Source organism: Mangrovibacterium marinum (genome assembly GCF_003046625.1).
Taxonomy (GTDB): domain Bacteria; phylum Bacteroidota; class Bacteroidia; order Bacteroidales; family Prolixibacteraceae; genus Mangrovibacterium; species Mangrovibacterium marinum.
Map to the genome: position 1 here is coordinate 57,672 of NZ_QAAD01000007.1, position 115,343 is coordinate 173,014.

93 protein-coding genes and 5 tRNA genes (2 of these 98 cut by a window edge) are annotated in these 115,343 nt (G+C 47.3%); 52 read left to right on the forward strand and 46 right to left on the reverse strand.

Annotated elements, in window-relative coordinates; all coding sequences use genetic code 11:
* The 4 genes from C8N47_RS08290 to C8N47_RS08305 all read left to right on the forward strand — a co-directional run.
* On the forward strand, positions 1 to 63 hold the 3' end of the coding sequence (locus tag C8N47_RS08290; RefSeq protein ID WP_107822086.1) for an alpha-L-arabinofuranosidase C-terminal domain-containing protein. It extends 2,529 nt beyond the left edge of the window; 63 of the gene's 2,592 nt are visible here — the last part of the coding sequence; its start codon lies off the left edge, out of view; its stop codon occupies positions 61 to 63.
* Positions 64 to 93: 30 nt separating this feature from the next.
* Positions 94 to 2,280: a glycoside hydrolase family 43 protein gene (locus C8N47_RS08295; protein WP_107822087.1), complete on the forward strand. Its 2,187-nt coding sequence runs from the start codon at positions 94 to 96 to the stop codon at positions 2,278 to 2,280.
* A 22-nt stretch (positions 2,281 to 2,302) separates the two neighbouring features.
* Entirely contained in the window at positions 2,303 to 4,660 is a 2,358-nt protein-coding gene (locus C8N47_RS08300; RefSeq protein WP_107822088.1) for a glycoside hydrolase family 127 protein, read from the forward strand.
* Positions 4,661 to 4,924: 264 nt separating this feature from the next.
* Complete coding sequence (locus tag C8N47_RS08305) at positions 4,925 to 5,527, forward strand: NAD(P)H-dependent oxidoreductase (protein ID WP_107822089.1); 603 nt, start codon at positions 4,925 to 4,927, stop codon at positions 5,525 to 5,527.
* 52 nt (positions 5,528 to 5,579) lie between these two features.
* Here C8N47_RS08305 and C8N47_RS08310 read toward each other — a convergent pair whose 3' ends face one another.
* The 5 genes from C8N47_RS08310 to C8N47_RS08330 form a co-directional block, all read right to left on the reverse strand.
* Positions 5,580 to 6,254 carry a GNA1162 family protein gene (locus C8N47_RS08310; protein ID WP_107822090.1) on the reverse strand — a complete coding sequence of 225 codons (675 nt, stop codon included), beginning with the start codon at positions 6,252 to 6,254 and terminating at the stop codon, positions 5,580 to 5,582.
* Positions 6,251 to 6,604, reverse strand: a complete 354-nt coding sequence (locus C8N47_RS08315) for a DUF4810 domain-containing protein (protein ID WP_107822091.1) — start codon at positions 6,602 to 6,604, stop codon at positions 6,251 to 6,253. The genes C8N47_RS08310 and C8N47_RS08315 overlap by 4 nt, the downstream gene beginning before the upstream one ends.
* Entirely contained in the window at positions 6,601 to 6,930 is a 330-nt protein-coding gene (locus C8N47_RS08320) for a hypothetical protein (protein WP_146161471.1), read from the reverse strand. Before C8N47_RS08320 ends, C8N47_RS08315 begins: the two co-directional genes overlap by 4 nt.
* A 5-nt stretch (positions 6,931 to 6,935) precedes the next feature.
* Positions 6,936 to 7,823, reverse strand: coding sequence for a CsgG/HfaB family protein (locus C8N47_RS08325; RefSeq protein WP_107822093.1), 888 nt, complete (start codon positions 7,821 to 7,823; stop codon positions 6,936 to 6,938).
* 443 nt (positions 7,824 to 8,266) lie between these two features.
* Positions 8,267 to 9,085 carry a universal stress protein gene (locus C8N47_RS08330; RefSeq protein ID WP_107822094.1) on the reverse strand — a complete coding sequence of 273 codons (819 nt, stop codon included), beginning with the start codon at positions 9,083 to 9,085 and terminating at the stop codon, positions 8,267 to 8,269.
* Between the two features lie 212 nt (positions 9,086 to 9,297).
* On the opposite strand from C8N47_RS08330, the gene C8N47_RS08335 reads away from it, so the two are divergent.
* The gene (locus C8N47_RS08335) at positions 9,298 to 10,668 is read left to right on the forward strand and encodes a C1 family peptidase (protein ID WP_107822246.1); all 1,371 of its coding nucleotides are present in this window, start codon (positions 9,298 to 9,300) and stop codon (positions 10,666 to 10,668) included.
* 57 nt (positions 10,669 to 10,725) lie between these two features.
* Here C8N47_RS08335 and C8N47_RS08340 read toward each other — a convergent pair whose 3' ends face one another.
* Positions 10,726 to 11,115 (reverse strand): DUF6122 family protein, encoded by a 390-nt coding sequence (locus tag C8N47_RS08340; RefSeq protein WP_107822095.1) that lies wholly within the window; start codon positions 11,113 to 11,115, stop codon positions 10,726 to 10,728.
* Between the two features lie 117 nt (positions 11,116 to 11,232).
* On the opposite strand from C8N47_RS08340, the gene C8N47_RS08345 reads away from it, so the two are divergent.
* Positions 11,233 to 11,595 carry an arsenate reductase family protein gene (locus C8N47_RS08345; RefSeq protein ID WP_107822096.1) on the forward strand — a complete coding sequence of 121 codons (363 nt, stop codon included), beginning with the start codon at positions 11,233 to 11,235 and terminating at the stop codon, positions 11,593 to 11,595.
* 360 nt (positions 11,596 to 11,955) lie between these two features.
* On the opposite strand, the gene ygiD is transcribed toward C8N47_RS08345, so the two are convergent.
* On the reverse strand, positions 11,956 to 12,846 hold the full coding sequence (ygiD, locus tag C8N47_RS08350) for a 4,5-DOPA-extradiol-dioxygenase (RefSeq protein ID WP_211316078.1): 891 nt from the start codon (positions 12,844 to 12,846) through the stop codon (positions 11,956 to 11,958).
* A 247-nt stretch (positions 12,847 to 13,093) separates the two neighbouring features.
* Here ygiD and C8N47_RS08355 point away from each other — a divergent pair, with 247 nt between their 5' ends.
* From C8N47_RS08355 to C8N47_RS08395, 9 genes are all read left to right on the forward strand, one after another.
* On the forward strand, positions 13,094 to 14,659 hold the full coding sequence (locus tag C8N47_RS08355) for a carboxyl transferase domain-containing protein (protein WP_107822097.1): 1,566 nt from the start codon (positions 13,094 to 13,096) through the stop codon (positions 14,657 to 14,659).
* A 12-nt stretch (positions 14,660 to 14,671) separates the two neighbouring features.
* On the forward strand, positions 14,672 to 15,478 hold the full coding sequence (locus C8N47_RS08360; protein WP_107822098.1) for an enoyl-CoA hydratase-related protein: 807 nt from the start codon (positions 14,672 to 14,674) through the stop codon (positions 15,476 to 15,478).
* On the forward strand, positions 15,475 to 17,448 hold the full coding sequence (locus C8N47_RS08365; RefSeq protein WP_107822099.1) for an acetyl/propionyl/methylcrotonyl-CoA carboxylase subunit alpha: 1,974 nt from the start codon (positions 15,475 to 15,477) through the stop codon (positions 17,446 to 17,448). Before C8N47_RS08360 ends, C8N47_RS08365 begins: the two co-directional genes overlap by 4 nt.
* A gap of 81 nt (positions 17,449 to 17,529) precedes the next feature.
* Positions 17,530 to 18,690, forward strand: a complete 1,161-nt coding sequence (locus tag C8N47_RS08370) for an acyl-CoA dehydrogenase family protein (RefSeq protein WP_107822248.1) — start codon at positions 17,530 to 17,532, stop codon at positions 18,688 to 18,690.
* Between the two features lie 172 nt (positions 18,691 to 18,862).
* Entirely contained in the window at positions 18,863 to 19,873 is a 1,011-nt protein-coding gene (locus C8N47_RS08375) for a beta/alpha barrel domain-containing protein (protein WP_107822100.1), read from the forward strand.
* A complete protein-coding gene (locus C8N47_RS08380) occupies positions 19,860 to 21,185 on the forward strand; it encodes a hydroxymethylglutaryl-CoA reductase (protein WP_107822101.1) in 1,326 nt (441 codons plus the stop codon). The genes C8N47_RS08375 and C8N47_RS08380 overlap by 14 nt, the downstream gene beginning before the upstream one ends.
* Positions 21,169 to 22,104, forward strand: coding sequence for a GYDIA family GHMP kinase (locus tag C8N47_RS08385; protein ID WP_107822102.1), 936 nt, complete (start codon positions 21,169 to 21,171; stop codon positions 22,102 to 22,104). The genes C8N47_RS08380 and C8N47_RS08385 overlap by 17 nt, the downstream gene beginning before the upstream one ends.
* Before the next feature lie 6 nt (positions 22,105 to 22,110).
* Positions 22,111 to 23,142 (forward strand): diphosphomevalonate decarboxylase, encoded by a 1,032-nt coding sequence (gene mvaD / locus C8N47_RS08390; protein ID WP_107822103.1) that lies wholly within the window; start codon positions 22,111 to 22,113, stop codon positions 23,140 to 23,142.
* A 3-nt stretch (positions 23,143 to 23,145) separates the two neighbouring features.
* Positions 23,146 to 24,063, forward strand: coding sequence for a mevalonate kinase family protein (locus C8N47_RS08395; RefSeq protein ID WP_146161472.1), 918 nt, complete (start codon positions 23,146 to 23,148; stop codon positions 24,061 to 24,063).
* Positions 24,064 to 24,103: 40 nt separating this feature from the next.
* On the opposite strand, the gene C8N47_RS08400 is transcribed toward C8N47_RS08395, so the two are convergent.
* A complete protein-coding gene (locus C8N47_RS08400) occupies positions 24,104 to 25,300 on the reverse strand; it encodes a PSP1 domain-containing protein (RefSeq protein ID WP_170111338.1) in 1,197 nt (398 codons plus the stop codon).
* A gap of 172 nt (positions 25,301 to 25,472) precedes the next feature.
* Between C8N47_RS08400 and C8N47_RS08405 the strand changes: the two genes are divergently transcribed.
* The 6 genes from C8N47_RS08405 (at position 25,473) to C8N47_RS08430 (ending at position 30,473) form a co-directional block, all read left to right on the forward strand.
* On the forward strand, positions 25,473 to 25,877 hold the full coding sequence (locus C8N47_RS08405; protein ID WP_107822106.1) for a DUF1761 domain-containing protein: 405 nt from the start codon (positions 25,473 to 25,475) through the stop codon (positions 25,875 to 25,877).
* 169 nt (positions 25,878 to 26,046) lie between these two features.
* Positions 26,047 to 27,225: a lipoprotein N-acyltransferase Lnb domain-containing protein gene (locus tag C8N47_RS08410; protein WP_146161473.1), complete on the forward strand. Its 1,179-nt coding sequence runs from the start codon at positions 26,047 to 26,049 to the stop codon at positions 27,223 to 27,225.
* A 271-nt stretch (positions 27,226 to 27,496) separates the two neighbouring features.
* Positions 27,497 to 30,079 carry a DNA mismatch repair protein MutS gene (gene mutS, locus C8N47_RS08415; protein WP_107822249.1) on the forward strand — a complete coding sequence of 861 codons (2,583 nt, stop codon included), beginning with the start codon at positions 27,497 to 27,499 and terminating at the stop codon, positions 30,077 to 30,079.
* Positions 30,080 to 30,204: 125 nt separating this feature from the next.
* A tRNA-Gly gene (locus C8N47_RS08420) sits at positions 30,205 to 30,280 on the forward strand.
* An 8-nt stretch (positions 30,281 to 30,288) separates the two neighbouring features.
* Positions 30,289 to 30,375, forward strand: a tRNA-Leu gene (locus tag C8N47_RS08425).
* Positions 30,376 to 30,397: 22 nt separating this feature from the next.
* A tRNA-Gly gene (locus tag C8N47_RS08430) sits at positions 30,398 to 30,473 on the forward strand.
* A 42-nt stretch (positions 30,474 to 30,515) separates the two neighbouring features.
* On the opposite strand, the gene C8N47_RS08435 is transcribed toward C8N47_RS08430, so the two are convergent.
* From C8N47_RS08435 to nadB, 8 genes are all read right to left on the reverse strand, one after another.
* Positions 30,516 to 31,448 (reverse strand): glycoside hydrolase family 43 protein, encoded by a 933-nt coding sequence (locus C8N47_RS08435; protein WP_107822108.1) that lies wholly within the window; start codon positions 31,446 to 31,448, stop codon positions 30,516 to 30,518.
* Positions 31,449 to 32,306: 858 nt separating this feature from the next.
* Positions 32,307 to 34,424, reverse strand: coding sequence for a peptidylprolyl isomerase (locus tag C8N47_RS08440; RefSeq protein ID WP_107822109.1), 2,118 nt, complete (start codon positions 34,422 to 34,424; stop codon positions 32,307 to 32,309).
* Positions 34,425 to 34,518: 94 nt separating this feature from the next.
* Positions 34,519 to 35,790 carry a hemolysin family protein gene (locus tag C8N47_RS08445; RefSeq protein WP_107822110.1) on the reverse strand — a complete coding sequence of 424 codons (1,272 nt, stop codon included), beginning with the start codon at positions 35,788 to 35,790 and terminating at the stop codon, positions 34,519 to 34,521.
* 3 nt (positions 35,791 to 35,793) lie between these two features.
* On the reverse strand, positions 35,794 to 36,375 hold the full coding sequence (lptC, locus tag C8N47_RS08450) for an LPS export ABC transporter periplasmic protein LptC (RefSeq protein ID WP_146161474.1): 582 nt from the start codon (positions 36,373 to 36,375) through the stop codon (positions 35,794 to 35,796).
* Positions 36,365 to 38,005 carry a tetratricopeptide repeat protein gene (locus C8N47_RS08455; RefSeq protein ID WP_146161475.1) on the reverse strand — a complete coding sequence of 547 codons (1,641 nt, stop codon included), beginning with the start codon at positions 38,003 to 38,005 and terminating at the stop codon, positions 36,365 to 36,367. Before C8N47_RS08455 ends, lptC begins: the two co-directional genes overlap by 11 nt.
* A 787-nt stretch (positions 38,006 to 38,792) precedes the next feature.
* Positions 38,793 to 39,521 carry a type III pantothenate kinase gene (locus tag C8N47_RS08460; protein WP_107822113.1) on the reverse strand — a complete coding sequence of 243 codons (729 nt, stop codon included), beginning with the start codon at positions 39,519 to 39,521 and terminating at the stop codon, positions 38,793 to 38,795.
* Positions 39,518 to 40,363: a carboxylating nicotinate-nucleotide diphosphorylase gene (gene nadC, locus C8N47_RS08465; RefSeq protein ID WP_211316080.1), complete on the reverse strand. Its 846-nt coding sequence runs from the start codon at positions 40,361 to 40,363 to the stop codon at positions 39,518 to 39,520. Before nadC ends, C8N47_RS08460 begins: the two co-directional genes overlap by 4 nt.
* Positions 40,360 to 41,931, reverse strand: coding sequence for an L-aspartate oxidase (gene nadB / locus C8N47_RS08470; RefSeq protein ID WP_107822114.1), 1,572 nt, complete (start codon positions 41,929 to 41,931; stop codon positions 40,360 to 40,362). Before nadB ends, nadC begins: the two co-directional genes overlap by 4 nt.
* A gap of 324 nt (positions 41,932 to 42,255) precedes the next feature.
* Here nadB and C8N47_RS08480 point away from each other — a divergent pair, with 324 nt between their 5' ends.
* Positions 42,256 to 43,293: an ATP-dependent 6-phosphofructokinase gene (locus C8N47_RS08480; protein ID WP_107822116.1), complete on the forward strand. Its 1,038-nt coding sequence runs from the start codon at positions 42,256 to 42,258 to the stop codon at positions 43,291 to 43,293.
* 48 nt (positions 43,294 to 43,341) lie between these two features.
* Here the strand turns inward: C8N47_RS08480 and C8N47_RS08485 are convergent, their stop codons facing one another.
* The 3 genes from C8N47_RS08485 to C8N47_RS08495 are packed head-to-tail and all read right to left on the reverse strand — an operon-like array spanning position 43,342 to position 45,812.
* Positions 43,342 to 43,710, reverse strand: coding sequence for a sulfite exporter TauE/SafE family protein (locus tag C8N47_RS08485; RefSeq protein ID WP_107822117.1), 369 nt, complete (start codon positions 43,708 to 43,710; stop codon positions 43,342 to 43,344).
* 18 nt (positions 43,711 to 43,728) lie between these two features.
* Positions 43,729 to 44,439 carry a response regulator transcription factor gene (locus C8N47_RS08490; RefSeq protein ID WP_107822118.1) on the reverse strand — a complete coding sequence of 237 codons (711 nt, stop codon included), beginning with the start codon at positions 44,437 to 44,439 and terminating at the stop codon, positions 43,729 to 43,731.
* 2 nt (positions 44,440 to 44,441) lie between these two features.
* Positions 44,442 to 45,812, reverse strand: a complete 1,371-nt coding sequence (locus C8N47_RS08495) for a sensor histidine kinase (RefSeq protein WP_107822119.1) — start codon at positions 45,810 to 45,812, stop codon at positions 44,442 to 44,444.
* A 339-nt stretch (positions 45,813 to 46,151) separates the two neighbouring features.
* Between C8N47_RS08495 and C8N47_RS08500 the strand changes: the two genes are divergently transcribed.
* From C8N47_RS08500 to C8N47_RS08535, 8 genes are all read left to right on the forward strand, one after another.
* Positions 46,152 to 47,243: a DUF1573 domain-containing protein gene (locus tag C8N47_RS08500; RefSeq protein ID WP_170111339.1), complete on the forward strand. Its 1,092-nt coding sequence runs from the start codon at positions 46,152 to 46,154 to the stop codon at positions 47,241 to 47,243.
* A 99-nt stretch (positions 47,244 to 47,342) separates the two neighbouring features.
* Positions 47,343 to 48,473 carry a methylmalonyl Co-A mutase-associated GTPase MeaB gene (gene meaB, locus C8N47_RS08505; protein WP_107822251.1) on the forward strand — a complete coding sequence of 377 codons (1,131 nt, stop codon included), beginning with the start codon at positions 47,343 to 47,345 and terminating at the stop codon, positions 48,471 to 48,473.
* Positions 48,470 to 49,567 (forward strand): AhpC/TSA family protein, encoded by a 1,098-nt coding sequence (locus tag C8N47_RS08510; RefSeq protein WP_107822121.1) that lies wholly within the window; start codon positions 48,470 to 48,472, stop codon positions 49,565 to 49,567. The genes meaB and C8N47_RS08510 overlap by 4 nt, the downstream gene beginning before the upstream one ends.
* A 138-nt stretch (positions 49,568 to 49,705) precedes the next feature.
* Positions 49,706 to 51,097 carry a dihydrolipoyl dehydrogenase gene (gene lpdA, locus C8N47_RS08515; RefSeq protein ID WP_107822122.1) on the forward strand — a complete coding sequence of 464 codons (1,392 nt, stop codon included), beginning with the start codon at positions 49,706 to 49,708 and terminating at the stop codon, positions 51,095 to 51,097.
* Positions 51,098 to 51,605: 508 nt separating this feature from the next.
* A complete protein-coding gene (locus C8N47_RS08520) occupies positions 51,606 to 53,189 on the forward strand; it encodes an OmpP1/FadL family transporter (RefSeq protein ID WP_107822123.1) in 1,584 nt (527 codons plus the stop codon).
* Positions 53,190 to 53,368: 179 nt separating this feature from the next.
* Positions 53,369 to 53,932 (forward strand): RNA polymerase sigma factor, encoded by a 564-nt coding sequence (locus C8N47_RS08525; RefSeq protein WP_107822124.1) that lies wholly within the window; start codon positions 53,369 to 53,371, stop codon positions 53,930 to 53,932.
* On the forward strand, positions 53,929 to 55,314 hold the full coding sequence (locus tag C8N47_RS08530) for a porin family protein (RefSeq protein ID WP_107822125.1): 1,386 nt from the start codon (positions 53,929 to 53,931) through the stop codon (positions 55,312 to 55,314). The genes C8N47_RS08525 and C8N47_RS08530 overlap by 4 nt, the downstream gene beginning before the upstream one ends.
* Positions 55,315 to 55,621: 307 nt before the next feature.
* Complete coding sequence (locus C8N47_RS08535) at positions 55,622 to 57,055, forward strand: monomeric [FeFe] hydrogenase (protein ID WP_107822126.1); 1,434 nt, start codon at positions 55,622 to 55,624, stop codon at positions 57,053 to 57,055.
* Between the two features lie 74 nt (positions 57,056 to 57,129).
* Here C8N47_RS08535 and C8N47_RS08540 read toward each other — a convergent pair whose 3' ends face one another.
* Both C8N47_RS08540 and C8N47_RS08545 read right to left on the reverse strand, forming a co-directional pair.
* Positions 57,130 to 57,768, reverse strand: a complete 639-nt coding sequence (locus tag C8N47_RS08540) for an O-methyltransferase (protein WP_107822127.1) — start codon at positions 57,766 to 57,768, stop codon at positions 57,130 to 57,132.
* Complete coding sequence (locus tag C8N47_RS08545) at positions 57,768 to 58,988, reverse strand: M16 family metallopeptidase (RefSeq protein ID WP_107822128.1); 1,221 nt, start codon at positions 58,986 to 58,988, stop codon at positions 57,768 to 57,770. The genes C8N47_RS08540 and C8N47_RS08545 overlap by 1 nt, the downstream gene beginning before the upstream one ends.
* Positions 58,989 to 59,177: 189 nt before the next feature.
* Between C8N47_RS08545 and C8N47_RS08550 the strand changes: the two genes are divergently transcribed.
* The 3 genes from C8N47_RS08550 (at position 59,178) to C8N47_RS08560 (ending at position 61,483) form a co-directional block, all read left to right on the forward strand.
* A tRNA-Phe gene (locus C8N47_RS08550) sits at positions 59,178 to 59,250 on the forward strand.
* Between the two features lie 171 nt (positions 59,251 to 59,421).
* On the forward strand, positions 59,422 to 61,230 hold the full coding sequence (locus tag C8N47_RS08555; protein WP_107822129.1) for a BCCT family transporter: 1,809 nt from the start codon (positions 59,422 to 59,424) through the stop codon (positions 61,228 to 61,230).
* Between the two features lie 180 nt (positions 61,231 to 61,410).
* A tRNA-Phe gene (locus C8N47_RS08560) sits at positions 61,411 to 61,483 on the forward strand.
* Between the two features lie 173 nt (positions 61,484 to 61,656).
* Here the strand turns inward: C8N47_RS08560 and C8N47_RS08565 are convergent.
* Together C8N47_RS08565 and C8N47_RS08570 are read right to left on the reverse strand one after the other, a co-directional pair.
* The gene (locus C8N47_RS08565) at positions 61,657 to 61,932 is read right to left on the reverse strand and encodes a type II toxin-antitoxin system YafQ family toxin (RefSeq protein ID WP_107822130.1); all 276 of its coding nucleotides are present in this window, start codon (positions 61,930 to 61,932) and stop codon (positions 61,657 to 61,659) included.
* Complete coding sequence (locus C8N47_RS08570; protein ID WP_107822131.1) at positions 61,932 to 62,129, reverse strand: hypothetical protein; 198 nt, start codon at positions 62,127 to 62,129, stop codon at positions 61,932 to 61,934. Before C8N47_RS08570 ends, C8N47_RS08565 begins: the two co-directional genes overlap by 1 nt.
* Positions 62,130 to 62,733: 604 nt before the next feature.
* On the opposite strand from C8N47_RS08570, the gene C8N47_RS08575 reads away from it, so the two are divergent.
* Together C8N47_RS08575 and C8N47_RS08580 are read left to right on the forward strand one after the other, a co-directional pair.
* Positions 62,734 to 64,305 carry an ArnT family glycosyltransferase gene (locus C8N47_RS08575; RefSeq protein WP_170111340.1) on the forward strand — a complete coding sequence of 524 codons (1,572 nt, stop codon included), beginning with the start codon at positions 62,734 to 62,736 and terminating at the stop codon, positions 64,303 to 64,305.
* A 356-nt stretch (positions 64,306 to 64,661) separates the two neighbouring features.
* Positions 64,662 to 66,506 (forward strand): glycosyltransferase family protein, encoded by a 1,845-nt coding sequence (locus C8N47_RS08580; protein ID WP_107822133.1) that lies wholly within the window; start codon positions 64,662 to 64,664, stop codon positions 66,504 to 66,506.
* A gap of 169 nt (positions 66,507 to 66,675) precedes the next feature.
* On the opposite strand, the gene C8N47_RS08585 is transcribed toward C8N47_RS08580, so the two are convergent.
* The 7 genes from C8N47_RS08585 to C8N47_RS08615 form a co-directional block, all read right to left on the reverse strand.
* Positions 66,676 to 68,454: an ABC transporter ATP-binding protein gene (locus C8N47_RS08585; protein WP_107822134.1), complete on the reverse strand. Its 1,779-nt coding sequence runs from the start codon at positions 68,452 to 68,454 to the stop codon at positions 66,676 to 66,678.
* A gap of 9 nt (positions 68,455 to 68,463) precedes the next feature.
* The gene (locus C8N47_RS08590; RefSeq protein ID WP_107822135.1) at positions 68,464 to 70,209 is read right to left on the reverse strand and encodes an ABC transporter ATP-binding protein; all 1,746 of its coding nucleotides are present in this window, start codon (positions 70,207 to 70,209) and stop codon (positions 68,464 to 68,466) included.
* Positions 70,210 to 70,259: 50 nt separating this feature from the next.
* On the reverse strand, positions 70,260 to 71,630 hold the full coding sequence (locus C8N47_RS08595) for a glutamate--cysteine ligase (RefSeq protein WP_107822136.1): 1,371 nt from the start codon (positions 71,628 to 71,630) through the stop codon (positions 70,260 to 70,262).
* A 69-nt stretch (positions 71,631 to 71,699) separates the two neighbouring features.
* Positions 71,700 to 72,701, reverse strand: a complete 1,002-nt coding sequence (locus tag C8N47_RS08600) for a glutamate ligase (RefSeq protein WP_107822137.1) — start codon at positions 72,699 to 72,701, stop codon at positions 71,700 to 71,702.
* Between the two features lie 281 nt (positions 72,702 to 72,982).
* On the reverse strand, positions 72,983 to 73,207 hold the full coding sequence (locus tag C8N47_RS08605) for a FeoB-associated Cys-rich membrane protein (protein ID WP_107822138.1): 225 nt from the start codon (positions 73,205 to 73,207) through the stop codon (positions 72,983 to 72,985).
* A 212-nt stretch (positions 73,208 to 73,419) separates the two neighbouring features.
* Positions 73,420 to 75,921 carry a ferrous iron transport protein B gene (feoB, locus tag C8N47_RS08610; RefSeq protein ID WP_107822139.1) on the reverse strand — a complete coding sequence of 834 codons (2,502 nt, stop codon included), beginning with the start codon at positions 75,919 to 75,921 and terminating at the stop codon, positions 73,420 to 73,422.
* Between the two features lie 10 nt (positions 75,922 to 75,931).
* Entirely contained in the window at positions 75,932 to 77,074 is a 1,143-nt protein-coding gene (locus C8N47_RS08615; RefSeq protein WP_146161476.1) for a carbohydrate porin, read from the reverse strand.
* Positions 77,075 to 77,430: 356 nt separating this feature from the next.
* Here C8N47_RS08615 and gpmI point away from each other — a divergent pair, with 356 nt between their 5' ends.
* Both gpmI and C8N47_RS08625 read left to right on the forward strand, forming a co-directional pair.
* The gene (gene gpmI / locus C8N47_RS08620) at positions 77,431 to 78,957 is read left to right on the forward strand and encodes a 2,3-bisphosphoglycerate-independent phosphoglycerate mutase (protein ID WP_107822141.1); all 1,527 of its coding nucleotides are present in this window, start codon (positions 77,431 to 77,433) and stop codon (positions 78,955 to 78,957) included.
* A gap of 191 nt (positions 78,958 to 79,148) precedes the next feature.
* Positions 79,149 to 79,733 (forward strand): DUF3109 family protein, encoded by a 585-nt coding sequence (locus C8N47_RS08625; protein WP_107822142.1) that lies wholly within the window; start codon positions 79,149 to 79,151, stop codon positions 79,731 to 79,733.
* Positions 79,734 to 79,760: 27 nt separating this feature from the next.
* Here C8N47_RS08625 and C8N47_RS08630 read toward each other — a convergent pair whose 3' ends face one another.
* Positions 79,761 to 80,405 (reverse strand): HD domain-containing protein, encoded by a 645-nt coding sequence (locus tag C8N47_RS08630; RefSeq protein WP_107822143.1) that lies wholly within the window; start codon positions 80,403 to 80,405, stop codon positions 79,761 to 79,763.
* Positions 80,406 to 80,962: 557 nt separating this feature from the next.
* Between C8N47_RS08630 and C8N47_RS08635 the strand changes: the two genes are divergently transcribed.
* Positions 80,963 to 82,603: an AMP-binding protein gene (locus C8N47_RS08635; protein WP_211316081.1), complete on the forward strand. Its 1,641-nt coding sequence runs from the start codon at positions 80,963 to 80,965 to the stop codon at positions 82,601 to 82,603.
* 38 nt (positions 82,604 to 82,641) lie between these two features.
* Here the strand turns inward: C8N47_RS08635 and C8N47_RS08640 are convergent, their stop codons facing one another.
* The gene (locus C8N47_RS08640; protein WP_107822145.1) at positions 82,642 to 83,139 is read right to left on the reverse strand and encodes a hypothetical protein; all 498 of its coding nucleotides are present in this window, start codon (positions 83,137 to 83,139) and stop codon (positions 82,642 to 82,644) included.
* A gap of 200 nt (positions 83,140 to 83,339) precedes the next feature.
* Here C8N47_RS08640 and C8N47_RS08645 point away from each other — a divergent pair, with 200 nt between their 5' ends.
* Entirely contained in the window at positions 83,340 to 84,059 is a 720-nt protein-coding gene (locus C8N47_RS08645; RefSeq protein WP_107822146.1) for a YiaD family glycine zipper/OmpA-like lipoprotein, read from the forward strand.
* Between the two features lie 2,115 nt (positions 84,060 to 86,174).
* On the opposite strand, the gene C8N47_RS08655 is transcribed toward C8N47_RS08645, so the two are convergent.
* From C8N47_RS08655 to C8N47_RS08670, 4 genes are all read right to left on the reverse strand, one after another.
* Positions 86,175 to 87,542 carry a dipeptidase gene (locus C8N47_RS08655; protein WP_107822148.1) on the reverse strand — a complete coding sequence of 456 codons (1,368 nt, stop codon included), beginning with the start codon at positions 87,540 to 87,542 and terminating at the stop codon, positions 86,175 to 86,177.
* A gap of 110 nt (positions 87,543 to 87,652) precedes the next feature.
* Positions 87,653 to 89,860 carry a YccS family putative transporter gene (yccS, locus tag C8N47_RS08660; RefSeq protein WP_107822149.1) on the reverse strand — a complete coding sequence of 736 codons (2,208 nt, stop codon included), beginning with the start codon at positions 89,858 to 89,860 and terminating at the stop codon, positions 87,653 to 87,655.
* A 103-nt stretch (positions 89,861 to 89,963) separates the two neighbouring features.
* Positions 89,964 to 91,508 (reverse strand): acyl-CoA dehydrogenase family protein, encoded by a 1,545-nt coding sequence (locus tag C8N47_RS08665; RefSeq protein ID WP_107822150.1) that lies wholly within the window; start codon positions 91,506 to 91,508, stop codon positions 89,964 to 89,966.
* 138 nt (positions 91,509 to 91,646) lie between these two features.
* Positions 91,647 to 92,525, reverse strand: coding sequence for an AraC family transcriptional regulator (locus C8N47_RS08670; RefSeq protein WP_170111341.1), 879 nt, complete (start codon positions 92,523 to 92,525; stop codon positions 91,647 to 91,649).
* A gap of 130 nt (positions 92,526 to 92,655) precedes the next feature.
* Here C8N47_RS08670 and C8N47_RS08675 point away from each other — a divergent pair, with 130 nt between their 5' ends.
* Positions 92,656 to 93,465 (forward strand): SDR family oxidoreductase, encoded by an 810-nt coding sequence (locus tag C8N47_RS08675; protein ID WP_107822252.1) that lies wholly within the window; start codon positions 92,656 to 92,658, stop codon positions 93,463 to 93,465.
* A gap of 39 nt (positions 93,466 to 93,504) precedes the next feature.
* Entirely contained in the window at positions 93,505 to 94,710 is a 1,206-nt protein-coding gene (uxuA, locus tag C8N47_RS08680) for a mannonate dehydratase (protein ID WP_107822152.1), read from the forward strand.
* On the opposite strand, the gene C8N47_RS08685 is transcribed toward uxuA, so the two are convergent.
* Together C8N47_RS08685 and kdsB are read right to left on the reverse strand one after the other, a co-directional pair.
* Positions 94,711 to 95,184: a putative molybdenum carrier protein gene (locus C8N47_RS08685; RefSeq protein ID WP_107822153.1), complete on the reverse strand. Its 474-nt coding sequence runs from the start codon at positions 95,182 to 95,184 to the stop codon at positions 94,711 to 94,713.
* A complete protein-coding gene (kdsB, locus tag C8N47_RS08690) occupies positions 95,181 to 95,936 on the reverse strand; it encodes a 3-deoxy-manno-octulosonate cytidylyltransferase (protein WP_107822253.1) in 756 nt (251 codons plus the stop codon). Before kdsB ends, C8N47_RS08685 begins: the two co-directional genes overlap by 4 nt.
* 264 nt (positions 95,937 to 96,200) lie before the next feature.
* Here kdsB and C8N47_RS08695 point away from each other — a divergent pair, with 264 nt between their 5' ends.
* From C8N47_RS08695 to groL, 7 genes are all read left to right on the forward strand, one after another.
* Positions 96,201 to 97,442, forward strand: coding sequence for a sigma-54 interaction domain-containing protein (locus C8N47_RS08695; RefSeq protein ID WP_107822154.1), 1,242 nt, complete (start codon positions 96,201 to 96,203; stop codon positions 97,440 to 97,442).
* On the forward strand, positions 97,429 to 97,953 hold the full coding sequence (locus C8N47_RS08700) for an LptE family protein (protein WP_107822155.1): 525 nt from the start codon (positions 97,429 to 97,431) through the stop codon (positions 97,951 to 97,953). Before C8N47_RS08695 ends, C8N47_RS08700 begins: the two co-directional genes overlap by 14 nt.
* On the forward strand, positions 97,953 to 98,531 hold the full coding sequence (locus C8N47_RS08705) for a hypothetical protein (RefSeq protein ID WP_107822156.1): 579 nt from the start codon (positions 97,953 to 97,955) through the stop codon (positions 98,529 to 98,531). The genes C8N47_RS08700 and C8N47_RS08705 overlap by 1 nt, the downstream gene beginning before the upstream one ends.
* Positions 98,532 to 98,547: 16 nt before the next feature.
* Complete coding sequence (secG, locus tag C8N47_RS08710; protein ID WP_107822157.1) at positions 98,548 to 98,898, forward strand: preprotein translocase subunit SecG; 351 nt, start codon at positions 98,548 to 98,550, stop codon at positions 98,896 to 98,898.
* 402 nt (positions 98,899 to 99,300) lie between these two features.
* Positions 99,301 to 99,633 (forward strand): hypothetical protein, encoded by a 333-nt coding sequence (locus tag C8N47_RS08715; RefSeq protein ID WP_107822158.1) that lies wholly within the window; start codon positions 99,301 to 99,303, stop codon positions 99,631 to 99,633.
* Positions 99,634 to 99,660: 27 nt separating this feature from the next.
* Positions 99,661 to 99,939, forward strand: a complete 279-nt coding sequence (locus C8N47_RS08720) for a co-chaperone GroES (RefSeq protein WP_107822159.1) — start codon at positions 99,661 to 99,663, stop codon at positions 99,937 to 99,939.
* A 35-nt stretch (positions 99,940 to 99,974) separates the two neighbouring features.
* Complete coding sequence (gene groL, locus C8N47_RS08725; RefSeq protein ID WP_107822160.1) at positions 99,975 to 101,609, forward strand: chaperonin GroEL; 1,635 nt, start codon at positions 99,975 to 99,977, stop codon at positions 101,607 to 101,609.
* A gap of 335 nt (positions 101,610 to 101,944) precedes the next feature.
* Here the strand turns inward: groL and C8N47_RS08730 are convergent, their stop codons facing one another.
* The 5 genes from C8N47_RS08730 to C8N47_RS08750 all read right to left on the reverse strand — a co-directional run bounded on the left by C8N47_RS08730 (position 101,945) and on the right by C8N47_RS08750 (position 105,864).
* Complete coding sequence (locus C8N47_RS08730) at positions 101,945 to 102,643, reverse strand: DUF6048 family protein (RefSeq protein WP_146161477.1); 699 nt, start codon at positions 102,641 to 102,643, stop codon at positions 101,945 to 101,947.
* Positions 102,588 to 103,052, reverse strand: coding sequence for a DUF6452 family protein (locus C8N47_RS08735; protein ID WP_107822162.1), 465 nt, complete (start codon positions 103,050 to 103,052; stop codon positions 102,588 to 102,590). The genes C8N47_RS08730 and C8N47_RS08735 overlap by 56 nt, the downstream gene beginning before the upstream one ends.
* A gap of 68 nt (positions 103,053 to 103,120) precedes the next feature.
* Entirely contained in the window at positions 103,121 to 103,999 is an 879-nt protein-coding gene (locus tag C8N47_RS08740; RefSeq protein WP_107822163.1) for a cation diffusion facilitator family transporter, read from the reverse strand.
* A gap of 211 nt (positions 104,000 to 104,210) precedes the next feature.
* Positions 104,211 to 105,170 carry a GDP-mannose 4,6-dehydratase gene (locus C8N47_RS08745; protein WP_107822164.1) on the reverse strand — a complete coding sequence of 320 codons (960 nt, stop codon included), beginning with the start codon at positions 105,168 to 105,170 and terminating at the stop codon, positions 104,211 to 104,213.
* A 4-nt stretch (positions 105,171 to 105,174) separates the two neighbouring features.
* Entirely contained in the window at positions 105,175 to 105,864 is a 690-nt protein-coding gene (locus tag C8N47_RS08750) for a lipid-A-disaccharide synthase N-terminal domain-containing protein (protein WP_107822165.1), read from the reverse strand.
* A gap of 208 nt (positions 105,865 to 106,072) precedes the next feature.
* On the opposite strand from C8N47_RS08750, the gene lepA reads away from it, so the two are divergent.
* Positions 106,073 to 107,860, forward strand: coding sequence for a translation elongation factor 4 (lepA, locus tag C8N47_RS08755; RefSeq protein ID WP_107822166.1), 1,788 nt, complete (start codon positions 106,073 to 106,075; stop codon positions 107,858 to 107,860).
* Positions 107,861 to 107,887: 27 nt separating this feature from the next.
* Here lepA and C8N47_RS08760 read toward each other — a convergent pair whose 3' ends face one another.
* Positions 107,888 to 110,383, reverse strand: coding sequence for an NACHT domain-containing protein (locus tag C8N47_RS08760; RefSeq protein WP_107822167.1), 2,496 nt, complete (start codon positions 110,381 to 110,383; stop codon positions 107,888 to 107,890).
* Between the two features lie 417 nt (positions 110,384 to 110,800).
* Here C8N47_RS08760 and C8N47_RS08765 point away from each other — a divergent pair, with 417 nt between their 5' ends.
* The 3 genes from C8N47_RS08765 to C8N47_RS08775 all read left to right on the forward strand — a co-directional run bounded on the left by C8N47_RS08765 (position 110,801) and on the right by C8N47_RS08775 (position 113,856).
* Positions 110,801 to 111,001, forward strand: coding sequence for a hypothetical protein (locus tag C8N47_RS08765; protein WP_107822168.1), 201 nt, complete (start codon positions 110,801 to 110,803; stop codon positions 110,999 to 111,001).
* Between the two features lie 197 nt (positions 111,002 to 111,198).
* Positions 111,199 to 111,510: an isoamylase early set domain-containing protein gene (locus tag C8N47_RS08770; RefSeq protein WP_107822169.1), complete on the forward strand. Its 312-nt coding sequence runs from the start codon at positions 111,199 to 111,201 to the stop codon at positions 111,508 to 111,510.
* 363 nt (positions 111,511 to 111,873) lie between these two features.
* Positions 111,874 to 113,856, forward strand: coding sequence for a monovalent cation:proton antiporter family protein (locus C8N47_RS08775; RefSeq protein WP_107822170.1), 1,983 nt, complete (start codon positions 111,874 to 111,876; stop codon positions 113,854 to 113,856).
* A 128-nt stretch (positions 113,857 to 113,984) separates the two neighbouring features.
* Here the strand turns inward: C8N47_RS08775 and rprY are convergent, their stop codons facing one another.
* Both rprY and C8N47_RS08785 read right to left on the reverse strand, forming a co-directional pair.
* On the reverse strand, positions 113,985 to 114,689 hold the full coding sequence (gene rprY, locus C8N47_RS08780; RefSeq protein ID WP_107822171.1) for a response regulator transcription factor RprY: 705 nt from the start codon (positions 114,687 to 114,689) through the stop codon (positions 113,985 to 113,987).
* Positions 114,649 to 115,343 carry the 3' end of a sensor histidine kinase gene (locus C8N47_RS08785; protein ID WP_107822172.1) on the reverse strand. The gene runs 916 nt beyond the window's last position, so the window shows 695 of its 1,611 coding nt (coding positions 917-1,611); its start codon lies off the right edge, out of view — the gene reads right to left on this strand; the stop codon is at positions 114,649 to 114,651. The genes rprY and C8N47_RS08785 overlap by 41 nt, the downstream gene beginning before the upstream one ends.

Sequence of the window (115,343 nt, forward strand, 5' to 3'; positions counted from 1 at the left end):
TCGGACTTTGAATACAGCCTGCCGGCCTATTCATTTTCTGTTATCCGGATGAAAGCAAACTAAAACGAGGCATAATCAACGAAATACGAGACAATGAATACTTCTAAAAAACAGAAATATCTTTCACTGAAAGGGATTGGCATTTTTGCCGTTCTTGTGGCGTTCCTAAGTTCATGCGAACCGGCAAAGTCAGCCGACGATGAGCTTTCGGCCTACCTGTTCACTTATTTCACCGGAAACGGACCGGGCGAAGAAGCCATTCATTTTGCGGTGAGTACCGACGGTTACAATTACCGGGCACTGAATGACAATCAACCCATCCTGGATTCGAAGCAGATCAGCACCTCCGGCGGTGTTCGCGACCCGCATATTTTGCGCGGTGCCGACGGCAAATCCTTTTATATGGTCGCTACCGATTTGTATGTGACCGAGCAGGGCTGGAATAACTACGCCATGATCCTGATGAAATCAATCGACCTGATCAACTGGGAGACTTCGGTGGTGAACATCCCCGAGGCTTTCCCCGATGAATTCAGCGATGTCAATCGAGTTTGGGCGCCGCAAACCATTTATGATGAAGCTGCCGGCAAGTACATGGTTTATTTTTCCATGAAGCAGGGCGACAATCCGGATATTATCTACTATGCCTATGCCAATCCGGATTTTACCGGTTTGGAGGAAGCGCCAAAGCAGTTGTATTTCCCACCGACTGAAAGCAATACCAAGGCTTGTATCGACGGCGATATTATCCCGTTCAACGGTAAATTCTACCTCTTTCACAAAGCTGAAGACGGAAATCCGGGCATCAAGCTGGCAATTTCGGATAAGCTGACGGAAGGCTACCAGTTGGTGAGCGACGAGCGCGTGGATTGCGAAACCAATAAAGTGGAAGGCTCCGGCATTTTCAAACTGAATAATTCGAATGACTATGTTTTGATGTACGACGTGTACACCAGCGGGCGTTACCAGTTCACAAAAAGCAGCGATCTGCAGCATTTTGAGGTTGTTGACCAAGAGGTGTCGATGAACTTTCACCCGCGTCACGGAACGGTGTTGCCGATTACCGGAAAAGAGTTGAAACGCCTGATTGCGAAATGGGGAACCTTGGATGATCCGTTGATCGAGGCGACTTCTGCACAATTGAAAAAGCTGAATATTGATGTTAAAGGTGAGGCCAAAACCATTCATCTTCCTGTAAAACGGGGAACGGATCTGGCAGCTTTCGACCCGCAGTTTACATCTTTCCCGGGCGTAACGGTGGCGCCGGAAGAGCCGCAGGATTTTACCAACAGCCCGGTTGAGTACACCATTACGGTTGAAGGCAAAGGGGAGGCAGTTTACAACGTATCGGCTTCGGTGGATCACAACCCGGTGCTGGACGGTTATTATGCCGACCCTGATATTCTGTATTCCGAAAAAACAGGTAAATACTACATCTACCCAACGACCGACGGATTTGAAAATTGGTCGGGATATTATTTCAAAGTGTTCTCGTCGGATAACCTGGTTGACTGGACCGATGAGGGGATCATTCTCGACTTGCACAAAGATGTGAGCTGGGCCGACCGCAATGCCTGGGCGCCGTGTATTGTTGAAAAGAAGATTAACGGCGAATACAAATATTTCTACTATTTCACGGCTGCCCAAAAGATTGGTGTGGCTGTAGCCGACAATCCAACAGGTCCTTTCACGGACAGCGGAAAAGCACTAATCGACTTCAAAACGCTTGGTGTGAACCGCGGGCAGGAGATTGATCCCGATGTGTTTACCGACCCGAAAACAAACAAAACCTACCTGTACTGGGGAAATGGCTACATGGCTGCAGCTGAATTAAACGATGACATGATCTCCCTCAATATGAAAGCGCTGAAACAGATGAATATTGATGGTACTTTCCGCGAAGGTTCGTATGTGATTTATCGCGACGGAAGCTATTATTTCTTCTGGTCGGAAGACGACACCCGCAGTCCGAATTACAAAGTGCGCTGGGCAAAATCGGACTCGCCGTTGGGTAAATTGACGATTCCCGAAAACAACATTGTCATTCAGCGCGACGACGAAACCGGCATTTTCGCAACCGGCCATAATTCGGCCATTCAGATTCCTGGAAAAGATGAGTGGTACCTGGTTTATCACCGCTTCAGTTACCCGAATGGCGTGAAAATGGGACGCCGTGGCGGTTTCCATCGCGAAGTTTGTATCGACAAGCTGGAGTTTGATGCCGATGGCAATATCCTGGAGGTGAAGCCGACTTTTAAAGGAATTGATCCGGTGAACTAATTCTGAAAAACAAGTAATCGAAATGAAAATTAGAAAATTAATCGTCTTTTTAGGCTTGTTGCCACTGTGTGCGCTCGCCCAACAGAAGCAGGCGGTAGAGGTATTTCCTTTATCGGAAGTGCGTTTGCTCGACAGCCCGTTCCGGACGGCCATGATGACCGACATGGACTACATCCTGGCTTTGGATATGGACCGGCTGTTAGCTCCATATTTAAAAGAGGCAGGTCTTCAACCCAAAGCCGAAAACTACGGCAACTGGGAAAATACCGGACTCGATGGCCACATTGGCGGCCATTATTTGTCGGCCCTGGCGAAAATGTATGCCGCTACCGGCGACCAGCGCATGAAAGACCGCATGGATTACATGTTGTCGGAATTGAAGCGTGCGCAGGATGCCAACGGCGATGGTTATTTGTCGGGCGTTCCCGGCGGAAAAGCCATCTGGAAAGAAATTTCGGAAGGCAAGATTGATGCGGGTTCTTTCAGTTTGAATAAGAAGTGGGTGCCACTTTACAATATTCATAAAATTTACGCCGGCTTGTACGATGCTTATGCCTTTGCTGGCAGTGAGCAAGCCAAAGAAATGCTGATCGGGTTGACCGACTGGGCAATTCATTTGGTGCAAAACCTGTCGGATGAGCAGATTCAGGAGATGCTGCGCAGTGAACACGGCGGCTTGAACGAAATTTTTGCCGACGTGGCAGCCATTACCGGCGACGAAAAATACCTGAAGCTCGCTAAACAGTTCTCACACCGGGCAATTCTGGATCCGTTGATCAAACACGAAGATCAGCTGACGGGCATGCACGCCAATACGCAGATCCCGAAAGTGATTGGTTTTAAAAGAGTAGCCGAGGTTGACGGCGACCAGTCGTGGGCGGATGCGGCGCGTTACTTCTGGGAGAATGTGGTGGACAAACGCTCGGTGTCGATTGGTGGCAACAGCGTGCGCGAGCATTTTCACCCGGTTGATGATTTCAGCTCGATGATTGAGAGTGAACAGGGACCGGAAACCTGCAACACCTACAATATGCTGAAACTGACCAAGCACTTGTTCCTGAGTGATCCGCAGGTGAAATACATGGATTACTACGAGCGGGCGATGTACAATCACATTTTGTCGACAGAAGAACCGGATCACGGCGGTTTTGTGTACTTCACGCCGATGCGTCCGGGGCATTACCGGGTGTACTCGCAGCCGCAAACCAGCTTTTGGTGCTGCGTGGGTTCCGGATTGGAAAATCACACCAAGTATGGCGAGCTGATTTATGCACATTCGGGTGAAGATGTCTATGTCAACCTGTTCATTCCTTCAAGCCTGGACTGGCAAGAAAAGGGATTGGAACTAACACAGGAAACCAAATTTCCGGATGCCGAAACCAGCACGTTGACAATCAATCCCAAAAAGAAAAGCGAATTTACCTTGTATGTTCGCTATCCGAAATGGGTTGAAGCCGGAGCGTTGAATGTGACGGTAAATGGAGAACAAGTGGCTGTTGACGGAGCGCCCGGAGAATACGTTGCTTTGAGACGCCACTGGAAAAAGGGCGACAAAGTAGAACTGACTTTGCCTATGCGAACAACTGTTGAACAGTTGCCCGACGGTGAAAGCTACTATTCTATTTTGCACGGCCCAATCGTTTTGGCCGCCAAAACCGATACAACGGATCTGGTTGGTTTGTATGCCGACGATAGCCGTGGCGGGCATATTGCAGCCGGGCCAAAATACCCGTTGAACGAGATGCCGGTTGTGATTGGTTCTGCCGATCAGTTGCCGGCAATGATGAAACCGGTCGACGGGAAGCCGATGACGTTTAGGTTGAACGGCTTGTCGGATGAAAAAACATTGGAGTTGATTCCCTTTTTTCGTGTACATGAATCGCGCTACATCGTTTATTTTAAAGTGGTGAGCAAAGCGGAGCTGAAAGCGATGGAAGAAAAAATGGCCGCTGATGAAGCCGTCCAAAAAGCGCTGGACGAAGCGACCGTTGATTTGGTGTTCCCTGGCGAGCAACAACCGGAATCCGACCATTTTATTCAATCTGAAAATACCAACTCGGGCGTGAACCAGGGGAAACACTGGCGCGACGCAACGGGCTGGTTTAGTTATCAGTTGAACGATAAAGCTGGCGATGCCGGCAAACTGCGCATCATGTACTTTGGACTGGACAACGGCCGAAACTTCAGCATTCGCATCAACGGTGAAAAGTTGGCGGATGTGAGTCTGGATGGAAGTAAAGGTCTCGAATTCTTCACTGTTGATTACAACATTCCGCAGGAGATACTAGACAAGGCTGATGGAAAACTTCGGGTGAAGTTTGAAGCGGCGCCGGGATCTGTTGCCGGCGGAATTTATGAAGTGCGACTGATGAAAAAATAATCTTAAATAGTTTGTTTTGAAATGAAGAGGCTGTCTGAAAAGTCGATAAGAAGAAACTCAGACTTACAAATTGAAAGCTCTAGTTGATTTTACCCCTCCCAACCTCTCCGGCAGCTGCCGGATGGCTTAAAGTCCCCTTCAGGGGATTTAGGGGTCATGTAGCTTGAACGGACTTACAATTTGATAGCATTGAAAAAGCTCTTCAGACTTTTTAGACAGCCTCTTTGTTTTTTGTAGCTTTGAAGCAAACGAAAATAAGCAGCGATGACAAACTTTAATACATTAGCAGCAGATCGATACACTACTAAAAAATACGATCCGACGAAAAAGCTTTCCGACGCGTTGGTGAATGAGTTGAAGGACATTTTACACCTCAGCCCTTCGTCGATCAACAGTCAACCCTGGCGTTTTACCTTTATCAGCGATCCCGAGCTGAAGAACGAGCTGTCGGCCTGTTCTTTTCATAACGACGAAAAAGTACGGGATGCCAGTCATATTGTGGTGTTTAGCGTGATTGATAATATTGAATTGTTTGAAAAGCAGATCTCCGACAACCTGCCCGAAGGTGCGATTGCCTACTACAACAAGAATATTAAACCCGGAACGGAAGCTGAAATTAAGGCATGGATGGCACATCAGGTGTATTTGGCCTTGGGGTTTTTCTTAAGCGCCTGTGCTGCCAAACAGGTGGATTCAACGCCCATGGAGGGAATCGATACGGCAGCGTATGATCGTATTTTGAACATGAAAGATTACAAAACCCTGTTTGCCGTTGCGTTGGGCTATCGGCATGCGGACGATTCCAATCAACCTTCGGTGAAGGGGAAATCACGGATTGACCGGGATAAAATTATTTTTTCGCGATAAGAGAAAAGCCCGGCTGAAATGAGCCGGGCTTTTCAATGAAAGGACTTTCGTGTTAATATTGATTTTTCAGAACCTGCTTGAATTCGGCAGGTTGAGCTTTCAATTCCCCATCTTGTCCAAAGGTTGGACTATACTTGCCTGCAGGAATGTCTCCAATGGTGTACATGTTACAGTTGCGGGCAACAACAATCTCTTTAGTTAATGAAGTTGCCAGCATGCTGCCAACCATATTGCCGAGTATTGTACCCGTATTGACAGACACATTCAAGGTAACATCTCCGGTACGATGGAAGAGAACTTCATCGGTCTTTGTTGATTTGAGCAGGTACTCGATGTTTACGTTAATTTGGGATGCAATGGCTGTTTTTCGCCAATCGTGGATGATGGTAAACAGCACCGCATCAGCACCAAAAAGTTCGCCAACGGGTTTCATCGAATTGTTGATGAACAGCTCTGCATCGTAGGCGCTTTCTTCTTTTAAAATGTCCATCGACAGCAAGGGGGGCATCACATAATAACCGTTTAGCGTGAATGGAACGGCCAGTGAGCTGTAAAATAATTCCTTGGCCTCAACTTTTGTGCTTCGGTTTATCGGCGGTAAAACCAGGATTGCTATCGGTTTCTCCTCGTAAATATTACTGTACGCTTCCGATTTTGGTAACAGTTTGCTGTTGCCGCAGCTTGCAAAAACAACGGCAAGAAGTGCTAAGTATAGGATTTTTTTCATTGTTCGATTCTTTTGATAATTCGGTCGATAAATGGTTTGGATTCAGGATAAAGTACAGTTTCTTTAATCAGGAGTTCTTTGCCCTTGGCGATATCTCCTTTTTTGATCAGGATATAACCATAGTCAGCACAAACGCCCGGAGGCGGTGTCTTGCGGGTTCCTGCCGGTTTTTCGATTAATTTGTCATAAATTTTAGTGAGATCTTCAATGCTGCTTTCATCTGCATTCTTGGTATAAGCATATACAGCATTGTCATAGCCTTTCCAATTGTATAAAGGTTTTTGGGTTGTGCACGACGAAATAGTCAGCATCAGAATAAAGGCAGTTGAAAGGTACTTTAGTTTTTTCATTGCAGTACGATTTTTTTAGTTTCTTGTAGTCCGATAAATATGTTTTCTTCGATCAGCGTGTTGACACCGGAAACCACTTTTATATCGTGTTTACCAGGTGTTATGCTGATTGGATGTGCTTTTCGGATTCGTTTTAGTTTGTATACCTTTTCCACAGGAAACGATTCCCCGTCAACAATAACGGAAACATCCGCGTAGCTTTGTCCATTGGTGACCACTACGATGAACGAGGCGTTGTCTTTACCGGCCGACATGGTGTTGTAAAGATGTGGGCCGCATGCTGTGAACGAAATGATTGCGAAAAAAAAGAATATTAGCTTTTTCATAGGGTTTATTTTTTCTCAACGATGTAATATTGATCTAGTTTAGCGGTGTCAATTTCACCTTCGGTTAAACTGGCAACGGAGACTTCATCCTGAGGAGTTGCTCCCATGGTCATGTCTACTTTTATCGAGGCTACAATTTTTCCGGGTAGTTCGATGTTTAATCCGGTTTGTGGGTTTTTCACCGTTTTTCCTCGTTGCATCACCGCAAAAGTATCCCCTTCTTTGATTCCCTGGGACTGGCCCCCTGAAATGATGAAGCTGCCATCTTCTACGGTCAGAATGTAGGCCTTCCAGGGTTTATCCATACAGCTGTTGATAATGTTTTCAACCAGTTTGGAAATGGCCGCCGAGATCGCCTTGTCGGATAAGGTGGCGTCAAAGTCGGCTGTTTTTCCCAGTCCCATAACACGGCGGTCTTCTGCGGTTGCCTCTCCTTTGGCTTCACCGCTGTAAATAATAATGCCGGTCGATACATCAACAAGGCGCAAGCTTACAGCTGCTTCAACAATTTGTTCCTTGCTGTTTGAGAACATTTTCTGAGTGCCGATCGTTTTGCGGCCGTATTCTGTAATCGAACCGATAATCAGGTAGTCAGCACCAATGTTTTGGGAAACGCCTCCACTCGTGTTTAGCTCTTCCACAATCTTGTCGTAGTCCTGACGTTCGATTAAGAGAAATTTTTCGGACGCAGCCAGCCGGGTCGATAGGATATCGCTGGCTTGTTTGCCCATCGGGTCGTTGTTTTTGTCATAAAAAACACTCTTGGCATATTGCGTTTCATTGGAGAAACGGCCAATTGCGACTTTCCTTTTTAATGCCATTTCATCCTGCGCAAAGCAATCAAAGCTGATCACCAGGGCGAAGAGCATTAACAGGGAGAAAATTTTTTTCATAAAAAATGGAATTTAGTTAATTAATGTGATGTGGTTTTACGGGGTTGTGTTGTTTTTGATACCAAATATCAGGAGGTAATCGTACTCCTCGCTATTGGGTGTGAAAGTTTAGTTGTTGTTTGTTTTTCGATTGATTTTATATCCCGAATATACGGGGTGTTTACGTTTATGCATTGCAAGATATAAATTATAAGTTTATGATATGTTTGAGTTTAGTGAAATTCATAATTCTTTTTATCTCCGGTAGTGTCGAGGCTGTTCGTGGGCTGTTCTGCCGGCTTTTTGTTCCTCTGTTCGGGTGAAAATAAAGAACAGATCCCATAAGTCAGGCAGCCCGCATCCCCGCAAACTTCGGTTTTAGTTAAGTTTGTTGTATGTAAAGCAACGGCTGCTGTTTTCCGGGTTGTTAACCAGCAGCAGTGCCGAAAAGGACCTGTTGTACTTTAGCCAACCGGAATGGAGAGCAGCGGAATATGGCTACCATAAGCCATCATCCGTGTTTTACTGCGATGAACCAGCGAACTCCAGAAACCATGGCGCGAGGGAACCATGATGAGTAAATCGGCCTTTGTTGTTTGGATTTCCTGTTTGATTGAAGCGACAACCTCGCTGGAGATGACATCTTTATACGAAATTTGAAGCTTCGAGAAATCGTTTTTCAACTTTTCCAGTTCGGCAAGCTTCTCATGTACAATCCGGTCAACTTGTTTGTGAACATGAAAAACTTCCACTTCGGCATTAATCTGGCTGGCCATTAGGCGGACTTGTTCAAGCGGCTTTTTCAATATTCCCCGATCCATATCGCAGGCATACAGAATTTTTTTGATGCCCTCGTACTTCGCGTTTAGCGGAACGGCTAAAATGGGTATTGTCAGCTTGTTGATAGCCGCTGTGGTGGTATTGCCCAGCAGATCCTGATCGACCGATTTGCCGGCCATTCCCATGACAACCAAAATGGCCTGGTACTCGTCGATGCAGTGCTGCAGTTCATCCAGAAAGATTCCCGATGTGAAATAGGGGATCACTTCCACATCGCTTTTTAGCTGGAGCTGTTCTGCCTCCTGAATAAGCTTTTGCTTTTCGATATGCATCATGCTGTCGTACGATAATACGGGCAAACGCGCATTTAACGCATGAACCGATATGTTTTTCAGCGAGAACAAAACCACTCGGTAGTTTCTGAGCCGTGCTAAAGGAAGCATATAATCTGTTGCATTTCGGGCTTCCGGCGAAAAATCACTTGCTATAATAATTGTTTGCATAGTACTGTTTTTTTTGAATCTGTTCACGAAAAATTCCTTTGATGTCGTTAAGTTAAAAAATAGGAAGATAAATAATGCTAATGTTGGATAGGTTTTAAAACAGCTGACATCGCCGCAGGCTTGGGTGAATATGAGTTTGATCAGGCTGTTGGTGCGGCAGATTTCGTATTTTAGCGCTTCTTTTGAAAAAATTAACAGAAAATAGAATGATCATGAAAAAATGGCTCATGCTTGCCGGCCTGGCGCTGCCTTTTGCAGGCTTTGCTCAAAGCATCGACCAGCAACAGCTGGAAACAATCCGATCGACTTTTGTAAAGGACAATTACACGGTAGGAATGCAAAACGCACTATCCTCGAATCCGGTTACCAAACTGGCCTGGAGTCGGGAAAATGAAGGAACAACGGACCACTATTTTACTTATCGCGTGAATGTGTCGGGCATCACCGATCAGAAAAGCTCGGGACGTTGCTGGCTGTTTACCTCGCTGAATGTATTCCGCCCGATGGCAATGGAACATTTTAAGGTGGGCGAGTTCGAGTTTTCGCAGAACTACCTTTACTTCTGGGATTTGTTCGAGAAGGCGAACCTTTTTCTAAATAACATTGTGGCGACGGCCGATCGTGGTTTCGACGATGAAAAAGTGCGTTGGTACCTGAGCTCCCCTGTCGATGACGGTGGGCAATGGATCAACTTTGTGAACCTGGCCAACAAGTACGGTATGGTGCCCCGCGAGGCGATGGAAGAAACCTACTCGAGCGAAAATACAAGCTGGATGACCAAGCTGCTGAAACGCAAACTGCGTGAGCAGGCCCTGGAGTTGCGCGATATGAAGAATGAGGGGAAAAGTGCAAAGCAGATAGAAGCACGCAAGCTAGAAATGCTAAGCATCGTTTACCGCATGTTGGCATTGAACCTGGGCGAACCGCCGGTTGAGTTCGAGTATCGTTACAAGGATAAAGACGGTAATCTGTCGGAGGCGAAAATGTATACGCCAAAGTCATTCATGAAGGAGGTGTTGGGCGATATTCAACTAAGCGATTATGTGATGCTGATGAACGACCCGACCCGCCCGTACTGGAAACACTACGAAGTGGAAAACTACCGCAATGTGCAGGAAGGTGAAAACTGGCATTATGTGAATTTGCCCAACGAGGTGATTAAACAATTTTGCATCGAATCGATTAAGAGCAACGAGGCCATGTACGCATCCTGCGATGTGGGCAAACAGCTGCGCCGTGATTTCGGCCTGTTGGATGTTGACAACTTCAACTACGAAGCGGTGTACGATGTGCCCTTTACCATGAATAAAGCACAACGGATTGAAACCAAAGATAGTGGTTCGAGCCACGGCATGGCGCTGGTTGCGGTAGAAGTAGACAAAGATGAGAAGCCTTTGAAATGGCAGTTCGAAAACAGCTGGGGTGCTAAAGCCGGCGAAAAAGGCTACCTCACCTTTACCGATCGCTGGTTCGATGAGTACATGTTCCGCATTGTGGTGAATAAAAAATACATCAGCTCCAAAGTGTTGGATATTTACGGCGAGAAAGCTGAGATGCTTCCGCCCTGGGATCCGATGTTCTAAGCTGGTCAAAATTTAAAACAGGCAAAGCTGTTCCTCCGGGGGCGGCTTTTGCCATTTTTAGCACAATCCGATAAGCCTGGCAATCCACTGAATGAGCTTGTATGCCGGAGCACCAACCAAACAATCCGGACAACGGTTGAAAGTAAACAGGCAATCAACCAAATCGGTGAATAAATGAAACAGCAACCCGAGACCAATTAGGTTGAATGGCTTTCGGAAAAACAGTAAAACAAGGTAAGCTGCCATGGCATAATACGAGTGCAAAGGATGAAAACCAATGCTGCATCGGTTAGCCTGAAAGATGGGCGTGGCCAGCAAATGATCCAGATCGACCAGCATGGTCAAAAGGAAAATGAGATACACTCTTTTCCACTCCTTGCGAAAGAACAGCCAGGCAATGAACGCCGGAAATGCCAGGTGTAAAAAGTAGTGAATGAATGTCTGCATAAAATATTGCTGGGACTGAGCGTTCAAATTAGCTGGCAAGTTATCCAAATAATTCAATCTCTCGCCGAAACCTTTCTGCTGTTTTTTCTATCTTCCCGCCACCAAACAAAATTAACAATGCAACGAAAAGTCTATTTTCTGTCAACATGCGATACCTGTAAACGAATTATGAAAGAGGTTGGCGTGGACGACAGCTTCGAGCAACAAGATATTAAATTCCACCCGGTGACTGAGGAGCAAGTCGAAGCGTTTTACAAGCATACCGGTAGCTATGAAGAACTCATCAACAAACGCGCCCGCAAGTTGAAGGACGTGTTGGCCGAAAATCCGGTAAGCGAGGATGTTGATTATAAAAAGCTCTTGCTGATGGATTATACCTTTCTGAAGCGCCCTGTCTTTGAAATTGGCGGCAAGCTGTTCGTCGGTAATGCAAAGAAAACCGTTGAGGCAATTAAGGCGGCATTGTTGTTCGCAAAGTAACTGTGGTTGTCCGCAAAGCAACTGCGGTCGTTCGCAGAGTAACTGTGGTTGTCCGCAAAGCAACTGCGGTCGTTCGCAGAGTAACTGCGGTTGTTCGCAAAGCAACTGCGGTCGTTCGAAGAGCAACTTCGGCTGTTCGCAGAGCAACTTCGGTCGTTCGCAGAGCAACTACGGTCGTTCGCAAAGCAACTTCGGTCGTTCGCTGGCCGGCTCATCGTCTTTCCTGGTCGGCAATATTGTTTGAAGGATGTTTTTATTCAGAACGAAAACAGACAGCGTTCGGCTAGCTCGGCTGTAAGCAATCCCGCACAGCTTTCCTGCTCTTTAAAGATATCCTGTAAGTTTTCTGCGCCTTATCCTTTAGATGTTATGAATATAAACCGAGGTCATGCTCAGCGAGCCAGCCATCGTTTTGTCATTGAAGAGTGAAACCGCTTCTTTATCGCCTTTCAACCCTAACACATAAAGTAAGGGCAAATAATGATCGGGCGAGGGGATGGCCAGTTTGAAGGCAGTTCCCTGTTGCTCGTATTGAATCAGCGGCTGATGGTTTCCCGAAAGAATCCATTCATTCATTTTCGCGCGTGCTTCTTCGGCCCAATCGAATCCATAGCCGATGTCGTTCATGCGTTGCCAGTCAATCATCCGAAGGTTGTGCACCAGGTTCCCGCTACCAATGATCAATACACCTTTACGGCGCAATGCAGCCAGTTCCCGTCCCAAATTGTAATGGTATTGCGGTCCTTTGGTGTAGTCGATACTCATTTCAATAACCGGAATATCCGCTTCCGGGTAAAGGTGTTTGATCACACTCCACGCTCCGTGATCGAGGCCCCATTGGTCGGTCAGGGCGGCATCGGTCGTCGTGATCAGCTGCTGAACTTCGCTGGCCAGTTCCGGGCTACCGGGGGCCGGGTACTGTACATCGTACAGCGCTTGCGGAAAGCCGCCAAAGTCGTGAATGGTTTCCGGCTGCTCCATCGCTGTCAGAAAAGTTCCGCGGGTTTCCCAATGTGCCGAAATACACAAAATGGCCTTGGGCTTTTCAAATTTTGTACTGATGTTGCGGAAGCCTTCTGTAAACTCATTCTGCTCGATGGCGTTCATCGGGCTTCCGTGTCCCAAAAACAGCAGGGGCATCAGCTCCGTGCTGCCGAAGGACGATGTTATTTTGTTGAACTCATTCAGTTTCATCGCTGCTCCGGTAAAAGGAAGTAAGGACAGGGTTTTCAAAAAATGTTTTCGTTCCATACTTCTGTTTCATCTGCTAATAATCTCTGACAATTGCGTGTAGTTAAAACAGCGATCCCGGATTTATGTTCGTTGATTATTCAGCTCTCCAGTGAGCCCTTTGCTGCGTCTCGTTGACTGCAGGTTTGTCGGAAAGATGGCTTAGGCTACAGAAAACAATGGGAAAAAGTGAAGTTCGGAATGAACTTATGGCCCGCTTTTTTGTCGTAATAAGAGATTTTTTAATCTTTTTCTGTTTAAAGAGAGCATGGAGAAAATTAAACACAATTATTCCACAGAAGAGGTCTCGGACGCGAATACGAAGGAGAGTGAGTACCTCGCGGTGATCGCTGAATTTCATCGGCGAGTGGCTGCGGTTACTTCGCATGGTTCGGCAAAAGCGGTCGGGAAGCACCGGGAGCGAGGCAAGTTGCTGGCTCGTGAGCGCATCGACTTGCTGGTTGATCCGCGTACTCCTTTTGTCGAACTCTCATCGTTTGCTGCGTACGGGCAATATGGCGATGCTTTTCCTTCAGCCGGAATTGTTACCGGTATCGGCATGGTGCACGGGCGCGAGTGTATGATCGTGGCCAACGATGCAACCGTGAAGGGAGGAACTTACATTCGCGAAACCATCAAAAAACATATTCGGGCACAGGAGATTGCAATGCAAAATCAGTTGCCCTGCATTTATTTGGTTGACTCGGGCGGAATCTTTTTGCCGGAACAGGCACAGGTATTCCCTGATCGTTTCGACTTTGGACGCGTGTTCTTTAACCAGGCTCGTTTGTCGGCTGAAGGCATTCCGCAAATTGCGGTTGTCATGGGCTCGTGTACGGCTGGTGGCGCTTATGTGCCTGCTATATGCGACGAAACCATTATCGTTCGCAACCAAGGCACAATCTTTATTGGCGGACCGCCGTTAGTGAAAGCTGCAACGGGCGAAGAAGTTTCGGCTGAAGATCTGGGTGGTGGCGATGTGCACACAAAGATCTCCGGAGTTGCTGACCATTTGGCCGACGACGATGTGCATGCCTTGCGTATATGTCGCGATCTGGTTTCTGGTTTGCCGCGCGTGAAAAAGCGGGAGATCGATCTGGAAAAGGTGATTGAGCCATCGGAGCCTGCCGAGGAATTGTACGACTTTTTGTCGACCGACCTGAAGAAGCCAATTAATGTGTTGGCAATTGCCACGCGTTTAGTCGATGGAGACAGTTTTCAGGAATTTAAAGCCGAATACGGAAAAACCTTATTGACGGGTTTTGCCCGCATTAAAGGAATTCCGGTTGGCATTTTGGGTAACCAAAGTTTCCTGACAGCAGAGGCCGCCCGCAAAGGAGCCCACTTTATTCAATTGTGCAATCAACGACAAATACCGCTTTTGTTCCTGCAGAACATCAGTGGTTTTATTGTCGGTAAAAAATATGAACACGAAGGTATCGCCCGCGACGGTGCGAAGCTGATCAATGCGGTTGCGAACTCGTCGGTGCCTAAAATTACCCTGGTGATTGGAGGCTCCTTTGGTGCCGGTAATTATGCGATGGCAGGGCGTGCTTACGATCCCGACTTTTTGCTGATGTGGCCGCATTCGCGTATTGCCGTGATGGGTGGCGAGCAGGCGTCGGGCGTGTTGCAAACCATTGGTGGAAGCGGCAAGGACAATAGCCTGATCGAGCAATTCGATGAGGAAAGTACGGCCTATTATAGCTCATCGCGGCTATGGGATGACGGAATTTTTGATCCTGTCGATACCCGCGATTTGTTGGCTTTCCTGTTTCGTGTAACCTTGAACCAGCCCATCAGGGAAGCCCGCTACGGCGTGTTCAGAATGTAAAAAGGGGAGGTTATGAAAGAGTTTAAAAATATTATCGTGCAAATTGATAACAACAAGGCGACCATCTTGTTGAATCGTCCAAAGCAACATAACGCGCTGAATCCGGAGTTGATTTCGGACATGCATGAAGCGTTGGAAGAGTTGGAGGGAAATGATCAGGTGCATTTTGTGGTTTTTGCCGGCGAAGGACGCTCGTTTTGCGCCGGGGCCGACATCAGTTGGTTTGCCAATGCTGTGAACCGAGAAAAGTCGGAAAACTGGCAGGAGTATCTGCAGATGGCCGATTTGCTAAAGAAAATATACAACTACCCGAAGGTGACCATTGCTGCGGCGCACAAAAATGTGTTGGGCGGTGCCAACGGTTTGGTGGCCGCCTGCGATTTTGCAGTTGCCGAAAAGTCGACCGCGTTTGCTTTTGGCGAGGTGAAGCTGGGAATTATCCCGGCAACCATTCTGCCTTTTGTCGCCAAACGTCTTTCAACACAGAACCTGAAAAAGCTGATGTTCTCGGGTGAGCGGATTTGGACAGCTGAAGCGCAGACAATCGGTTTGGTTGATTTTGTTGCGGAAGACGGTCGCCGTTGGGAAGTCGTGAATAAATTGATTTCCGAACTGCAGCAGGTTTCTCCGAACGCATTAAAAGCTTGCAAAAATTTGGTTTTAAAAGTAGACTCGGGCGAAGTGAACACCGATAGCAGTGAATACACGGCGGCAGTGTTAGCCGAATTAGTTGAATCGGAAGAAGGTCAGGAAGGACTGCGAGCATTCCTCGAAAAACGAAAACCCGACTGGTCTGCATTAAAAATTAGCGAGAATTGAGACGAAGATTTCATAAAATACTCATTGCCAACCGGGGCGAAATCGCCGTTCGGATCATTCGTACGGCCCGCCGACTGGGAATTCGCACGGTGGCCGTTTACACGTCGGATGATGCGCAATCGCTTCATCTGGCTTTGGCTGATGAAGCTTTTTTGTTGGAAGGAAGCCTGTTGGCCGAAACCTATTTGAATCAACAGAAATTGGTTGAACTGGCGAAACAGGCCGGAGCTGATGCTATTCATCCGGGCTACGGATTCCTATCGGAGAATGCTGCTTTTTCAGCTTTGGTTGAAACGGCCGGTATTGCTTTTATTGGCGCAACTCCTGAACAGATTAAATTGATGGGCGAGAAAACCCGTGCCATCGATTTTGTGAAGAAATTGGGAGTGCCGGTTTTGCCGGGGCTTCGTGGAACTGTTGACGAAATTCTCGAAAATATCGGGCAACTTGATTTCCCCGTTTTAGTGAAAGCTGCTGCCGGTGGCGGTGGCAAAGGCATGCAGATCGTGAGTAAGGCTGATGATTTGGCCGCAGCTTTGGAGCAGGCGCAACGTCAGGCTTTGGAGTATTTTTCCAATGGCGAGCTGTTCGTTGAAAAGTATTTGCCTCAGGCACGTCACGTGGAAGTGCAACTGATGGGCGATGGAGCCGGAAATGCCGTTCACCTTTTTGAGCGCGATTGCAGCTTGCAGCGCCGTTACCAGAAAGTTGTGGAAGAAGCGCCTGCCGCGAACTTGTCGGATGAAACGCGCGTCAGTCTGCATCAAAACGCTTTGGCAATTGCAAAAGCATCGGAATACCGCGGAGCAGGAACAATTGAGTTTTTGGTGGATGAGCAGCAAAACTGTTGGTTCCTCGAGATGAATACCCGCCTGCAGGTTGAGCATCCGGTGACTGAAATGATCACCGGTTTGGATTTGGTGGAATGGCAATTGGAGATCGCCGCCGGAAATGGATTGCCTTTGGCACAGGATGACATTCAGGCTTGCGGACATGCAATCGAAGTTCGTATTTGCGCCGAAGACCCGGCACATCATTTTGTTCCTTCATCGGGAAAAATTACGGCAGTGCAAAACTCGGAACGGGCGCGTTGGGATAGCTTCGTTTCGGAAGGATGTCAGCTTTCGCCTGCCTACGACAGCATGCTTGGTAAGCTGATCGTTTACGGCGCAACTCGCGAGCAGGCGATCGCGGAAATGAGTCGTTCGCTGGATTTGCTTTTGCTGGGCGGCATTAAAACCAACCAGGCTTTTTTGAAAGTCTTGGTTCAACAGGAAGCATTCCGTAAGATGACCGTTCATACAAAATATATTGAACAAAATTTATCTGAGCTGTTGGCCCAGTTGGAGGTTCGCAGAACGGAAGTCTCTCCTGCGGTACCGGCGGTCGCATACATTTTGTATCACTTTTATGGTGTTGAAGATGGTTCAAATGAATTGGGCTACTGGCGATTAAGTCCGAACTTCGAGATTGAGGTTGACGGCCAGGCAGTGCAGCTTCTGGTTCGAAAACAGAAAAAAGGATATTTATTTCAGTACAAAAATGAACCGCTTTTCGTCAGCGATGTTCTTTACAATAATTATTGCGTTTCTTTTAACCTAAACGGAAAAAAACAGGACGTCTTTTGGAATGAAAAAGAGAATCTGACTGAAATCCAGTCGCAGACTTTCCGTTTTGAATTGAAGAGTAAGCAAGTGCCTGGTCAGGTGAGTTTAAACAGGCAAACGTCCGCCTTGAACGGCGAGTTGCAGTCGCGTATTGTGGCTGATTTGTTCGGCAAGGTCGTTGACGTGTTTGTGTCTCCCGGCGATCAACTGATCAAAGGTCAGAATTTGCTGGTTATTGAGTCGATGAAGACGGAATTCACGATTCAAAGTCCGGTGGATGCGGTGGTGAAGAATATTCACGTGACCAAAGGCAAAATCGTTCAGGATAAAGAAATATTAGTCGATTTGGAAGCTCGCTCCTAAGCGGGTTTCAATCATCATATTTGCCCTGTGGCAAACAACTAAAGTGAGAATAGGTCAGTGACCTCAAAAGAAAAACCATTTATGAACGCTTTACTCAAGAAAGTACACCACGAAGTGAGAGCCAAAGTTCGGGCTTTTGCCGAAGAGAAGATTAAGCCGGTTATCGGCGAATTTGAGGCTATGGAGATCTTTCCGATGGAGTTGATCAAATCGATGCGCAGTCTGAATATTTTCGGGATGCATGCACCGGTTGAATACGGCGGACAAGGAAGCGATTACTTGTCGTACATTATTGCTGTTGAAGAGCTGGCGCGCGTCGACAGTTCGGTGGCTGCAACGGTGGCTGCGCACAACTCTCTGGGGATTGGACCGATTATGATGTTCGGTACCGAAGCTCAAAAGAAAAAATATTTACCACCCTTGTGCACCGCAGAAAACCTGTGGGGCTTTGGGTTAACGGAAGAAAATGCCGGTTCGGATGCGCAGGGCGTTGAAACACAGGCTGTTCAAAACGGAAACGGCTGGCTGGTGAACGGGCATAAAAAGTACATTACGAACGCGGCATCGGATATGGTTGCCGGAATTAGTTTTGTGGCTCAAACCGGTTTGCGTCCTGATGGGCGGAAAGAATTTACCACGTTCCTGGTTTCAAAAGATTCGCCGGGTTACACCCGCGAGTTTATGAAACAAAAGTTTCTGTGGCGCGCTGCCGACAATGGCATGGTTTATTTTAACGATTTGCAAATTCCGGCTGACGATCAGTTGGGTGAACGCGGGCATGGAATTAAAATCATGTTGAAGACCATTGATTCCGGTCGTTTGTCGATTGCTGCAATGGGCCTTGGTTTGGCGCAGGGTGCTTACGAAATGGCGGTAACCTTCGCTAAAAAACGAAAGCAGTTCGGACAGGCAATTTCCGGTTTTCAGTCAATTTCATTTAAATTGGCCGATATGGCAACCAAGATTGAAGCAGCGCGAAATTTACTTTACAACGCTTGTTGGTTGAAAGACAATGATCAACCTTTTGGAAAGCAGGCGGCCATGGCAAAATTGTATTGCGCGCAGGTGGCCAGCGATGTAGCCAGCGAAGCGATGCAGATTTTCGGTGGTGCCGGGTTCTTCCGCAACGACGAATTCCCGATTGAACGTTTCTTCCGCGATCAGCGTTTGCTGTCGATTGGCGAAGGAACATCGGAAGTGTTGCGCATGGTAATTTCGCGCGAAGTATTGAAAGACGAATAGGATTGTTACGCTTGCAACGAGAGTCATCCCGAACTCGTTTCGGGAGTTGATCTCAAGGCAATGGATTCCGACGCAAGTTCGGGATGACGGATCCAGACGATAATTTGAAACGAATAAGAAGGAATAGGCAAATGCATTGTTTACATTTGCCTGTTACCTTTTATAGCGACTAATGGAAAAAGACCGAAAACTCGAGCACATTCAGATGGCCTTCGATTCGCAGACTGGTTTTCCGGAACAGGATCGACGGTTTATATACGAGCCTCTACTGGCGGCACACCCGGAGAAAGATTCCCACCCGTTTTCATTTTTAGGAAAGCAAATGCGCGCGCCATTGTGGGTGTCGAGCATGACGGGAGGCACTGGTGTCGCCAAAAACATCAACCAAAATTTGGCTCAGGCTTGTCGGGAGTTTGGTTTGGGGATGGGTCTGGGTTCGTGTCGCAAAATTCTTTTCGATAAAACCTATTGGGAAGATTTTGATGTGCGCGATTTGATCGGTACGGATCAGCCTTTTTGGGCGAATTTGGGCGTTGCTCAGGTCGAACAGTTGCTGGCTAAAAAGGAAGAGCAGGCGATTGTTGATTTGATTGGCAACCTGAAAGCAGATGGACTGATTGTGCATGTGAACCCGTTGCAGGAATGGTTTCAACCCGAGGGTGATCACTTGACACAACCTCCGCTCGAAACGATTCAGCAGTTGTTGAGCCGAATTCAGGTTCCGTTGATTGTGAAAGAAGTCGGGCAGGGCATGGGCCGAGAAAGTCTGCGCGAGTTGCTCAAACTGCCGATTGAGGCGATTGAGTTTGCCGCTTATGGTGGTACCAATTTTTCGAAGCTCGAAATGATGCGTGAGGACGAAGCTTTGCAAACCCTGCATCAACCTTTCGCTTTTGTTGGCCAAACCGCCGAGCAAATGCTGAAGGATGTGAATAGCCTGGTTGACGAAAGTGAAGTGGCTTGCCGTTCGCTGATTATTTCGGGTGGTGTGAAAAACTACCTCGACGGTTATTACCTGGTGTCGAAGAGTAAATTACCTGCTGTTTTTGGCATGGCCTCGGCGGTGCTGAAACATGCAACCGGCGATTACAAGGATTTAAAGATTTATATCGAAAATTTGCTGAGTGCCTATCGAATGGCTGAAGCTTATTTGCGTGTGAACAGTGCATATGAAGGACAATAAACCGATATCCGGATTCTCCAAACTCAGTAAAAACCAGAAGACCGAATGGCTGATTCAGCAATTGGGACTGGCTACTGATACGGCCTCTTTTCTGGCTGATTTTGAATCGAAAAGTCCGGAGGCACAAGCCGTGATTGCTGATTTGAGCGAGAATCATCTTTCCAATTTTCATTTTCCTTTTTCGGTTGCTCCCAACTTTTTGGTGAATGGGCAATACCGTGTATTGCCTTTTGTAACCGAAGAAAGCTCGGTGGTTGCGGCTTTGGGAAAAGCTGCCGGCTTTTGGGCAAAACGCGGCGGCTTTCATGCCGAGATTTTGGGGACAGAAAAGAAAGGGCAATTGCACTTTTCGTGGAAAGGCGATCCTGAGAAAATAAAAGCGCATTTCAACGAAATTGAAAAACGATTGCGAGCAGACACTGCCCCGATTACGCAAAAAATGGAGAAGCGTGGTGGCGGAATCAGCACAATCGAACTGAAATATTTACCCGAAATTTTACCGGATTACTACCAGCTGGATGTGGCTTTTGAAACCCGTGATGCGATGGGAGCGAACTTCATCAACTCGTGCCTGGAGCAATTTGGTAAAAGTTTGAAGGGCTGGCTTTCGACACAAAATAATTGGCCGGAAGCAGAACAGGACGCGGAAATTATCATGGCCATTTTGTCCAATTACGTTCCCGATAGCCGGGTGCGTGTTTGGGTAGAATGTCCTGTCGAGGAACTTTCGGAAACAAGTGACGCGGACGCAGCTCGAAATTTTGCTGAAAAGTTTGTGCAGGCGGTTCACATTTCGCGTAACGATGTTTCGCGTGCAGTGACCCACAATAAGGGAATCTTTAACGGAGTGGATGCGTTGGCATTGGCTACCGGAAATGATTTTCGTGCGATTGAGGCTGGCGGGCACGCGTTTGCTGCGCGACACGGAAAATATGCCGGGCTAAGTGAGGCGAAAATTGAAGCTGGAATTTTCACCTTTTCGATGGAGCTTTCGCTGGCAGTTGGCGTTGTTGGCGGTGTAACGGCTTTGCACCCGATGGCGAAGTTAGCGATGCAGATTCTGGAGCACCCGTCTGCAGAAGAATTGATGCAATACCTGGCCATTGCGGGGCTGGCATCCAATTGGTCGGCCGTGCGCGCTTTGGTGACAACGGGCATCCAACAGGGGCACATGAAAATGCACCTGAGCAATATTTTGAATACTTTGGGGGCTACTGATGAACAAAAAGCGGCTGCCAAACTTTATTTTGAGAAACGGGACGTCAGTTTTTCCGACGTAGAGCAATTTCTGAAAAATGATACAGGAAACTAAAGTGATAAAGGAAAATTACCGGGCGCACGGTAAGTTACTGTTAACCGGCGAGTATTTTGTGCTTTGCGGAGCCAAATCGATTGCTTTGCCCTTGCAGTACGGCCAGCGCATGGAGGTGAGTGCCGGCAGGCAAGACGGCATATTGAGCTGGAAAGCATTCATGCAGGAAGGACTCTGGTTTTCCTGCGAGTTGAAGCTTCCCGATTTCGAGATTGTGAACAGTTCGGACGCGGATAAAGCTGCCATTTTGCGCGACACTTTTCGCACAATTCAGCAAATGAACCCGGCCTTTCGACCTGAAAGTCCGCTTGATGTGCACACCTACATCGACTTTAACAACCAATGGGGATTGGGGAGCAGCAGCACGCTGATTGCTAACCTGGCGAAATGGGCCAAGGTTGATCCTTTTAAATTGAATGAGACAGTCTTCCATGGAAGTGGATTTGATATTGCCTGCGCAACAGCGAAAGGACCGATTTTCTATATCCGGAGCCAGCAGCCACAACCACTCGAGTTGAATTATCCGTTCATGGATCAGTTGTACTTCATTTATTCGGGCGCCAAGAAGAGCACCCGGAATGAAGTGAAACGCTTTTTGAATGACGGAGCGGTGACGCAGGAGCAGGTTGAGCGGATGAATGAACTTTCGGAAGCATTTGCGACGGCGAAAACTTTGGATGAATATCAGCGCCTGATTGCCGAACATGAACAGATGGTTTCGTCGTTGCTGGGAATACCGACTGTGAAGTCGCAGTATTTCTCCGATTTTAACGGCGAAGTGAAATCCTTGGGTGCCTGGGGTGGCGATTTCTACCTGATTGCAACGCCAATGGACGACCGGGATGTGCTAAATTATTTCAAGCAAAAAGGGTTACGCGTTGTGTTCCCGTGGCGAGAACTGGTTTTGAACGAACGATAAAATTACATGACAACTTATAAATCAAGCTGGCTTTGTCCGTCTAATATTGCCTTGGTGAAATATTGGGGGAAAAAGCCGGAACAACTGCCGATGAACCCGTCGCTAAGTTTCAGTTTGAAGCAGGCAAGGACGCGCACATCGGTAGCTATCGTGCCTAAAAGTGCCGAACGACTTCGGTTTTTATTTGAAGGCAAAGAATCATCTTTCGACACACGAATTAGGAAGTACCTCGATAAACTTGCAATTGATCTTCCGTGGATCAACGACTACTCGTTCGAGATGGAGAGTTCCAATACTTTCCCGCACTCAACCGGAATTGCCTCTTCGGCGTCAGCTTTTGGAGCTTTGGCACTTTGCCTGGCTGATCTGAATAGCCAATTAACGGGAGTGAGTACCGAAGATGATCAGTTCTTTCAGACTGCCTCGCGCCTTGCTCGTTTAGGCAGCGGGAGTGCTTCGCGTTCGGTGTACGGTGGTTTCGCCTGGTGGGGAAAATCTGCCGCGATGAAAGCTTCTACCGACTGTTACGCAGTGCCGGTTTCCAATCAAATTCACGAAAGTTATTTCTCACTTTGTGACGCTGTTTTGCTGGTCGATTCTCAAAAAAAGAAAGTGTCCAGCTCGGCTGGTCACGATTTGATGAACAATCATCCGTACCAGGCAGCTCGGTTGGCGCAAGCAAATCAATCGATTGAGCAATTGCTTGGTTTGATGAAAACCGATGGTAACCGGATGGCTTTTATCGATCTGGTTGAGCAAGAAGCCTTGAGCCTGCACGCGCTGATGATGAGCTCAACGCCTTCATTTTTATTGCTGAAACCAGGTAGTTTGGAGATCATTGAGAAGATTCGTGCTTTCCGTCATCAAACGGGGTTGCCCGTGGGTTTCACGATTGATGCCGGTCCGAATATCCACTTGTTGTACTGGAAGGAAGACCAGGAAGCGGTGCATGCGTTTATCAGAACGGAGTTGCTCTACCATACCGAAAACGGTGAATGGCTGGATGATCGGGTAGGAGAAGGCCCGGTAAAAGCGTAAGAAATGAAGAAATACCCTGCAAAATTATTGTTGTTTGGCGAATACGGGTTGATGTTTGGGGCGAAAGCCTTGGCCATTCCATTTCCGAAATTTTCAGGATTTTTTGCTTCCATAGATGAAAGTTCACCTTCGGATTACCAGAAAAATAGCGCAGCAGAGCTAGAGCGTTTTGCCCGTTGGTTTGCCACCGATGACATTGCCTCGAAGATGAACTTCCCGCTGGATTTGGAGCGGCTGAATGCCGATTTGAAAAACGGTTTGTATTTCGAGTCGGATGTGCCTTTGCAATACGGGGTTGGTAGTTCGGGGGCACTTTGCGCTGCCTTGTACGACCAGTACAGTAGTCTTAGTGCAACTGCAGGTTTCAATCCGGAAGTTAATCCCGACCTGATTCCAAAACTGCGTGAAGATTTTGTAACACTTGAGTCTTATTTCCATGGACGGAGTTCTGGCCTCGATCCTTTGGTGGCTTTCCTGAATCGGCCGGTTTTGGTTGAAGACGGCAAGATTAGTTTGCCGGAACTGGAATTGCACAAGCAACCCTGGAACGTTTATTTGATTGATACCGAAATTACAAGTCCGACTTCGCCGCTGGTGAAGCTTTTCATTGAAAAGATGGAAGTGAACGAGTTCAAGGATATTTTCCATCAAAGCTACGTGCCGGCGAATGATGGCGCAGCGGCGGCCTTTATGCGGAACGATGGCGATTTGTTTTTTACGCACCTGAAGGAACTTCATGACATTCAATCTGAACATCTTTGTGAAATGATTCCGGATTCCTGTTTGGAATTCATCCGAGAGTTAAAGTCGAGAGGGATTTTGGTGAAATTACTCGGATCGGGTGGTGGAGGCTTTTTATTGGCTTTTGTGCCGGCTGGTGCTGTATTTCCCGAAAAAGAAAAAAGTTTCCGGATTTTCTGATTAACATCTTCAATCCGGAAACTCCATCTTCAATAGCGGTTTATGCTTGCGGTTTGCTGCCTTGAGACCCGCCTGGTTTGCGGTTCTGCGGCTTCCGGTTGCTTTTTCGTCTCGGTTTCGGACTCTTGCTTTCAGCTGCGCTCATCCGATTGTTGTTGTTGTTGTTGTTGTTGTTGTTGTTGTTGTTGTTCGGCTTCCGGCGACGTTTATTGTTCCGTTTTTTCTTCTCAACCAACGAGATATCGGCCGTTCCCACATTCATCTCGTTTACCGGAGTCTCTTCGAGCTCCATATAGCGATCGAGTGCCGGCTTTTTGCCGCGTTTGTTTAGCTGAATGATCGACTTCACGTCCTTCAAATCCAGTACAATGGGCTTGTTGGAATAGTTGTTCTCGAGGGTGTACCAGATTTTCTTGGCCAGGATATCTGTTTTCAGATGTTTGGCCAGCCCTTTTTCGGTTTCCAGGGTCAGCAGCTCAACGGGGAATTCTTCCTGAGCTTCCAGATAGCTGTCCAGCTCGTACATCAGGCAGCATTTCAACTTTCCGCATTGGCCCGCCATCTTCTCGGCATTGGGCGATAAGCCTTGTTTGATGGCCGACTCGGAGGTGACACTCGAAAAATCAGTGCGCCAACTCGAGCAGCATAGTTCCCGTCCGCAGGAGCCAATTCCTCCAACGCGGCCGGCTTCCTGGCGAGCCCCGATTTGTTTCATTTCAACCTTAATTTGAAATTCGCGGGCGTAGCGCTTAATCAGTTCCCGAAAATCAACTCGTCCATCGGCGATATAGTAAAAAATAGCTTTGGAGCCGTCGCCGCGAAACTCCACATCGCCAATTTTCATGTCCAGTTGCAGCTCGGCAGCAAGCTGGCGCGAACGCACCATAACGGCATATTCGCGTTTTTTGGCATGTTCCCATTTTTGTTTGTCGGCCTCGCTGGCTTTGCGGTAAATTTTGTTCCAGCTATAACGTTCGGGGCGGTTTACTTTGCGTTCAAACTGCTTTTTGGCCAGCGTACCGGTCAGGGTTACCGTGCCAACATCGTGGCCCGGGGAGCAGGCTACAACCACCAAATCGCCTACTTTCAGCGATAACTGATCTTCGTTCTTGAAAAATTCTTTATGTGTTCCTTTAAAACGTACTTCAACAATCTTTGTTAAATGACTGGTGTCGGGCAAATCTTTTAACCAGTCGTGTGTAGTCAGCATTTCAGGACGGTCATTGTCCACTTTCATGGCGCATCCATTGCATCCCATATTCTTCCTTTCTTTATTAATTCAGACAAAAATATCTAAAATAAGCTGTTTTCTATATTTATCGAGTCTAAATAAGTGAAAAAATACGGGATGTAACGAAATAAACTTGAAATGCGAATAAGAATGAAAAATAATTAGGAGCTTTTTAACGATGGTTGAACAAATTAATTACTGGGCCGTGTTTGTAGCGGCAATGAGCACCTTTGTGGTGGGGAGTTTGTGGTATTCGCCTGTTATGTTTGGCAAGAAATGGATGCAACTGAATGGCTTTTCGGAAGACTCCATCAAGCAGGCTCGCTACCCGATGCCGGTTATTTTTGGCAGTTCGTTTGTCGCAGCGCTGCTGGCTGCTTTTGCCCTGGCGCTGTTTTTGGGGTCCGAAAGCGATTTGACTTTCGGGATGTTCGCCGGTTTTATGATTGCTGCTTTTTGGATTGCCACTTCGCGGCTGACCACGGCCCTGTTCGAGCAACAGAAAATGGCGCTGGTGCTGATTCACGCCGGCTACGATGTGGTGTCGTACGTGGTTATGGGCGCCATTATTGGCGCGTGGTAGTGTTTCCGAGGTGCTTCGGGGCAAGTGATTTTTTTCGAAAATATGATCTCAGAAACTGAGTTTTCAGCCCCAATACCAGGCAGGGCTTATTTTGGTTCCTTCCATCGATTTAATCCGCTGGCTTGTTTCGTCGTTTGATGGCTTTTTATTTCTTTTGAATAAAAAAATTGTGAAACGATTCCTCCTCTTCCTGGCGGTTAGCCTGTGCTTCGCGATCCAGTCATTTAGTCAGCAAATTGTGTTAACCAACCGGGCTGAAATTAGTGTGATGACCTGTGGTGCCAGCGATTTGATTCATGCGATTTACGGACACACAGCTGTTCGGGTGCACGACCCGGTAAAGCATTTCGATGTGGTGTTTAACTACGGTGTATTTAGTTTCCGCGAGCCCAATTTTGTTTATCGCTTTGCCAAAGGAAACGCCAACTATATGCTGGCGCCCGAGCGTTACGGCGATTTTTATGAAAGCTATATCCGCAGTGGTCGCAGTATTCGGGAGCAGGTTCTGAACTTAACTCAACAGGAAAAACAGCAAATGCTCGACTTTCTGATTGATAATGCCAAACCCGAAAACCGGGAGTATCGTTACGATTTCTTTTTTGATAACTGCGCCACCCGTGTGCGCGACCTGGTGGCTAATCAAATCGACGGCGAACTGAAGTTCCCCGATGCGAACGACGGGCTCACTTTTCGGGAGCATGTTAGCCGTTATCAGCAAATTCTACCCTGGACCAATTTGGGGATTCAGCTGGTTTTAGGCAGCCCCGCCGATAAGCTTGCCTCGGCCTACGACGAAATGTTTCTTCCACAATATTTGTTTAAGCATTTTGCCGATGCCCGGCTCAGCGCAGATGGCGAGAGCCGCCCGCTGGTGCTGAAAACCAATACCATTTACGAAGCACCCGAACCCAAGCTTTCGATGCTGGCGGTTTATTCGCCCGAAATCATCCTCACGCTGCTCTTGGTCCTGGTGGCTTGGGTGAGCTTCCGGCAACTCAAAGGCAGCAAACGCCACTACGGAATCGATTCTGTTTTGCTGTTCATTCATGGTTTAATCGGCGTGGTTTTGTTGTGGTTTTTTCTGTATTCGGAGCATCCCGAGATGAAAGCCAATTACAACCAACTGTGGGCGGTGTGTTTCAACCTGCCTTTTCTGTTTTTGTGGCTGATTCGGCCCTGGCGTCGCCTGTTGCGCTGGTATTGGGTGGTGCTGTCGGCTTGGCTGTTGCTGTTTTTTCCGCTCAGCATTTTCCTGCCTCAGCATTTCGAAATGGGTTTTTACCTGTTAATTGCCATGCTGCTTTGTCGCTCGCTGTTCCATAGCCGGTTTGTACTTGCCCGGAAATAAAATGGAGAACTTGTCGATTTCAGGAGTAATTGAACTTTTGTGATTGTCATTGATTTTACGACTTAATGACTACGAATGACAATTAAATGACCAATATTTAACTGTTGGTTCTTCGCGCTTGCCGTGGGTGTTGGTGGTAATTTGTTGAAAAGTTTCACACAACAAGTTGTTCCACTTTTTTAAACTTGAAGACACTGCTGTATCTTTGTTGGCTAAGCATAAAAACGAGAAGGATTTGGCGAAAGCAAAAAAATATGTAGAAACCCCTTTGATGAAGCAATATTACGCGATTAAAGGGAAGCATCCGGATGCGATTTTGCTGTTTCGGGTGGGCGACTTTTACGAAACGTTCGGGGAAGATGCTGTTCGTGCGGCGGAAATTTTGGGCATTACCCTTACCCGTCGCGCCAATGGTTCGGCCAGCTTTGTCGAATTGGCCGGATTTCCGCATCATGCCCTGGATACTTATCTGCCCAAGTTGGTGCGGGCGGGCCAGCGGGTAGCCATTTGCGAGCAGTTGGAAGATCCGAAGATGACCAAGAAAATCGTGAAACGCGGGATTACCGAACTGGTTACGCCCGGGGTGTCGATCAACGATAATATTTTGGAGCATCGCGAAAATAACTTCCTGGCATCCGTTCATTTCGATAAAAAAACAAGCGGTGTGGCCTTTCTGGATATTTCAACCGGTGAGTTTTTAACCGCCGAAGGAAGCTTCGAGTACATCGATAAATTACTGAATTCGTTCAAACCCAAAGAGGTGCTTTACCAAAAGGGGAAGGGGAATGAGTTTACCGAACACTTTGGCGGAAAATTTTATACCTACACGCTCGACGACTGGGTTTATACCGACGATGCGGCAACCGACCGTCTGCTTCGGCATTTCGAGACTAAATCGCTGAAAGGCTACGGGGTGCACGAGCTCAACTACGGGGTGATTGCTTCGGGAGCCATCCTGCATTACCTGGACCTGACACAGCATTCTCAGGTGCAGCATATCACCGCACTTTCGCGCATCGAGGAGGATAAATACGTGTGGCTCGACCGGTTTACCATTCGCAACCTCGAGCTGTTCGGCACCATCAACGAAGGGGCCAAAACGCTGGTGAACGTTCTGGACAAGACCATTTCGCCCATGGGATCGCGCATGCTCAAACGCTGGATTGCCCTTCCGCTAAAAGATGTTGCAGCCGTGAATGACCGCCTGTCGGTTGTGGAATATTTTTGTGCACACGACGACGAAATTGAAGCCTTACAGGCTCATCTGCGGCAAATCGGCGATCTGGAACGGATCATTTCCAAGGTCGCTGTCGGACGGATTAATCCGCGCGAAGTCATTCAGCTGAAGAACGCCTTGTACGCCATTGAGCCGATTAAAGCTTATGCCGCAAAGGTCGACAATCCGGTGTTGAAGCGCTTTGCGGAACAACTGAACCCCTGTCTTTCCATTCGAGAGCGCATTGATCGGGAAATTACCAACGACCCGCCCATGTTGTTGCACAAAGGAAATGTGATCAAGAGCGGGGTGTCGGACGAGTTGGATGAGCTGCGAAATATTCAATATTCCGGAAAGGATTATCTGACTCAGATGCAGGAACGCGAGTCGGCGCGAACGGGTATTCCTTCCTTGAAGATCGCCTTCAATAACGTGTTTGGCTACTATATTGAAGTGCGAAATACGCATAAGGATAAAGTGCCGCCCGAGTGGATCCGCAAGCAGACGCTGGTGAGTGCCGAGCGCTATATTACCGAGGAACTGAAAGAATACGAAAGTAAAATTCTGGGGGCCGAGGAAAAGATCCTGGCGCTGGAAGGGAAGTTGTTTAACGATTTGGTGATTGCCCTGGCGGAGTATATCCAGGCCGTGCAGCTTAATGCGGTGGTTATTGCGCGACTCGATTGTTTGTTGTCCTTTGCCGTGGGAGCATTGCAGAATAACTATTCGAAACCGGAGGTGAATGATACCCGCGTGATTGAGATCCGCGAAGGACGGCACCCCGTTATTGAACAGCAGTTGCCCATTGGCGAAGAATATATTAGCAACGACGTGTTGCTGGATCAGGACGAGCAGCAGGTCATTATCATCACGGGGCCGAATATGGCCGGTAAGTCGGCCTTGTTGCGCCAAACCGCGCTGATCGTTTTGATGGCCCAAATGGGATCCTATGTGCCGGCAAAATCGGCAAGCATCGGTTATGTCGATAAGATTTTTACCCGGGTGGGCGCTTCGGATAACATCTCGCTGGGCGAGTCGACCTTTATGGTGGAAATGAATGAAGCCGCCAGTATTCTGAATAATATCTCCGACCGGAGCCTGATTCTGCTCGACGAACTGGGCCGCGGAACATCGACTTACGATGGTATTTCGATTGCCTGGTCTATTGTGGAGTATATCCATGAGCATCCGCAGGCTAAAGCCAAGACCTTGTTCGCCACGCACTATCACGAGTTGAATGAGATGGAAAAATCATTCGGACGGGTGAAAAACTATAATGTAAGTGTGAAGGAAGTCGGAAATAAGGTGATTTTCCTGCGTAAATTGGTGCGCGGCGGCAGTAACCACAGTTTCGGGATCCATGTGGCGCGAATGGCCGGTATGCCGCCATCGGTTGTTCAGCGCGCTGACGAAATCCTGGTTCAACTGGAAGGCGACAACCGGAAAGAGCAGTTGGCAAAACCACTGGAGGGCATGGCTGAGAAGCGCGAAGGCTTTCAATTAAGCTTTTTTCAGATGGACGATCCGGTGCTAAAAGCCATTCGCGACGAGATCCGAAACCTGGATGTGAATAATCTGACACCAATTGAGGCCTTGAATAAATTAAATGAAATTAAGAAACTATCTGGTTTAAAGTAGCTTCAATTATTGGGTGAAAAAATGATGTCAAAAATTGAAACTTTATTTTTGGAGAAATGAAAATTAGCAATATATTTGCATCGCTGTTACGGAAACGGACAGCAAAAAAGTTCTGAAAAGTATTTGCGAGAGTAGCTCAGTTGGTAGAGCACAACCTTGCCAAGGTTGGGGTCGCGGGTTCGAATCCCGTCTCTCGCTCCATCCAGGATGCCCGGATGGTGGAATTGGTAGACACGTTGGACTTAAAATCCAATGACCATTCAACGGTCGTGCGGGTTCAAGTCCCGCTCCGGGTACTTTTACTTTTTGAACATGATTGCGAGAGTAGCTCAGTTGGTAGAGCACAACCTTGCCAAGGTTGGGGTCGCGGGTTCGAATCCCGTCTCTCGCTCCACAAAAAAAGCACTTCATTTTGAAGTGCTTTTTTTGTATCCGGCTATTTGAAATGATTCAGCAGCCTGTTTAACACCGGTTCGTCAACCTTAAAGATGGTTCCGTGTCGGGTGCCTTCCGGAAAGCTGATGGAATCGTTGATCACTTCCCAGTTCTTCAAATCGGCCGACTGAACAGCCCCCATTTGGTGACGGGTGTATTCGTCGTAATAAAGCACCCATTTCCCGTCTACATTGGTAACTGTTGGCCCTTCCACCCAATCGGGCGAGATCGGCTCCGAAATCAGCTTATAGCCTCCGTAAAGCGATTGGCTGCGGGCAATGCGGATGTGCTTCTTTGCCGGATTGCGGGTTTCATCTTTTAAAAACATCAGGTATTCGCCCTCGATTTTTTTAATGACAGCGTCGATCACATTGAAGCCTTCGTCGTACAGCAGCTTTGTCGGGCCGAAAGTGACAAAATCTCTGGTTGTGGTGTAGTACATCCGGTGGTTATAGCCGCCGTCACCCTGACTTTCGCCGGCAGCGAAGCGTTCCGGGATCGTGGTGGCCCAGTAGATCATGTATTGCGCGCTGTCGGCATCGTAAATAATCTCCGGAGCCCAGCAGTTGCGGGCTGTTGGTTCGTCCTGCATAACCGGTATAAACCGCTGTTCCGACCAGTTTATCAGATCGGCCGACGACGCATAACCGATCCCCCGGTCGTTCCAGCTGACAGTCCACACCATCTGAAATTTTTGATCAGGGCCTTGAATGATGCAGGGGTCGCGCATTAGTTTGTCATCGGCCACCATTGGGCTGAGAACGGACTCGTCATTATTCAGTGCACTGAAATGATAGCCATCGTAACTGTAGGCCAGGTGTAGTCCGTCCTGACCATTGTTTTTGAAATAAGAGAACAGGTAAACTTGGTTGGGTGCCTTGCTGCAAGCCGCGAAGACGAATAGCAGCACCACGAGTGGTAGTAGTTTTTTCATGAGTAAATATGCTTTTGCCCTAAAATAGTAAAAAATACCTTTAATTGGGCTGAAGCAAGAAGAGTCGCTGCGTTTTGAAGATTACGGGGAGTAATGAGCAATGGGAGATTTTCCGCATCACGGTTGTCATGTTTGTCACAAGTTGTCCGGTTGTCGTCGAAAATAGCATCAACGACTCTTGATGATCCGGCGGCGTGGAGGCGTGGTGTGTTGGAATAAAAAAAAACTTCATGATTCCGGGGAACCACTAACAGGGATGAAAGTTGCGGATTTTTTTAACGATGCTGTTGTCGTTGTTCTCAAAAGTTGTCGGGTTGTCGTTCTAAAATGCCATCAACAAGAAAGATGGCGTTTCGATCAATGAGAAAATGTTGGGAACCGGTTGGCCTATTTTTATCGAGTGTTCACATTCGAAAATGCTATAAAGAAAAGAAACAGAGTGATGTTTCTTAAGAGACCGAAATCAAACGAAAAGCTTAGTGAACCCGGGAAGCTCCGATCCGGCAGCTGCCGGATCGGAGATCACCCGGATGGACTTAGCTTTTCGGCAGATGGCGGTTGCAGATAAAAATCAGCCATGACCTTTTTGTTTCGTTTTTGTGTCCCCGTCAGACCGGCCGGGCACGACTACAAAAATGAAAACCCGTCCGGTAGGACAAGGTTCCTTTTTGATCAAAGGTAGAAGTTAAAACGGGCAGATTCTGAAGTGACTTTCTGATAGCTTGCTGTCGGGATATCATTTCACATCTAATCAAAACCAGTTATTGACATTGTGCTTTAGCGTCTTTGCGCGGTAGACTCTCAAAAAAAAAGCAGGCGGTAAGCCTGCTTTCTTTCAATATTATGGGGAGCACTCTATTAATAGAATTTTGCTCTTCGATCTTCAATTTCGGCAGCCTTGCGCTGTGCTTCGTAAGCCTGGTAGTTGGCCCGGTAGGCCAAAGCTTGTTCCAAACGGGCTTTTTCAGCATCGACATTGGTGTTGTCAAGTTCGTTGATTGCAGTAACCTTGGTGATGTATACGCCGCGGTTGCCTTTAATCGGAGCTGATAATTTGCCTTGTTCCATGCTGACAACAGTTCCCACAACAGCTGGTTCTACGCCAATTACAGGAACAGAGTACAGGTCGAAGTGGATGTTGGAAGCCGCATTAACGGTAGTTCCTAATTTTGTTGCAATGGCATCGATGTCGCCTGCTGAAGCTGCTTCTTTCATTTTGGCAACCAGTGCGTCGCCTTTTTTCTCTTTTAAAACTGCCAGCTTGATTGTAGGCATTACTTCCGCAAAAGCAGTATAGCCTTCGTCCTGGATGCCGGCCAGTTTTGCTACCACGAAGTTGTCGCCAAATTCGAAGATTGTTGATCCTTCATTATTTGCCAGGATATCGTTTTTATCCGCTTGGTAGGCCGAACGAATCAGTGAGCGAGAATCCTGCAAGCCTACTACCTGACGGTCGTTTTCGGCAACACGGGCAGCGCGTTTGTTCAAGCCTTGCGCGGCGATAGCTTCGTCGAATGATGAACCTGATGTATTTTCGCTTGCAAACTTGCTGGCTTGCGAGTAAACTAACTGGAATGTTTTTGTGCTGGGTTCGATGTTACGAACCAATTCGGCCAAACGTACTTGTTTAACTTCCTTCCCTTTCTTGGTTGGTTGAATCAGGTGAACCCCGAACTGCGTAGTGGCAACATACAATTTGTTCACATCGCCGTTGAAAGCAGCTTCTTCGAAAGGTTTTACCATCTGGTTGCGTTTAAACCAGCCTAAGTCGCCACCTTTGGCAGCAGAGCCTGTGTCCTCAGAATATTCTTTGGCCAGGCTTGCAAAGCTTGCACCTTTTTCAATCAGGTTTTTCAGGCTGTCGGCCAAAGCGAGTGCTTTATCGTAATCGCCCACTGTTTGCGGGTTGATCAGGATGTGACGAGCTTGAACTGAATCGGGAAGATCTTTGATATCGTCAATTTTTACCAGACGGTAAGCATTGTTTTCTTTGATGGGGCCAAATACGTCGCCAACATTTCCGCTGAAGGCAAATTCAGCGATGTTTTCCGGAAGATCTTCTTTCTTTTCGTAAACGTTTTGGAAACGAACATCAGAATTCACATTCACGTACTGAGCATTATCCTGCGTGTTGGCAAATTCAGCTTTCACGTCTTCAACCCACTTCAGGGTGTTGTCGTCGTCTTCTTCGGTTGCTGTAACCGGGAAGGTAACATACTCGATGGTGCGCGAAGCTCCTTGCTTGTAGTTTTCTTTGTGCTTTTCGTAATAAGCTTTCATGTCGCTATCGCTTACCGAAACAGCGCTGTCGGAAATTGAAGTGTAAGGCAGGCTTACAAATTCAATGTTGACATTTTTATTTTTTTCATTTAAGCTGTTTTGTGCTTCGGCTTCGGTTACAAACAAGCCTTTGCTTACAAGGTTGTTGTATTTTGTTTGAATGCGTTCCTGCTTAATTTGTTCCTCGATGTACAACCAGTAGGCTTTTTGTTGTGCTGTGGCAGCCCCCGAGTTAATTGCGCGAAGGAAATTTAAAACGGCCGAGCGGTCAACCTGCCCGGTGTTCGGGTTGGTAAACAGTTGTTGAATAACCGGGTGAAGGTTTGATCCCTGAACCATGTCGAACAGCTCGTCGCCTGAAACAGCAAGTCCCAGCTCGTCATAAACATCAGTCATGATTCCTTTGCGAAGATACTCTTGCCAAACTTGTTCGCGGATTTGCGTCCACGCGTTGTCGTTCAGCTGAGTTTGGCCGGTATTCATTTTATAGATTTCGGCTGTTTCTTCTACTTTTTGCTGAAATTCAGGATATTGAACTGATTCACCGTTGATTTCTGCAATTTTTAGTTGGTTAGGTCTTAATAATGAGCTACTTGCATTCAGGATGTCTCCCAAGATGAAAGCCACTAGCGCAAGGCCGATGATAATCGCTACTAAGATACCTGCACGATTTCGAATTCTCTGTAAGGTAGCCATTTAATTCTTATTCTTAATTTAGTTGTTTACTTAATTTTTTAGCGGTACGAAGATAATAATTTTCGTATTCAAACATGAATAAACAGCGTTTAATTTAGCTGTTGTCTAATATGAGCAGTTTTACCAATTCGATCCGTGTGCTGCTGGCTTTTAGTATTTTAAACTTAAAATTGCCGATTGTTATTACCGTGTTGATTTTGGGAATGCTCTCGTGATGAAACAGGATGAAGCCCGCCAGGGTCTCGTAATTTTCTTCCAGTGGAAAGTTCATGTTGTACTTTTCGTTCAGGAAGTCCAGCTCAATACGGGCCGAGAGGATAAACTCGTTGTCGTTAATTTTGCGGTCTACAAAATCGATGGTGTCGTGTTCATCTTCAATCTCTCCGAAAATTTCTTCCAGAATATCTTCGATGGTAACCAAGCCGGCTGTTCCGCCAAACTCATCGACAACAATGGCAATGCTGCGGTGTTGCTGTATAAACTTGCTGAGAAGTTTGCTGGCAGCCATCGTCTCGGGGACAATCAGTACTTTACGCAAATTCTGTTTGAGTGAGTCGGGGTTGGTTAATAAGAGCGAATGATGAATATAGCCAACAATATTGTCGATATTTTCTTTGTATAACAGAATTCTCGAGTAGCCGGTGTCGATAAATTTTTGGCGCAGTTCTTCGATGTTTGACTCGATATCCAGCGCCTCAATCTCGGTTCGCGGTACCATAATTTCCCGAAGCTTCACCTTCGAGAAATCCAGCGCATTGCGAAACAGTTTTATTTCGTTCTCGAGATCTTCCGTTGCCGATTGGGTGGTGCTGTCAGGTTCTTTTACAAAGTGGTCGAGGTCTATTCTGCTGAAGACCACTTTTTCCTCGTTTTTGTCGATTGATGCCCGGAAGACCACATTCAGCAAAAGTTTGGAAAGGCTCATGGTGATGCGTGTGACCGGGTAGAAAAGATAGTAAAAGAGGATTAGCGGAACAGCAAAAATTCGCAGGAAGATGTTCGGGTTTATGCGAAACAGCGTTTTGGGTAGAAATTCGGCTGTGAAGAGAATGATAATGGTGGATGAAACCGTTTGCAGGAACAGCACCGCCCCGTCGGTTGACAGGAAGGAATAGAAAAAGGGTTCCAGCAGTTTGGCAAAGGCAACACCATAAATAACTAAGGCGACATTGTTGCCCACCAGCATGGTGGCAATGTATTGGCCGGGATTTGCGGTGAATATCGACAGGATGCGCGAATTAACTGATTCCTGTTTTTTGTCCAGTTCCAGGCGCAATTTGTTGGCCGATACAAAAGCAATCTCCATTCCGGAAAAAAAGGCCGAAAAGACAATCGTGACGAGGATAGTAATAATTAGGGCTTCCATCTGTTATTCTGTAACGTCAAGATACAAAGTTCCGGTCGGTTTTTTGATCTCCCAGTTCGATAAATCCTGATCCGATTCCATGCCAATGCCGTTAATCACCTGATCCTGACGAATAATCTTAACAAACTGGTCGGTGTAAATTTTCCCTTTTTTCTCTTCCCAAATCAGTTCTTCGGTTTTCAGGGAGTCTCCTTGTTCGTTAATGGCTACCACGTTGTTTTTGGCCAACCATTTGTCTTCTTTATCCAGGTAACGGGCATAATTGGCTGTAATACGGGAAACAACCTTCATCTGGGAATCGTATTTTTCGATTTCGATGCCCTCGGGAAATTCCATGAAAGGCTCTTTTTCCTGGTCGTAGCGAATCAGCTTGGGGGCAATTAGTTTAAAGCGCACAACGGCTGAATCCGAATAAAGCATTTCGAAATGTTCGGCTTCCATTCCCGGGAGTTTTTCGGCGGCGGCAAACTCTTTGATTTTTTCAATCTTATTGGCACAGGAAAAGAAAAGCATCGCAATTCCCGTAAGGAGAATTGCAATGCTTGCCTGTTTGGTATGTCGTATTTTAAACGGTCTATTTTGCACGTACTGTTGTTGTTTCGTTAATCCAACCACCTAGTTTATACGATTGTCCGTTTTGAAGTCCCTGGAAGAACATAGTCTCTTTGTCGGGGAAGTAAACACGGTAAGTGTTGATTTTTTCGTTGGCAGTGGCGGCAACGTCCGGATCAACACGTTTTGCTTTTTGGTAATAGTCAACTGCTAACCAATAAACCGTTGTGTGTTCAAAATCGTCAGAACCGTAAGTTTTTGCTCCCTGAGCGTAGATGTCACCCAGTAGAATTAATGCCCGGCCCGAGTTGGGATCGTTTTGCAACGACTTACGAACATAGTCGCGGGCTGCCGAATAGTCACGTTCTTTAGCAAAGGTGAACAAGGCTAGCTCGTAGTAATATTTTGCCAGCAGTTCTTTGTCTGTTTCGGCGGCGATCGCAGTTTTGTAATATTCTTTGGCTTTGGCTACTTCGTCGCGTTTTACAAACAAACGCGCCATGTTGAAAGCAGCTTCTGCCGAAGGATCCATTTCGTATAGCTTTTCCGACGCTTTGGCGAATAACTCGCTTGATGTACAATCCTGACGATCCAATGCGCGAAGCATTTTTTTCAGTGCGTCAACATCAGCAGCAATTTCGTCGAACTTCGGTTCGTAGTAGGCCAATAAGGCTTCGCAGTCGGCAGCTCCCGATGTTTGGAATGCTTTGTCGATTTCTTCTTTGGCTACTTGCGCTTTTTGGTCGTTGGCATCTTTGGCCAATTGTTGCTCGGTGATCTTGCTAAGTGTTCCGTAGTTGGCTACAACATCTTCTTTCGACATTTCGCCCAGCAGGAATAAGCTTTTGGTAACTTGCATGTAGATTACCAATACAGCAGCCTCTGCTTCATCACCCTGTAATTTGATGGATTCGTCCAGGTCGCCATAAGCGGTTTTCAAAGCCTCTTTACGAGCTGCTTCCGAAATGTCGGGGTTCGATAATTTGTATTTTACAAAATCAGTGGCTTTACGTCCCAATACAAAACCTTTTTGGTCGAAGTATTTAATACGACGGTCGTAAATTGACATCAAGGTATCGATATAAGCATCTTTGGTTGCCTGATCGCTGGCTGCTTCAATTTTCGACTCGTACATATTTACCCCGTGGTAGTACAGGTTGATCGACGATTTCGGGTATTTCTTGTACACTTTTTTCCAGTGTGGTAAGGCCGATTTGTAGTCCTTTTGTTTGTAGAACTGATCGTACAATGTAAACTGGCTCATGAACTCAGTGTCGTTGGCTTTCACCAACTCCTGGCTCGAACGGGTATCAACACCCGCTTCACTGGCACCGCCTTCGCCTTTGCCGGGAATTTCAGATCCATCGAAACTGAAGTCGATAACATCACCTTCGTTGCCTGTTAGTTCCAGTTTTTTGGATTCGTCGATGAAGGTGAATTTGATGTATTTGCTTTTACCGGGTTCGATGGTTATTTTGTATTTTCCATCGAAACTGGTCATGAACATTTCACTTGATTTGTGTGCTTCAACAGTAATCCCTGCCGCTGGCTTTCCCTCACGATATACTGTTCCGGTGACTACCTTCTGAGCATAAGTTGCAACGCTCATCGCCATCACAAAAACAAATGTCAATACTTTGCTCTTAATTAGGAATGATCTCATTTTTCTGAAAATATTTTAGATTACACTTTTATTATTCAAAATTCGTTGATGTCTCAACGCAAACAGAGGGTCAAATATAATCTTATTTTGTCTTTTTTCGAAAGCTATTCTTACCGATAGCACTCAAAAAACGGCAATAGAACAATGCGCTAGGTTTGCTTGGTGGAATTCGAATTACCACAGGTTTCGGATCAAAAGCTGTGCCACGTTTAGGGCGGTTTTGCTTTGTCCCGGTGTTTTATAGCTCTCAGGTGGGCTTAAGGGAGTGTTTGCGTACGGGGCTGTTGGATGGTGAATGGGGTCTGAGCCGGTTTGCTGGTGGCTATCTGGAGGGAGGCCGCATCAGCCGCCGATTAGAGATTGTCCGAAAACGAAGTTTCGAGTATGGCGCAGTAGGCATGTAATACCTGGTAGGGTTCGCGTTCGGGAGATCAGCCCAATGGTGTTGTTCGTTTTTTGTGGGGGAGTCAATGAATCGCGAGTCGAACCGCTATTGCGTTTTTTGGTTTATAAAGATGTGTTAAGAAATTGTTGTGTTTTCGATCAAGGCCTTTGTCAGTACGAAAACGGACACGGTTCAAGTGGTGCGCTTTGTAGATCTCCTGAATTGGTTTTTCCATCGGATTATCCAGCACTCATTCGTTTTGTGTCTTGACGAAACAATAAACTATGTACGCGCCAAACCCACGCTTGCTTGTCGGTATGGATGTGGGAATCGGTTTGGTGAAATTAGCAGTTTGGAGGTCGTGTTACGATCGCATGGGTTGAAGAAATGGGTGTTCGCTATTTATATCGAATTGAAATCCAGGATCGCGTTCAGTCCGGTTAGCGTAAGGTTGGGGACTAGTACTGTGTCGGACTTCATGTGTCGGGTTAGGAAGGCTGAGTCGCCACCGGTTAGCAATGTTTTTAGACCCGGATATTGGGCGCTTAGCTGTCGGATGTATGCTTCGAGCTCGAAAAGAACGCCTTGCTGCACTCCGGTGCGGATCGCCGATTCGGTGTTTTGTCCGATTAGCTCAAACTCGTCGCGTTGTTCGACCAAGGGCAGCTTTCCGGTGAACTCATTCAGAGCTTTAAAGCGGGTGCGCAGACCAGGGGAGATGTTGCCTCCCAGGTATTCGTTGGCCGAGCTAACTACATCGATGGTAATAGCAGTTCCGGCATCGATAATAAGCAAAGGACTTTTGGGGAAAAGGACGGTTCCGCCGATGGCTGCGGCCAGCCGGTCGAGGCCCAGGGTTTCAGGGCTGCCGTAGCAATTAGCAATCGGGCATGGCGTTGTATGACTCAGTTCGATGAAAAGCCTGGTTTTCTCGGTCAGTAATTGGGTGCATTCCCGGTCGAAACCGCGTACGGCCGATAAAATAGCCTGATCGATAGCCGGAAATTTCCCGAACAGATTGCTCAGGCTGCGGGCATTCAACTCATCAATCGTTTCTCGGGCCACAAGCTGGTTGTTGTTGAAAACAGCCCATTTACAGCAGGTATTTCCGATATCGATGATTAGGTTCATGCTTCGATCCGTTGGCTAATGTCCAGGGCAGTTACCGAATGAGTTAGTGCTCCTATCGAGATGTAATCGACTCCGGTGGCGGCAACTTCGGCGAGTCGCTCCAGGGTCATGTTGCCCGATGCTTCTGTTTTGGCACGCCCGGCAATCAGATCAACCGCCTGTCGGGTGGTCGCATTGTCCATATTGTCGAGCATAATGATGTCTGCTCCGGCATCAATCGCTTCTTGTACCTGGAGGAGGTTTGTGGTTTCCACTTCAATTTTGATGTCCGGAGCCACTTTGGCCCGGATGGCTTGCACCGCCGCGCTGATTCCTCCGGCAATATCGATATGGTTGTCTTTTATCATTACCATATCGAACAGGCCTACCCGGTGGTTGCTTGCTCCCCCTGTTTTTACGGCGTACTTGTCGAGCAGCCGAAAAGCCGGGAGTGTTTTGCGGGTATCGAGTATTTGGCATTTATAATCCCGGACAGCGTCGGCATAAATCCGCGACATGCTTGCAATGCCCGACAGGCGCTGAACAAAGTTCAGAGCAGTGCGCTCGCCGGTCAGGATGGCCCGGTAGCTACCTTCGAACACAACAATCAGATCCCCTTTTTTCACCTTATCGCCATCATTAACCAGCACATTCCAGCTTAAATTGGCGTCGAGCTTTTTGAAGGTTCGCTCAGCAACCTGAAGGCCGGCAATAACGCCGTCGGCCTTTGCTCTCCAGAATGCTTTCCGGGTCAGTTCAGCCGGAATCAGGTTGTCGGTGGTTAAGTCGCCGGTGGCAACATCTTCCTTCAATGCCAGGTCAATTAAATGTTCAGCGGCGTTTAATTCTTCTTGATTCATCATTTGCGTAATGGAATATAGGCTGTTTTTTCTCCTTTTTGAAATACGATATGAAGTCTGAAGTCCGGACTTTCCTGCTTAAACTCTTCGCGGATATGGCCACCGCGGCTTTCCTTGCGCAGTAAGGCCGAGCGGGTAATCAGTTCGCAGATTTCAACAATCTGATGTGCTTTCAGAATGTTGTAGTCGAGTGTGCGACTGTCAACTTTGGCTCTGATCTCTTCGAAGCGGTTCAGGGCTTTTTCCAGCTCGTGTTCGTTGCGGACGATGCCAACGTGCCCGGACATTAAGTCTGCAACTTCGTTTTTTATTTGAAGGTAGAATTCCTCGTATTCCACTTTGTTTGTGTATGTCTCGAGTTCGGGAATTGCAAGGCCCGAAGGGACGATGGTGGCTGCTCGTTCGCTGGCTCTTTTTCCAAAAACCAGACACTCCAGCAGGGAGTTGCTGGCCAGACGGTTGGCGCCCATCACTCCGGTCGAGGCAACCTCGCCGCAGGCAAATAGCCCTTGGATGTTGGTTTCGCCATGCAGGCCGGTCTTTATTCCGCCAACCATATAGTGGGCCGCCGGTGCTATCGGCAGAAGATCGGATGTCATGTCGTAGCCGAAGCTTGCCAGCTTGGTGTAAATATTCGAAAAGCGTTTTTTAATTTTTTCGGGATCTAAATGCTTCAATGACAGAAAGACGTTGGGGCTTTGGTCTTTCTTCATTTGCTGGTAAATTGAGAAAGCAACAACATCGCGTGGAGCCAGTTCGGCCAGTGGATGTATGTCTGTCATAAAGCGATCGCCGTTTTTATTGAGCAGCCAGGCGCCTTCGCCGCGCACCGCTTCACTGATCAAAAAGGCATCTTGATTTTCGATACACAGTGCCGAGGGGTGAAATTGAATGAACTCCATATCCTCGACTTTTGCTCCGGCATCGTAAGCCAGGGAGATGCCGTCGCCGGTAGCGGTATGGGGGTTTGTGGTTCGGCTGAAGATGCGCGAGAGGCCACCGGTAGCCAGAATGCATGCCGGAGCTTCGAAAATAACATTCTCGCCGCGCACAAAGTCGATTGCCTGAACGCCCAGACAAATACCGTTAACAACAATTAACCGGGTGACGGCCGTGTACTCGAATATTTCGATTTTCTGTTGCTCGACAACCTGGCGCATCATGAAACAGGTGAGCTCTTTACCGGTTGCATCGCCTCCGGCGTGCAAGATCCGTCTTTTGCAGTGGCCGCCTTCCAGTCCAAGAACCAGCTCTCCGTCCTTCTTATCGAACTGCATACCCATTTGAATCAAATCGAGAATGCGCTCTTTGCCTTCGCGAACCAGGATGTCAACAGCGTCCTGCTCGCACAGGCCACGACCGGCAACCAAGGTGTCGTGTGCATGAAGATCCGGTGAGTCATCGGCTGATATGGCCCCGGCGATACCTCCTTGGGCATAGTATGAGTTACTGGTGTCGAGTTGTGATTTTGTAATCAGTGCTACCGATCCGTTTTTGGATGCATGGTAAGCTGCCGTAAGCCCTGCGAGGCCACTCCCTACGACAATAATGTCAAACGATTTCTTTTGCATGAAAACGGTTTGCTTTCAAATTTAATAACCGAAGCAAAGGTATAAAATCAAATCATACAGATGCTGATTTGCGCCGGGAAGTGGGCGAAAATGAGCAAATGCCCTTTTTTGTATTGCTGGCCATGGCTTATTCTCTGAATTTTTAGCTGACCCACAGCTTTATGGGAAATCATTTCCACCTGGTTAAAAATGACATTCCCCCGATTTGTTGGTGTTTTTGAATGCTTGAAAAGCGAAATAGTTTCATTTTTTGAGGGAAAATAGTCATTAGATTTATTAAATTCGGAGAAAATTATCACATCAAGTTCAACCTAAATTGTAATTATGAGCTCTAAAAAAGCGAAGCGCATAGGTATTTTGACCGCCGGAGGAGATTGCCCGGGACTAAATGCGGCCATCAGAGGAGTAGGGAAGACAGCGATTGTTAACTACGGTATGGAAGTTATTGGGTTTAATGCCGGCTATACCGGTTTGATTGAAAAAGATTACATCGAGCTCAAGGAGGCCCACCTGTCGGGGATTCTTACCCTGGGGGGAACGGTCCTTGGAACTTCGCGCGAGAAACCCTATAAATTTGTCAAAGAAGGTGATAGTGATAAGCCAGAGCTGATTAAACAGAATTACCAGGAATTGGGACTGGATGCTTTGGTGTGCATCGGTGGCAACGGAACCATGAAAACGGCTAACCGGTTGGCAAAAGAAGGCTTGAATGTTATTGGTATTCCTAAAACCATCGACAATGATGTTTGGGGGACGGACGTGACTTTTGGTTTCGATTCGGCGTTGAATATTGCAACAGAGGCTATTGATCGCTTGCATACGACGGCTAACTCGCATCAGCGGGTTATGATTATCGAAGTGATGGGACATCATGCCGGATGGATTGCGCTGTACGCCGGGATGGCCGGAGGTGGCGATATTATTTTGTTGCCCGAGCTGGAATACAACATTCGCTCGGTTTGTAAAAAAATTGAAGATCGTTATGAGAGTAACAAGCCTTATTCCATCGTAGTTGTTGCCGAGGGGATCAGTCATCCCAAAGAAACGTCGGCTGCGCGCCATTTGGCTGAGGCCATTCAGACTTACACCGGCATTGAAACCCGGGAGACAGTATTGGGCTATATTCAGCGCGGTGGTAGTCCAACCCCAATGGATCGGATTTTGGCCACCCGCTATGGTGCATTTGCTGCCGAGAGCATTGCCAAGGGCGATTTTGGCACCATGGTAGCTGTGATAAATAACGAATTAACAACGGTGCCGCTCGAGGAGATCAGCGATAAACTGCGCTTGGTTGAGCCCGACCACCCCTTGATTGCAAAAGCCCGGAAAATGGGCGTTTCGTTTGGCGATGAATATTTGTAACTATATTATTCAGAAAAGAAGAGCCCTGCAATATTTTTGCGGGGTTTTTTATTTCGAGAAAATCATTTTGAGGGCAAAAAACAGCAGCAAGAAGCCAAACATTTTTTTGAGAATACGATCCGGGATTTCGATCGCGAGTTTGGAGCCGATAAAAGCACCCAGCAGGAAGGTGACCGACAGTACAAGGGCGTAGCGCCAGTGTACGTTGCCGTTTTTCCAGTAATTCCAAGTGGCTAAGAAGGTAACCGGAGGCAGCATAAATGCCAGTGCCGTTCCCTGGGCGTCGTGTTGGCTGAAACCAAACAGAAAGACCAAGGCGGGAACGACAATCAGCCCTCCACCAACACCGAGTGTTCCACCTAGTAAACCTGCTGTAAGTCCGAGAATAATCAAAAAGATTAGCTGCTGTGCTGCCATTGTTGCTGTGTGTGTTGCTTATTGGCGTTCAATGGCTGCATTGAAACGGAAGCCGATACCATGCAGGTTGATAATTCGGATATTTTCGTCGCTGGCCAGGTATTTGCGCAGGCGTGAAATAAAAACATCGAGGCTGCGGCCGAGGTAATAATCATCCGATCCCCACACGTTTTTGAGAATATCGGAGCGGCTCAGTACCCGATTGGGGTTTTCGCAGAAATAGCGAAGCAGCTCTGCTTCTTTATAGGTTAGTGTTCTTTTTTTGTCGCCATGCTGCAGGCTGAGGTCGTTAAAAACGAAATTAAACTGGCCAACTTTACAGCTCAAAAAATCACCCTCATCTTCGGCCGGACTCATCGATCGCTTCAGGAACACCTTAATGCGCATCAGCAATTCCTCCATGCTGAAAGGCTTGGTGATGTAGTCGTCTCCTCCGATTGAAAAACCGTTGATCTTATCCTCGTTCAGCGATTTGGCGGTTAAAAACAGAATCGGTATTGTTTCATTTTCGTCTCTTATTTTTTTTGCCAGTGAAAAGCCGTCCAGCTTGGGCATCATCACGTCCAGCAGACATAAGTCGAAGCTTTCGTCTGTAAATTTTTGAAGCGCCTGTTCGCCGTCGTCGGCCGTTGATACCACATAGCCGGCTTCCTCCAGGTTGTCCCGGATGATAAAATTCAGTGTCTTATCATCTTCAGCTAATAAAATTCTCTTACCGGTGAAATTCATAATTACTTAGGTATGATGATCGTAAAAATAGTACCTTTTGGCGAATTATCCCTCACCTGAATGGTCCAATGGTGGAAATGGATCATTTTCCGAACATAGTCCAAGCCCAGTCCAAAGCCTTTTACGTTGTGGATGTCGCCGGTTGGGATTCGGAAAAAACGGGAGAATATTTTCTTTTTGTATTCTTCGGGAATGCCAATGCCGTTATCGGCAAAACTTAAACGCAGCTGGTTTTTTTTGTTCTCGAGAAGGATCTGTATCCGCGGGGCATCGGTACAATATTTTATGGCGTTGTCCAGAATATTGAAAATCATGTTCGAGAAGTGGAGCGGATCAGCATTGATGGTCTGCTCCTGCGTTAAGGGTGTCAGTTCAATAAAATCGGTCGACGTTTCCTGGCTGGCTTTAAACTCATCAATTGTTTGAGTGAGGAATGCATTGATTTCCAATTGCTGTTTATCCAGTTGAACGATCTTTTTTTCGAGGCTTGCCATCTGAAGCACTTTTTCGACCTGTAAACTTAGTCGTTGTGTTTGGTCGCTCACAATTCGGGCATAGTCGTTTAGTCGCTTGGGGTGATTGATAATTTTCGGATCCTCCAGTACTTTTGCCGATAGCCGGATGGCCGATATTGGTGTTTTAAACTCGTGAGTCAGGTTGTTGATAAAGTTTTTTTGAATCTCGCTAAGGCGCCGTTGGCGGAAAATGACGTACAAGGTGTAGCCAAAGAACAACAACACGATAAATAGAAATCCGTTGACCATATACCAGGCCTTCACCTGGCTCGAATAATACTTGCTGCGGTTGGGAAAGTAAACGCCAAAATAATAGGTGTATTTGTCGCAGGTGGGGAGCGCAGTTTGGGATGCTTTATTGGGGGTTAAGGCGTAATGATTTTCGAAAATCTGCTCGTCGGTAAGCTCGTCGGGTACAGAATCGCCGCGGAGGTAGGTTGACCGCACAATGCTGTCCCGTTCGCTCGAGTAAGAAATGGTATGGACCATCTGGCGGGTGTTACAGTCGTAAATGGCATATTCGAAGTCCAAGTCAATATTGAAGCGCTTAAACTCGACTAAAAGCAGATGTTCGAGCAATCCCGGGTTAATGATATCGTTGACGTTGACAACATAGTAGTTGTTCGAAATTTGATCGACGGAATTATAGGGGTCGTAGTTGCTTTTGTAGCCCTGGGTCTTTGAGTTGTATTCGACCAGATTTTGAGCCACATTTTTCAATGCCTGGCTGGTTGATTCGTGAAACCGGCGTTCACTGAAGTCGACGGTGTTCTTCAGAAAAAAGAATTGGATAATCAAAATTCCCAACACCGACAAGGTGGCTAACACAACAATTACCCGTATTGTATTTCGTCCCATTTGCGCCTTTATTCTGTTGAATGTTAAGTGAATAGTTTATTAGATCCCCGTGATCGCCCGGTCTTTCGCGTTTTATGTGTTTGGTGCGTGGTTTGCCAAAACACGCTAATTTAAAGCATTACAAAGCTCTGATAGTCTGAAATCTGAAAATCTAACGATCTATTGTTAAGCGAAGCTATATTAATTTCCAATAGCGTCAAGAGTTGTTAACAAGTCGTTAACAAATGTTTGACGCAATTAACAACGAAACAGACTAAGCTTTCTTAGCTTTGTGTAACTACCAATATAAATAATACAACAATATTTAACGACCTATCATATTCACAAAATGAAATGCCTATGAAAGCGAGATTTTTACTTACCGTTTTAACCTTATTGCTATTCATTATTGGGGTTAAAGCTCAAACATCGCAAGCCAAGATTGTTTTTGAAACAACAGAGCATGATTTCGGAACCTTTAAAGAAGCGGAAGGACCGCAGTCTTACAATTTTGCCTTTGTGAATCAGGGGGCAACACCTCTGATATTGAATAACGTACAGGCGTCCTGTGGTTGTACAACGCCGGAGTGGACCAAAAAGCCAATTGCTCCAGGAGAGAAGGGCTTTATTAAGGTGAGTTATAATCCGGCCAATCGTCCCGGACCGTTCAACAAGTCGATAACGGTAAGCAGCAATGGCGAAGTTCCCCGTACAGTTTTGCGAATCAAGGGAACAGTGCAGCAGCGCGAGAAAACAATTGCCGAATTGTATCCTCGTCAGATTGGGGCGGTGCGAGCCAAGACCAACCACATCGCCTTTGTGAAAATTAAAGAGAATGAGGTGAAGACCGATAGCCTGGAGATTGTGAATGATTCCGATCAGCCGGTATCGCTCGATTTTAAAACACCTCCCGAGAACCTGACGGTGAAAGTGGTTCCATCAACATTGAAACCCAAAGAAAAGGGACAGGTTATTGTTACCTACGATGCTTCTAAAATTAATTCCTATGGTTTTGTGATGCACCGTATTTACCTGAATGTGGATGGCAAAGCGGATTACCGCAACTCGATCGGTGTTTCGGCAACCATCGAAGAGGACTTTTCGGCCCTATCACCACAGGAATTGGCTAATGCTCCGGTGGCAACCTTCAGCGAAGAAACCCACGAGTTTGGCGATATCAACGAGGGCGATAAGGTAGAATGTGTGTTTACGCTGAAAAATGCCGGTAAGCGTGATTTAATTATTCGCAATGTAAAAACATCCTGTGGGTGTACGGCTGTTACCCCCGAGAAAAAAGTGGTTGCCGCAAACGAGTCGGTACCCTTGAAAGTGGTTTTCAACTCGAGAGGTAAGCGGGGACGCCAGAATAAGGCCATTACCGTTATTACGAACGATCCTAAAAATCCGACAACAATTTTGCGTATTTCAACAAACGTGAAAACCGCCGGATAATAAGATATTTTTTCATTTTTTCAGAGCCGCTCCTGATTATTCGGAGTGGCTTTTTTTTATTCGATACCGAAGTTTTATCTTCGTAAAAATTTCGAGCTAATGATTGCAGATAAAGAACATCATCATATTGAAAACGATGACCACTACAAAGGGCTGACTGTTAACGACGGGGTGGAACAGCCTGATTCTTTTAATGAAAATTCAATTCAACGTTTCCTGAAAAATAAACGCAAACAGCCGCTTACGGTTGATCAATACGTCGACGGCATCCTTCAGGGAAACCGGACTATTTTGAGCAAGGCCGTAACGCTTGTCGAAAGCAATAAGCCGGAACATCAACAAATTGCCCAGGAAATCATTCTGAAATGCCTTCCGCATAGTGGGCGGTCAATTCGGATCGGTATTACCGGTGTCCCCGGGGTTGGGAAGAGTACGTTCATCGAATCGACCGGTAAATATATCACATCCCTGGGGCATAAGCTGGCGGTGCTGGCCATCGACCCGAGTAGTGAACGTTCAAAAGGAAGTATTTTGGGCGACAAAACCCGGATGGAAGAGCTGTCGATCGATCCGAATGCCTACATTCGTCCTTCGCCCTCAGCCGGGTCGCTGGGGGGCGTAGCACGTAAAACCCGCGAGACAATTATTCTGTGCGAGGCAGCCGGTTTCGATGTTATTTTTATTGAAACTGTTGGCGTTGGGCAAAGTGAAACCGTGGTGCACTCCATGGTCGATTTCTTTTTGCTGTTGATGCTGTCGGGTGCGGGCGACGAGTTACAGGGCATCAAGCGTGGTATAATGGAAATGGCCGATGCCATCACCATTAATAAAGCCGATGGCGATAATGTTGACCGCGCCGAGATGGCACGCGTTCAATACATGAATGCCTTGCAGCTTTTTCCACCAACCGATTCGGGCTGGAAGCCCAAGGTGCTGACTTGCTCGGCTTTCCGGAAAATCGGACTCGATAAGATTTGGCAAACCATTAACGACTACATGAGTCACGTCAACGAGAATCAGTACTTTCAGCATAAGCGAAACGAGCAGTCCAAGTTTTGGATGTACGAAACGATCAACGATCAGCTAAAATCAAATTTTTATCAGAATCCGCAGATTAAAAAGCTGCTTGCTACGTTTGAAGAACAAGTGTTGAATGAAGAATTAAGTTCCTTCGTTGCTGCAAAAGATTTATTAGAAACATATTATCAAAATCAAAAAGAACAAGAATGAAAAAATTATTCCCCATTTTCCTGCTTTTGGTGGTGATGGCCGCTTGCCAGAGCAATTCATCAAAATACACCATTAGCGGTACTGTTGCCGGGCTCGATTCGGGTGTTGTATACCTGGTGAAAGTAGAGGCTAACAAACCCGTTGTTGTCGATACCTCGAAAATCGAAAACAGCACTTTCCATTTCGAAGGAACTGCCGGCAGCCCCGAATTAACCTATCTGCGCCTGAATGCACGCGATTATTTTGCGCAGTTTTTCCTCGAAAATGCAGCCATCAATGTTGAAAGCTACAAGGATAGTTTGCGCGCCACGAAGGTTAGTGGTTCGCCTACCACCGATATTTTTAACAGTTATGTGGAAGAAGTGTCGCGGCTGAACCAAAAAATGGGTGAATACCGCGGGCAATATCAGCAGGCTGCGGCCACCGGAAATCAGGAAGAAATGGAGCGGGTGAAAATCGACATTGAAGCCGCAGCCGACAATATGGAAGTTTACGCCAAGAATTTTGTTCGTGAAAACAGCAGCTCAATTGTTGCGCCGTTTATCACACTTACGCAATTGGCCAATAACCTGGAATACGACGAGATGAAGGAGTTGGTTGATGGCTTTGCTCCCGAGCTGGAAACATCGGAGTTTGTTGTGCAGTTGAAAAAGATGCTCGAGAGCCAGGCGAAAACAGCCGTTGGTGTTGAAGCTCCCGATTTCACTATGAACGATCCGGAGGGCACTCCGTTCACCCTTTCATCATTGCGGGGTAAATATGTGTTGCTCGATTTCTGGGCTTCGTGGTGCGGACCATGTCGTCAGGAAAATCCCAATGTGGTTGCGGCCTACCAAAAATACAAGGACAAAGGATTCGATATTCTTGGTGTGTCATTGGACCGCGATAAGGATGCCTGGCTGAAAGCAATTGACGACGACCACTTGAACTGGCATCATGTTTCCGATTTGAAATACTGGCAAAATGAGGTGGCCCGCCTTTATGGTGTGAATGCCATTCCACACTCTGTTTTGCTGGATCCCGAAGGTAAAATTGTTGCAAAAAACCTGCGTGGCGACGCATTGGATGAGAAATTGGCAGAGTTGCTAAATTAGTTATAGGAGCCGGTTTTAAACCGGCTTTTTTATTCGCGGGCAAGGAGAAGCCTGCTCGGGTGGGAATCGAAAATTTTCACAACATTTTATGAACTTAGATGTTTTCATTACAGTCGAAAAAATAACGAAACAACGATTATGAGCTACGATGTATTAGTGATAGGGAGTGGCCCCGGCGGATATGTTGCCGCCATTCGGGCCGCCCAGTTGGGGTTTAAAGTTGCTGTGGTTGAAAAAGAAAACCTCGGCGGTATTTGTTTGAACTGGGGATGTATCCCTACCAAATCCTTGTTGAAAAGTGCGCAGGCTTATGAGTATGCTTTGCACGCTGCCGATTACGGAGTCGCAATCACCGGAGAAGTGAAGCCGGATTTCGAAGCGATGGTAAAACGCAGCCGCGGTGTAGCCGAGGGCATGAGCAAAGGGATTCAATTTCTGTTTAAAAAGAATAAAATTGAGGTCATCAACGGTTTCGGTAAATTAGCCGCAAAAGGCCTTGTTGAGGTGACCGATGCCGACGGCAAGAAAACTAAAGTTGAAGCCAAACATATCATTTTAGCGACTGGTGCACGTTCGAAAGAATTGCCGAACTTGCCACAGGACGGAACCAAAATCATTGGTTACCGCCAGGCAATGACCCTGCCGAAACAACCGAAATCGATGGTTGTGGTTGGTTCGGGCGCTATTGGCAGCGAATTTGCGTACTTCTACCAATCAATCGGTACCCAAGTAACTTTGGTTGAGTTCCTGCCGAATGTTGTGCCTAACGAAGACGAAGAAGTGTCGAAAACACTGGAACGTTCATTCAAAAAAATGAAAATGAAAGTGATGGTTGACTCTTCCGTTGAATCAGTGGACACGTCAGGTAAAGTTTGCAAGGTGAAAGTGAAAACCAAGAAAGGTGTTGAAGAGCTGGAAGCCGAAGTTGTGTTATCTGCAGTTGGTGTGGCAACAAACATCGAAGGTATTGGTTTGGAAGAAATGGGTGTTAAAACCGAAAGAGGTAAAATTATTGTTGATGATTTCTACCGCACCAACGTAGAAGGCGTTTATGCAATTGGCGACATCGTTCACGGTCCTGCATTAGCGCACGTTGCTTCTGCTGAAGGGATCGCTTGCGTTGAAAAAATTGCCGGCCAAAACCCGCAGCCGGTTGACTATGGAAACATTCCCGGATGTACTTATACCATGCCCGAAGTTTCGTCGGTTGGGATGACCGAGGCAAAAGCCAAGGAAGCCGGTTACGAAGTAAAAGTGGGTAAATTCCCATTCTCGGCCAGCGGCAAAGCAAGTTCTGCCGGTCAGAAAGACGGTTTTGTGAAACTGGTTTTCGATGCGAAGTACGGCGAGTTGCTTGGAGCACACATGATTGGTGGTAACGTAACCGAAATGGTTGCCGAGCTGGTTGTAGCCAAGCGTTTGGAAATTACCGGGCACGAATTGATCAAATCAATTCACCCGCACCCAACCATGAGCGAGGCAATTATGGAGGCTGCTGCTGCTGCTTACGACGAAGTTATCCACCTGTAAGAAACAATTTATTATGCGATAAGAAGGAGTCTGGCCACTTGGTCGGGCTCTTTTTTTTAATCCCTTCGGGTGATGCGCCTGTCTGCGAATAGCGGCTCTGCTTGAACTTGAAGTCAGGCTTTGTTGGTTGAAACCGGTCTATTTTAGCACTGACCGGGTGACTCGCAGTCACCCGGTCAGTATCAAAATCCTGAAAAGCCCGGTTGACGGGTCCCCCGAGCTGGTTTAAGCATCCCCGGGCAATTCGCCCCGTTTTTCATTCCTGCTTTTGTTCAATTCGGATCTTTTTCAACTGCCTTTCATTGCCTCCAATCGCTTCCTCCAGTTTTCTGGCACTTTCAATCTTGTTGGAGTCCTGGGGGGATCATGTCGGTTTCCGCCTTTTCCGAATTTGTAGAATAAATGACCTTAAAGTTTGAAAAGTCCGCAATTGGCTGATATATAGCATATTTGTTTTGTTGATTGGCGAAAATTGATACTTTTGCGCCCCATTACTAACAGTTTTTTTATGAAAAGAATTAGTTTGCTTGTGTTGGCAACCATGTTTGCCGTGCCCGCTTCGTTTGCTGGCGGTCTGCTTACCAACACCAATCAGAGTGTCCACTTTCTTCGGAACCCCGCGCGTAATGCCTCAATGGAGATTGATGCGGCTTACACCAATCCGGCGGGGCTTACTTTTTTGAGCGACGGTTTTCACTTTTCGCTGACCAATCAAAGTGCTTTTCAAACGCGGACCATTAACTCGACCTTTACCGGATTCGCTTTTGCAGAAGGAAACAACGGAAGTGCTGCCAAGCAATTCAAAGGCGAAGCTTCAGTCCCCATTATTCCGAGCTTTCAGCTTGCCTATAAACGCGACAAGGTTGTGTTCTCGACGAGTTTTGGTATCACCGGCGGTGGTGGTAAAGCTATTTTTAACGAGGGCTTGGCTTCGTTCGAGTCGAGCATCTCGATGTTGCCAATTATGCTCAGCCAGAAGGGCATTGAAACCTCGGCCTATTCGGTTGATTCGTATATGGAAGGCCGGCAGTATATTTTTGGATGGCAACTGAACGGCTCTTATCAGCTTTCTGAGCATTTTTCGGTCGGAGTCGGATTGCGGCTAAATGTTGTGAATAATAAGTATGTTGGGCATCTGCGCAATATCAGCATAAACCCGACCCACCCTGCGCTGAACCCAACTGGTTCGATGATGAAAGCGACTGACTTTTTTAACGGCGCCTACACCGCGGCGACGAGTACTGCTAATACAATGGCGGGGATCGAAAGTCAGGGATATGGTGCAGCAACTCTCGGTCAGTTGGTTAATGCCGGGATGATGACACAGGCTCAGGTTGATCAGTTAGCACAAGGGTTGGGCGTTACGAGTGCAACGGCTGGCGCAATGGATGTGAGCTCGGTGAAACAGGGGTACGTAACCGTTGCTGCTACGAACAAAGCTTATGAAGAATCGGTGGGAGATAAAAATCTGGATTGTACCCAAACGGGATGGGGAGTGACGCCAATTTTAAGTTTAAACTACCATACCGGAGGATTGAACCTGGCTGCCCGCTACGAGTTTGTTACTTCGTTAAACGTGCAAAATAAGACGAAGGTAGACGATACCGGTTTGTACACCGATGGCGTAAACACACCGCACGATATCCCGGCGTTGCTGTCGCTTGGTGCTGAATATGCCATCACGAAACACTGGAAAATCGCGGCTGGCTATCATCATTATTTCGACTCGGATGCAGAAATGGCCAACGATAAACAGCAATACATTGACGGCGGGATCAACGAGTTTTTGTTTGGTACAGAATACCAATTAACTGAGCAGTTATTGCTGAGTTTTGGTGGTCAGATTACCCGGTCGGGTGTTACCGACGATTATCAAACCGATATGAGCTTCAGCCTGAATTCATACTCGCTTGGCTTTGGCGGTGCTTACAATATTTCGCCGGCGCTTCGGTTGAACTTGGCTTATTTCTTTACTGATTACGACGATTGGACCAAAACGTCAACTAATTACAATGGCACCGGTTTGCCAGGAACAGATGTGTTTGCCCGTACCAATAAAGTATTTGGTATCGGTATCGATTATAAATTCTGAAAATAGTTTTTGAGGAACAGGAGTAGCGGAGGTATCGTCACGATATCTCCGCTTTTGGTCTGAAAAAAGTCCTAATTTTGGCTTTCATACGCAACCATTTTTTCAATCGGGCATCTGTTAGCTAAACAGCTAAAGCGCCGGAAACGTGGTGGCGGTTTCAGAATGTAAATCCTTTAGTAGTGTCCAACTCCAAAGAGCTAATACAGTTGATTAAGGATTGTGCCGCCGGCAAAACCAGTGCACAAGCGCGCTTGTATGGGCTTTTTGCGCCCAAAATGTTTGGGGTGTGCATGCGCTATTCCAAGGATCAGACCGAGGCGGAGGATAACTTGCAGGATGGTTTTATGAAGGTCTTTGAAAAAATTGGAACCTATAAGCATCAAGGCTCCTTTGAGGGATGGATGCGGCGGGTGATGGTTAATGTCGCTTTAGCGAAATTTCGCAAGCAGAACCAGTTGTTCCCGGTTGATGACTTATCGAACTATGATCGGGAGGATGATGATACGGAGATTGACCAGAGTATTTCGGGCGAAGCGCTGATGAAACTGATTCGGGAATTGCCGCCAAGGTATCGCATGGTATTCAACCTGTACGTTTTAGAGGCTATGAGTCACCGCGAAATTGCAGAAGAGCTGCACATTTCGGAAGGAACCTCTAAATCGAATCTGGCCCGTGCCCGGATGATTCTTCGGGATCGGATACGCAAAGAGTTGATGGACGCAGAAAAGAATTTTACAGCATGATGAAAGAAGATCGGCAACTGGATGATTTTATTCGCTCGAAATTAGCAGATTTCGAACTGAAGCCTCCTGCCTACCTCTGGGATGATATTGTGGCCAAACAGGCAGCAGCAAAACAGAAAAAGCGACTGTTTTTCTGGCGTGTTTCCGCAATAGCGGCTTCCCTGTTGATTGCCTTTATGCTGGGATGGCAGTTGCAGCGCGATCAGTTTGGACTGACGGGCCGGAATGAGTTGTCGCGTCAGCAGCTAACGGGGACCGGCGACAGTGGTGAGGCTGCGCCTGGGGAGACTAGTCCTTCTTTCACCGACAACGAAACATCTGTGTCTACTTTATCGGCTACTAACAACGACACTGGCAAGGTTGATGTTGCTCAATTGTTGACGCATTCTTCGGCGGAGAGTGTCGAATTACGGCACAGCAAGCTGACCGATGAGTCACAGCGATTGGCCAGCCGGGAAAAAGTGCAGCTTTCGGCAGTGAAAAGGCTTGCTGCCAGCTTGGTGGCTCAGCTCCCTCCGACAGCAGTATTGAAAATAAACAGAGAAGAAGATGGCGGATTAACCGCAGAGGACCGTAAGATTATGGTGATGAATCAAGCCGGCTTACGTAACAGCCGGCAGCAGGAGCGGCAGCCTTCGTGGGCTGTTGGTGCCATGGTGACGCCTGCGTTGAGCATGAAGACGGCAAAATACAGCCAGCGTTATGCTTTGGCCATGAGTTCCCCTGCAAGCCAACGTGATTTCAGCTTCGGCGGAGGCTTGTTGGTTGAGATGCGAACCCAAGGTGCCTGGAGTATTCAGTCGGGCATTCAATATAGCCGGTTGGCACAGAGCAGCACGGCAGGTTCGGCGCGCAGTCTTTCGGTCGCCGTAAGTCCGGTTGGTGATTATGTGGAAGCAAAACCTACCGCCAGCGGGCAGTTGGTGGTTAATGCACCGGTGGGGCAGGTGTTGCTCAACGATATCCCGCCTAATAGTTTGGTGGCAACCGGTTTCGAATCTGCAGAGGGCATCCGGGCGGTAATGATGAGTAGCCCCGACATCGATCAGGTGTTCGACTACATAGAAATTCCGCTGGTAATGCGTTACCGGCTTGTTGATGGCGCACTTGGTGTGCAATTGTCGGCCGGCCTTAATTCGGGCTTCCTGGTTCGAAATGCGGTTTACAACTCGGGTGAAAATATCGGGAAAACAGCTGATATGAATAACTTTACGCTCTCGTCGTTGCTTGGTTTTGGTCTGGAATACAAACTTAGTTCCAGTTTGCAACTTCGGGTGGAACCCCAGTTTCGCTATTACCTGCAGTCGCTTAGCCGGAACAGCGACATCAGCTATAAGCCCTACACCGTCGGATTCAGTACCGGTCTGAGTTACTCGTTTTGAGCCGAATAGTAGCTTCTGATCAGGCCGGAGGGAGATGGAGCTCTTTGCCTTTTGCCGCTGTTCTTGATCGCTGGCATTTTAGCTTGAAAAACTTTCGTCTTCGTTTGATGCTGTGGGTGTCGTGACGTAGCGCATCGGGCGCGACGAATGACGGAATTGTTGTTTTATTTCGATCTTAATGGTAGGATCGTTCGCTTAAAATATCAATTTGTAATATTAAGGTAGGCTAGAATGTTTTTAAATAAGCGGCCGGTATGTTTTAGAGCATAAAAAAAGATTAATTTTGTGCCCTTCAAAATCTTAGGTAATGGCAGCATACGTAAATAACGTCATGATTATCCGTCATGAATTGATTGCCCGACTGATACGCATGTTTAAGGCGGGGGAACTGGAGTCTAAAATCAATGCTCTTCCTGTAGAGTTGTATCCCAAGGAGCGCAATCCGCGAGGGCGTTGTTGTATTTATAAAGAACGGGCAATTACCCGTTACAAAATGTTACCGCTTTTAGGCTACGAAGTCCCCTCGGACGACATCGATCTGCATCAATTGAGTGAGTACGCTGCAAATGCGCTGGAAAGAGAAAATCAACCCGAAAAAATATTAACGGTTGTCGACGAGGCTTGTACCGGTTGTGTGCAGGCCAACTATGTGGTCACCAATTTGTGTCGTGGTTGTGTCGCCAGTCCGTGTGTGATGAACTGCCCCAAAAATGCCATTCGTTTCACCCCCAGTGGACAAACCGAGATTAAGCCCGATGCTTGTGTCAACTGTGGTTTGTGTCAGAAAGCTTGTCCTTACCACGCTATTGTATATATGCCCATTCCCTGCGAGGAAGCTTGCCCGGTAGGTGCCATTAAGAAAAATGCCAATGGCAAAGAGGAGATCGATCCGGATAAGTGCGTTTACTGCGGTAAATGTATTACAGCTTGCCCGTTCGGTGCTATTTTCGAGCTGTCGGCCATCATCGATGTGATGCGTGCCATCGAACGAAAGCAACAAGTAATTGCGATGGTTGCTCCCGCTATTTTGGCACAGTATGCCGAAAGCCCGGCGCAGGTATTTGCAGCCATCGAGAAAATTGGTTTTTCACAGGTTGTCGAGGTTGCCCGTGGGGCTGAGATTACTGCCCGCAACGAGGCGATTGAATTGAAGGAAAAGCTGGAAGAAGGGCAGAAGTTTATGACGACCTCTTGTTGTCCGTCCTATGTTGAAACAGTCAATAAGCATTTGCCGGGATTGAAACCCTACGTGTCGCATACCTTGTCGCCGCTGGCTTACACGGCCGAAGAGTTGCGTGAAAAATATCCCGACGCGAAGTTGGTGTTTGTTGGTCCATGTGTGGCCAAGCGCAAAGAAGCCCGCGATCAGAACAGTGCCGACTATGTGCTTAGTTTCGAGGAGCTCGACTCGATAATGGAAGGGATGGATATTCAACCTGATAAAATGGAAGGCATTGCCGTTGAATCGTATACCAAAGAGTCGCGTGGCTTTGCCCAAAGTGGCGGTGTGCTTGGAGCCGTGTTAGCCGAAAAGCAGGCTGAAGGATTCAGCTACGAAACCATCAACGGAATTGATAAAGCCATGATCCGCACCATGAAGCAAATGGAAAAAGGCAAGGTGACTGCTCAGTTCTACGAGGTGATGGCCTGCGAAGGCGGTTGTATCGCCGGTCCGGGAGCAAATATAAAATCGGCCAAAGCGAAGAAGAACTTTATCAACTCGATGAAATCGTTGGGATAAGAAATCAGTTAAAGCGAAATAGAAAGAGCGGGTGAATTCAGTTTCATCCGCTCTTTTGTGTTTTTTTTGCTTGATTACAATTTGCGGATAAGTGAAAGCCCGTCGCGCAGGGGAAGGATGACCTGGCGTACGCGCTGGTCATTTTTTACCATCTCGTTAAACTCGAGAATGCCAATTGTCTGGCTGTCGCGCTGGTCAACTTCCTGCACCACCTTGCCGTCCCATAAAATATTGTCAGCCAAAATGTAGCCTCCCGGGCGCAGCTTGTCGAATACCAGCTCGTAGTAGCGGCAATACTCGCGTTTGTTGCCATCCAGAAAGATAAAGTCGAAGGTTTCGTTAAGTGTCGGGATAATCTGGCAGGCATCGCCGATGTGTTGCTTGATCTGATCCTGCAGACCCGCTTTGGCAAAGTATTTTTGAGCGATCCATTCCAGTTCGTCATTCAGCTCAATGGTGTGTAATATGCCGTCATCGCTTAGTCCTTTGGCCATGCACAAGGCTGAATAACCGGTGAAGGTGCCGATTTCGAGGATTCGTTTCGGGCGGATCATCGTAGTCAGCATTTCGAGCAGTAAGCCCTGAATGTGGCCCGAAAGCATTCGCGGGCGGAGGATGCTGATGTTGGTTTCCCGGTTTAGCTCGTATAGCACCTCGTCTTCCGGGCTGCTGTGATCGTCGATATATTTTTCGAGTTCGAAATTATTCTCCATTACTCATAAATTAATAAGCTCAGTGCTTTCTCGTCCAACACTTCGTTGGCAATATCCAGCAGCTGGCTGTCCGAAATTTTTTCTATTTTCTGATAAATCTCCGGCAGGCTGTCGATCTTGTTGTATAGCAAAAAGCTTTTGCCGAGGGTCAGCATCAGATCGTCGCGGTTTTCGCTCGAAATGGCAATCTGCCCGATCAGTTGCTTTTTTGCTTTGCTAAGCTGCAGAGCTCCCAGCCGCTTTTCCCGGATTAGTTTGAACTCTTTCTTCACCAGGCGAATGGCCTTTTCAAGGTTTTCTTTGTCGGTTCCGAAGTACACGTTAAACTGCCCGGTATCCGAATAGGCCGTATAGTTCGACTCCACATTGTAAGCCATACCATTGCGTTCGCGTAAACTCAGGTTCAGGCGCGAGTTCATCGATTGTCCCCCCAGAATGCTATTCAGCAAAACCATGCCCATACGTTTGTCGTCCTGCGCATTGTAGGCTATGTTGCCCATCACGCAATGCGCCTGATAGGTGTCCATGGCGATTCGCTTAACGGCGGGCTGATAGCCCGTGAAAAGCTGGCGCTGGTGCGAGCGGGCCTTAGCTGGTATGTCGGCAAAGTATTTTTCGGCTAAAGTCTTAAAACGGGCAAAGGGAATGCTGCCAACCGAGGCAAGCACCATTTCGTCAGTATGGTAGTTGTTCTCGATAAACCGCAGAACGTCGGTTCGTTTGAAGGACTTGACCAGCTTGGGGGTACCCAGAATGTTGCGGGCAATGGGGTGGCCGGCAAAAAGCAGCTCGTCGAAGTCGTCGAAGATAAGCTCCGACGGGCTATCCTTATACGAATTAATTTCTTCGATAATCACTTCTTTTTCTTTCTCAAGCTCTCGTTCGGGGAAGCTGCTGTGGCGTATAATATCGCTGATCAGCTCCATGCTTCGGCTGTAGTAGCGGGCCAGGAAGGTGGCATAAACGGCCGTTTCCTCCTTGGTGGTATAGGCGTTAATTTCGCCACCCACGTCCTCGATCCGGCTTAGCACGTGGTAGGCTTTGCGCTTTTGGGTGCCTTTAAAAATAACATGCTCAATAAAATGGGCTATGCCTTGTTCGTGGTCCAGCTCGTCGCGCGAACCAGTGTTGAGAATAACACCAAAATGAGCAGCCGGCGACTCCACCTGTTGGTGGATGAGCCGGATTCCGTTGGGTAATATGCAGCTGTCTATCTTCACTTCAAATTCAATTGGAGTGCAAAAGTAGAAATACGTGAAATAAATGCAATCGATAATTTCATGAAAAAGAGATATTTCTAAGCAATGCGCCTGGGAAAATTCTGCGGCCCTTCATTTTTTATTTTGAAGTATAAATTTTTGCCCTATATTTGCAACCGCAATTGCGAAACAAAGCAATAGCATACCAACGGTGCCATAGCTCAGTTGGTAGAGCAATGGACTGAAAATCCATGTGTCCCTGGTTCGATTCCAGGTGGCACCACCGAAAAGAGGAGTAACGAAAGTTGCTCCTTTTTTTTTCGTTTATGTGGCCCGCTATAAAGCGCCACAACTTTTCCGATTGATCCCCGACTCCTCCCTGTAAGTTTTGGCGTTTTTGGTGTTCGCACTCATTTTCTGTATCTTAAAAGGGAATCGATTAAAGGAGTTGCTTATGTCACATCGAAAATCCGGACGTAAAAAGGAACATTCATATAAAAGTAAGGCCATAGAGCTGGCTCGGGACAAGCTGAAAGAAGAGCAGGAAAAAAGTCAGCGGGAACGAACGCCTTTCCTCGGCCTTCAGATTATACCCAAAGCAACGTATTATGACGAATCGGCAGGGCATGTGCCCGGAGAAAGTAATTGGAAGAAATGGGGATTTGATCTTCATCCGCAAGTAGCTTTAATTGCCGGAGGACTCGTTATTGCCTTTATTGTGCTAACGCTTACCTTCCACAGTGGTGCTGAAGATTTTTTTGGCAAAGTGCTTCGTGGTATAGGCGAGAATTTTGGTTGGTTGTATATCCTGGCTGCAAACTTCTTTGTTGTTGTTATGGTTTTTCTGGCAACAAGCAAGTATGGCGGCATAAAAATCGGTGGTCCCGATTCGGTTCCGGAATTCAGCACTTTTAGCTGGTACGCCATGCTGATCAGTGCCGGCATGGGAATTGGGCTGATGTTTTGGGGAGTAGCTGAGCCTATCAATCATTATATTGATCCTTCGCCCATGTTTGGTGTTGAGGCAAACTCGCCGGAGGCCGCTCAAAGTGCTTTGGGAGTCACCTATTTTCACTGGGGGATTCATCCCTGGGGAATTTACTCGCTGGTTGGTTTGTCGTTGGCTTTTTTTGCATACAACCGGGGCTTGCCGCTGACAATACGTTCTGTTTTTTATCCCTTGCTCAAAGATCGGATTTATGGATTCTGGGGAAACTTAATTGATATCCTCTCGGTTTTAGCGACGCTTTTCGGATTGGCAACTTCCCTCGGGCTTGGCGTGAAGCAGGTCGCATCGGGTTTAAACTACTTGTTTGGAATTCCGAATACAACAGAGTATGCGGTGTTGTTTATTGCCATTATTACCGCTTTTGCCACCTTGTCGGTTGTTGCCGGCCTGGATAAGGGCGTCCGCCTTTTAAGTAATATCAACCTTTATGTTGCCGGATTATTTATGTTATTTCTCATTCTGGTGGGGCCAACGGTGTACATCATGAAAGCTTTTACCCAGAATATTGGCTTTTATCTGGAAAAGCTCCCTCAAATTAGTTTTTGGGTTGAAACCTACTACGGAGCCGAGGGAAGTAACTGGCAAAATTTCTGGACGATCTTTTACTGGGGATGGTGGATCTCCTGGTCACCCTTTGTGGGAATGTTTATTGCTCGGGTTTCGAAAGGAAGAACGGTACGCGAATTTATTGCCGGGGTGATGATCCTTCCTACATTACTATCTTTTTTGTGGATGTCGGCGCTCGGTGGTTCTGCCTTGAATTTGCAAACGTTGGGAATGGCCGACATTGCTTCAGCAGTCAAGGAAAACGTATCGACGGCTTTGTTCGTGATGCTCGAGTCACTTCCATTGTCAACAATCACCTCTATGATCGGAATCATTCTGGTCGTCATCTTTTTTGTTACTTCATCAGACTCCGGCTCCTTGGTGGTTGATCACCTGACTTCGGGCGGAAAGCTCGATTCGCCTGTTCCTCAGCGAATATTCTGGGCTGTGATGGAGGGTGTTTGTGCTGCGGCTTTATTGTTAGGCGGGGGCTTAACTGCTTTGCAGAGTGCATCGGTGGCAACGGGACTTCCTTTTACTATAATCTTACTGGTTATGGTGTATAGCCTTTATCAAGGGTTACAGCAGGAGTACTACCACGCAACCATCATCAAAAAGATAGATCCGGATGTGGAGAACTTTGAAGTTCCGTTTAAAGAATCCGAAAAAGAGGTGGAGAAGAAGAAAAAAGAGAAAAAGGAAAAATAATTGTGTCGTCGAGTTTTGGCGTAGCTTGCGGGTAAGTGATTGATAATTTGTCCGCTTGTGAAATAGGCATCGAGCGAGGTGATTTATTTTTTTAAAGGAAATAAAAAAAGCCTGCGGAACTCTAAATATTTCTACTATATTTGCCACCGCTTTTGCAAAACAACGCATCAGCATACCAACGGTGCCATAGCTCAGTTGGTAGAGCAATGGACTGAAAATCCATGTGTCCCTGGTTCGATTCCAGGTGGCACCACCGAAAAGAGGAGTAACGAAAGTTGCTCCTCTTTTTCGTTTATCGATTTGGTGTAACCGGCGCGTTTCGGAACACTTCTAACGTGTACTTTTCGATGTAAATGAGATGACGATTTTTAGGAGGGGGAATTTGATGGCTATTGCATCTCTTTGGCTTGTGTATTGAAATTGTAGTTAGCGGAATAAATCAAAATGGGTGCCGGTACCAACTAAGGTTATTACCTTGTTTGTTTCATCTTTAAGCCAAATAAGTAGCCAATCGGGTTTAACGTGGCATTCCCAGTACCCGCTAAGATTCCCGCTTAATAGGTGAGGTTTGTTTGTGCGGGGTACCGTCCCCGTTTTTTCAAGTTGCTTGATTAATTCGTCCAGGGCTGAGATGCCTAACCTGTGTTTAATGCAGCGTTTGTAATCTTTCTTAAACGTACCCGTAAAAACTACTTCAAACATTATTCTTTCAATTTCTTAAGCAAGTCCGTCGCGCTCTTCGCCCGAATAACCTTGCCGGACTTTGCCTCCGACATTGACTTTTTCAGGCTAGCAGATGGTTTTTGCTCATCATTAAACTCAACGTAGTCGAGTGTTTTCAGGTACTCAATTAGTTTTTTCCCCTTAGTTGTGCGTTCGTTAATAGTTACAGTTGTCATAATTTTACGTTTTTAACAAATGTACTACTTTTTTACGATTGCTGTGCTGACCGGCTGTTCCCTTCAAATAAATCCAATTTTAACATTTCTTGGCAGGCCTTAGCCGGAATCGGTTATATCTTTGCTTAATGCCATGAAGGCAATAATTCAGTGTTCTTTTTCATCGAAAGTTGGGTCACGAGACGAAAGGATGGAAGACCATTTGGGGGCAATAGTGCGGAACAGTTGAGGGGCTTTCGAGCATGGTCGCTGATGGCTGCCGGAGATTGAAAAATTTCCTGCGGTCGAAAAAAAATTTCCTGCGCAGGAAATTGGAATTATCTGCGCAGGAAATTAGCAACGGCACAGCATGAAATTTTTAACGCCTGCACGCCCGATCGGGCTTGATGCTGCACTTCGCTTATGAAATGACTTTCCCGGCGATAGTCAAACGCTCATTCGATTTGTTTCGTCGTTTCTGAACGATTTGCGGATTGACTGGTTTCTGATTAGGCGGTCTTAGCTTACCGCGAGGCATTACTTCGTATAATTTCAGCGTTTTGCTTAAGGGGTATGTTGAAGGACAATGGGGATTAGTTGTAAGATGGATTTAAAGCTTGAAAGAATGAAGTATTTTTTTCTGATCGGTTTGTTTAGTGTGGTGTTGTTTTTCTCCTTCCTGGGAGGAACAAGTGTGTTTCAGGTTGCAGAGGCGCGTAATGCCGAATGTGCTCGCGAGATGATGGAAAATAATGAGCTGATTGTGCCAACCTTTAATGGTGAGCTGCGCACCGACAAGCCGGCTTTGGAGTACTATGGAATGATGGCCGGTTACTATTTGTTTGGCGTTAATGAACGGGGAGCGCGTTTCTTTTCGGCCTTATGCGGACTGTTGGTGGTGCTGGCTACTTTTTGGATTGCCCGCCGCCATTGGGGCGAGAAGGCTGCCTGGTGGTCGGCGCTTACGCTCTTAGCTTCGATGCATGTTATTGTTCAGTTTCGGCTGGCTACGCCCGATCCGTATCTGATTCTTTTTCATACGCTTTCAATCTATTTTTTTTATGAAGGGTGGTTATCCCGGCAGTGGAAATGGTATGTCATGATGTATGTTGCCCTGGGGCTAGGCATTTTTGCCAAAGGGCCTGTGGGCTTGTTATTACCGGGCTTCACCTTTCTGCTGTTCATGCTATTTACAAAAACATTGACCTGGAAACGCCTGATGGAGCTAAAACCGTGGTGGGGTATTTTTATCGTGTTGCTGGTAGCTGCTCCCTGGTATTATGCCGTAGCGGTAAAAACCGGTGGCGCGTGGACGAAAGCGTTCTTTCTGGAGCACAACCTGAATCGTTTTGATGCCGGATTAGAGGGACACCGGGGATCGTTCCTCTTGCCTTTTCTTTTTCTGCTGGCAGGTTTGTTGCCTTTTTCAGCTTTTATTTTTCGCGCATTAAAGGGTGTTTGGACACAGCGAAAAACGAATCCTCTATTGTTGCTGGCCGGATTGTCGGCTTTGGTTGTTGCTGTTTTTTACGCCTTGTCGCAAACAAAACTGATTAATTATACTTCGCCGGCTTATCCCTTCCTGAGTTTGGCAATTGGCTATTTCGTGGCCGGCTTGCCTGCCGATCGGGAATCGCTTCGTAAGTCGCGGATCGAAACTTACGCCATGGTGGTTTTATCGTTAATGCTGCCGGTTGGTGTTTATTTTTTTGTGGCCAATACGGCTCCTTTGCAGCGGGTTGGGTGGATTTCATGGTTTTTGTTACTGCTGCCGCTTGGGGCAATCAGCGCGCTGGTGGTACGAAAAGCATCCGTCAACAAGAGTCTGACAGCAATTGCGCTCGCTTTTATGGCTACGACACTAATCATCTTCTGGAAGCCCTTGCAGGTGATTGATGATCAGTCGCCGATTCAGAAATACCGCGCGTTGGTGCATGTTCATCCGGAGGTTGTGGCTTATAAGGATTTCGACCATGGTTTTGCGTTTTATGCTCAGCGAAGAATTCCTGTTTTTCAAACCGAGCAGGAGTTGGAGGATTACCTGACGGTACATACCGATGTTTTGGTGCTTACACGGGCTCGGGATCTGACTTATATGTCTGCTGTCCCCAATCTCAGTTGTATTGGCATCGACCACGATTTGTTTAGCCGGCACTCTACCGGAATCTATCATCAGTGTCCGACTCATTCCGAGTAGCTTACGTTTATGGGGAAGGTGTGGATTTAAGGCGGAGAAGTATTGTGGGACGGAGGCAACCCTGCCAAAGCTTTAAGAACACGTTTCGGCTTGCGGCTTTTCGATAACGCTTGGGCGGCCTCTCGCTGTCTTATCGAACTGTTATAAAACTCCTCATTTGCGGACATCATTAGTGCATTTTGGCTATATTTATGTTTTCGAAGCGACTTTGCACGGCAGGTTTCTATTAAAGGTTGTTTTCCTCGGTATCTTCACAAGGCAGACCAGCCGGCAGGCTCGCTTTTGTGCCGTTTCGAAGCTCCCGGAAACCGCTGTCGCTGCAAACAAATTTGACCAATCGAACTAAAGACCTAAGTATGAGAAAGCGAAATGAAGAGGATGGGGATGTTCTCCTTACTGCTGAAGATATAAACAGCAGTATACTATTTGAAGTTGCCTGGGAAGTTTGTAACCAGGTTGGCGGTATTTACACGGTGATTCAGTCGAAAGTACCTGCGTCAATTAAAAAATGGGGCGATAATTACTTTGTTATCGGACCGTATTACAACAATCAGGTGTCCACCATTTTTGAGTCGGAGCCGGATCCCGAAGGTTGTGTTGGTGAGGTGCTGAAGCAGATGCGCGAAAAGGGGTTTCAGGTACATTACGGGCGGTGGCTGATTGCCGGAAAACCGAAAACAATTTTGTTTGATGCCTGCGCCATTGAGCACCTTTGGGGGAATTTTAAATACCTGTATTGGGAGCATCACGGCATTTCCATTCCCGATAACGACGATTTGGCGAACAAAGGACTGGCTTTTGGCTTCCTCGTCTTTGAGTTTTTTCGCTTGCTGGCGGAACGCGAGGATCTGGATCAGCAAATCATCGGGCATTTTCACGAATGGTTGGCCAGTGCCGGCATCCCGGAGATTCGGCGATTTGAGCTTCCGGTAAAGACGGTTTTTACCACCCATGCAACCATGTTGGGGCGCTATCTGGCCATGAATGATTCTCAGTTTTATGATAATCTTCCTTTTTACGATTGGCAAAAGGAAGCCAACCATTTTAACATCCGGCATATTGTCGATATCGAACGGGCTGCGGCACATGGTTCGCATGTCTTTTCCACTGTCAGCGAAATTACAAGTGCTGAGTGCGAACATTTGCTGGGCCGCAAACCCGATGTCATTCTTCCCAACGGATTAAATATCGAACGGTTTGAAGTGCTGCACCGCTTTCAGAATACCCACCTGGAAAATAAGCAGAAGATCAACGAGTTTGTCATGGGGCACTTCTTCAATAATTATTCATTCGATCTGGATAATACGCTTTACTTTTTTACTTCCGGTCGCTTCGAGTTCTACAACAAGGGATACGATTTAACCCTGGAAGCGCTGGCTCGCTTGAACTGGAAGATGAAAGAAGCGAATATCGACAAGACCGTTGTTTTCTTTTTCATTACCCGCAATCCTTATTCATCCATAAATCCGGGCTTGTTGCAGGCCCGGGCGTTGCTGGAAGAGATCCAGCGCAATTGCGACGATGTGCAGAAATCGTTGGCAAAGCTGTATTTCGAAAAGATGATCAGCAGCCGCAATGGAGTCGACATTTGTGATATGACGGAGTTGGTCGACGAGTATAAGCTGATTCGTCTGCGGCGAAACCTGAAGTCGTGGCGCACCAACCAGATGCCGCCGGTGGTCACTCATAATCTGATTGATGAGGGGAAAGATCCGATCATGAACTTCCTGAAAATGGCACATCTGCTGAATTACGCCGAGGATAAGGTGAAAGTGGTCTATCATCCCGACTTTATATCGACCGAGAACCCGCTTTGGCGGATGGAGTATTACGATTTTGTTCGAGGTTGCCACTTGGGGATTTTCCCCAGCTATTACGAGCCGTGGGGCTATACACCCCTGGAATGTTGTGTTAGCGGACTTCCTTCGGTGACCTCCGACTTGTCGGGATTTGGAGCCTACGTGGGCAGCGATCCCGAAAAAGCCGAACACGCCGGAGTCGATGTCATTTCAAGGCAACATCGTTCTATGGCTGATGCTGCCGAAGATTTGGCAAACCGAATGTTCGAATTTACGAAGCTGGATCGGCGGGAGCGAATTGTGCAACGAAACCGGATTGTGGAGTCGTCCTATATGTTCGACTGGCAGGAGCTTGGCCGCCACTACGATGAAGCCCACAAGTTGGCCCTGATGAGTCGATAAGCTGGTGCAAAATGAAAATCAGGATACCGAGGGAATCAGCAACAAGGATGAAAGTTGAGAGCTTTCGGTTATCCGGTTATTGTCCCAAATAGGATCAAAACGAATTGATGATCGGGCGACGTGGCGTTCATCGATTTTCACCGAGAAGAAACAGAAAAAACGGCAGCCTTTAAGCTGTCGTTTCTTCTTCGAGCTGGTGAACCAGCCGTGCGTATTTCCCGCCCTTTTTGAGCAGTTCGTTGTGTGTGCCTCGTTCAATAATTTGTCCTTGCTCGAGCACTAAAATTAAATCCGAGTTTTTAATGGTGCTCAGCCGGTGGGCAACAGCGATGACCGTTTTGCTGGCAAAAATATTTGCAATAGCCTGCTGAATGTATTGCTCGGTTACTGAATCCACTGCACTGGTCGCTTCGTCGAGAACGATCAGTTCGCTGTTTCCGCAAATTGCCCGGGCAAACGATATGAGTTGTGCCTGTCCTTTGGAGAGGTTGTCGCCATTATCCTGGATGACAAAATCGTAGGTGTTGGGTAAATTCCGGATAAAACGGTCGGCGTAAACAAAGGAAGCGGCTTGCTCAACATCGGCTTGTGAAACTCCCGGTCGGTTGAGGCCAATGTTGAACGCAACCGAATTGTTGAACATGAAAATATCCTGTTGCATCACCGAGATGCTTTCCCGCAATTGCGACAGCGGGATGTCGCGTAGCTCCCGACCGTTTATGCGGATTGATCCCCGGTAGCCGGTGTAGGTTTTCGCCAACAGCTTGATGATGGTCGATTTGCCCGAACCTGTTGTGCCCACCAGCGCCAGACGGTCTCCTTTCTGCAGTTTGAAGGAAACATCGCTCAGCACATCCGGCCCATTGGGCGAGTAGCTAAAATAAACCGCTTCGAACTCGATATCCTGCAAAGCAATGGGGCGGGGCGTTGTTGAAACTTCTGCCAGATGGGGTTCTTCCACCTCTTGCTCGTAAAGGTCGCTAACATGTTCCAGGGCCGATAAGGCTCGTTGGATGGTAGATACTTGCTGGGCAAATTGTTTCACCGGAATAAATAAGCGCTCCAGGGTTGTGATAAAGACGATGAGCACCCCAATGCTGAAGGCGCCATCCCAAATCTGAATGGCCCCGTACCAGAGCACCAGCGCCGTGGCAACCGAGGTAATGCCCTCCACGATCGAGTAGAGGGCCGAGTCGTACACGTTGGAATTGTTCTGTGCATCGCAAAAATCTTTATTCAACTGATCGTATTTGCCGAAAGATTCTTCCTGGGCCGCATAAAGCTGAATGGTTTTCATTCCGTTGAGCGATTCCTGCAGGTAGGCCGCCGATTTGGCCAGACTGGTGCGCGAAGCATTGTAGGCAAGTCTGATCTTTTTACGCAAATAGCGCATGGCCAACACGATGAAGGGAACCACCAAAAGCAAAACTAGAGTTAACTGCCAGTTGAGGTAAAACAGGTAGCCAACAAGCGCCATGGTTTTAATACTGTCCGACAGCAGGCCCAGGATACCGGCAGCAAACGATTCCGAGATCGCCTCCATATCGCTGGTCAGGCGCGAGAGGGTGACACCAATCGGTTTTTTGTCGAAATAGCTTAACGGAAAGCGCAGCGATTTGGCAAACAGCTGCCGACGGATGTCCACAATGGCCAGGCCTCCGGCTTTTGAAAAGGAGTAGCTGTAAATGCCATCGAACAGCAGGTTAAGGAAAAGCACCACGGCCAGCAAAAGAATCTGGATTTTGAGTCCTTCCACATTGCCGGGCACGATGTAATGATCCACAATGTTTTCAACCAGCCACAAAAAGGCGATTCCGGCAATGGTGGTGATGGGGATTGAGAAAATACTTAGTACCAGCCATTTTTTATGAGGCGCAAATTGGCGGCCGAAGCGTTTGAGCAGCTGCCAGTCTTTACTTTTGAAGAAGTTTTTATTTTGCTGTGCCATCGTTTTCGTTTAATGTTCTTTTTGAAGTTTGGCAATCTCCCGGTAAAAGTCCGATTGTTGTTCCAGCTCTTTGGGGCTTCCCTGGGCGGCAATCCGGCCTTCTTCCAGCACAATAATGTGATCGGTCTTTTCCAACACGCTGATGCGGTTCGAGATGATCACCAGGCTTTGGGCGGCATTGTTTTCTACCACTTGTTTGATCAGGAAACGCTCGGTGTCGGTATCCACAGCCGAGAACACATCGTCGAGGATCAGCAGCTCGCAGGGGGTGTAGAGCGCACGTGCCAGACTTATGCGCTGTTTTTGTCCGCCCGAGAGCATGATCCCCTTTTCGCCCACCAGCGTTTCTTCTTTTTGGGGGAAACGCGCCAGCTCGTCGCGAAAGGCACTGCGGTAAATCACCTCGTCGAAATTATTTTGTTGGCGAGCATCCGCCGAGCCGAACTTTACATTGTTCTCGATGGAGTCGGAAAAGAGGAACACCTCCTGGCTCACCGTTCGGGCTATCGTCCGGATATCGTCGCTGCGAAGGTCGGTGGCGTCTTTGGAACCAAAGAAGAGCATTCCTTTTTCGGGGCGCAGGTAACCGTTCAGGCAGTTGATCAGGCTTGTTTTGCCGGCTCCAACCTGGCCGGTAATACCAATCACCTGCCCGGGTTTAATGCTGAATGAGATATCCTCCAGAGCGGGTTTGTTGCCATTGTGGTAGGTGTAGCTGAGCTTTTCAAGCCGGATACCGTCTTTAAAAAGATCCGTCTTTTGGGTTTCCGCAATCGGCGCTTTGTCGTCGTCGGGGCCTTTGCGGGCCAGAATGGTCTGCACGCTGTCGATGCCAACCATGCCTTGCTGGAAGATGGTGAGCACCCAGCCCAGGCCCATAATCGGCTGGCTTAGCAGGGCGGCGTAAGCAATGTAGGCGGTCAGCTCGCCAATGGTAAAGCGTGCATCGATCACATATAAACCACCGACCAGCAAAACCAGTATTTTCAGAATTTGTCCCAGGTTGGACAGCAAGGGCATAATGAAGGAGCGAATGCCGGTGATTTTCATTCCTTCATCAAAAAGTTTGGTATTCTCCTGTTCAATTTCGTGCTCGGCATAGCCGTATATGTTGAAGCTTTTGATGACGCTGTTTCCGGAAAGGAAGGAAATGGTCTTGCCCGACAGACGCTGCAAGGTTCCCATGCGCAGGTGGGTGTACTTTACCATCACTGTCATGCCGATACGAACGATCACAAAAATGACAATCATCGGGATGATGCAGTAAAGCGTAAGGGCGGGCGCGAGCTGCCACATTTTATAGGGGGTGAGTGATAGCGACAGAATGATGTTGACAATCTGCAGGATGCCGAATCCGGTGATCATCCGGATGCCGTTGATGTCGTTATTGATACGCGAGATGACCGATCCGGTGGAGTTCTCGTCGAAATAGTCTTTGCCAAAGGACGACAGCTTGCGAAACATTTCCCCTTTCAGCCGGCGTTCAATCAGGCGCGCGGGCACAAAAATCAGGATGCGGGAAAGCGAGCGAACAACGATCAGGCTGATGGCCAGGCCGGCAATGATCAGGATGTTTGTGCGAAATAAGTCGGCGCCGGCCTCTTTGCTGCCCGCCATCAGGTCGATGGTGCGCTGGATGTAAACAGGTATGGTGACCGATACCCAAACGGTGAGTGCCAGGGCCAGGATGCCCCCGGTGTACCACCATCGGTAGCGGTGGGTGTGATGCAGAATAAACTTCAGTTTCGATTGCATGGAATTCGTATTCTCAGATTTTCAGATATGTCGGTTGCCCATTTTGTTGCTTAACGCACCGGACAACTTTGAAGTTGTTTTTCGCGCCAACTTTCCAGCATCTGAATCAGGCTGTCGTTAAAGTCGGTATGGTAGCAATGCAGCAGGCGCTCGGCCTGGGTGATGCCCGTTGCGGTAATCTCGCGCACGGGATCGAGGTATTGGCTTTCATCGTTTGTTTGGCATACTTTCGCTCGTCGTGTCAGTCCGTCGGAGGCCAGTTGGTAGAGGCGTTTGGCAATTTCGCCGACGTTCAGGTTGGCTGTTTGCGCTTTCAGTGCCTTCACCGGAACCTGTGCCCGGATCTCTCGGATTTCGTCCATGTTCCAGCCCGAGATCAGCTCGTAGGCTTCGTTGCGGCTTTGTGCATCGTAGAGCAGGCCCACCCAGAAAGCCGACAGCGCGGCGATATGTTTGACACAGCTTGCGTCGGCACCACGCATTTCGATGTATTGTTTCAGGCGCACATCGGGGAACACCGTCGAGGCGTGTGTTTCCCAGTCGTCCATCGTTGGTTGCAGCTCGTGTTTGCCCTGCATGAATTGCCGGAAGGTGATGTTGCCCGATGGCCGGTATTTCCCGTCGCGGTAAATAAAATACATGGGCACATCCAGCAGGTAGTCGACCCAGCGCTCGAAGCCAAAGCCATCCTCAAAAATGAAGGACTGGAAGCCGCAGCGATCGGGGTCGGTGTCGTTCCACACCTGGCTACGGTAGCTCAGGTAGCCATTGGGTTTGCCGTCGGAGAAGGGCGAATTGGCAAAAATGGCCGATGCAAAAGGCTGCAAGGCCTGGGCAATGCGCATCTTTTGGATCATGTCGGCCTCGCTGGCATAGTCCAGGTTCACCTGGATGGTTGCCGTGTTGGCCATCATTTGCAAGCCCAGGCTGCCTTTGGTAGGCATGTAGCCTTTCATGATGGCGTAGCGTTCCTTGGGCATCCACGGAATGTCGTTCACCTTCCACAGCGGGTCGACGCCCATGGGCAGGGTGAAGAAGCCGAGCTCGCGACAGATGCAGCTGAGCTCCTCGAAATGCTTGCGTGTTTCAACAAAGGTATGGTGAATGGTCTTAAAGTTTTTCCCCGAAAGCTCGAACTGTCCTCCCGGTTCCAGGGTGATGGATGCACCGTTCTGCTCGACGCCAATCAGGAAGTCATTCTCCAGGATGGGGCTCCAGCCTTCGTTCATAAAGTGCTGAAGGATGGTTCTTATTCCCACTTCAGCCTCGTAGGGCAGTCGTTTGAAGTCGCCCAGCCGGTACAGAAATTTCTCGTGCTCGGTGCCGATTCCCCAATCGTCGAAAGGGGTGTTTCCCTGCTCAAAGTAGTCCACCAGTTGGGACTTGCGGGTGATTATTGTTGTTTTTTCTGTTGCTGTCATGGAATGAGTTTCAAGTTTCAAGTTCCAAGCTTCAAGCTTCAAGCTTCAAGTTTTGTTTTTTGTGCTTTGCTATTTCGATCCTAAGATACTGTCGAGTACATATTTTTCGACCTGGCGGTTTTTCCCCCGATAGGGAAAGTCGTGCATCGACAACATGGCCGGTGCATTCAGTTCAACCACAATATAATGTTCCCGCGAGGGAGCTGCTTGCCAGTCGTCGATGATGATGTCGATTCCGGCGATGTTCAGCCCGGCAGCTTTCGCCGCTTGTGCCGCTACCTGCTTGTAGAAGTCGGGCATTTCGTCGGTCACATCAATGCTGTCGCCGCCGGTGCTCAGGTTCGAGTTTTTACGCAGGTAAATTTTTTCGCCCGCCGCGAGACCCGTTTCCAGTTGCAGGGATTGTGCTTTCAGGTGGCGTTTTACTTCTTCGTCGACCTGAATTTGCAGCAGCGGGTGGCGATAGTCGGTTCCGCGTCCTTCATTTTTCAAGTCGATTAGTTGCTGAATGGTATGCGTTCCGTCGCCGGTAATGTTGGCCGGTTCGCGAAAGGCAATGGCCCGAACCAGGCCATCGATCACCAGAAAACGGTATTCCTGTCCGGGGAAATATTCTTCAACAATGACCCGCTTGGAGTGGTTGAAAGCTTGGTGAATGGCCGACTGCAACTCGTCGGTCGACCGGATGTTGGTGCTTACCGCAATGCCATGATCGGTGTCGGCAGGTTTTACAACGGCCGGGAACCGGATGTTTTGCAAGGCAGCCCGATGGTAGCCTTCTTTTAAAAGCAAGCCTTTGGCCTGGCGGATTCCGGCGCGTTTCAAAAACTGGCGTGTCATCCATTTGTCGTTCGAAATCCAGTAGGCAATCAGGCTGTTGGCGTCCGAGATGGTGCCTTCGTGAATGACATATTCCTGGCCCTGGTACTGAACGGCGATCAGATTATTGTCGGCATCGATAATTTCGAGCGGCAGCTTTCGGCGCAAAATTTCAGCAATAATAATCTGGGTGGTTGCTTCAAACTGCTCGTAACCGGCAAGCGGTTCAAAGGTGTAAGTACTTTTCTGCATATCTGTTTCTCCTTGGCCGGGCAAAGTTAAAAATAATGGATGGATTTCGGTTTTGCCTCCTCCGGGCGGCCCGTTTGGCTATTGAAACAGTTTAGCGGATGAAAAGATTAACTGCCGGCGGCAACAACGGTGGTGGGGGTAGCCAGCTAAAAAAGCGTTTGAGGTGTGTGCTCCCTGGAACAATGTAGCTCATACATTTGGCTGTAAACCAGCAAGAGACCCTTCGTGCGAAGAGTCTCTTGTGTGGCGGGGCTGAACAGCTCGTTCCGATCGGGGGCGAGCTATGCTTTTCCGGCAAATCGAATGTTGTCTTTTTGAAAGGCACGCAGTCGTTCGGGATTCACCGGGTGAAGTTTGCCTTTCTTCTTCAACTCGCGCTTGAAGTCGCAGCTGGCACAGCCACCACACAAGCCTTTGTCCTTACGGGTAATGGCTTTGTAAATGTTGTAGCCGACTTTAACGACCACGGCGGCCACGATCAGAAGAGCGATAATATTTTGAATCATTTTTTGTCAAGATTTTTAGATTGCTGGATATTCAGACTACTGGATTGTTGGATTTTCAGATTGCTGGATTGTTGGATTGCTGGATTGCTGGATTTTCAGACTACTGGATTGCTGGATTTTCGGACAGTCTAAAAATCTAACTATCCGATAATCTATTAATCCGATAATCCGAACATCCGATAATTTATTAATCCGATAATCCGAACATCCGGTTATCCAATAAATAAGCTTCCAATCTGGAAAATCGCAAAGGCGGCGATCCAGGCGATGGCGGTGGTGTAAACCGTTGTGAAGATAGCCCATTTCCAGTTGGCTTCCTTCTTAATGGCTGCCACCACGGCAACACAGGGGAAGTAGATCAGCACAAAAATCATCAGCGCAAAGGCCACTAAAGGCGAAAAGACCTTTTGTCCGGCTTTGGGGCCGCTGGTGTAGGTTTGGCTTTGCAGCTTATCCATCAGCGACCGGGAGCTTTCGTCGGTGTCCATGCCCGCGTGGTAGAGTACGCCCATCGAGCTCACCACAATTTCCTTGGCGGCCATTCCGGTGATGATGCTCATGCCCACTTTCCAGTCGAAGCCCAGGGGTTGAATAACCGGCTCAATGAAATGGCCCATCTGACCGATGTACGATTTTTCGAGTCGTTCTTCTTCTTTCGACAGCTCCAGCTGCTCAATCAGCCCGGCTTTAGAGCTTTCGTCCAGCTGTTGGTTGGCGTCTACCAAGGCAATTTGCTGGTCGTAGTCCTGCGAAAATTCCTGATGGCGCGGGTAGTAGCCCATGGCCCAGATAATGATGGAGGCGAAGAGAATCACCGTTCCCATTTTGCGCAGGTATTGCTGTCCCTTGTGCCACATGTGGATCGATGTGTTTTTCAGCGTCGGCATGCGGTAGGGGGGAAGCTCCATCACAAAAGGCACTTCTTTTTTGGCAAACAAGGTTTTCTTGAATAGCAAGCCAACCAACACGGCCAGCACAATGCCGATGAAGTAAATCGAAAACAGAATGGCACCCTGGTTGGCGGTGAAGAAGGCCGAGATCAGCAGCACATAAACCGGCAGGCGCGCCGAGCACGACATAAACGGAATGATGAGCATGGTTAGCAAGCGGTCGTTTTTGTTGTCGAGGGTGCGGGTTGCCATTACGGCGGGCACATTACAGCCAAAGCCCAAAATCAGCGGGATGAAGGACTTGCCGTGTAAGCCCATCTTGTGCATCAGCTTATCCATGATGAAAGCGGCGCGAGCCATGTAGCCCGAGTCTTCCATCAGCGAGATGCAGAAAAACAGAATCAGGATGTTGGGCAAAAAGATGATCACGCCACCCACGCCACCGATGATTCCGTCCACCAGCAGGTCTTTCAGTGCGCCCTCGGGCATCAGGCTGGCAACGGTATCGCTCAGCCAGCCCACGCCGGCGTCAATCCAGTCCATGGGGTAGCTGCCCAGGGTGAAGGTCAGCTGGAAGGTGGCCCAGATGAAGAAGATGAAAATCGGGAATCCCCAGATTTTATGTGTCAGGATCTTGTCGATTTCGCGGCTGTTGCGGCGCCTTGTTTCGGGAGCCGGTTTATAAGTTTCCTTCAGTGCGCCGGCAATAAAACCGTACTTGGCATCGGCAATCAGCGTTTCCGACTTGTCGTTCAGTAAAGCCTCCAGTCGCTTAATTTCGCGGTCGGCCGTGCTTCGGATGTTCCGGGCGTTGGCGTTGCTTTGCAGCAGCTCGCGGGAGTGGGCATCGTCTTCCAACAGCTTGATGGCCAAATAGCGGGTCGAATAGCTCTTGTTGCGGTTTTCGTCTTGTTTTATTTCTGTTTGAATGGCCGAAATGGCCTGCTCAATGTCGGGGCCATAGTTGATGTGGATGTGGCGAACACTGGGGTCGCGTTCTTCATATACCTCAATAATTTTGTCGAAGAGTTGCTGCAGCCCTTTTCCTTTGGAGGCTACCGTGGGGACAATGGGGATGCCCATCATTTCGCCCAGTTGTTTGTAGTTGAATTGGACTGATTTCTGCTCCAGCTCGTCGTACATGTTCAGGGCAATCACCACTTTAATGTTCATGTCAATCAGCTGGGTGGTCAGGTACAGGTTCCGTTCCAGGTTCGAGGCATCAACAACGTTCACCACCACATCGGGCTTGCGCTCGGCAATGTGGTTGCGCACAAACAGCTCCTCGGGCGAGTACTCGGTGATGGAGTAGGTGCCCGGCAGATCGGAGATGCGGAAGTTGAAATCGTGCTGGCGAAAACGAGCTTCCTTGGCATCGATGGTCACGCCGGCATAGTTGCCCACCCGCTCTTTCGATCCCGAGGCATAGTTGAACAGGGTGGTTTTCCCGCAGTTGGGATTGCCCACCAGCGCCACCGAAATGTTTTTGCTTTTCTTACCACCCGAAACCTTGAGCCGGTGCTGGTCGATGGTGCCTGCAAAGATTCCGGTGAGCAGCTCGGAGCTCTCGTCCGGGGCGAGCACCTCAATCATCTCGGCCTCACTGCGGCGCAACGATACCTTGTAGCCCATAATTTCGTACTCTACCGGATCCTTCATCGGGGCATTTTTAATCACTTTCACCTTTTGTCCCTTCACAAATCCCATTTCTGAGATTCGCTTGCGGAAGGCGCCTTGCCCAAATACGTACTTGATGACAGCCTCCTCGCCGGTTTTTAAGCCGGCCAGCCTCCTGTTGTTGATATCTGAATTCTGTAAAAACATAAACCGTTTGTTAAAAATCCAATCCAAACCGAAGCAGTCCCACCATGGCATTGTTTACCGCCAAATCGGTTCCCCGCGGGTGAATGACATACTGAAGGTCGGGTTGAAAATAGATGTGATTATTCAGTTGTAGCTTATAAGTCAATTCCAAGGTTGTTTCGTCGCGGCCATCCTCGTCGCTCATTATTCCGCGGGCCATAGCCAATCCGAGGTTGTCGTGTCCCTTGGCCGAGAATAAGCCGGTATAGTGAATGCCGCTACCGATGTAGGCAACATTGTCGTTGCGCGGACTGACGCCCAGTTGGTAGAAAACACTCAGTCCCTTGCCGCTTTCGTTCGGCGCACTGATGCGGTGATCGCCTACCAGGTAGAAGCCATAGTCCGATTCCAGCTCGTCGGAAACCTCCGGTTCGTCGCAGTGCTGGTGAAAGAAGAAGCCCGCCTTGATGGTTTGCAGACACTGGTCGCCGTTGCCGCAGTGCAGGTTGGCCTCGCTTACCCACAGCAGCGCGTCCTGGTGGTTGAGGTTCCATTTCAAATTGTTGGGGTTGTCGTCAAAATCGATGGGACAACCTTTATATACCGCCGTTTTTAAGTTCAGACGATCGGAGGGCTCCCAACATATAGTGATGCCCGGCGAGGTCAAGGGAAAAATCGGAGCTGCAATATTGTCGGCAATGATGGAATGAATGCCAAAGGAGCTGTTGATAAAGAGACCGCCAAATTCGCTGTTGGCAAACTCGGCGTTCAAATCCTGAAGACCGATCGTGGTATGGAAATTCCCAAACGCTTGGGCGTACCAAAGCTCGTAAAGAAAAGTGTGGTCGCCGGCTTCAATATTCGACACCACCTGAAAGTCGCCAATCAGATTGGCCGAGGGCTCGCCGCCATGTGTGTTTGCTCCGTGAATCAGGAATGTACCGCCTTTCCACAGTCCTGCCTTATGGGTGTCAAATTCAAGAAATAAGTCGGCCAGGCCTAAATAAGTCGATCCCGTTTCGAGTCCTCCCTTGAGGTTGGCAACGAAGTCTCCTTTATAAGATCCGTAAAGGCTGACTGCGGGTTGTTCAGAATCGTTTTTTGTTTCGGCAAACGTTTGGCCTGCCACGAGCAAAGCGAGCGTCATCAGCCCGATATTAAAGAACTGTTTCATACTAGTAAAAGGTGTTTTGGTTTTTTTAGCAAAGATAGGGCTGTTGGCAGTGCGCAGCAATCCCCATAAATAGGGGTTTTTGCCGCGAGGCCTAAAAGCAGAGCTTTCAACACCACCACCAACGGTTTTTCATGCAGCGCTGCCGGCCGTTGTTCAGCGGCGTGATTTCAACTGTTTTAGATGGCGGTATACTAAGGTTTCATATCGAAAGTGGACGCCGGCAGGAGCTACCCTCGAGGCAATTATTTAATTGTTAATTTGGGCAAACCAAGTACGATGCATTTCCATTCCTGCTTAAAAATGAATAATTTTGTTGCCCGAAAAGAGTAAGTTATTTAAAATCGTTATAAATTATTATGGCACAAAAAACACTTTTAATGATTCTCGACGGTTGGGGCATCGGTGATGGTTCCAAACGCGATGTAATCTCGCAAGCATCAACTCCGTTTATGGATTCGTTGGTGAAAGAATATCCGCACGCACAATTACTTACTTCCGGAGAAAATGTTGGTTTGCCCGACGGACAGATGGGGAACTCAGAGGTAGGTCACTTGAATATTGGTGCCGGACGTGTGCTTTACCAGGACATGGTGAAGATTACAAAAGCCATTCGTGATAAATCGTTGTGGGAAAATCCACAATTGCTGAAAGCTTTCAACTACGCAAAAGACAATAATAAAAAAGTTCACCTGATTGGTTTGATTGGCCCTGGTGGGGTTCACGCTCTCAGCTCGCACATGATTGCCTTGTGCCAAATGGGAACCGACTTGGGACTGAACGATGTGTTTGTACATGGTTTGACGGATGGTCGTGATACGGACCCGCGTTCCGGTTACGGATTCCTGGAGTCGGACCTGGAAGCCCTGAAAGCAACAAACGGTAAGTTTGCCTCAATCATTGGCCGCTATTACGGCATGGACCGCGACAAAAACTGGGATCGTATGCGTCTGGCTTACGACCTTTACACGAAAGGTGAAGGCGAAAAGTCGACCGACTTGTTAGCTTCGGTAAAAGCCTCTTACGAAGCGGGTGTTACCGACGAGTTCATCAAACCAATTTGTATGGTGAAAGAAGATGGCAGCCCGGTTGCTGTTATCGAAGAGGGTGACGTTGTCATCTGTTTCAACTTCCGTACCGACCGCTTACGCCAAACAACCATTGCCTTTACGCAAGAAGACTTGCACGAATTTGATATGCACAAAATGGATTTGCAGTGGTACACCATGACCAACTACAAAGCCGATTTCAAAAATGTGCAAGTGATTTTCGACAAGGAAAACCCAATCAACACCATGGGTGAAGTGGTTTCCAATGCCGGCTTGAAACAAATTCGTATTGCCGAAACCGAAAAATATGCGCACGTAACGTTCTTCTTCAGCGGTGGTCGCGAAGAGGAGTTCCCGGGCGAAAAACGGATTTTGTGTCCTTCGCCTAAAGTTCCGACTTACGATCATCAACCCGAAATGTCGGCTCCAATGGTTCGCGATTCAATTATTCCCGAATTGCAAAAAGGAGAAGTTGACTTTGTATGTTTGAACTTTGCCAATGGCGATATGGTGGGCCACACCGGCGACTACACGGCCATTACTAAAGCGGTAGAAGCTGTTGATGGCTGTGCCAAAGCTGTTGTGGAAGCAGCCCGCGCTAACAACTACAATGTGATGATTATTGCTGACCACGGGAACGCCGATAACGCTGTTAACCCCGACGGTTCGCCAAACACGGCTCACTCGCTGAATCCGGTACCATGTATCTATGTTAGCGACGACAAGAATCTGAAGGTCAATAATGGTATTTTAGCCGATGTTGCGCCGACCCTGTTGTCGGAAATGGGCATTGAAATCCCTGCCGAAATGACCGGTAAAGTTTTGATTGAACGCTAGTCGCAGATCAAATAAAACATGAGCCTCTCCTCTCGTGGAGGGGCTTTTTTACTTCGTTGAAGATTGTCATTTATAGTCAATCATAGTCATTAGTCGTGGATGGCGCGCTTAACAATCAATGACTAGTGATGACCATTGAATGACAAATAATGACACTTAAAAGGTACATTCATAAATTAGAAACATTTTATATGCTCGAAATAGGAAAAACAATTGTCAGTTTTGATGTGATCGATGAGCACTTTTTGTGCGACTTGATGAAGTGTAAAGGCGCTTGTTGCGTTGAGGGAGACTCGGGTGCACCCTTAACCCAGGAGGAAGCGGTAATTATTGAAGAGATTTATCCTGATTTCGAGCCTTATATTACCGAAGAAGGCAAGCAGGTTGTCGCGAAAAATGGAATCTCTGTGATCGATAGCGATGGCGACCTGGTGACTCCGCTCATGAGTAACGAAGCCTGTGCTTTTGTTTTTGTCGACGAGCAGGGCATCACTAAATGCGGCATTGAGAAAGCTTTTCTGGATGGTAAAGTCGATTTTCGCAAGCCTGTTTCCTGTGCCTTATTCCCCATCCGTATCACCGAATATAAGCGTTTCGATGCGGTCAACTATCAGCAAATTGACATCTGCAAGCCTGGTCGCGAATGTGGACGGGGACAAAAACTACCCTTGTATCAGTTTTTGAAAGAACCCCTGATTCGCAAATACGGCAAAGCCTGGTACGAGCAGCTGGCCTATGCTGCCGAGCATCGGCCGTGGGAAAAGCAGGAAGGTTAGCCGGTGGCTGGCCTCAACAGCCATGACTTAATTCAAATTCCACTCTTTAAAGAACTGATCCAGATACAGCTTCATAAATTTGTGTCGCTCTTGGGCAACTTTTTTGCCGTAATCAGTATTCATTCGATCCTTCAGTAGAAGGAGTTTCTCGTAGAAATGATTGATGGTCGGGGCAGAGGTTTTTTTGTAGGTTTCAAAGTCGATGTGCATTTCCGGTTTTACATTGGGATCGTAAATCAGTCGTTGTTTATTGCCGCCGTAGGCAAAGGTGCGGGCAATGCCAATGGCTCCCATCGCATCCAACCGGTCGGCGTCCTGCACAATTTGTGCTTCAATGCTCGTTGGCGTAGTATCCACGCCGGCTCCCTTAAAGGATACTTCCCCGATGATGCGTTCGATTTTTCGAATCTTTTCCTCGGGAACCCCCAGTTTGCGCATCCAACATTCGCTTCGTCTGGCTTGTTCGTTGTCTGGCTTTAGTTTCCAGTCATCCAGATCGTGAAGCAGAGCAGCCATCTCAACCAGGAACAAATCTGCTTTCTCATGTTTGGTAATTTTCAAAGCAAGTTGCCAAACCCGATGGATGTGCCACCAGTCGTGTCCGCTGGCTTCCTGCTCAAACTGAAGCCGCACATACATGGCCGTTTCATGAATGTATAGTGATTGATCCATACCACGAAGTTACAGAAAAGCCTCCTGATTTTGAAGAAATCTCTGGCCGAGATGAAAACGGAGGATTTTTGTTTATCCTGCAGTCGTAGTTGACACAAGTTAGTGGGGTGTCGTTCACGACATTATCGAAGCTACCTGATAATCAGGCAGCGTGGTGTTGATCAATTCTCGCAAAGAGCGAAGAAGGAGGACTTTTTACCGATGAGGACGAGTTGGGAACCGACAGACTTAATTTTTATTGAGGCCGGAATCAAACGAAAGGCTTCATGCAGTTCATAGCTGGTGTTGATGCTTCGCAGTCGTGAATGTTTTCGAGCATCACGCAGGATCTGCTCGTATCCTGCAACCATTTGGGACTCTTGGTCGTTGTTTATGCTTGTGAGAAAGTTTGCCATGTCAGGCTTTCCACGCTATCCGGATACGGGCCGTGCGCCTGTTAATGGCGGGTAGGTGATGTTGTTAAAATAGGTTGAATACCGCTTTGGTTTAGATGAAATCCTTACTTTTGCACACTGTTTTGTGTTCTTCCTGAAATGAGGGAAGATAGGAAAATGATTATGAGTGAGAATAAAAGACTGACTTTGCCGGCCATGCTCCGGACAAGTTTTGAGAAATATCATTCGAACGATGCGTTGATGTTTGCCGGTGAAGAACCGATGACATATAACGATTTGCGGATGAAGGTTGAACGTTTGGGCAGGCAGTTGCGCAAGCTGGGGGTTCAGCAAGGCTCCAAGGTGGCCATTCTGAGTGCAAACATGCCCAACTGGGTGGTTTCATTTTTTGCCAGCTCGGCAATTGGAGCCGTTGTTGTTCCGATATTGCCCGATTTTTCGGCAAGTGAAATCAAGAATATTTTAGACCATGCGGAAGCTGAGTTTATTTTTGTTTCCGAATTGCTGCAAGCGAAGATCAACCGGGAAGAGCTTCCGGCGCTGAAAGTGATCCGTATTGAGGAGTTCCGTGAAGTCGAAGCTTCCGGCAGGCTTATTGAATTACCACAAGTTGATGACGATTCGTTTGATTATACCGATGTGCAGGAACAAGATCTGCTTTCCATTATTTATACCTCGGGAACAACCGGGAAATCGAAAGGGGTGATGTTGACTCATAAAAATATTGTGTGGACTGCTCAGCAGAGTATCCATTTGCAGTTTGTCGATTCATCGGATCGTTTCTTATCCGTTTTGCCCCTCTCGCATACCTTCGAGAATACCCTGGGGCTGATTTTCCCGATCATGAATGGTTGTTCGATCGCCTATTTGCGGAAAGCGCCTACAGCATCGGTGTTGTTGCCCGCGCTGAAACAGGTAAAGCCGACCTTGATGCTGGTTGTGCCCCTGATCATCGAAAAAATTTACAAAGGCAAAATATTGCCCCAGATCAACAGTAAAGCGCTTACCCGCACGCTATATAAAATTCGCCCTTTCCAAAAGCTGCTGAGTCGTGCCGCAGGCAAAAAATTGCTGGAAACCTTTGGCGGCGAGTTAAAGTTCTTTGGAATTGGCGGCGCCAAGTTGGATAATGAGGTGGAACGCTTCCTGATGGATGCGAAATTTCCGCTGGCAATTGGCTACGGCTTAACCGAAACGTCGCCCTTGCTGGCCGGAGCGGTCGGCGATAATGTTCGTTATTTATCGACTGGCGTAGCGCTAAAGGGCGTGCAGTTGCGTATCGCTAATGCCGATCCGGCAACGGGAGAAGGTGAAGTGCAGGCGCGCGGCGAAAATGTGATGAAAGGCTATTACAAAGAGCCGGGGCTGACCCGTGACGTTTTTACCGAAGATGGCTGGTTTAAAACCGGCGACCTGGGGAAATTCGATAAAGGCTCGCTGTTTATCAAAGGACGTATTAAGAATATGATCCTCGGCGCTTCGGGCGAAAATATTTATCCCGAGGAAATTGAGTCGGTGATTAACCGGATGGAATATGTGCTGGAGTCGCTGGTGGTGCAGCAAAAAGGCCGGCTGGTGGCCATGGTGCATCTGAATATGGAGGAGATTGAAGCCCGCTTTAAGCAAGCAAAAGAAGAGGCTGTGCTGAAATTTAACAGCCGGGTGGATGAGATTCTGGCCGATATTCAGCAAAAGGTGAATGAGGAAGTGAATAAGTTCTCCCGTATCCAGACGGTTGTCCTTCAACCTGTACCTTTCGAGAAAACACCCACCATGAAGATCAAACGTTTTTTGTACCTGTGAGTTTTCACTCGCCGAAATGATATACGAGTCCCTGACATTCAGATGTTGGGGATTTTTGTTTCCATTTTCGGAGCATCCGAAAGGTCACATAAATCCGATTTCAATTCCCGTGCTATGCGGGTGTTGCCCGGGAAAAAGTAGATTTGAAGAGCCAGCATGGCAAGAGCCTCCAAAAAGAAAGCGTGATGGCCGGTTAGCGCAAAACAAGCCAACATAAAATAACCGCTTCCCTCAATGGTTGCCGCCCGTACAATTATGGCTGATTGAAATTGCCTTAGTTTTTCATCGCTGGCCGTCTTTTCAATTCCACACAATCGCTTACGAGCAACAAACAGGCCTGTTGGGATGGCGATGGCCGGCAACAGATTGGCAACGATAAGCAAGTAGAATGTTATTTCCGGGGGTAAATTCCCGATGGTGCCCGAACTGTGGATCAGCGAAAAGCTCATGGTTGAGAAAAGCACCAGCCCCAAAATTAATCCGCAATAGATGAGACGAATTGATTTCAACGACGGACGATTAAAAAAATGAATCATTCGGTTCGGTTTAGGTATAGCGATGCTGAAGATAGCAACTTATCCCAATAAATGAGCTGTTGTAAAAAAGGTTGGGCGAGTAGAATGGCATCCCGGGGCATCCCGGAATTTATAAGTTGGTGGGATTTCAAATATTTCCCAAATCTCTTTTAACTTTGGTTTGTTATTAGCAAATAAACAGTTTTAAACAGAAACAAATTATGAAAATGCTGAAATTTAAACTTTTCACACTCTTGTTGATCAGCGTTGGGCTGATGTTTTCATCCTGTTCGTCGTCGAAATGGGCGGCGCAGAGTAATCAAACCAAAGGTGGCATTCTGGGCGGAACCGGTGGAGCTGCTGTAGGCGCCGGCCTGGGTGCCATCCTGGCCAAAAAATCGGGTAAAGGCGCTGTTATTGGTGCTGCGGTAGGTGGTGCTGTGGGCACGGGAGCCGGAATCCTGATCGGTAAAAAGATGGATAAGCAACAGGCCGAGCTCGAACGTATTGAAGGGGCACAGGTTGAAACCGTGACCGACTCGAATAACTTGCAGGCCATTAAGGTGACCTTCGACAGTGGGATCCTGTTTGCAACCGGAAAAAGTAACCTTAGCACGGCGTCGAAAGATGCTTTGGCCCGGTTTGCCAGCTCGCTGCGCTCGACCCCCGAAACCGATGTCACAATTTACGGGCATACCGATAATACCGGATCGCGCGAGATTAACGAGAAGTTGTCCAACGAACGGGCTGAGTCGGTGGCCAAATATCTGATCGAAAACGGTGTGTCGGGTGATCGCCTGGCAACCCAGGGAAAAGCCTACGACGAGCCGGTGGCCAGCAACGAAACGGCTGAAGGCCGTGCGCTGAACCGCCGCGTTGAAATCTACATCACTGCCAACGAAACCATGATTCAACAAGCCGAACAAGGCAATTTGAACTAAGCACAAGAAATTGGAATACGAAAAAGCTGCTTCAACCCGGGTTGAGGTGGCTTTTTTTTTGAGTGTCTCTTTGGGTGATGTGGTTTCCAACCGCATCGGGGATGTATTGAATAGGGGGTCAGCTTCAACCGGTAGCCAGGCTTCTTTTGTAGTAAACCAGCGCTGATGAGAGTTGCCCCAAAACTGGCTGTTTTTCTCGCCTACTTTTGCGCAATTCGGATCTTTTGTCCTACCGGACGGGTTTTCATCTTTGGCTTGCCCCAAAGACGAAACAGAAAACGCAAGGCTTATTTTTATCTTCAGGTGTCAGCTTCCGAAAGCTAAGTTCAGCCGGGTGATCTCCTTCTGTCGGCGGAGCTTCCCGGTTTCACTAAGCTTCCGGTTCGCCTCTCACCATCGATAAAAATAGGTCAACCGGTTCCCGACTGTTTGACGTTGATCGAACGGCCTACTTATGCGTTGATGGTGTTTTTGTAATCTACCTGTAGCTTCTGGATTCCCCGCTCTGCTTGCAGAGAGGGGACAGAATTGAATCAATTCGAGAGGATTGGTTCATTTCAGGGGAGAGTTACGGGGGGCCGCTGGTATACACTTTGAAAGTTCCTTCCATGACGTTTCAGAGCCTGCTTTTTTCTCGCCTACTTTTGCGCAATTCGGATCTTTTGTCCTACCGGACGGGTTTTCATCTTTGGCTTGCCCCAAAGACGAAACAGAAAACGCAAGGCTTATTTTTATCTTCAGGTGTCAGCTTCCGAAAGCTAAGTTCAGCCGGGTGATCTCCTTCTGTCGGCGGAGCTTCCCGGTTTCACTAAGCTTCCGGTTCGCCTCTCACCATCGATAAAAATAGGTCAACCGGTTCCCGACTGTTTGACGTTGATCGAACGGCCTACTTATGCGTTGATGGTGTTTTTGTAATCTACCTGTAGCTTCTGGATTCCCCGCTCTGCTTGCAGAGAGGGGACAGAATTGAATCAATTCGAGAGGATTGGTTCATTTCAGGGGAGAGTTGGGGGGGCCGCTGCTATACACTTTGAAAGTTCCTTCCATGACGTTTCAGAGCCTGCTTTTTTCTTCTACTTTTGCGCAATTCGGATATTTTGTTCTACCGGACGGGTTTTCATTTTTCAGCAATGGCTTTAGCCATTTAATACCGATTAGCTTCAAAAGTGTCGCATCGTATCACTTCGGTCCAATGCTTCTTTTTCAGTCTATCGGCATTAACCCTTGTAATTTCATCGTTTCGCTTAAGGCTCAAGCTGAAAAACAATTGGTATAATTGGGGTAGCACCAAAGGCAACACTGCAGATTCTCCCGTCCCGTACGGGACGGAATTTCCCCCTGTCGTCGTTAAGCTACCCAAATAGCATCCCTCCGGGATTGCCGGAAGCTTTCCGTTTGATTTCAGCCTCTTAAGAAACATCACTCTGTTTCTTTTCTTTATAGCATTTTCGAATGTGAACACTCGATAAAACCAGGCCAACCGCCTTCCAACTTTTTGGCATTGATCAGAAGGCCTTCTTGCTTGTGGACGCTGGTTTTAAGTGACATCCCGACAACCTGTGACAACCACGAAAACAAGACAACCTGCCTCTCTCGCCTTCCATCCCTGTTGGTGATTCCCCGGAATCAGATAGTTTTCTGTGGGTGTTGGCGGTGTGGGGAAGGTGTATCAGTGAGACGATGTCATCATTGCACGGACCATCTACCCGATAAAATTTTTAACGGACGCAAAGGACTTGCTGTGGATTAAAAAAAAAATTTACGAGCCCAAATGACGAGTCGGGGAGCTAAAAAAAATTTTTTGAGCCCAAATGACGAGCGGGGGAACTAAAAAAAATTTTACGAGCATCCCGACAGCTGTTTTGACGGTTTTAAAAATTATAGCAGCGTCTCGTCATCTGCTTTGGGCTTTTTATAATTTTTAGAATCATTTGTGGGCTTCGAATCTCCTGCAAGGACGAACGCCGAGGATTTTCGGATGTCCAGCTTGTCAAAAGTTGTCGGCTTGTTGTCCCCAATGTCAGCAATGGTTTTTGATGGTGTTCATCAACTTTCATAAAAAATCCGCTTCACCTTATGGCAAAGCGGATTTTGAACGATATCGAAACTTCTTATTTAGCTTAATTCAGCAAAATACCGGTAGAATTTCGGAATGGTTTTAATGCCGTTGAAGAACTGTTCGAGCGGATAGTTCTCGTTGGGCGAATGAATGGCATCCGATCCCAGGCCGAAGCCCATCAGCACCGATTTGATGCCCAGCACCTGCTCGAAGGTTGAGATGATGGGGATGCTGCCGCCGCTGCGAACCGGAACGGGGCGTTTGCCGAAGGTATCCATATACGCTTTCTCGGCGGCCTGGTAGGCCGGTATGTCAATGGGGCACACATAAGCCTGTCCGCCGTGCAGCGAGGTCACTTCAACCTTAACAGTTTTGGGGGCAATGGCTTCAAAATGTGTTTTAAACAGTTCCGCAATCTGCTCGTGATTCTGGTTTGGTACCAGGCGGCAGCTGATCTTGGCGTAGGCTTTCGAGGGGATCACCGTTTTGGCGCCTTCGCCCATATAGCCTCCCCAGATGCCGCACACATCGAACGAGGGGCGGATGCCTGTGCGCTCGTTGGTGGTAAAGCCGGCTTCGCCATCCTCCTGCTCCAAATCCAGCGCTGCTTTATAAGCCTCCAGGTCGAAAGGCGCTCGTCCGAGCAGTTCGCGCTCGTCGGCCGATACTTCTTCCACATCGTCGTAAAAACCGGGAATGGTGATGTGGCCGTTCTCGTCGGTCATCCGGGCAATCAGCTTGGTCAGCACATTGATGGGGTTGGCCACCGCGCCGCCGTACATACCCGAGTGCAGGTCGCGGTTGGGGCCGGTAACTTCCACCTGCCAGTAGGCCAAGCCACGCAGCCCGGTTGTAATGGAGGGAACATCGGGGGCAATCATGCCCGTGTCCGACACCAGGATCACATCGGCTTTCAGCATCTCTTTGTTCGCCTCGCACCAGGCACCCAGGTTGGGCGATCCGATTTCTTCCTCCCCTTCAATCATAAATTTTACATTGCAGGGAAGGCAGTCGTTGGCCACCATGTATTCGAAGGCCTTGGCGTGCATGAAAGCTTGTCCTTTATCGTCGTCGGCACCGCGGGCGTAAATCTTGCCATCGCGGATTTCCGGTTCAAAGGGCGGAGATTTCCACAGTTCCAGCGGCTCAACAGGCATCACATCCAGATGGCCGTAAATCAGGACTGTTGGCTTTGCCGGATCGATAATTTTTTCGCCGTAAGTGACCGGGTTGCCGGTCGTTTCGTACACTTCGGCCCGGTCGGCACCGGCTTTCAGCAGCGTTTCTTTCCAGTATTCGGCTGCTTTGTACATATCGGGTTTGTGCACCGCAATAGAACTGATGGAAGGAATCCGAATCAGTCCGAACAGTTCATCTAAGAATCTTTCTTTATGCTCTTCGATGTATTGTTCAATATTTTTCATTCAAGGAATTTTTGGATTATTAAAACGGCATAAAAGTACGCTTTTCAGTGCGAAGGAACCAGCATGATGGCATGCTTTTCCGGCTCTGAATACTTGATATATGTCAGTGCTTAGGCTGTTTGTCCGGTGTCGAAGGGCTGCGTACGGTCAACCAGTTTCAGGCTGAGTTCGGCAATGTTGGTCAATACCCGCAGCTGCTGAATGGGAATAGCCGACTCACCATTGGTTTGTTTTTCACGAAGGTCGTTTGCTAAAGCCTGAAGCGCTTGTTTCTTCCCGGCAAGTTCCGCAGGCATTGGTATTTGTGCCTCTTTTAAAATGGAAAGGATGAATTTGGCTGGTTGCAGCAATTCGGCGCTGTTCTTTTCACCCAGTTCGCGGTGCGAGCCTAAGGCCGAAAGGTACGACAACAAGGCATGGTTGAGGTACGTTAAGGTGAAGGACTGTTCGCGCAGGTGCTGGTGTTTGCGCGGCTCCAGCTGCATATCCTGCCAGGCCAGCACCAGGGCATTGTCGGCGCGGTGTGCCTGCCGGCGTGCCACCCGGTAGTCGAAGTCATCGCCGGTGCGGGGCTGCTCGTATTCGTGAATGATGGCCTCGAAGTAAAGGGCATTCTTCTCAAAAGCGGTATTCAGCAGCCGGGGTAGGCGTTTGTGTTGCCAGTCGGGCCACAGCAGGCGTACCGAGACGATGGCCAGCAACGAACCGATAATGGTGTCGATCAGGCGCGGTACCATGGCTGCCACGCCCTGGTGCGATGCCAGGTTGAATACACACAACACAAAGGTGGTGATGAAGATGACGGCCGTGGAATATTTACGCCGCAGCCAGCTGAAGAAGAAAAATGAGGAGGCCAGCAAAAAGAGCAGCTGCCCCGCGGTGGTCGGTAATAGCTGAATGATCAACACCCCGACGATCACACCGGTGATGGTGCCCAGCACCCGTTGAAAGAGGCGTCGGCGGGTTTCGCTGTAGCTGGGCTGACAAACAAACAGGCTGGTTAGCACAATCCATTCGCCTTTCTGCATTTGTAAGCTCTCCGAAATGGCAAAGCCAACCATAAAACAGATGCTCAGGCGGATGGCGTGGCGCATACGTGGGTGTTGCAGGCTTAGCTGATCTTTCAGGCGTTGCCATAAGCTGCGGTTATCTTTCGCCAGTTTGGGGGTGATGGGACGCTGGTTTTCGTCGGCCAGGCGCTGCAGCGATATGTTCGAGCGCGTCAGGTTGTGGATCAACAGGCTCAGCGGGTGACTTTCGTTCTGTTTAAACAGAATTTGTTTATCGTGCAGGGCTTTAATGCTCCAGTTCAGCGCAATGGGATGCCGGTAGGGGACGCCGGTGAGCAGCGAGTAGGAAAACTGCCGAATGGCATCCGACATCTGGTGCAGAATCTGTCCGATTCCTTCCATCATCTCCTGGTTATGCGGATCCTGGCTGAGCAGGTCGTAGCGTTCGTGGCTCGAGGCGGCTCGCTCGTGCAGGCTTTGCAGCAACATGAAATATTGCAGGTATACCCGCAGGGGGCTGTCGTCCTTCAGGGCGTCGGCATAGCTGCGCATCACCTCGCGGCAGCGATCCAACGATCCTACCAGCTTCACATTCAGCAGAGCTAGCTTGTTGCGCACTTCGCTTTGCATTTTCTCATCGCTGGGGAAAAGGTTAGCTTTCTCGTCGAAATAGTCCGCCAGGGCATAAAATCCCCGCGAAAGCTGTTCTTCCAGCAGACGGTAGGGGCGGTAGTACATGAGTATCAGCGAGAGTAAGCCGTAAAACAAGGCGCCGGCAGTCATCAGGATGGAGGGCCAGTACCAGGTGGGGCTGATCTCGATGCTGAGCATGGCGTAAATACCTACCAGAATTGCGCCGAAGGTAACGCCGCGGTAGCGTTCGCCCAGGCCGCCAATCAGCAGAAATCCGATGGTTGAAAGGCCCAGTCCCAAGCCGAGCAAAATCGGGTAGGGGCTTAAAATACCAACGGCAAAACTGGAAATACCGAAGCTGCCAACTTTCAGAATCAGCGACTTGATGCGTCCTTTGGGGTGGTCGTCGGTTTCGGACAGCGCACCGGCCAAGGCTCCAAGACCTAAGGTAATGCCGAAAAAGGGCTTACCCAGGGCAACAAAGGGGATGGTCAGTATGGCAATGGCCAGCGTTGCTTTTGCGGCCATCAGTCGGTCGGGGCGGCTCCAAAACTCGCGGCGCAGTGGTTCGTACCAGCGGCGTTTCTCCAGCCATCGATTGATTTGATTCGTCAGCTTCACCTGTTTCAATTTTCGGATTTGTTGTTTTGCCTGGTAAAAGTAGTAATTAGCCATAAGCCAAGAGCTGGATTGAGCTGATGGCCTGTGTTCTTTAACCTTTTGAAAATAAAAAGCACCTCCGAAGTGGAAGTGCTTTTACCCCTAAATTAATCAGTCGTTAAACTGAGTGTTTTAACCATGAACTGTTTTCCTGGTAGTTGTCAACCACCAGTAGTTGTGTTTTACGATGGAAGGTGCCCATCAGTTGTTGAATTTCCTGTTCAAGCATCTCTAGTCCTCCTTCAATCAGGTCGGCCCGGAAGCCTTCGTCGGCCAGTTTGTGAACCATGTCCATAGAGATCACGCGCCCCATGATTTGACCCAGTTCAACCAGTTTGCGCTGCGGCAGTTGCATGTCGAGCTTAAAGTTGAATAGCTCCTTCAGCTGATCTGCCGACCTGTTGGTCAGCGGATTGGCCTTCATAAATTGAAACAGGTTCGATTCTTTCAGTTTCTTCATCTGTTTCACCAGCCCTTCCGAGATCTGTGCATACAGAATGTCGTTCGAGCCTTCGAAAATTTGGAACGGGCGGCTGTCGGTAATTCCGCGGCCCGCAATGTGACTGTTGCGGTAAGCTTTGGCTCCCACCAGTTGGGTAACCGACTGGGCGGCTTGTTGCATTAGGTCGGTAATGACCGATTTTACGGCATTGGCTTCAATGCCGATTCCTGTTAAGTCTTTATCCAGGCCGGCATTTTTGGCACTGTTGGCACACATGGCCGAGCAAACCGTAAAGGATGCTTGCAGCTTCGAAAGACGCTCCTGCACCTGGTCGTAGCTAAACAGGCTTTTTCCGCCCACCAAGCGTTGCTTACAGTGGTTGATGCCTTCGTCCAACATCCGTTGAATGAAGCCCATACCCATTCCCGGAAATTGCATCCGGCTGCGGTGCAGCAGATCCAGCATCATTTTTACACCGGTTGTGTGGGGTGTCAGCTTTTGGACTTTGGGGATGGACACATCGATGTGGTTGCGGCCATAAGGAATCTGGTACAAGCCCAGATTGTCGTAAAACTCTTCCACTCGAATCGATTGGCCGGGCTGTGTTACATCGCAGATAAAGAAGTCGATATCGCGCTTCAGGTCGCCCTGTTCGGTTTTGCCGCGCGCTGTTAGCAGCCAGAAATCGGCCCAGCCGGTTAAGCCGGCCCAGTGCTTCTTGCCCGACAGCTGGTAGTGTTTTTCATTTTCGGTAAATGATGTTTGCATATTCAGGGCGTCGCTGCCAAAGTCCGGTTCGGTAATCATCAGCCCGCCCATGGTTTTGTTTTCGATGAAACGTTTAAACACCGGCGCTTTGGCCTCGTGCGATGCATATTTGGCAACGGGCTGCAGAAACAGCGCCGAGTTAATACCGAAGGTTAACGAAAGGGCGAGCGATTCGTACGAAGCCGCTTCGAGCAAGGCCAGGTTTTCGCGCATCACCGCACCGCGGCCACCGTATTCGGTCGGAATCCCAATTGATAAGGGATTCGTATCCATGATTTCACGCAGAACAAAGGGCGGAATGCCACGTTGCTGTGCATATTGGTTTACGTCGCCACGCAGGTGAAATACCTGGTGCATCTTTTCTTTCAATCGTTTCAGAAAATCTTGTATGGGTTCGCGTGTTGGTGTAGAAATATCCTTTTTTAACGGAGATTTCGAGATCAATTCATTCATGTTTTTTTATTCAAAATAAAAGATGGAAATATCTTTTAGTGGTTATGAAACAAGAATGATGGCGGAATGTTCTTCGAGAACCGGTATTTAGAACGCCCGAAATTATGTGTTGTAGCTGAAATTTGCCGATAGATTCGTTTATCGCTGATGAGCCGAGATGAATCGGTTGCGGTAGCTTAGCGGACTGTGCTGGGTGATGCGTTTGAAACAGCGGTTAAAGTTCGACAGATTGTTGAAACCGCTTTCGAATCCGATTTCGGAGACCGTCATTTTGTTTTCCTGAAGTAATTTGCAGGCGTATCCGACCCTCATTTCGTTGATGAAACAGATGAACGACTTGCCGGTTTTCTCTTTAAAATAACGGCAGAAAGCTGCGTTGTTCATACCAATTTCGGAGGCGATTGTTTCCACTTTTAGTTGCTGCCGATAGTTTGAGTTAATCAGGTGCATAATACGATCCATCCGATTTCCCGTCCAGTTCTGACGATCGGGTTGGTAGCTTTTACTTGCCAGGATGCGGTAGTTTTTCGATTGTGCCAGCCCGTTTAAAAGAGAAAGGAGATTTAGTGTGCGCTCCAAGCCTTCCTGTTTAAGCAGGAGGTGGAGTGATTTGTCAAATTTCAATGCCGTGACTTTGGGAAAATGTACACCGCGCTTAGCTTGTTCCAACAATTTCCCGATGGATGCAAACTCGGGGTAATTCTCTATTTGGTGAGCAAAGAAATCCGTCGGAAAGTGAATAACAATTGCATTGACTTTGTAATCCGGATCTTCGTTGAAGAAGTACTCATCGTTTTTCCAAAAATGGGGAAGATTGGGACCTAACAAAACCAAATCGCCGTCCGTAAAATCTTCAGCATGGTCGGCAACAAATCGTTTTCCATAGCTTTTGATGACATAAACCAGCTCGTATTCCGAATGAAAATGCCACGGAAAAGTAAAGTGAGGAAACTCGTCCCATTTAATATTGAAGGAGTTTGTTCCCCTAAAACAGACTTGTTCATGCATAATTTTCATGGAAGACCTGATTAAGTGGTAATGGGTGCAAAAATAGTATTTTTTTGTGCAAAAATAGTATGTTTTGCGTGCTGTCTTTTTGAATAGCTTTGACATGTTAAAAATTCAAAATCAGATAAAAAGCCGAATTATGAATATTTTTAGTATTGAAGGCTGTGTTGCCGTAGTATCCGGAGGAGGTGGTGTTTTAGGAGGAAGCATTTCGCGAAGTTTGCTCGAGTCTGGAGCAAAAGTGGTTATCCTGGATATTCGTGAAGAGAATTTGAATAAGCGCGTTGCCGAACTTGAATCGGTGGGTGAAGTTGTTGGCTTTGCTTGTAATGTACTTGAGGAAGATAGTTTAAAAGCTGTTGCTGGTAAAATTATTGCGAAATGGGGAAAAATTGATATTCTGGTGAATGCAGCAGGTGGAAACATGCCAGGAGCTACCTTGACGGAAGATCAGACCATCTTTGATATGAAAATAGAAGATTACCATAAGGTTACCGATTTGAACCTGAATGGTACAATTGTTCCAAGTTTGATTTTTGGAGAGGTGATGGCTAAGAAGGGTAGCGGCAGCATCATTAATATTTCATCAATGGCGACTTATTCGGCTATTACGCGGGTAATGGGCTATTCGGTTGCAAAATCGGGGGTAGATATATTTACCAAGTGGATGGCAATGGAGTTAGCTCTGAAATTTGGCGATAAGGTAAGGGTGAATGCTATTGCGCCCGGCTTTTTTATTGGCGATCAGAACCGGGCGGTGCTCATCAATCCCGACGGATCGTATACCGAACGAAGCAAAAAGGTGTTGGCCAAAACCCCAATGGGCCGCTTTGGCGACATCAGCGAGCTGAATGGTTTAGTGCAATTTCTGTGCTCGGATGCAGCAAGTTTTATCACGGGGGCTATCATCCCTGTCGACGGTGGATTCAGCTCGTTTTCGGGCGTGTAGTTTGAAGGTTGATTTTTGGAACTTATTATCACGAATTTTATGAGCTTGGAAAAAACATGGCGTTGGTTTGGCGCCAAGGATTCGGTGACTTTGGCGGATCTGCGCCAGATGGGAATTGAAGGTGTGGTGACGGCTTTGCACCACATTCCCAATGGAGAAGTATGGCCGGTAGCCGAAATTCTGAAAGTTAAGAATGAAATTGAAAGCTACGGCATGCGTTGGAGCGTGGTAGAGAGCTTGCCGGTTTCCGAAGGTCTTAAAACGCATAACGACGACTACGGCAGGCTGATTCGCAATTACCAGGAGTCCATCCGAAACCTGGGGAAATGTGGCATCGACCGGGTGTGTTACAACTTTATGCCGGTATTGGATTGGGTGCGTACCGACCTTCATTATCAATTATCCGATGGCGGGGAAGTCATGTTTTTCGATTTCCCGACCTTTGTGGCTTTCGATGTGTTTATTTTGAAGCGTCCCGGGGCCGAAAACGATTATCCCGCCGAGATTGTCGAGAAGGCGGGAACCTTAGCCGCCAAAATGACCGAGGAAGAAAAAGAGTTGCTGGCGTATAATATCATCGTCGTTACCCAAGGGTTTATCGATGGTGTTGTAGATGGCTCGGCACCGGACTATAAAAAGCTTTTCCTCGATTTTATCGACACCTATAAAACGATTGATGCTGATCGCTTGCGCGAGCATCTGCGTTTATTTTTGCAGGATGTCATACCTGTTGCCGAAGCCTATGGTGTGAAACTTTGCATCCACCCCGACGATCCGCCTTTTTCCGTGCTGGGCTTGCCGCGCATCGTGAGTACACAGGCCGACCTGGAGTGGATTTGTCGGCAAGTAGATTCGATTGCCAACGGTGTTACTTTTTGCACTGGTTCACTCTCGGTAAATCGTTCAAATGATTTGCCGGCAATTGTCAAATCGATTGGCGACCGGATTCATTTTACACACCTGCGAAATAATGTCTTTTTGCCGGATGGTTGTTTTCACGAGTCGGGCCATATTTATGGCGATGTGGATTTGTTCCCGATCATGAAAGCTTTGCTCGAAGAGCAAAAGCGCCGTGCGAAGGAGGGAAGAGCTGATGTGAGGATTCCCGTCCGTCCCGATCATGGTATCAAGATGCTTGACGATTACAATAAGTCGGCTAATCCGGGGTACCCCTTGATTGGTCGCCTGAAAGGATTGGCCGAGCTTTGTGGCCTGGAAATGGGGATTGAGCGAATGATGGGATAGCTATTGCCGGACATGTTTGATCAGTAACTTCACGATGTGATAGGCACTTTCGTAGGCTTTGTCCCACTGGCTGGCACGCGGACCGGCAATATTGAGGGTACTTACCTGGTAGGTCTCCATGAAATCACAGAGATTGTCGAAGGTGTTGTCGATAAAAAAAGGGGAAAGCTCGAAAATGAAAACCGGTTTTCCGATGTGGCGCGTAAAATTGGCGGTTAGCAGGGTGCCGCCACTAAGTTTGCCTTTGCTGATAATTAAAGTTGCATCCGACTCAATAATATTGCGTCGGGTGCGATCGTCGTAGTAGGGCGATTGCAATTCAACCAGTGGATAGCGCAGTGAAATTGGCCCGTCTTCGGCACTTCTGCCGGCCGTGCACCAACCTCCGCAGGGAAAGTTTAGTTCCAGGCAGGCATCCAGAGCCGCCCGGTCAACTCCTGTTTGTCCTCCGCTGATGATCTTTTGCAAAGTCATGAGCGGTTTCTTTGTTCTAAAAAAAGTTTGGCTTGTTCCAGATCCTCCGGAGTGTCAATGCCGATGCTTTCAAACTCGGTGACAGCAATTTTGATTTTGTAGCCGTTTTCGAGCCAGCGCAGTTGTTCCAGCGATTCGGCAAGTTCGAGCGACGAGGGTTGCAGCTGTGTGAGTTGCGGCAGAACATCTGCACGATAGGCATACATGCCCAGGTGCGAGTAGAACGAATGGGATGCAAGCCATTCGTTTTCAGCTTTACCACGGATGTAAGGTATGGTTGAACGGCTGAAAAGCAGTGCATAACGATCGGCGTTGAAAACAACCTTTGGGCGGTTTGGGTTGAAAAGAACTTCTTCCTGCTCGATTTTTTTGACCAGGGTTGCAATTTCGGTATTAGGGTCTTCGAAACATTGTTTCAAGGCTTCCAACTGTGCATCGCAAACAAATGGTTCATCGCCCTGTATGTTGATGATGACATCAAAATCGGTTTCTTGGGCAATGGTGCGGGCTGCTTCGGCACAGCGATCGGTTCCGCTGGGATGATCCGGGTTGGTCATGACATATTGTCCGCCAAAAGCGGTTACCGTCGCAGCAATTCGCTCGTCATCGGTGGCTACCCAAACCTGATCCACGCTCTTTTTGGCGTTTTCGTATACGTGCTGAATGATGGGTTTACCAGCCAGCAGTGCCAGTGGTTTTCCGGGGAAACGGGTCGATTGATAACGAGCAGGGATAATTGCAATGAATTTCATCTCTTTTAATTTCAATAAGATCAGTGTTTTTTTGCTTGTCTGTTTCATCCCGAAGTTGGGGGAACCGAACCATACAAAGGTACGAATTAAACGAACTAGACGAGCCGCCGGCGCATGAAAAGGACGTAGGGCGTTGAGTGAACTTTCGCTTAAAGATTGTTAATTTTCGACGAAAACTGACAAAATTTCGGGGCATGGTTTTTGGCCGGCTTCGCCGTTCTGCTTAAAATTATAACTTTGTTGAAATTAATTGGAAACTGAAAAATGGACGTTCAGGAAATTAAACAACGATTCGGAATTATTGGTAATTCGCCGGGATTAAACCGCGCAATTGAAGTGGCCGTTCAGGTAGCTCCAACAGATTTGTCGGTTTTAATAACCGGTGAAAGCGGGACAGGGAAGGAGAATTTTCCACAAATTATACATCAATTTTCGGCACGCAAACACGGTAAATACATAGCTGTGAACTGTGGTGCTATTCCGGAAGGAACAATTGATTCGGAGCTTTTTGGACACGAAAAAGGTGCCTTTACCGGCGCCTTGGCCGACCGCAAAGGTTATTTTGAAGAAGCCGACGGAGGAACCATCTTCCTGGACGAAATCGGGGAATTGCCTTTAGCTACACAAGTGCGTTTATTGCGGGTGCTGGAAGCGGGTGAATTTATGAAAGTGGGTTCGTCGAAGGTGCTCAAAACCAATGTTCGGGTTGTTGCAGCTACCAATGTCGATATTCCTCAAGCCATTGAAGAAGGTAAGTTTCGCGAGGATTTGTATTATCGTTTAAATACGGTGCCCATTCGGGTGTTGCCGTTGCGCGACCGTCGTGAGGATATTTTTCTGTTGTTCCGCAAATTTGCACTCGATTTTGCCGAACGCTACCGGATGCCTCCGGTTCGCCTGGACGAGGAAGCTCGCCATGTTTTGGAAACCTACCATTGGCCGGGCAACGTTCGGCAGTTGAAAAACATCACCGAGCAGATATCCATTATCGAGCAGGAACGGAATATTACCGGGGCTGCTATGCGCACTTATTTGCCCTCGGGGGGAGCGCCTCAGTTGCCGGCAATCTACCAGCGCCAGGGGGTGGACGAGAAAACCTTCAACTCGGAGCGGGAGATTCTTTATCAGGTTTTGTTCGACATGAAAAAGGATATGACTGACCTGAAAAAGTTGGTTTTCGACCTGATGCATGACAAAACATCCTCGTCGGAAGTGCGGGCTGAACATGCTCAGATTATTCAAAATTTGTATCAGAAGGATGCTTCCAGCTACGTGCCCGAACCAGCCGTGAGCAACTCCGTTCACTACGACTCGCATGCCGGGCGCGACGATATTCAGGATACCGAAGAGTTTGTTGAAGAGTCGCTGTCGCTGGAAGAAAAGGAAATTGAGTTAATTAAAAAAGCACTCGAAAAACATAAAGGAAAGCGTAAATATGCCGCCCAGGAACTGGGCATCTCAGAACGGACCTTGTACCGCAAAATTAAAGAGTATGACATTGAATAAAATAAAGTTTTTCACCCTGCTGTTGATCCTGGTACTTGTGTTTCCGGTTTATCAGAGCTGTAAAGTTTCCTATTCGTTTACCGGTGCATCCATCGATCCTTCGGTGAAAACCTTCACGGTGTATTATATGCCTAACCGGGCGCGTTTGGTCAACCCGAATTTGAGCCAACAGCTGACCGAATCCTTACAGGATAAGTTGACGCGTCAGACCTCGTTGAACCTGCTGGAGCAGGATGGCGATCTCGAGTTTGAAGGACAAATTACCGGCTACGATGTGCGCCCGATGAACATTAAACAAGGCGATACGGCAGCACAAAACCGATTGACCGTGACGGTGAAAATGAAATTTACAAACAATAAAAATCATGACGACGATTGGGATAAAACGTTTTCTGCCTATTATGATTTCGATGCAACCAACCTGCTGAGTGATGTGGAGGATGAAATCATGGAAGAGATTTTGGAACAATTAGTCGACGACATTTTTAACGCGTCAATTGCAAACTGGTAATGCAAACATCCGAATTTCATAAGTTTCTGCAAAATCCGCGGCTGTTAAACGAGGCAAGCCTGCCTTTGTTTAAAGAGCTGGTGCAGCAGTATCCGGCTTTTCAACTGGGCTGGATGCTCTTGCTGAAGAACCTGAAGCTTGTGGAATCTCCGGAGTTTGATTTCTATCTGGCAAAGGGGGCATTTTACACCACCGACCGCCGAAAGCTATACCATTTTCTGATGACTGAGGATGCGCTGGAGGAAAAAGAAATGGACAGCCTGGCCAATGAGTACGCTTCGGCGGGCAGCTACCAGTTGGAGCCGGAACCTCAGCCGGCGGAGTCCTTGTCGGATTTGGTGAAAACCCTGCGGCGCAAAGCTCCGGCCGAAGCCGATAAACCGGCCGAAAATAAGGCGGAAGAGCAGGAACGAACCGATGCGCCCGAGTTTGTGACCGAGACACTTGCTAAAATTTATATGCGCCAGGGAATGTACAAGCAAGCCATCTTAGCTTACGAAAAATTAAGTTTGAAATATCCGGAAAAAAATACTTACTTTGCCGGTCAAATTGAAGAAGTAAAAAAATTAATTCACTAATAATTAATAAGCCGAAATGTATACGCTGATCACTGTTTTAATATTTGTCGCCTGTGTGCTTTTGATTCTGATTGTATTGGTACAAAACTCAAAAGGTGGCGGTTTGGCAAGTAATTTCCAATCAACCAACCAAATTATGGGAGTCCGTAAAACCAACGACTTTCTGGAAAAAGCAACCTGGGTACTGGCAACAGCCTTGTTGGTATTGTCGATTGCTGGTAGTGCCTTTATTCCTCACGGAGCTGAGCAAGCCAATGAATCAGCGATTAAAAATCAGGTTGAACAGGCTGTTGACCCGAACGCTGTTCCTAGTTTCCCGACGGCAACTCCTGACGCAGCACCTGTTCAGGCCGACTCGGCACAATAAGAAATTTTATCAACTCAAATAGCAAGGCTTACTCCTCGGAGTGAGCCTTTTTTGTGTAAAACCTTTTGGGTGAGGCGGTTTTCAAACTGCATGAGGGGTGCTTTGTATTGCTATTGATCTTAAATTTGATGCAAAGACTCATTATGTAGCAAACTTGTTGGTGGGCGTTGTTCCAAGTCCGGATGCATTTTGCTTCTATTTTTGATTGAAGCTGGTTTTTTGTCCTGCCGGACGGGGAAGCATTTTGCAGTCATGGCTTTAGCCATTTCATACCGATTTGTAATTGAACCAAGCCAACAGATTCACGTTGCTTTTGATTGGGTTTCAATTCCGATTAACCGGGACGCCATTATACCCGAATATTTAAGCGTATAAAATTTAGCCTGCAATCTGCAAAACGGCATGGCTTATGACAATCAGGCAACAGGATATCCGACAATCCTCGACCTGCATCCTTGCTGTCGGGGCCCCGGGGAGTTAAGTCTGTTTCGCTGCACCTGGCGCTCGTTCCGGGAAATTCAAACTAAAGAACATATCATTGTGGCTGATCACTTCTTCTGTACTGTCAGTTGGCCTGAAATAATGACAGTATTGCCTTTGCTGTATATCAAGTGCTTGAGGCTGGTGTCGACTTTGGGACTTTCTGCATGGCAGCCGAAACTGCCAACTTTTACCTTCGTAAAGGCTTTTGGTGCTTTTGGCACAGGATTGGATAAGGAAGGGTATCAATTTTAAAAATGTATAACTAAAATAATTTAAGAAATGGCAGAATTAAAAGGTAAAATCCTTGCAGGTAAAATTCTTGTTCAACCTCAGGAAGCAGAAACGAAAACAGCAAGCGGAATTATTATCCCTGATTCAGCAAAAGAAAAACCACAGGCTGGAAAAGTCGTTTTGGTAGGAGCTGCCAAAAAGGACGAAGCCATGGAAGTAGCTGTTGGAGATACTGTTTTCTATGGAAAGTACTCGGGAACTGAGTTGAACATCGACGGTGCAAGCTACCTGTTGATGTCACAAACCGATGTTTTGTATATCGCGTAATTATTTAGTAACAAATTGATTAAAATCAAATAAAAATGGCTAAAGAAATTAAATTCAATATTGATGCGAGAGATCAGCTGAAAAAAGGTGTTGACAAATTGGCTGACGCAGTAAAAGTAACTTTAGGTCCTAAAGGCCGCAATGTTGTAATCGAGAAAAAATTCGGTGCTCCGGCAATCACGAAAGATGGTGTTTCAGTTGCCAAAGAAATTGAATTGGCTGACCCATACGAAAACATCGGTGCACAGATGGTGAAAGAAGTAGCCAGCAAAACCGGCGACGATGCGGGTGACGGTACAACAACCGCTACTGTTTTGGCTCAGGCAATTATCAATGTTGGATTGAAAAACGTAACTGCCGGTGCCAACCCAATGGATTTGAAGCGCGGTATCGACAAAGCTGTCGCTAAAGTTGTTGAAGGTATTAAATCTCATGCTCAGAATATTGGAGACGATTTCAACAAAATCAAATCAGTTGCTAAAGTGTCGGCTAACGGCGACGAGACAATTGGTGCACTGATTGCTGAGGCGATGGAAAAAGTGAAAAAAGAAGGTGTGATCACCGTTGAAGAAGCCAAAGGTACCGATACTTACGTTGATGTAGTAGAAGGTATGCAATTCGACCGTGGTTATATATCTCCCTACTTTGTAACCAACACCGAGAAAATGGCTGCTGAGCTGGATAATCCTTTCATCCTGATTCACGATAAGAAAATCAGCACCATGAAAGATCTTCTTCCTGTACTGGAACAAACAGCACAAACTGGTCGTCCTTTGATGATCGTTGCTGAAGATGTAGATGGCGAAGCATTGGCTACATTGGTGGTTAACCGCCTGCGTGGTTCGTTAAAAGTATGTGCTGTTAAAGCTCCTGGTTTCGGCGATCGCCGTAAAGAAATGTTGGAAGACTTGGCCGTATTGACCGGAGGTACTGTGATTACCGAAGAAAAAGGTATGAAACTGGAAGATGCTTCATTGGATTTCTTAGGTTCTGCAGAGAAAATCACTGTTGATAAAGAAAACACAACTGTTGTTGCCGGTGCCGGCGATCAGGCTGCTATCGATGCTCGTGTGGGCATGATCAAAAAGCAAATCGAAACAACAACTTCAGACTACGATAAAGAAAAACTGCAAGAGCGTTTGGCCAAATTGGCCGGTGGGGTTGCTGTATTGTACGTTGGTGCTGCTTCTGAAGTAGAGATGAAAGAGAAGAAAGACCGCGTTGATGATGCATTGAGTGCAACTCGTGCTGCTGTTGAAGAAGGTATCGTTCCTGGTGGTGGTGTGATGTACATTCGCGCTATTGCTTCATTGGAAGGCTTGACAGGCGAAAACGAAGACGAAACAACAGGTGTTGAAATTGTAAAACGTGCCATCGAAGAGCCGTTGCGTCAGATCGTCGCTAACGCTGGTAAAGAAGGCGCCGTAGTGGTACAAAAAGTGAAAGAAGGCGAAGGCGACTTCGGATACAATGCTCGGGTTGACGAATATCAAAACTTGTTGGAAACAGGTGTGATCGACCCGGCTAAGGTAACTCGTGTAGCTTTGGAAAATGCAGCTTCTATCGCTGGTATGTTCCTGACTACAGAGTGTGTATTGGTTGACGAAAAAGAAGAAAACCCAGCGCCTGCTATGCCTCCTATGGGTGGCGGTATGGGCGGCATGATGTAATTCGTAAACGAATACATTGAATCCCTGATATACAGAAGCGCAACCAATTTAGGTTGCGCTTTTTCGTGAAAGTCTTACTTCGCAGAGGTGCTAAGGCGCCATGTCAATAACTGGTTTTGATTAGAAGTGGAACGACAACCCGACAACTTTTGAAAACAACGACAACAGCATCGTTGAAAAAATCCGAAACTTTCATCCCTGTTGGTGATTCCCGGGAATCATGAATGTTTTTCGTGTAAAGTCGATCCGCACAGAAGCCATTAAAACTAGGGCATCCGCGTGGTGCGTGTCGTTTCCTTTATTGCGTTTTCTTCCCCAAAACTGATTAAGGGAAGCTACTTCTTTCTGAATTTAAACGGAAGGGTGTAGTAAATCGAATAGGTAAAATCCAGAGCCACGGTGCTCTCCGACTTGCCAAACCCCGGCGTGAAATAGATTTCCGGTAATTCTTCTGCTGTTTGTGCCAGCAAAAACTTGGCACGTATGCTCCAGCCCATGTAAAAATTTTTCACTATTTCTCCTTTAATCCCGAGAATTAATTCCATCCAGTGCGAGTTGAATTTTTGTTCAGGGAACGAGCCCATGGTGCTGCCCCAGTAGTTTTGGATGGTGTACGAATCTGTTTGTTGTCGGGCAATGTCGAATGCATAGCGAAAGCCAAAGTAGAACATACTTTTAGTATCGGTATCTTCCGGACCAAGTACATTATAGTCGGCTCCCAGGCGCAGGTAGGTTCCCGAACTGTTATAATTAACCCGTGGTTGATCCAGTTTAAGCTTTTCCCAGCCAGCCTCTGCAACAAGATACAGGTTCGGGCTGGCTTCAAAATCGGCACTAAACTCGCTTCCGTATCGGTCTCCTTTGGTCCATAGTTGCTGGAATGGTCGCGAAATATCGAGTCCCAAGCGTAATCCCGGCATGTGAATATAATTGTCAGTCCGCTTGGGTTTGACTTTTTTTTCTTTTTGTTGCGCCGTACTAGTCAGCGACAGTAAAAGCAGTGCTATCGTTAAGGTATAGTTGAATATTTTCATGCCAGTTTTCATTTACCAGGGTGTCCGTCAGAAAGATCTTGTCAATTTTGTTGGCTGTGCTCATCACCGTTTGAATCCAGAAGGTGTAATAAAAGCCCGATTCCATACTTTCGTAGGTAACCTGAGGTGTGTACTGAATCTGGAGTGTGTCGGCCACGGAATCAATTAATACGACGAAGGTTGATACACCTGCATCCGACAGAGGCAACAGGAATGAATCGGTGTTTTCAGCATCGTACCAAATACTATCCTGCCCCAAGCCATAAGTTGTTAAAAGAGGTGTGTCACTATTGTCTTCGTTGGTGTAATACAGCCCAAGCTGTACGCGCGACTCGGGAGGTGTGTCGTAAACTTCTTTACAGGCAACGGTCGCAACAATTAAGATGATAGAAAAGAAAAACTGCTTCATGCTTTGTTTGTTCTGAGCGGACTAATTTAAGCATTATATCAAGGAAAGCGTATGCGGAGCTAAAAACTTTACGGCTTTGTTTGCTCGTTCAAGGGTTCGGGGTGAATGGTTGCCACCATCTTAAATTTATGGAGGATCATTTTTTCGATCTGGCTGCAGATGTTGTGCACATCCTCCAAAGGCATTTGTGCAGGCAGCTTAATGTGGCAGCTGAGCTCGCTGTGGTCGCCGTAGCGGTGCTGGTGAAAATGATGAATGTAAACTTCTCTTTTCAGGAGCAGGAAGACTTCTTGTTTGATCTGCTCCACTTCTTGCGGATCAACATCTTCGCCCAGTAGCGATTTTATTTCTTTTGATAGAATTTCATAGCTGGCAAAGCCAATCATGGCGGCTACTACGAAGGCCAGCAACCCGTCAATCCACCAAAAATACCGTCCCAAAATAATCCCGATTAAAATGATTAAAGACGATAAGGAGTCGGTGCGGTGGTGCCAGGCATCGGCTTTCAGGATTGAGGCATTTGTTTTTCGGTATGCCCAAAATGCGTATTGCGCCATGGCCTCTTTGGTTACTATCGAAACAAGGGTTACCACGATGGCGACGGTGCCAAAGTTTCCGGACTCGCGGGAAGCAAGTTTATCGTAGGCGCTAATGATAAAATCGAAGGCAACGATTGCCAGCAGCACGCCGATAATTACAGCGGCGATATGTTCCGCACGTCCGTGTCCAAAGGGGTGATCATCGTCGGCCGGTTTGCGTGATAGTTTCCCCCCGATTAAAACAATGACCGACGAAACAGAGTCGGTTAAGGTATGCCAGGCATCGGCAATCAGCGCAATCGATCCGGAAACGATCCCCGCCCAGTATTTCAGAAAGAACAACAGGATGTTGGCGGTGATAGAGATCCAGCCTTCCCAAATGATGTACTTGTGTTTGGATGAATTCATTGGACAAAAATAGGGAATTCACGACTAAAAATGCAATGCTGTTGTTTGCCGGTAATGTCTTTTTACCGGCAAACTTATACACTGAAATATTGAGGTGTAATGCTCCCTGGCTATTTGAAGCCTGATAAAAGAAGAAATGAACTTATCGGGTTGTTTTAAAGGCGAATCGGTGTAAATTGACTGTGGCCTAAGCTGTTTGGGGAATAGCTGATTAGCCGTGCTGATACCAGGCTACAAAATTTTCAATGCCTTTGTCAAAAGCGAATTGCGGGTTGTAGCCGAACATGGCTTTTGCTTTGTCGATGTTGGCAAAGGTAATATCCACATCTCCGGGTTGCATCGGCAATTGCTTGATGTTGGCCTTTTGTCCGGTTGCTCTTTCAATCGATGCAATCATATCGCGAAGCGTCACTGGTTGGTTGTTCCCCAGGTTCACAATTTCATAAACCTCATCCTTGTTGAAAAGGTAGTCGACAATCCGGTAAATCCCGTCAACTGTATCGGCCACATAGGTGTAGTCGCGCGAGGTGCTGCCATCACCGAACATCGGAATCTCCTTGCCGTTTGTGATCAGCCGGGTAAACTTATGGATGGCCAGATCGGGGCGTTGGCGAGGCCCGAAGACGGTGAAAAACCGCATATTGACGATGTCGAGCTTGTGCAGCGAGTGATAGGTGTAATTCAGTAACTCGCAGGCTTTTTTCGTAAAAGCGTAGGGCGAGATCGGATTACTCACATCCTGATTTTCGTGGAAAGGTGTTTCTTTGGTATTGCCGTAAACCGATGATGAAGACGCGAAAGCCAGTTTTCGAATATGGCGTTCCTTCATCAGATCCAGTATGTTTTGGGTGGCAACAATGTTGGCGCGAATATAGCCTTGCGGATCTTCAATGGAGGGGCGTACGCCAGCCTTGCCGGCCAAGTGTACGATGGCATCAATCTTACTGTTTTCCAGTCCATTCATCAAGCTGCTTTGTTCAGCCAAGTCAAGCTCAAAAAAACGGAAGCTTTCGTTGCTGATGAAGCCTTGCATATTTTTTTCCTTTACCGAACGATCGTAAAAGGGGTCGAAATTATCAATTCCAACTACCTGATGGCCCTTGTTTAAAAACTTCTCCGTTAGATGAGAACCAATAAAACCGGCACAGCCTGTAACGAGAATTGTTGCCATAATACTATTTGATTTTGTTTGAAACTCGGGCGATAAGCTCGTTTAAAAAGGGAATGTTTAAACGGCTGAAGAGACTCTTTTTATTTTGAAGAATCAGAATATTTCGCAGATAAATAAACAAGCCCAGGCCGTGCGAGGCAATCAGCACCAGGTCGAAACGGAAAAGACCATAAACGAAGTTCATGGCCGCACCGGCAATGCTAATGATCCAGAAGCCAACAGGTAGGACCGATTCTTTTTTGTTTTCGGAATAAAGCCATTGATAGAAGAAACGCGAAATGAAAGTGAGCTGTGCCAGAATTCCCCAACTCATCAGTAGTAGCGGGTTGTCTTCATTTTTGAAAAAAGTGGCCAGCGAATAGTTTGTTCCGAAAAACAAATAGCCTAAAATGATAACCGGAGTAACCAAAAGCAGGAGGCGACTGATCATCGACATCGTTTTCCAGGCGTCCTTCAACTGGATATTACGAATGTAGATGAAATAGACCAGAATTTGTCCGATGAGGATGGCTGCATCTTTGCGGAGAATTCCATACACAAGCATCAGTATTGATGCCACCAGGCTGACTTTCCAGAATAAAACGGGGGAAAGAACTTTCCCTTCGTGTTCCGACTTAAACCATTGAATAATAATGCGGGCGAAAAATAAGGCTTGCGCAATAAAGCCGACTACTAATATCAGGATATGATCCATTTCGATTTTTCTGTTTGCGCTGCAAAGATAGCCGAATATTGTTGTCGATTGACTAATTTGCTGATTTTAACGTATAAGCTTTATTTATTGGTGATTACTTAAAGTTTCCGAAGGCTTGTAACATCGTGTGTTTCTTCCCAAAATTTGAATATCTTTGCGCAAATTACATTGGGAGAAATTGGCTAATAGAATTTTACAAATTAACCAGATGAAGAACATTCGCAACTTTTGCATTATTGCTCATATTGATCACGGAAAAAGTACGTTGGCCGACCGTTTACTGGAAGTAACCAAAACGGTTAGCGAGCGCGATATGCAGGCTCAGGTATTGGATAGTATGGATCTTGAGAAGGAGAGAGGGATTACCATTAAGAGTCATGCCATTCAGATGGACTATGAACAAGATGGCGAGAAATATACCTTGAACCTGATTGATACTCCGGGACACGTCGACTTTTCGTACGAGGTGTCGCGTTCGATTGCGGCCTGCGAAGGTGCACTGTTGATTATCGACTCAACACAAGGCATACAGGCACAGACGATCTCGAATTTGTACCTGGCTATTGAACACGACCTGGAGATTATCCCGGTGTTGAATAAGATGGATTTGCCCAATGCCATGCCCGAAGTTGTGGAAGACCAGATTATTGATTTGATCGGTTGCAAACGCGAAGATATTATCCGCGCCAGTGGTAAAACAGGCGAGGGAGTCGACGAAATTCTACGCCGTATTGTTGAAGACATTCCTGCTCCGGTTGGAGATCCCGAAGCACCGCTTCAGGCGTTGATCTTCGACTCGGTTTTTAATCCCTTCCGGGGAGTTATCGCCTACTTTAAGGTGGTTAACGGAACCATCAACAAGGGAGACCTGGTGAAGTTTGTGAATACCAAAAAGGAGTACGATGTTGACGAAGTTGGCGTGTTGCGATTGGGAATGGAGCCTCGCAAAATGCTTGGTACCGGCGATGTTGGGTACATCATCTCTGGCATTAAAATGGCCAAGGAAGTAAAAGTAGGTGATACGATTACCCATAAAGCGCGTCCGTGCGATAAAGCTATTGAAGGTTTCGAAGAGGTTAAACCGATGGTTTTTGCAGGTGTTTATCCCATCGATTCGGATGACTATGAGGATTTGCGTGCAGCCATGGAAAAACTTCAGCTGAACGATGCCTCGCTGACTTACGAGCCCGAGTCGTCGGCCGCATTGGGCTTTGGATTCCGGTGTGGATTCCTTGGTATGTTGCACATGGAAATCATTCAGGAACGTTTGGATCGCGAGTTCGATATGAATGTGATCACCACGGTTCCCAACGTGTCGTATCTGGTACATACAACCGATGGCGAAACCATGCAGGTGTATAACCCCAGTGGCTTGCCCTCTTCCAATAAAATTAACGAAATTGAAGAACCTTATATTCGTGCACAAATTATTACCAAGTCCGATTTTATTGGCCCGGTAATGACGCTTTGTCTGGATAAACGAGGTCAGCTGATTAAGCAGGATTACCTGACAGCCGAGCGCACCGAGATGACTTTTGATATGCCCCTGGGCGAAATTGTTTTCGACTTCTACGACAAGCTCAAGTCAATCTCGAAGGGCTATGCCTCGTTCGATTATCACATGATTGGTTTTAAACCGGCTAAATTGGTGCGTTTGGATATCCTTTTGAACGGCGAAATGGTGGATGCACTTTCCTCGTTGATTCACTTCGATAATGCCTACACTTTGGGTCGGCGGATGTGCGAGAAATTGCGGGAACTCATTCCCCGTCAGCAGTTTGATATTGCCATTCAGGCGGCTATCGGTGCAAAAATTATCGCCCGCGAAACGATTAAAGCGGTTCGCAAGGATGTGACTGCCAAGTGTTACGGCGGCGATATTACCCGAAAGCGAAAACTGCTGGAAAAACAGAAAAAAGGGAAGAAGCGGATGAAGCAAGTTGGTAATGTTGAAGTGCCGCAGAAAGCCTTCCTTGCTGTGTTGAAATTAGATTAATTGATCATATCAAACCTCATCGCGTGTTCAGTGCGCTTTGAGGTTTTTTCTTTTCCGACCGGAGTTTTCGCCGGAGCTGTTAGTCTTTAGTTTTCGTTCGTATTCCGATGCCTGGTCATAGAAATACTTAAAGCGGAGCATTTGCGCTATTGCTTTGATCTCGGTTAAAACAGCTAACGCTTCCTCAATTTTGCGGGCATATTCCAAAAACTCGACCTGAACCAGGAGATACCGTATTTTTGCATAGTATTTATAGTTGGGGGCAATCGATTTTAGCTCGGTTTGCCGGAATGTTTCAGTTGCACGTTCCTCATCCCCTGTATGCAGCATAGCCCGGGCATTGAAACTAATTATGAGCTGGTAAAGCCAGTTCGACTTTTGTTTGGTCAAGATGTACCGCTCGGTGGTGAGTTGCACCAGTTCCCGAATTTTATCGAAGTTGTTTTTGTAGTTCAGGGCGTTGATCAGCAGGTATTCGAATATGGGGAAATTGTAGCGTTGCTGCGACTCCTGCAGGTAAAATTGTTCTGCCTGGTGTAGGATGCTTGTCCAATGTTCCTTGCTGATTGTTGGCTCGAACAACAGGCGTACCGAGTGGTAAAACCCGCTGGTTAACGGATTCAGTAACTGCGGCTTTTCTATGGCTTTAAACCAATCGTACTCTTCTCGCTGCTTTTCGCGATCCGAGGTTAAAAAGTATTGGGTAAATTTTAGGTGGTGCCCGTAAATTTGGGCTTCCGGTCCGGGTTTGTTTTCAAGGTAATAGTTGATGTTGTCGCCGGCGTGCAAAACTAACGAATCCATATCGAAAAAGCTTTCGAAATACAATATTTGCCCTGCACGCGATTGAGCGAAATGCGGAATCAGGTAGTCCCGTAATTCGGGATGTTTCCGCAATTCAATATTGATGAGATTGAATATTTCCGAATCCACATCGGTTTGTTTGATGCGGATGTACGCTGGATTCGTGTCCTCAAAGATCGAAAAGATGTCCTTCAGAAAATCTGCTTTTCGTTCTTTAAAGGCAATTTTTATGATGAATTTGATCAGGTTGAAGCGTAGCAATTTGTTCTCGCTGTAGTAGTCGTTGATTTTGCGAATCAGATTGAGGTTGAATTGGTTTTCGCGCAACCATTTGTTGGCCAGCATAAACTCCATTAAGATATCGTTCGAAAAGCGAACCTCGGTAGTAACCGACAGATAGCTGCAGGGAACATTCTGCTCGTAGATTATATTTCGTGAAATTAACTCGCGGTAGGCGCTTTTGTATTCATCCGATTGCGGAAGTTCATCTTTCTGTACCGGCGTAATTCGTTTCCCGTATTGTGAATGTTGGAGCAACGAATCAATAATTTTAAACTTCTCAGCAGCATAAGGTTCCGATAAAATCGTTTCCGACAGGAATGTATGCAATAAGTCAATTTCGCAGCCCGGCATAGCCTCTTCTTGCTGCATGAACAGGTTCAGAAAATACGGACGGGCTATAATCTTGAGCAGCTGCGGCGAATGAAAGCTCAGCTGACGATAGAACTGTTTGGGGTATTTTTGTTCGAGCGTCCGCTTTATTTCGGTCTTAGTTAGCAGCGGAACATTGATGGTCAGCTCGGGTAGTTCGTCGAAGCTTACATCAAACCATTGTTGTGTGACTGCGGGCTTTTTCCGGGCCAGGCAGCTCAGTATTTTCCAATTATCAGGTTGGCAAGTAATAATTAGTTTGAACCAGGGAACCTCTTCATACGAACTTACAATATCCAACAGGTTTTCTATAAAACCGCTTAGCTTATCGGTGTGGTAGAAGATCTCATTCAGCGCATCAATAATTAGAACAAAATGACCTTTCACTTCATCCGGATGCTCCCTGAAATACTTACTGAAGCTATTTTCTGGCTTGAACAAGAGTAAGTTGTGAAGCCAGTTAAATTGATCGAATTTGTTGACGATGCTGATTAAACTACCACCGTCGAGCAGCATGGCGATATCGTTCGGGTAGCGGGCATCAGGTCCCAGGAAAAAGTATTCGGCGCATTGGTAGATCAACGTGGATTTCCCATATCCGCCGGGGGCGATGAAGGCTGTTGCCACTTGCGACGACTGCATGAAGCCTTCCAGTTTTTCGATGGCAAATGCCCGCGGACGATGCTGCAACTGTTCCGATTTGATGCGCGAGCCAATCGTCAGCATGGAGTTGTTGCTCAGGTAGCAGGCTCGTTTTTTTAGCTGTTCCCACGAGTTCAGGCTCGAGTATTTATGTTTGTTTTTTTCGAAACTAACAGCATAGTCCGTCCAGTTTGAAAAACCCAGATAGATAGCCAGGGTGTTGAGGGTGTATTTCGAAGGATTGAATGGTGATTGAATGATGCCAAAAAAGCGCTTAAGAGTCGAAACACTAATCTGTCGGCCTGTGGATTCAAGGATCGACTCCGCGAGCGTCTGACAGTCTCTGGCAGCACTGATTTGCTGTCCGTATTTTTTCCGGATCTCGTCTTTGACCAGCTCTTTTATTAAGTTCTCCTGCTTTTTCATGATCCCCTTCAATTGAATTGTATTCTGAAAAACCTGGTATTATATTATAATTTACGAATTAAAGTTGATCAGTCCAACTCCGGGACCTCGTTTTTTTCGTTGGAAATGGGCTGCTGTGCTTTGATGTTCGTGTTCATAGTAGGATATTGTTTATTTTACAGAATCTATGCGACTTTGTCTTGCTTATTGTTTCGGGCGTTTTTGATAAGCCAATATAGAACATAAGTATCGATTTTAAAATAAAATAGACTAATTTTCATCTTTTTATTTAGATGTGTTAATGAGACATTAATGGCGGGGTGAGGCTGATTTTGTTCCCTGACTAAAATGAACAGGAAATGAATGGCGAATATAGATCGAGGATGGTTTGAATTCGTAACTTTAAATTGTTTTGTTACTAACTAAAAGCTAACTACTATGTTTATTAAACCTGATTCTGTTTTGAAAGACCGTAGTTCGACACGGAGCAGCGAACGGGCGGAAAAATCTCATCGCGGCGACGCCATTGCTCCGGTAAATGTTCCTGAACGAGGGGGTCGTCACCCGGAATTTGTAGTCGACTGGCAGATGAAAGCCACTGTTAAGCGCGCGAACATCAATCCGGAGTATTTCCATTAATCCATTTTTTGTCCCCGATCTTAAAAGCCTGGTTCTGCTTGAGCAGGGAGGCCTTATGCGGCATTCTATGCCCATTTACCTATTAGCTCATGGAAGTGTTCCGGAATAAGTCGTTTCCGAATGTCCTTGCCGGAGGCTGTAAACACGAAAGTGAGCATGAGTATTGTGATGATTAACCAACCGAAAAAAGACGTTTAATGATTTTAAAGAAGGAATATTCAGAAAAAGAGCAATTGTGTCGGATTGTATTTGGAGTAACGAATGATTGGTCGCTCGATGCTCAAAATGTGCGCATCGTGGGCGAGTTTAACAATTGGGATCGGAACACCGAGCCAATGGCACAAACCGCCGAGGGTGATTTTGTTCAGGAACTGGAACTGAAGACTAACCAGGAATATCAGTTTCGCTACCTGGTTGACGATTACTTTTGGGAAAACGAACCGCAGGCTGATGGTTTGACACCTAGTGGGGTGGATGTTGAAGATTACAATTCTGTTTTAGTCATATAGTAATACCCTGTGAAACTGTGTGTTTGAGAGCACTGCCTAAAGAGCTCCCGAACCACAGTTTTTTTACCCCAACGCTATCTCCCCGCCCTACGCTAACACTTCAATCTTTTAGCTCGCTTCCTCGGGCTGGCAAAACGGCACAGTTGCGATGTCTCTGCAAGAATCAGACTTGTTGGACCCTGTTTGCCCGAGCTTTTGCCATCAGTCCTCAGCAGCACGTTCAGGCTGAGAAAATCAATTTAATCCAAATAAATAGGAGTTGAGTCAAGTTGAATGACGATCGCTTGCAGAAATATGCTTATTTTGAAAATGCCAACAGAATGGCATATCGGGAGATCAGATTGTTTTAACTTGAATTAGCTTATGGAACTTGGTTTATTAATTGATATCGTAATCATTTTTGCCTTATCGACAACCGTAAACTTTTTGTTTACAAAAATTAAAGTGCCAACCATTATCGGTTATTTATTGACCGGCGTAGTTGCCGGGCCTTACGCTCTGGGCTTGATTAATGAGGCACATTCGATTGAGTTGATGGCCGAAATCGGTGTGGTATTGTTGATGTTCACCATTGGACTGGAATTTTCAATCAATCATCTTTTTAAAATTCGCAAGGTTGTGTTTGTAGGTGGCTTTATGCAACTGCTGCTTACTGCCGGGATCACCATGTTGGTAGCCCGTGTTTACCAGATTGACTGGCCCGGAGCCTTGTTTGTTGGCTTTTTAACAGCTCTGAGCAGTACGGCGGTGGTGTTGAAACTGATGCAGGAACGCTCCGAGATAACGTCGAACTACGGGCGGACGGTTGTTGGTATTTTAATTTTTCAAGATGTCATCCTGATTCCGCTTTTGCTGTTTACTCCAATGTTGGGCGGCGAAAGCTCCAACCAATCCAATGAGCTGTTGTTATTACTGGGCAAAACGGCGGTGCTGGTGGGCTTGGTATTTGTCGGTAATCGCTGGCTTATGCCCCGGTTGTTGCAGATGGTGGCGCACACCCGGAATCAGGAGTTGTTTATGATGAGCATTTTTGTCATCTGTTTGTCGGTCGCGCTGCTTACTGCCGAAATGGGAATTTCACTTGCTTTTGGCGCTTTTTTGGCCGGACTGATGATTTCTGACTCTGAGTACAGTCACAGCGCTTTTGGCCACTTAATTCCATTTAAAGACACCTTTACAAGCTTCTTCTTTGTGAGTATCGGCATGCTGTTAAACCTGGCATTTGTTGTTGAAAATCCGTTCCTGGTTTTTGGCACTGTCGTGTTGGTACTGGTGTTGAAAACGATTATCGCCGGAGGAACCGCCTTTGTGTTGGGACATACCTTCCGGGGAACGGTGATGGTTGGTCTGGCCTTGTCGCAGGTGGGCGAATTCTCGTTTATCTTGGCGCAAACCGGTATGCGCTACCAGATTATTCCGGACGACTACTACCAGCTGTTTCTGGCCGTGGCTATTATCAGTATGTCGGTTACGCCGTTGCTGATGATGGGATCGCGCAGACTGGCCGATCAGCTGCTGCGCTTGCCATTGCCGCAGGCCTTGGTCGACGGGCTTTTCCCTTTGCCACAGATCGAGCTGCCAGCCCATTCAAATCATGCTGTTTTTATCGGCAAAGATTCGCGGGCGGTAAATCTTTCGTTTATGGCGAAATATGTGAATATGCCCTATATATCCATCATTTTTGATCCGGTAACCGTCAAAAAACTTCAGGAGCGGGGTGAAACGGTCATTTACGGAGATGCTGTAAATATGCCAATTCTGGAAAAGGCTCATGTCGACAGCGCCGAGGTTGTGGTCATCTCGGTGGGCAACCTGGTTATTGCCATGTCGATTATCGAGAAGATTCGTCAGTTGAATCCGCATGTGCACATCATTGTCCGTACAAAGCATGTGTTCGATGTTGAAGAGTTGTACAAAAACGGCGCAAATGAGGTGATCCCCGAAGAGTTTGAAACGGCGATTGATTTGTTTGAGAAGGTGATGAATAAACGGCTTGTGCCCCGACGAGAGATCAACCGCCTGATTGCAAAAATCAGAGACGACCACTACGGCATCTTTCGCGATGAAAGCGAGAACTCCAATCAGCTTTTTAAGGAATTGCCCAACCTGGAGATTATGGCCCTGAAGGTTCGAAAGGGATCGGAGGTGATTGGAAAGACAATTAAAGATATTCAGTTCAGGAAGCAGTACGATGTGACGCTGATTGCTGTATTGCGCGATGAGCAGCTGATTGAACATCCCGAAGCGAAACAATGCTTGCAGGAAAATGATATCGTGTACATCATGGGCCGCTCCGAGCAGATTGCTTCAATATTCGACCTTTTTGGCAAAGATGAGCGATCGTAATAAAAGCAGAAAAAATCCCGAACTGAAAAGAAGAACGGGATTTTTTCTGACAGTTGAAGTTCGCTGAAGCCTTGTAATGAGTTATCCGGCCTGAGAGCATTGCCTGGCCGAAGGTGTGGTGCTAAAAATCAAACAATCAGTTTATAGCCTTTACCATGCACGTTGATTATTTCAACCGCCGGTTCTTCTTTCAGGTGCTTGCGCAATTTAGTGATGTATACATCCATACTTCGGGCGTTGAAGTAGTTGTCATCAATCCAGATTGTTTTCAGGGCAAAGTTACGTTCCAGAACGTTGTTGGCATTGTTACACAGCAAGCGCAGAAGCTCCGATTCTTTGGTGGTCAGCTTTACTTGTTCTTCTTTTTCCTCGTTGGTGAGCACCTGCTTGCGCGGATCAAAGGTAAAGCGTCCCAGCTTAAACAGGCTTTGATCACTCCCACCGGCTTTGTTCGAGTCCTGCGATGTGCGGCGCAGAATTGCTTCAATCCGGAAAATCAACTCTTCCATACTGAAGGGCTTGGTGATGTAGTCGTCGGCGCCGGTGCGAAATCCTTCCAGAACATCCTCCTTTAGATTTTTAGCAGAAAGAAAAATGATGGGGATGTTTTGGTTGATCAGCCGGATGTCGCGGGCAAGTGAAATGCCGTCCTTTTTGGGCATCATAATATCCAGGACACATATATTGTATTCGCTTTTTCTGAAGCCGGCATAAGCCAGTTCGCCGTCGCCAAACAAATCGGTGTCGAAGCCTTTGGCAATTAAATATTCTTTTAATAGCAAGCCGAGGTTTTCATCGTCTTCGGCCAATAAAAGTTTTGCTTTTGTATCCATTTTCTTTCAAATTAAGCGGGAAGTAAAGAATAAACTTGGTTCCCTTATTTACAACACTTTCTACTTTGATTTTTCCCTGGTGAGCATCAATTATTTTTTTTACGTAGCTAAGGCCAAGGCCGAAGCCTTTTACATCGTGCACATTGCCCGTTGGTACTCTGAAAAAACGTTCAAAAATCTGATCAATATGTTCTTTTGGAATTCCGATCCCATTGTCTTTGATTGAGATCAGGAGATAGTTTCCTTTATTTTCGGTTTTAATTGAAATTTCGGGTTGTTCTTTGCCGTATTTCACGGCATTGTCCAGTAAGTTAAAAATGACATTGGTAACATGTACCTCATCGCCTTTTATGAGATCTTGCTGTGCCGTTAACTCGGCACCCAGTTTACCTCCTTTATTTTTTACGCGAAGTTCAAAGTTAAGAATTACGTTGCTAACCAAGTCATTAATATGAAATTCTTTGAACTTTAATTTTAGTCGTCCTTCATTAAAGATGGCCATCTGCAGCACTTTTTCAACCTGAAAGCTCAGCCGTTTGCTTTCCTGAAGAATGACACTGGAAATGTGCTCAATGGTTTTGGGGGTATTGGACACACTATTGTCGTGAAGCATCTGGCTGGCCAGCGATATGGTTGAAATCGGCGTCTTCAGTT

Coding starts and splice junctions, on each gene's coding strand:
- C8N47_RS08295 (WP_107822087.1), top strand. CDS start 94: ATGAATACTTCTAAAAAACAGAAATATCTTTCACTGAAAGGGATTGGC.
- C8N47_RS08300 (WP_107822088.1), top strand. CDS start 2,303: ATGAAAATTAGAAAATTAATCGTCTTTTTAGGCTTGTTGCCACTGTGT.
- C8N47_RS08305 (WP_107822089.1), top strand. CDS start 4,925: ATGACAAACTTTAATACATTAGCAGCAGATCGATACACTACTAAAAAA.
- C8N47_RS08310 (WP_107822090.1), bottom strand. CDS start 6,254: ATGAAAAAAATCCTATACTTAGCACTTCTTGCCGTTGTTTTTGCAAGC.
- C8N47_RS08315 (WP_107822091.1), bottom strand. CDS start 6,604: ATGAAAAAACTAAAGTACCTTTCAACTGCCTTTATTCTGATGCTGACT.
- C8N47_RS08320 (WP_146161471.1), bottom strand. CDS start 6,930: ATGAAAAAGCTAATATTCTTTTTTTTCGCAATCATTTCGTTCACAGCA.
- C8N47_RS08325 (WP_107822093.1), bottom strand. CDS start 7,823: ATGAAAAAAATTTTCTCCCTGTTAATGCTCTTCGCCCTGGTGATCAGC.
- C8N47_RS08330 (WP_107822094.1), bottom strand. CDS start 9,085: ATGCAAACAATTATTATAGCAAGTGATTTTTCGCCGGAAGCCCGAAAT.
- C8N47_RS08335 (WP_107822246.1), top strand. CDS start 9,298: ATGAAAAAATGGCTCATGCTTGCCGGCCTGGCGCTGCCTTTTGCAGGC.
- C8N47_RS08340 (WP_107822095.1), bottom strand. CDS start 11,115: ATGCAGACATTCATTCACTACTTTTTACACCTGGCATTTCCGGCGTTC.
- C8N47_RS08345 (WP_107822096.1), top strand. CDS start 11,233: ATGCAACGAAAAGTCTATTTTCTGTCAACATGCGATACCTGTAAACGA.
- ygiD (WP_211316078.1), bottom strand. CDS start 12,846: ATGGAACGAAAACATTTTTTGAAAACCCTGTCCTTACTTCCTTTTACC.
- C8N47_RS08355 (WP_107822097.1), top strand. CDS start 13,094: ATGGAGAAAATTAAACACAATTATTCCACAGAAGAGGTCTCGGACGCG.
- C8N47_RS08360 (WP_107822098.1), top strand. CDS start 14,672: ATGAAAGAGTTTAAAAATATTATCGTGCAAATTGATAACAACAAGGCG.
- C8N47_RS08370 (WP_107822248.1), top strand. CDS start 17,530: ATGAACGCTTTACTCAAGAAAGTACACCACGAAGTGAGAGCCAAAGTT.
- C8N47_RS08375 (WP_107822100.1), top strand. CDS start 18,863: ATGGAAAAAGACCGAAAACTCGAGCACATTCAGATGGCCTTCGATTCG.
- C8N47_RS08380 (WP_107822101.1), top strand. CDS start 19,860: ATGAAGGACAATAAACCGATATCCGGATTCTCCAAACTCAGTAAAAAC.
- C8N47_RS08385 (WP_107822102.1), top strand. CDS start 21,169: ATGATACAGGAAACTAAAGTGATAAAGGAAAATTACCGGGCGCACGGT.
- mvaD (WP_107822103.1), top strand. CDS start 22,111: ATGACAACTTATAAATCAAGCTGGCTTTGTCCGTCTAATATTGCCTTG.
- C8N47_RS08395 (WP_146161472.1), top strand. CDS start 23,146: ATGAAGAAATACCCTGCAAAATTATTGTTGTTTGGCGAATACGGGTTG.
- C8N47_RS08400 (WP_170111338.1), bottom strand. CDS start 25,300: ATGAAAGTGGACAATGACCGTCCTGAAATGCTGACTACACACGACTGG.
- C8N47_RS08405 (WP_107822106.1), top strand. CDS start 25,473: ATGGTTGAACAAATTAATTACTGGGCCGTGTTTGTAGCGGCAATGAGC.
- mutS (WP_107822249.1), top strand. CDS start 27,497: ATGAAGCAATATTACGCGATTAAAGGGAAGCATCCGGATGCGATTTTG.
- C8N47_RS08435 (WP_107822108.1), bottom strand. CDS start 31,448: ATGAAAAAACTACTACCACTCGTGGTGCTGCTATTCGTCTTCGCGGCT.
- C8N47_RS08440 (WP_107822109.1), bottom strand. CDS start 34,424: ATGGCTACCTTACAGAGAATTCGAAATCGTGCAGGTATCTTAGTAGCG.
- C8N47_RS08445 (WP_107822110.1), bottom strand. CDS start 35,790: ATGGAAGCCCTAATTATTACTATCCTCGTCACGATTGTCTTTTCGGCC.
- C8N47_RS08455 (WP_146161475.1), bottom strand. CDS start 38,005: ATGAGATCATTCCTAATTAAGAGCAAAGTATTGACATTTGTTTTTGTG.
- C8N47_RS08460 (WP_107822113.1), bottom strand. CDS start 39,521: ATGAACCTAATCATCGATATCGGAAATACCTGCTGTAAATGGGCTGTT.
- nadC (WP_211316080.1), bottom strand. CDS start 40,363: ATGATGAATCAAGAAGAATTAAACGCCGCTGAACATTTAATTGACCTG.
- nadB (WP_107822114.1), bottom strand. CDS start 41,931: ATGCAAAAGAAATCGTTTGACATTATTGTCGTAGGGAGTGGCCTCGCA.
- C8N47_RS08480 (WP_107822116.1), top strand. CDS start 42,256: ATGAGCTCTAAAAAAGCGAAGCGCATAGGTATTTTGACCGCCGGAGGA.
- C8N47_RS08485 (WP_107822117.1), bottom strand. CDS start 43,710: ATGGCAGCACAGCAGCTAATCTTTTTGATTATTCTCGGACTTACAGCA.
- C8N47_RS08490 (WP_107822118.1), bottom strand. CDS start 44,439: ATGAATTTCACCGGTAAGAGAATTTTATTAGCTGAAGATGATAAGACA.
- C8N47_RS08495 (WP_107822119.1), bottom strand. CDS start 45,812: ATGGGACGAAATACAATACGGGTAATTGTTGTGTTAGCCACCTTGTCG.
- C8N47_RS08500 (WP_170111339.1), top strand. CDS start 46,152: ATGAAAGCGAGATTTTTACTTACCGTTTTAACCTTATTGCTATTCATT.
- meaB (WP_107822251.1), top strand. CDS start 47,343: ATGATTGCAGATAAAGAACATCATCATATTGAAAACGATGACCACTAC.
- C8N47_RS08510 (WP_107822121.1), top strand. CDS start 48,470: ATGAAAAAATTATTCCCCATTTTCCTGCTTTTGGTGGTGATGGCCGCT.
- lpdA (WP_107822122.1), top strand. CDS start 49,706: ATGAGCTACGATGTATTAGTGATAGGGAGTGGCCCCGGCGGATATGTT.
- C8N47_RS08520 (WP_107822123.1), top strand. CDS start 51,606: ATGAAAAGAATTAGTTTGCTTGTGTTGGCAACCATGTTTGCCGTGCCC.
- C8N47_RS08530 (WP_107822125.1), top strand. CDS start 53,929: ATGATGAAAGAAGATCGGCAACTGGATGATTTTATTCGCTCGAAATTA.
- C8N47_RS08535 (WP_107822126.1), top strand. CDS start 55,622: ATGGCAGCATACGTAAATAACGTCATGATTATCCGTCATGAATTGATT.
- C8N47_RS08540 (WP_107822127.1), bottom strand. CDS start 57,768: ATGGAGAATAATTTCGAACTCGAAAAATATATCGACGATCACAGCAGC.
- C8N47_RS08555 (WP_107822129.1), top strand. CDS start 59,422: ATGTCACATCGAAAATCCGGACGTAAAAAGGAACATTCATATAAAAGT.
- C8N47_RS08565 (WP_107822130.1), bottom strand. CDS start 61,932: ATGTTTGAAGTAGTTTTTACGGGTACGTTTAAGAAAGATTACAAACGC.
- C8N47_RS08570 (WP_107822131.1), bottom strand. CDS start 62,129: ATGACAACTGTAACTATTAACGAACGCACAACTAAGGGGAAAAAACTA.
- C8N47_RS08575 (WP_170111340.1), top strand. CDS start 62,734: ATGAAGTATTTTTTTCTGATCGGTTTGTTTAGTGTGGTGTTGTTTTTC.
- C8N47_RS08580 (WP_107822133.1), top strand. CDS start 64,662: ATGAGAAAGCGAAATGAAGAGGATGGGGATGTTCTCCTTACTGCTGAA.
- C8N47_RS08585 (WP_107822134.1), bottom strand. CDS start 68,454: ATGGCACAGCAAAATAAAAACTTCTTCAAAAGTAAAGACTGGCAGCTG.
- C8N47_RS08590 (WP_107822135.1), bottom strand. CDS start 70,209: ATGCAATCGAAACTGAAGTTTATTCTGCATCACACCCACCGCTACCGA.
- C8N47_RS08595 (WP_107822136.1), bottom strand. CDS start 71,630: ATGACAGCAACAGAAAAAACAACAATAATCACCCGCAAGTCCCAACTG.
- C8N47_RS08600 (WP_107822137.1), bottom strand. CDS start 72,701: ATGCAGAAAAGTACTTACACCTTTGAACCGCTTGCCGGTTACGAGCAG.
- C8N47_RS08605 (WP_107822138.1), bottom strand. CDS start 73,207: ATGATTCAAAATATTATCGCTCTTCTGATCGTGGCCGCCGTGGTCGTT.
- feoB (WP_107822139.1), bottom strand. CDS start 75,921: ATGTTTTTACAGAATTCAGATATCAACAACAGGAGGCTGGCCGGCTTA.
- C8N47_RS08615 (WP_146161476.1), bottom strand. CDS start 77,074: ATGAAACAGTTCTTTAATATCGGGCTGATGACGCTCGCTTTGCTCGTG.
- gpmI (WP_107822141.1), top strand. CDS start 77,431: ATGGCACAAAAAACACTTTTAATGATTCTCGACGGTTGGGGCATCGGT.
- C8N47_RS08625 (WP_107822142.1), top strand. CDS start 79,149: ATGCTCGAAATAGGAAAAACAATTGTCAGTTTTGATGTGATCGATGAG.
- C8N47_RS08630 (WP_107822143.1), bottom strand. CDS start 80,405: ATGGATCAATCACTATACATTCATGAAACGGCCATGTATGTGCGGCTT.
- C8N47_RS08635 (WP_211316081.1), top strand. CDS start 80,963: ATGAGTGAGAATAAAAGACTGACTTTGCCGGCCATGCTCCGGACAAGT.
- C8N47_RS08640 (WP_107822145.1), bottom strand. CDS start 83,139: ATGATTCATTTTTTTAATCGTCCGTCGTTGAAATCAATTCGTCTCATC.
- C8N47_RS08645 (WP_107822146.1), top strand. CDS start 83,340: ATGAAAATGCTGAAATTTAAACTTTTCACACTCTTGTTGATCAGCGTT.
- C8N47_RS08655 (WP_107822148.1), bottom strand. CDS start 87,542: ATGAAAAATATTGAACAATACATCGAAGAGCATAAAGAAAGATTCTTA.
- yccS (WP_107822149.1), bottom strand. CDS start 89,860: ATGGCTAATTACTACTTTTACCAGGCAAAACAACAAATCCGAAAATTG.
- C8N47_RS08665 (WP_107822150.1), bottom strand. CDS start 91,508: ATGAATGAATTGATCTCGAAATCTCCGTTAAAAAAGGATATTTCTACA.
- C8N47_RS08670 (WP_170111341.1), bottom strand. CDS start 92,525: ATGAAAATTATGCATGAACAAGTCTGTTTTAGGGGAACAAACTCCTTC.
- C8N47_RS08675 (WP_107822252.1), top strand. CDS start 92,656: ATGAATATTTTTAGTATTGAAGGCTGTGTTGCCGTAGTATCCGGAGGA.
- uxuA (WP_107822152.1), top strand. CDS start 93,505: ATGAGCTTGGAAAAAACATGGCGTTGGTTTGGCGCCAAGGATTCGGTG.
- C8N47_RS08685 (WP_107822153.1), bottom strand. CDS start 95,184: ATGACTTTGCAAAAGATCATCAGCGGAGGACAAACAGGAGTTGACCGG.
- kdsB (WP_107822253.1), bottom strand. CDS start 95,936: ATGAAATTCATTGCAATTATCCCTGCTCGTTATCAATCGACCCGTTTC.
- C8N47_RS08695 (WP_107822154.1), top strand. CDS start 96,201: ATGGACGTTCAGGAAATTAAACAACGATTCGGAATTATTGGTAATTCG.
- C8N47_RS08700 (WP_107822155.1), top strand. CDS start 97,429: ATGACATTGAATAAAATAAAGTTTTTCACCCTGCTGTTGATCCTGGTA.
- C8N47_RS08705 (WP_107822156.1), top strand. CDS start 97,953: ATGCAAACATCCGAATTTCATAAGTTTCTGCAAAATCCGCGGCTGTTA.
- secG (WP_107822157.1), top strand. CDS start 98,548: ATGTATACGCTGATCACTGTTTTAATATTTGTCGCCTGTGTGCTTTTG.
- C8N47_RS08715 (WP_107822158.1), top strand. CDS start 99,301: ATGGCTTATGACAATCAGGCAACAGGATATCCGACAATCCTCGACCTG.
- C8N47_RS08720 (WP_107822159.1), top strand. CDS start 99,661: ATGGCAGAATTAAAAGGTAAAATCCTTGCAGGTAAAATTCTTGTTCAA.
- groL (WP_107822160.1), top strand. CDS start 99,975: ATGGCTAAAGAAATTAAATTCAATATTGATGCGAGAGATCAGCTGAAA.
- C8N47_RS08730 (WP_146161477.1), bottom strand. CDS start 102,643: ATGAAAATATTCAACTATACCTTAACGATAGCACTGCTTTTACTGTCG.
- C8N47_RS08735 (WP_107822162.1), bottom strand. CDS start 103,052: ATGAAGCAGTTTTTCTTTTCTATCATCTTAATTGTTGCGACCGTTGCC.
- C8N47_RS08740 (WP_107822163.1), bottom strand. CDS start 103,999: ATGAATTCATCCAAACACAAGTACATCATTTGGGAAGGCTGGATCTCT.
- C8N47_RS08745 (WP_107822164.1), bottom strand. CDS start 105,170: ATGGCAACAATTCTCGTTACAGGCTGTGCCGGTTTTATTGGTTCTCAT.
- C8N47_RS08750 (WP_107822165.1), bottom strand. CDS start 105,864: ATGGATCATATCCTGATATTAGTAGTCGGCTTTATTGCGCAAGCCTTA.
- lepA (WP_107822166.1), top strand. CDS start 106,073: ATGAAGAACATTCGCAACTTTTGCATTATTGCTCATATTGATCACGGA.
- C8N47_RS08760 (WP_107822167.1), bottom strand. CDS start 110,383: ATGAAAAAGCAGGAGAACTTAATAAAAGAGCTGGTCAAAGACGAGATC.
- C8N47_RS08765 (WP_107822168.1), top strand. CDS start 110,801: ATGTTTATTAAACCTGATTCTGTTTTGAAAGACCGTAGTTCGACACGG.
- C8N47_RS08770 (WP_107822169.1), top strand. CDS start 111,199: ATGATTTTAAAGAAGGAATATTCAGAAAAAGAGCAATTGTGTCGGATT.
- C8N47_RS08775 (WP_107822170.1), top strand. CDS start 111,874: ATGGAACTTGGTTTATTAATTGATATCGTAATCATTTTTGCCTTATCG.
- rprY (WP_107822171.1), bottom strand. CDS start 114,689: ATGGATACAAAAGCAAAACTTTTATTGGCCGAAGACGATGAAAACCTC.